Genomic DNA, 112,882 nt, shown 5'->3' with positions numbered 1-112,882 from the left:
GGACGTGGACCTGGATCAGGTCGAAGTGGCCTATATCCTGGCCGCCGAGTACCGCCAGGGCATGCGCGACTGGTTGCGCCGCGCCGCGCTGGTGCGTCTGCCCGACAGCGCACTGCGCCTGGACGAAGTGCTGCTGTCGTCCTGTAGCCCGCTCGGCGCGCAGGCCGACGACGTCGATTACATCGAGGCGATGCGGCCACTGCACCGCGGTTTCATGCAGCTGTTCAGTCAGCGCCTGAGTCAGTTGGTGCTGCAGGCCGAGCAGGCCGAGCGTCAGGCCGGCCTGTATCCGTTGCCGCGGACCACCGCTGCCAGCGACGAACTCTCTCAGGACTGGCCGGCGTAATCGTCGATCGGTTCCAGCACGCCATAACGTTCCTTGTGCGGTTTGCCGTCCAACGGCGGCAGCTGCACTTTTTCTTCGGGCACCTTGGTGTCCGGCAGCCGATCCAGCAGGTCGCGGATCAGGCTCAATCGGCCCAGCTTCTGGTCGTTGAATTCCACCAGCGTCCACGGTGCGTCCGGCGTATGCGTCACCTCAAGCATGCGCTCGCGTGCAGCGGTGTAGTCGTCGTACTTGCTGCGTGACTGCAGATCCACCGGCGAAAGCTTCCAGCCCTTGAGCGGATCTTCGTGGCGTTCGGCAAAGCGCTGTTCTTGCTCGGCCTGATCCACGCACAGCCAATACTTGAACAGCAAAATGCCGTCGTCGACCAGCAGTTGTTCGAAGCGCGGCGCCTGCTCAAGAAATGCCTCGTATTGGGCGTCGGTGCAGTAGCCCATCACCCGTTCCACGCCGGCGCGGTTGTACCAGCTGCGATCCATCAGCACCAACTCGCCGGCCGCCGGCAGATGCGCCACATAGCGCTGGAAATACCACTGCGTGCTTTCGCGATCATTGGGTGTCGGCAACGCTACCACCCGGCATTGGCGTGGATTGAGATGGCTGGCGATGGTCTGGATCACACCGCCCTTGCCGGCGGTATCGCGGCCTTCCACCAGCACCAGTGCGCGCTGGTTGGTATGCCGCAGCCAGCGCGCCATGTTGACCAGTTCAAGCTGCAGCGGTGGCAGCAGTTTTTTGTAGGCCTTGCGTTTCAGGTGCGACATGCGCGTTCCAACAGCGATGGAGCGCGCAGGCTATTCACCCAGACGTGGACGCAGTGTCGCCAGATTGCAAGGCTTGGTGCGCGCATCCAGTTGTGCACGCACGATCTTTTCCCATGCCGTGCGGCAGGCCGAGGTGGAGCCGGGCAGGCAGAACACGAAGCTGTGATTGGCCAGGCCTGCGAATGCGCGCGACTGCAATGACGAGGTGCCGATTTCCTCCACGCTGATGGCGCGAAACAATTCGCCAAATCCGGGCATGGTCTTGTCCAGCAACGGCGTGATCGCCTCCGGCGTGCTGTCACGGCCGGTGAAGCCGGTGCCGCCGGTGATCAGGATGCCGTCGACCTGCGCATCGGCAATCCAGTTCGAGACGATCGCGCGCATGCGGTAACGGTCGTCCGGGCATAACGCGCGTTCGTGCAGCACGTGACCGTCGTAAGTGAGGGCCTCGACCAGATAATCGCCGGAGCGGTCATCGGCCAGGCTGCGGCTGTCGGACACCGTCAGCACGCACAGGTGCAAGGGAATGAAGTCGAGATTGGAAGGCATGCCGCCAGCCTAGCGAGCCTGGACGGCCGGGTACAGCAGTACGGCGTGAAGCCGCACAACGTCAGTCGCAGTTGAGGATCCGCTGATACTGGCAATTAGCAACGGACAGTTCGTGGCAAATCGATAAGCCGCTCTCCCTGGGGGCGAGAAGGCACAGCTTGCGCGCCACTGGTGTGCGTGCCGCCGAGCGCCCACGCCGCAAGGTTGGACGCCCCTCTCCCTCCGGGAGAGGGGTTGGGGTGAGGGTACGTCCAGGCGCGCCGTGTCAGTTGCCGGCTTCGGTAAGGGCGGCAGCGCGGCCGGGGACTGGCTCCTCGGCTCGGTCAGACATCCTGTCTGACTCGCCGCCGCGGCACATCCCTGTGCCGCTCTCCGCCAATCCCCGGCCACGCTGCCGCCTCGGCGCGTTATTGCTGTGACTTACGTTGTTGCCGTGGCTTGGAAAGTGTTGAGCAAAGAAAGTTTTGAGTAGCTTACTGACGAGTCGCTCTAGAGCCCCTCTCCCGCTGGGAGAGGGGCTGGGGTGAGGGTACGGCGGAAGACAGCTATCTACTTTGAAAATAAGAAGCCCCCACTAATTAACTAGCCAACCATGCCGCCCCGCCACCCCACGTACCAACTGCGCGAGCTCATCGGCAAACCCATCCATCTCAAACACCCCAGACTCCCGCCGCAGCACATCCACCCGCTCACGCAACGCCATCAGCGCCGCCGGATCACTCGCCAACGCCACCGCCTTGGCAACAAACGCGGCATCGTCGGCCACATTCATCTCAGCCAACCCAAGATGATGATTCAAGCTGCCGGCTACGCGCGCCGCAAACGTCTCCCCAGGCGTCGTCAATACCGGGCAACCCGCCCACAACGCATCCGATGCGGTGGTATGCGCGTTGTAAGGATGCGTATCCAAAAATAAATCCGCATGCCGGTAGCGCGCCAGATACTGCGCATGCGGCAACTTCGGCATGAACACCAACCGCTGCGCATCCACGCCCTGCAACTGCGCCACCGCACGCAAGCGCGCGTCGGCCTCACCTGGCCCGGACAACAACCACAGCACGCTATCTGGCACCGCGCGCAGCACCGCCAGCATGCGTGCCATGCTGCGCGGATTGAGTTTGTAGCTATTGTTGAAGCAGCACAGCACCACGCCCTGCTCGGGCAAGCCGCACTGTGTACGCGACGGCGGTTCGGCGACCACGCGCGAGGTGTCCGATGGCTGAAATGCACCTTGTAAGCGCAACACGTGCTCGCTGTAGAACGGCTCCAGTGACGGCGGCAGCGCGAATGCATCGCCCAGCACGTAGTCCATCCACGGCGCGCCGGATGTGCCCGGATACGCCAGCCAGTTGAGTTGCACCGGCGCTGGCCGCAGCGCGAACACTTCCGGTCGCCCGCCGCCGCCCCAGCCGCGTAGATCGAACAACAGATCGATGCCCTGGTCGCGGATGTGCTGCGCAGTGGCCAGATGCCCGAGCGCGGTGACATCGTGCAAGGTCGTGGCTTGCGCCAGGCGCGCGCGAATCTCGCTGTGGTCATCATGGCTGGTCGCAAACAGATGCAGGTGCAAGGTCGGCTGACGCCGCTGCAGCGCTTCGAATAACGCCACTGTCAGCAAGCCGGTGGGATGTGCACCAAACCCATTGGAGACGAAGCCGACTCGCAACGCGCCCTGGCGGCGCACGGCAGTCGGTGGGAGCGGGCGCAGGACGGAAGCAATCGTCTGCGCGCGCGTTCGTGCACACGCGAGCTGTTCGGCAGCGCTGGCGTCCTCGCTCAGGAAGGCGAATGGCTCCACCGCCGCAGCGCCCTGCGCCACGGCGGCACGCACCTGCGCAGCCAGTGCATCCAGCTCGCGCCAATCGCACAGGCGGCGGCGCCAGTTGAGCAATTGCGCAGTGATGTAGGGCTCGTCGGGCAGCAATTGATGTGCACGCGTATACGCGGCCGCTGCAGCTTCGGCCTGGCCCGCGTCTTCCAATGCATGCCCAAGCCACAATGCGATGCCAGGATGCTGTGGCACGAGGTCCGATGCCTGCTGCAACAATGCCGCCGCCTCGGCATGCCGTTGCTGCGCCCAGCGCACCCGTCCAAGCCGCGCCACCGCTTCCGGATGGCCCGGATGCAGTGCAATTGCACGTTGCACCGCGGCTTCGCCGGCAGCGATCGCGCCCATGCCGAGTTCGGCGTCGGCCAGCATCAGCCAGGCGATGAAATCACTGGGCTGGTGCTGCACCGCCTCGCGCAGCTGCAACAGCTCGCGCGGGACCTGTGCACTCACGGGCTGTCGCTCAACCGCGCCAGTTCGTCAGCCTGATGTTCGTGCAGTAAGCGTGCGATCAAGGCGTCCAGATCGCCTTCGATGATGTTGGGCAGGTCGTACAACGTGAGGCCTTCCACGCGATGGTCAGTGATGCGGCCCTGCGGGAAGCTATAGGTGCGGATGCGTTGGCTACGGTCGCCGCTACCTACCTGCAATTTGCGCGTCTGCGCTTCGGCCGCCGCCGCCTTGCTGCGCTCCGCTTCCACCAGTTGCGCCTTCAGGCGCTTCATCGCCTTGTCGCGATTGGCGTGCTGGCTGCGCTCTGTCTGGCATTCCACCACCACGCCGCTGGGCACGTGGGTGATGCGGATCGCCGATTCGGTCTTGTTGACGTGCTGGCCGCCGGCGCCGGACGAGCGAAAGGTATCGACCTTCAAATCCGCCGGATTGATCACGATCTCTTCCACATCGTCGGCTTCGGGAATGATCGCCACCGTGGCGGCAGAGGTGTGGATACGGCCCTGCGATTCGGTGGCCGGCACGCGCTGCACGCGGTGCGTGCCGGATTCGAACTTCAATCGCGAATACGCACCGCGCCCGACCACCCGTGCCACCACTTCCTTGTAGCCGCCGTGTTCGCCGGGGCTGTCGGATTCGATCTCGACCTTCCAGCCCTGACGCTCGGCATAGCGGGCATACATGCGGAACAGATCGCCGGCAAAGATTGCCGCCTCGTCGCCGCCGGTGCCGGCGCGCACTTCCAGAAACAGATTGCCTTCGTCGCGCGGGTCGCGCGGTACCAGCAGCAGGGCCAGCTGCGCATCCAGCTCCTCTAGGCGTGCCTGAGCGGCGGCGATTTCCTCTTCGGCCAGCTCGCGCATTTCCGGGTCGTTGCGCATGGCTTCGGCTGCGCTCAGGTCGGCTTTGGCGCGCGCTTCGTCTTCCAGGGCGACGGCCACCGGCTCCAGCTGCGACAGCTCGCGCGACAGCGTGCGGAACTTGTCGTTGTTGCTCACTACCTCGGGGTCGGAGAGCAGGTGCTGCAGTTCTTCGCGGCGCTCGGCCAGCGCTTCGAGCTTACGGCGCAGGGTCGGCGTCATCAGTCCTCACGATCGGGGTAGCTACAGGGGGATGTTGGTAACCGGGTTTTTCCGGAAACAGCCGGTCGGCCGCGCTGGTCAGTTCCAGGTCGTTGTTGAGCGCCGCATCGCGTAATGCGGCAGTTGGCGGATGCAGCAAACGGTTGGTCAGCGCATGCGCCAGTTGTTCCAGGACTTCATCGGCTGGCTTGCCGTTGTGCAATTGCTGGCGTGCCTTGGCCAGCAATTCGTCGCGGGTGCTGTCGCCGAACGCGCGCAGCCGTTTGAGCGGCGCCTGGCGCGCGTTGGCCTGCACCGTTTCGACATAGCGCGCGACCTGCAGATCGATGATCGCTTCGGCCTGGTCGGCGGCCTCGCGGCGGCCGCGGCGGTTGTCTTCCACCGCGCGTTCCAGGTCGTCCACCGTGTACAGGTAGGCATCGCCGAGCTCGGTCACCGAGGCCTCGATATCGCGCGGCACTGCCAGGTCGAACAACAGCATCGGCTTGCGTTTGCGCGCGCGTAGCGCCTGTTCCACCTGCACCCGGGTCACGATTGGCTCGCGTGCGGCAGTAGCCGAAAACACCACGTCGGCCTCGGCCAGATGGCGGTCCAGATCGGTCAGCGGCAATGCATAGCCACCGTGCTGGCTGGCCAGCGTCTGCGCATGTGCCAGCGTGCGATTGGCGATCAGTAGCCTGCGTACGCGACCTTCGCTCAGATGCTTGGCGGCCAGCTCGATGGTCTCTCCGGCGCCGATCAGCAGCACCGTGGATTCGTTGAGGCGGGCAAACGATTCCTGCGCCAGCCGCACCGCGGTGGAGGCGACCGACACCGGATTGGCACCGACACGGGTGTCGGTACGCGCACGCTTGGCCACCGAAAAGGTCTGCTGGAACAACCGGTCCAGCCCGCTTCCCAGTGCGCCATGCGCACGTGCTACCGCCCAGGCGTCCTTCACCTGACCCAGAATCTGCGGCTCGCCCAGCACCATCGAATCCAGCCCGGTGGCGACGCGAAACAAATGCCGCACCGCCGCTTCTTCCTGATGCTGATACAGATAACCGCTCAAGCCCGGCGCATGTGTCTCCAGCCAGGTCACCAGGCTGTGCGGGTCGTCGGCCATCGCGTACAGCTCGGTGCGGTTGCAGGTGGACAGCAACGCGGCCTCGCGCACCTGCGGCAACGCGCGCAAGGATTCGAGCGCGCGCGGCAGCGCCTCACCTGCGAACGCCGCGCGTTCGCGCAGGTCCACAGGTGCGGTCTGGTGATTCAGTCCGAGCACCCACAACGTCATTGTTCAGTTGCTTGCGATAAGCTGGCGGCCATTCAGGGCCCCATTTTACGGCCCGGTTGCCCCCGATGCCTGTACCGATTCGCATCCTGAGTGTTCTTTTGCTGGTAGCAGTCTCCGCCAACGCCATTGCAGCACCCAAAAAAGCTCCGCCCACGTCGCCGACCAGCAGCGCCGGCACCACGTCGCTGGAACCCGTGCTCGCCGGTGAATTCGCCTTGCAGGCCGGGCAGTTGGACGATGCCGCCCGCGCCTATCTGGACGCAGCCAAGGCCGAAGCCGGCGACGCCGGGCTGGCCGAACGCGCCGCCCGCATTGCCATGCTGGCCAACGACGATGCCCGCGCGGTCGAAGCCCTGGCGCTGTGGCGCGCGCGCGCGCCCTCGTCGATGGCCATGCGCAGCACCGAAGCCTCGCTGGCCCTGCGCCGCAACGACCTGCGCACCGCACGCCGCGATCTGCTTGGCCTGCTCAAGGAGCCCGACCCGCGCGGCTGGCGCTTCGCGCTGATCGCCCTGGCCAACGGCGGGCGCGAGCCGGAAGCCTCGGCCGACGCGCTCGAAGACCTAGTCAAGGCTGGCGCCATCCCCAATCAGATCGAAGCCTGGCAGGAATTCGGCCGCCTCGCCCTGCGCATGGAGCGCCCGGCGCTGGCCAAGCGCATTGTCGACGAAGTAGTGCGCCGCTTCCCCGAAGAGCCGCGCGTGGCCTTGTTGCACGCCACGCAGCTGCAGCAGGAAGGCAAGAACGACGACGCGCTGGCGCTGCTGAAGAACATCGAGCCGCAGGCGGTGAAGGACTCCGAGCTGCGTGGTGCGCTGGCATTCGCCTACGACGCCATGGGCCAGACCGAGGCGGCTGCACGAGTGCTCTCGACCGGGCCGCAGGACACCCAGACCTACGGGCTGCGTGCCTCCATGCTCGCCAAGGAAAAGGACCGCACCTCGCTGGAGGCGCTGTACGGCGAGCTCAAGCGCAACGCCACCAAGCCCGATCCGGACCGTCGCTTGCTGCTCGGCAAGATCGCCGAGTTCCTCAAGCGTTACGACGAAGCAGTGGAGTGGTATCGCGGCGTGCCCGGCGGCCCGCAGCTGAGCGAAGCGCGTCTGCGCGCGGCCAGCGCACTGTACGAACTGGGCCGCAAGCCCGAGGCGCTTGCCGAAGCCCGCGCGCTGCAGGGCGACGCCAGCGCCGACGACGATGCGCGTCGCGACGCCTATGTGCTCGAAGCCGAGCTGCACCAACGTGCCGGCGATGCACCGGGGGAACTGGATGCTTTCGAGCGCGGCCTGGCTGCATACCCGGACGACGGCGCGCTGCTGTACGCCCGCGGCCTGGCCTGGGAACGCCGCGACGACGTCCCCCGTGCCGAGGCCGATCTGCGCAAGATCCTGGTCGCCGAGCCGGAAAATGTCGGGGCGCTCAACGCGCTGGGCTACACCCTGGCCGACCGCACCACCCGTTACAAGGAAGCGCTGGCGCTGATCGACCGCGCCCGCACTGCCGATCCGGACAACCCGGCCATCGTCGACAGCTACGGCTGGGTGCTGTACCGCATGGGTCGCCTCAAGGAAGCCCTGGTGCAGCTGCGCCGCGCCTGGGCGCTGGTCAAAGACCCGGAAATCGCCGCGCATGTCGGCGAAGTGCTGTGGGTCAGCGGCAAGCAGGACGAGGCACGGCGCTATTTCGATGAAGCGCGCCGTCTCGATCCCGACAACCGCGCGCTGCAACGCGCCGTGGAAAAGTTCGGGCTATGAGGGGTGGTGTAGTCCGCGCACTGGCCCTGAGCGGGCTGGTGCTCGCAGGCTTGTCCGGCTGCGTGAGCGTGCCGCGCGGGCAGGGCAGTGGTGCGGCCGTGGTCGAGCAGGTCTCCGATAGCGCGCGTCAGGCCGAAGCCGTACGTCAGGCCTGGTTGCAGGCGCACCCGAACTGGTCGTTCCAGGGCCGGGTGGCGATCAGCAAGGGCAGCAATGGCGGCAGCGGCCGCATCGACTGGCAGCAGGACGGCCCGCGCTATCGCGTGCAGCTCAGCGCGCCGGTGACCCGGCAGAGCTGGGTGCTCACCGGCGACACCACCACCGGCGCCGGGCGTTTGGAAGGCCTGGAAGGCGGTCCGCGCAGCGGTTCCGATGCCGAGCAGGTATTGCTGGAAGCAACCGGATGGACCATCCCGGTCAACCAGATGCCCGATTGGGTGCGCGCACTGCGGATCGCCGATGCGGGCGCCGAACGCGTGGATCTGGATGCTGCCGGCCGCCCACGCACCGTACAGCAGGACGGTTGGGTCATCGAATTTCTCGCCTGGGCCCCGGCCAGCGCCGGCCAGCCCGAGCTGCCGCAGCGCATCGAGGCCCGCAACGGCGAGGCCAAGGTGCGCCTGCTGGTCGACCAATGGACGGTCTCGCCCTGATGTCAGCGTTGGAAGCGGGCTGGTCGGCGTGGCCTGCGCCGGCCAAGCTCAATCTGTTTTTGCAGATCGTCGGCCGTCGCGCCGATGGCTATCACCTGCTGCAAACCGTGTTCCGGCTGCTGGACTGGGGGGACACCATTCATCTTCGTTTGCGCAGCGACGGCCTGATCCGGCGCATCGGCGACAGTCTGCCGGGCGTGGCCGAGGACGATGATCTGGTGATCCGCGCCGCGCGCCTGCTGCAATCCAGCGCTGGCGCGCAGGCCGGCGCCGACATCCGGGTCGACAAGCGCATCCCTGCCGGCGGCGGTTTCGGCGGCGGGTCGTCGGATGCGGCCACCGTGCTGGTCGCGCTCAATGCCTTGTGGGGACTGGGTTTGCCGGTCGATGCCCTGGCCGAGCTAGGCCTGCGCCTTGGCGCCGACGTGCCGGTGTTCGTGCGCGGACACAACGCCTGGGCCGAGGGCATCGGGGAACAACTGACCCCGATCAGCCTCTCGAAAGCCTCCTATGTGCTGGTCGATCCAGGCATTCACGTGCCCACACCTGTTTTATTTCAATCACAGGAATTGACGCGGGATGCTGCGCCCGTGAAAATAGCGGACTTCGCTTCGGGTTCTCTGCTCGACAATGCGTTCGAGCCGGTCCTCCGGCGCCGTGAACCCGCCATCGAGGCGGTGTTCCAGGCGCTTTCCAGGATCGGGACGTCGCGTTTGACCGGGTCAGGGAGCGGTTGTTTCGTCGAATTCGCCACGCGCGCTGCTGCAGAGCAGGCCTTGGCGCAATTGCCGGACAACCTGAGGGCGTGGGTCGTGGAAGGTGCAGCGCACTCGCCACTGCTCGACGCACTGGACGCGAGACAAGTTTGATGCAGGGGCGTCGCCAAGAGGCCCAAGGCACCAGGTTTTGATCCTGGCATTCGTAGGTTCGAATCCTACCGCCCCTGCCATTTTATGCAGGTCCCTCTGCAACAGCCCGCACATCCATGTGCGGGGATTGAAAGAAAAGCAAAGCCTGGCATTGGTTCGGCTTTATTCCGCTCCACCATCGACCCACCCGCTCTTTGCCGCCGCCCGAGAGATCCCATGCAAGACCAACGTAATCTGCTGGTGTTCTCCGGCAATGCCAACAAGCCGCTTGCCAAGAGCATCTGCAAGGAGCTTGGCGTTCGCATGGGCAAGGCGCTGGTCACGCGCTTCTCCGATGGCGAAGTGCAGGTCGAAATCGAAGAGAGCGTGCGCCGGCAGGAAGTGTTCGTCATCCAGCCGACCTGCGCGCCGAGCGCCGAAAACCTGATGGAGCTGCTGGTGCTGATCGATGCGCTCAAGCGCGCCAGCGCCGCATCGGTGACTGCGGTGATTCCGTACTTCGGTTACTCGCGCCAGGATCGCCGCATGCGTTCCTCGCGCGTGCCGATCACCGCCAAGGTCGCCGCCAAGATGATCTGCGCGATGGAGGCCGACCGCGTGTTGACGGTCGATCTGCATGCCGACCAGATCCAGGGCTTTTTCGATGTTCCGGTCGACAACGTCTACGCCTCGCCGCTGCTGCTGGCCGACATCTGGCGCGCTTACGGCACCGATAACCTGATCGTGGTCTCGCCGGACGTGGGCGGTGTGGTGCGCGCGCGCGCCGTCGCCAAGCGTCTGGACGATGCGGACCTGGCCATCATCGACAAGCGCCGTCCGCGCGCCAATGTCGCCACGGTGATGAACATCATCGGCGACGTGCAGGGCAAGACCTGCGTGCTGGTGGACGATCTGGTCGATACCGCCGGCACCTTGTGTGCAGCCGCTGCAGCGCTGAAGCAGCGCGGCGCGCTCAAGGTCGTGGCCTACATCACCCACCCGGTGCTGTCCGGCCCGGCGGTGGACAACATCAACAATTCGCAGCTCGACGAGCTGGTGGTCACCGACACGATTCCGTTGAACGAAGCCGCGCGCACCTGCGCCAAGATTCGTCAGCTGAGCGTGGCCGAACTGCTCGCCGAGACCATTCGCCGCATCGCCTTCGGCGAGTCGGTCAGCTCGCTCTACGTCGACTGATTTTTCATTCGGTACCCGGTTCTCCGGGTGCCTGCACGACGTCTCACCTGGTCGCGGGTGAGACGCTTCATCGCCGCGAGGCGATATTCCAATCCAGGTAGTGAAATCCAATGGCAAAGACACACGAAATCAAGGTCGAGCGCCGCGCGAACGAGGGGAAGGGTGCGAGCCGCCGCCTACGTCACGCTGGCGTCATTCCGGCCATCGTCTACGGTGGCGAACTCGAGCCGGTCAGCATCCAGCTCAACCACGAGCAGATCTGGCTTGCCCAGCAGAACGAGTGGTTCTACTCGTCGATCCTCGACCTGAACCTCAATGGCGACGTGCAGCAGGTCCTGCTGCGTGACATGCAGCGCCATCCGTTCAAGCAGCTGATCATCCACATCGACTTCCAGCGCGTCAGCGCCAACGAGAAGCTCAGCGCCGCTGTGCCGCTGCACTTCGTCAACGAAGCAACCTCGCCGGCCGGTAAGTCCAGCGAAGTGGTCGTGACCCACGAACTGAACGAAGTTCAGGTCGTCTGCCTGCCGAAGGATCTGCCGGAGTTCATCGAAGTGGACCTCGGTGCCCTGGAAGTTGGCAACGTGATCCATCTGTCCGAGATCACCCTGCCGGCCGGTGTGGAAATTCCGGAGCTGAAGCTGGGCAAGGAACACGACGTGGCGGTGGTTGCTGCCAAGCACGTGCGCATCGAAGAAGAAGACGCTGCCGGTGAAGAAGGTAGCGAAGGCGCCGAGACCAAGTAATCCGTCGGCCGATCCCTCGCACTGCGCGGGGGATCGGCTGCGGTGACTGGCATGTCTGCACTCCGCCTGATTGTGGGACTCGGGAATCCCGGTCCGGAACACGCGCAAACCCGGCACAACGCCGGGTTTCGTTTCGTCGATGCCCTCGTCGAGCGCCATGGCGCGCGCTGGGGGTTGGATGCCAAGTTGTTCGGCGAGACCGCAAAGGTCGAGATCGCCGGTCAACCGGTCTGGCTGCTCAAGCCGGCCACCTTCATGAATCTCAGCGGCAAATCGATCACCACCGCGTTGCGGTTCTGGAAGATCGAGCCGGAACAGCTGCTCGTTGCACACGACGAACTGGATCTGGCGCCGGGCACTGCGCGGCTCAAGTTCGATGGTGGCCACGGCGGCCAGAACGGTCTGCGCGATACCATCCGCCTGCTGGGGCACGGCAAATTTCACCGCTTGCGTGTCGGCATTGGTCATCCCGGTCACAAGGATCGCGTGGTGCCATGGGTGCTGGGACGGGCAGGGCGCGACGACGATGCGGCGATTGGTACTGCAGTGGACGCCGCCATCGATGTGCTGCCGCTGGCAATACAAGGGAATTTCAATGAGGCGATGAAGCGGCTGCATACCAGTAAGGACGCGTGATTGGGGATTGGGGATTTGCGGCCATGCGGCATTGCGAATCTCCAATCCCGAATCCCAAATCCCGGACGTGCACCATGGGTATCAAATGCGGCATCGTCGGCCTGCCCAACGTCGGCAAGTCGACCCTGTTCAATGCGCTGACCAAAGCCGGCATCGCGGCGGCCAATTTCCCGTTCTGCACCATCGAGCCGAACGTCGGCATCGTGCCGGTGCCGGATCTGCGCCTTAATCAGCTGGCTGAAATCGTCAAGCCGCAGAAGCTGATCCCGACTGCGGTCGAGTTCGTCGATATCGCCGGGCTGGTGGCGGGTGCGGCCAGCGGCGAAGGGCTGGGCAACAAGTTCCTGGCCCACATTCGCGAAGTCGATGCGATCACCCACGTGGTGCGTTGCTTCGAGAACGACGACGTCATCCACGTGAACAACAAGGTCGACCCGATCGCCGATATCGAAACCATCGATACCGAGCTGGCATTGGCCGATCTGGATAGCGTGGAAAAGGCGCTCAACCGTGCCGAGCGCAGTGCCAAGGGCGGCGACAAGGATGCAGCGGCACGCAAGCCGGTGCTGGCCAAGTTGCAGGCCGCATTGGCCGATGGCAAAGCCGGGCGCGCCGCTGGGCTGGACGAGGAAGAAAAAGCGCTGGTGCGCGATCTGTTCCTGCTCACGCTCAAGCCGGTGATGTACATCGCCAACGTGCTAGAAGACGGTTTCGAGAACAACCCGCACCTGGATGCGGTGCGTGCGCATGCAGTGACCGAAGGCGCCGAAGTGGTGCCGGTCTCCGCAGCGATCGAAGAAGAACTGTCGCAGCTCGACGACGAAGATCGCGACACCTTCCTGGCCGACCTGGGCCTGGCCGAGCCTGGCTTGAATCGCGTCATTCGCGCGGCCTACAAGCTGCTTGGCCTGCAGACCTACTTCACCGCAGGCGTCAAGGAAGTGCGTGCGTGGACGGTCAAGGCCGGCTCCACTGCGCCGCAGGCCGCAGCGGTGATCCATACCGATTTCGAGAAGGGCTTCATCCGCGCCGAGACGATCGGTTTCGACGACTTCATCAAGTACCGCGGCGAAACCGGCGCGCGCGATGCCGGTCGTCTGCGGCTGGAAGGCAAGGAATATCGCGTCAAGGAAGGCGATGTGCTGCACTTCCGCTTCAACGTCTGAGCGGGTGCGCGCGGCCGGCATGGCTGCGCACATTCAGGCGTGACAAATAGCGCGAAATTTTTGTTGACACTGCTTGTCTCCCACAACAAAATAGCGGGCTGCTTCACCCCGAACCGAATCGCTTCATCGCGCCCCGGTCCGGTAGTAAAAGCTGGAGGGATACCCAAGCGGCCAACGGGGGCAGACTGTAAATCTGCTGGCTTACGCCTTCGGTGGTTCGAATCCACCTCCCTCCACCAGTTTCATGTTGTGTCTTGCAGTTCCCGGCGCGGGAGTAGTTCAACGGTAGAACCTCAGCCTTCCAAGCTGATGGTGCGGGTTCGATTCCCGTCTCCCGCTCCATTGAACGTAAATGCATGGCATAATGCAAAACTCGCTCACGTAGCTCAGTCGGTAGAGCACCTCCTTGGTAAGGAGGAGGTCGAAGGTTCGATTCCTTTCGTGAGCACCATTACTCAATCGTCTTCAACTCCAAACGATTACCGAGACACGCACCCATGGCAAAAGCTAAATTTCTTCGCGAAAAGCTGCACGTTAACGTCGGTACCATTGGTCACGTTGACCATGGCAAGACCACGTTGACCGCTGCGCTGACCAAGATCGGTGCCGAGCGTTTCGGTGGCGAGTTCAAGGCGTACGACGCGATCGACGCAGCGCCGGAAGAGAAGGCGCGTGGTATCACGATCTCGACCGCGCACGTTGAATATGAGTCCGCAGTTCGCCATTACGCGCACGTCGACTGCCCCGGCCACGCCGATTACGTCAAGAACATGATCACCGGTGCGGCGCAGATGGACGGCGCGATCCTGGTGTGTTCGGCTGCCGACGGTCCGATGCCGCAGACCCGTGAGCACATCCTGCTCTCGCGTCAGGTCGGTGTGCCGCACATCGTCGTGTTCCTGAACAAGGCCGACATGGTCGATGACGCCGAGCTGCTTGAGCTGGTCGAGATGGAAGTGCGTGAGCTCCTGAGCAAGTACGACTTCCCGGGCGACGACACTCCGATCATCCACGGTTCGGCCCGTCTGGCGCTTGACGGCGATCAGAGCGAAATCGGTGTGCCGGCGATCCTGAAGCTGGTCGAAGCGCTGGATACCTTCATTCCGGATCCGACCCGCGACGTCGACCGTCCGTTCCTGATGCCGGTCGAAGACGTGTTCTCGATCTCGGGTCGTGGCACCGTGGTGACCGGTCGTATCGAGCGCGGCATCATCAAGGTCGGCGACGAAATCGAAATCGTCGGTATCCGCGACACGCAGAAGACCACCGTCACCGGCGTGGAAATGTTCCGCAAGTTGCTGGACCAGGGTCAGGCAGGCGATAACGCCGGTCTGCTGCTGCGCGGCACCAAGCGTGACGACGTGGAGCGCGGCCAGGTGCTGTGCAAGCCGGGTTCGATCAAGCCGCACACCGAGTTCGAAGCCGAAGTCTATGTGCTGTCCAAGGATGAGGGTGGTCGTCATACCCCGTTCTTCAAGGGCTACCGTCCGCAGTTCTACTTCCGCACCACCGACATCACTGGCGCCTGCCAGCTGCCGGAAGGCGTGGAGATGGTGATGCCGGGCGACAACGTGAAGATGGTCGTGACCCTGATCAACCCGGTCGCGATGGACGAAGGTCTGCGCTTCGCGATTCGTGAAGGTGGCCGTACCGTCGGCGCCGGCGTGGTTGCCAAGATCATCAAGTAAGTGCCTGCATCCAGTCGCCTCGCGGCGGCTGGATTCAAACGAATGGCGGGCCGGCTGAACCTCGGTCCGCCTTCGTTGTCTTAGGGTTTGCGGTAAACGAGTACATACGCCAGTAGCTCAATTGGCAGAGCAGCGGTCTCCAAAACCGCAGGTTGGGGGTTCGAGTCCCTCCTGGCGTGCCACTCCTCTTTCCGGCCCAGTAATTCGGGTCAGATCGGTAACTAGAGCCGGATGAATAGCAAAATCGAGCCTTCCAAAAGCGCGTCTGCTGCCAGCGCTGATATCGTGAAATACGTCCTCTCCGCGCTCCTGGTGATTGCGGGGTTGTTTGTGTGGTTCTGGTTTTCTGCGCCTGAACGCGCAACCCAGTTTGGAGCCTGGACGCCGCAATTGCGCGCGCTGGCTGTGATCGTTGGGTTGGCGGCGGGTGCGTTTGTGTTTCTGGGGACCGGCAAAGGCCGTGAAACCCGTGAATTCATGTCCGAATCCAGGTTCGAGTTGCGCAAGGTGGTCTGGCCGACGCGCCAGGAAGCCATCCGTACCACCTGGGTCGTGATTGTTGTTGTGATCATTCTGAGTTTGCTGTTGGGCGGCTTCGATTTCGTCATCCAGAAGCTCACGCAGTGGTTCCTGGCTCGTTGAGGAGAATCAAGCAGTGAAGCGTTGGTATGTCGTTCACGCCTATTCAGGCTTTGAAAAATCTGTTGCGCAAGCCTTGCGCGACCGCATCGTACGCGCCGAAATGGAAGAGCGTTTCGGTGACGTGCTGGTGCCGACCGAAGAAGTCATCGAGATGCGCGCCGGCCAGAAGCGTCGGTCCGAGCGCAAGTTCTTCCCCGGCTATGTGCTGGTGCAGATCGAAACGCACGAAGAAGCCGGTATCCCGCGTATCGACAATGAAAGCTGGCACTTGGTGAAGGAAACTTCCAAAGTGATGGGTTTCATTGGTGGCACGGCCGACCGCCCGTTGCCGATTCGCGACGAAGAGGCGGATGCAATCTTGCAGCGCGTGCAGGACGGTGTCGAGAAGCCGCGTCCGAAGGTGTTGTTCGAGCCGGGTCAGATGGTGCGCGTCACCGATGGCCCGTTCAACGACTTCAATGGCGTTGTTGAAGAAGTCAATTACGAGAAGAGTCGGTTGCGGGTTGCCGTACTCATCTTTGGTCGCTCCACGCCGGTCGAGCTCGAGTTCGGTCAGGTCGAGAAGGGCTGACTCAGTCGGGTGCCGCCTAGGCACCCGCAACAATTGCTGCTATAGTGCGCGGCTCGCTCACCTGGCGAACCGCCGGGAAACAATGGCTGCCGTATGGCAGCCATCTGCGTGTTACCAGAAACGTGAAGCCGGGACACGTGATTTCCCGGTCCGATGGGGAGCCTGTCGTCAAGGCGCTAGCACCCGGAGAGTATCGAAATGGGTAAGAAAGTCGTTGGTTATGTAAAGCTGCAGGTCAAGGCCGGTCAGGCCAACCCTGCGCCGCCGGTCGGCCCTGCACTGGGTCAGCGCGGTCTGAACATCATGGAGTTCTGCAAGGCGTTCAATGCAGCGACGTCCAAGCTGGAGCCGGGTTTGCCGACGCCGGTGATCATCACCGCGTATTCCGACCGTACCTTCACCTTCGTCACCAAGAGCACCCCGGCCAGCGTGCTGCTCAAGAAGGCCGCAGGTGTGACCTCCGGCTCCAAGCGTCCCAACACCGACAAGGTGGGCAAGGTGACGCGCAAGCAGCTGGAAGAGATCGCCAAGACCAAGGAAGCCGATCTGACTGCGGCCGAGCTGGAAGCAGCGGTGCGTACGATTGCGGGTTCTGCCCGCAGCATGGGTTTGACGGTGGAGGGCTAAGACATGGCACAGAGCAAGCGCGTTAAGGCCATTGCGGCCGCTGTCGTTCCGGGCAAGACCTATGCCTTCGATGACGCAATCAAGATCCTGAAGACCGTGACCAAGGCCAAGTTCGTCGAGTCGATCGACGTTGCCGTGCGCCTGGGCGTGGACGCCAAGAAGTCCGACCAGCAGGTGCGCGGTTCCACCGTGCTGCCGGCCGGTACCGGCAAGAGCGTGCGCGTTGCAGTGTTCGCACCGGCCGGCGCCAAGGCTGACGAAGCCCTGGCTGCAGGCGCCGAGGCAGTGGGCATGGACGACCTGGCCGAGAAGATGCAGGCCGGCGATCTGAGCTACGACGTGGTCATCGCCACCCCGGACGCAATGCGCGTCGTCGGTAAGCTCGGCACGCTGTTGGGCCCGCGTGGCCTGATGCCGAACCCCAAGGTCGGCACCGTGTCTGCCAACCCGGGTGAAGCCGTCAAGAATGCCAAGTCGGGTCAGGTGCGCTACCGCACCGACAAGGCCGGCATCATCCACTGCACCATCGGCAAGGCCAGCTTCGACGACGAAGCGCTGAAGTCGAACCTGCAGGCGCTGCTGCTGGACCTGATCAAGGCCAAGCCGGCCACCTCCAAGGGGACCTACCTGCAGAAGGTGTCGGTCAGCTCGACGATGGGCCCTGGCGTGACGGTCGACCAGTCCAGCCTTGCGCTGAAGTGAGTTGATGGGTCGGGCCTGTCATGGGCCTGACCCGTCGATGGAGTACAGCATTGTTTTTCCGGCCCGGGTCACCGTGTGCTGGGAGTCCGTTCCCTCCTTTGGGGTAACGGACATTTTGAAGGCGATCGCCGGCATGTCCGGCGGTAGCCGTCAAAGACCGCAGGCGCGGTCAGCGCAGATCGACGACGGGCAGGGATGCTCACATTGGCAAGGAGTCGCCGTCGATGCAGCGGGGTCGCTTAATCAGGTTCGTATGAGCCGGCCGGCGTAGATGGTGTCGCCCTTCTGGAGCTTTCTGGTTTACGCGCGTCTGGGACATCCCGGATCGAGCCCACTCCAGGTCTAGAAAGGCCACCAAAGGAACATCGGTCGATGTTCCCGGCTTCCAGGATGGAGGCTGCCCTGGACCGCAACCGGCAGGAGCCGCGAGCGGAGTAGTTTGAAGCGGGGATTGGAGATTCGGCATTGGGGATTGGCAGAAGCGGCTTCATCAGCTCTGACCAATCCCGAATTGCTAATCCCGAATCCCGGCTTTAACGGAGGAGTGCAATGGCTCTCAATCTGTCTCAGAAGCAAGAAGTAGTCGCCGAGCTGGCAGACATCGCCGCCAAGGCCCACTCCTTGATCGCCGCCGAATACGCTGGCATCACGGTCTCCCAGATGACCGCGATGCGCAAGCAGGCCCGAGAAACCGGTGTGTTCTTGAAAGTTGTCAAGAACACCCTGGCTGCGCGCGCCGTTGAAGGTACTGATTTCGCTGTCGTCGCTGACAAGCTGGTCGGTCCTTTGCTGTATGCGTTTTCGATGGAGGAGCCCGGCGCTGCCGGTCGCCTGATCAAGGAATTCGCCAAGGGCAACGACAAGTTGCAGGCCAAGGTCGTGTCCATCGGCGGGGAACTGTTCCCGGCTGGTCACGTCGACGTGTTGGCATCGCTGCCGACCCGCGATCAGGCCCTGGCCATGCTGGCCCGCGTGCTGTCCGAACCGGCTGCCATGTTCGCCCGTGCCGTCAAGGCCGTTGGCGACAAGCAGGGTGGTGGCGACGAAGCCGCCGCGCCGGTCGCCGAGACTGCCGAAGCTTGATGTCCTAGCGTTTGCTAGAACCCCAATCCAGAAAATTATTTAAAGGTAATCACAATGTCCCTTACCAACGAACAGATCGTCGAAGCTATCGCCGAGAAGTCCCTGATGGAAGTGATGGAGCTGGTCAAGGCCATCGAAGAGAAGTTCGGCGTCTCCGCCGCCGCTCCGGTCGCTGCTGCTGCAGCTGGCCCGGCTGCCGTGGTTGAAGAGCAGACCGAATTCAACGTGGTGCTGGTCAGCTGCGGCGCCAACAAGGTCGGCGTCATCAAGGCCGTCCGCGCCGTGACCGGCCTGGGTCTGAAGGAAGCCAAGGATCTGACCGAAGCCGGTGGCATCCTGAAGGAAGGCGCAACCAAGGACGAAGCCGAGAAGATCAAGAAGGAACTGACCGAAGCCGGCGCGACCGTCGAAGTCAAGTAAGCAGCATCTTGCATCGCCAGCGTTTCAGGGTGATGCACTGAAGGCTGGGAGCGTAAAGCTCCCGGCCTTTGGCCGTTGATGGAAAGCCGGGATTTGAGAGTCGGCATTCGGGATGCGAAGGCAATCTTCGCCATCCCCAATCTGGTCATCCCAATCTCCGCTTCACCGAGTTGGTAGTTGGAAGTAGCAAGAGAAGGCGTGCTGGTGCCGGCAATACCAGCGACTTCCAACTGACAATTTTGTTATTTCAGGGCCGCGGCGACGCTGCCCCCGCAACCTAGGGTGGAAGACCTCATGACGTCTTATTCGTTCACCGAAAAAAAGCGTATCCGCAAGGATTTCGGTAAGCAGCGCTCGATTCTCGAAGTGCCGTTCCTGCTTGCGATCCAGGTGGACTCCTACCGCGAATTCCTGCAGGAAGACGTGGAGCAGAACAAGCGCAAGGACCTCGGTCTGCACGCAGCGCTGAAGTCGGTGTTCCCGATTTCTAGCTACAGCGGCAACGCCGCGTTGGAATACGTCGGTTACAAGCTGGGTCAGCCGGTGTTTGACGAGCGTGAATGCCGTCAGCGTGGCATGAGCTACGGCGCGCCGCTGCGCGTGACCGTGCGCCTGGTGATCTACGACCGCGAGTCGTCGACCAAGGCCATCAAGTACGTGAAGGAGCAGGAGGTCTATCTGGGCGAAATCCCGCTGATGACCGACAACGGTACCTTCATCGTCAACGGCACCGAGCGCGTGATCGTCTCGCAGCTGCACCGTTCGCCGGGTGTGTTCTTCGACCACGACCGTGGCAAGACCCACAGCTCGGGCAAGCTGCTGTACAGCGCCCGCATCATTCCGTACCGCGGCTCCTGGTTGGACTTCGAGTTCGACCCGAAGGATGCGCTGTTCACCCGTATCGACCGTCGTCGCAAGCTGCCGGTATCGATCCTGCTGCGTGCGCTTGGCTACAACAACGAAGAGATGTTGGCAGAGTTCTTCGAGATCAACACCTTCCACATCAATCCGGACGAAGGCGTGCAGCTGGAGCTGGTGCCGGAGCGTCTGCGTGGCGAAACGCTGAACTTCGACCTGGCCGATGGCGACAAGGTCATCGTGGAAGCGGGCAAGCGCATCACCGCGCGTCACGTCAAGCAGCTCGAAGCCGCCGGCGTCGCCGCGCTGGCCGTGCCGGACGATTACCTGGTCACGCGCATCCTGTCGCACGACGTGGTCGATAGCTCGACCGGCGAACTGCTTGCCAATGCCAACGACGAGATCACCGAAGACCAACTGGCTGCGTTCCGCAAGGCCGGTGTCGATGCGGTCGGCACCCTGTGGGTGAACGATCTGGATCGTGGTCCGTACCTGTCCAACACCCTGCGTATCGATCCGACCAAGACCCAGCTGGAAGCGCTGGTCGAGATCTACCGCATGATGCGTCCGGGCGAGCCGCCGACCAAGGAAGCCGCACAGAACCTGTTCCACAACCTGTTCTTCACCTTCGAGCGCTACGACCTGTCCACGGTCGGCCGGATGAAGTTCAACCGTCGCGTCGGCCGCAAGGAGGTTCTTGGCGAGTCGGTGCTGTACGACAAGAAGTACTTTGCCGAGCGTAACGACGAAGAGTCCAAGCGCCTGGTCGCCGAACACACCGACACCTCCGACATCCTGGAAGTGCTCAAGGTGCTCACCGAGATCCGCAACGGTCGCGGCGTGGTCGATGACATCGATCACCTGGGCAACCGTCGCGTGCGTTCGGTCGGCGAAATGGCCGAGAACGTGTTCCGCGTGGGCCTGGTCCGCGTCGAGCGCGCGGTCAAAGAGCGGTTGTCGATGGCCGAATCCGAAGGTCTGACCCCGCAGGAACTGATCAACGCCAAGCCGGTGGCTGCCGCGATCAAGGAATTCTTCGGCTCCTCGCAGCTGTCGCAGTTCATGGATCAGAACAACCCGCTGTCGGAAGTGACGCACAAGCGTCGCGTCTCCGCACTGGGCCCGGGCGGTCTGACCCGCGAGCGCGCCGGCTTCGAAGTGCGCGACGTGCATCCGACTCATTACGGCCGCGTCTGCACCATCGAAACGCCGGAAGGCCCGAACATCGGCCTGATCAACTCGCTGGCCGTGTTCGCCCGCACCAACCAGTACGGCTTCCTTGAAACCCCGTACCGCAAGGTGCTGGACGGTAAGGTCTCCGACGACGTCGAGTACCTGTCGGCGATCGAAGAAAACGAGTACGTGATCGCCCAGGCGAACGCGCTGACCGACGCCAAGAACATGCTCACCGAGCAGTTCGTGCCGTGCCGGTTCCAGGGCGAGTCGCTGCTGAAGCCGCCGGCTGAAGTGCACTTCATGGACGTCTCGCCGATGCAGACCGTGTCGGTCGCAGCGGCGTTGGTGCCGTTCCTCGAGCACGATGACGCCAACCGCGCACTGATGGGCGCCAACATGCAGCGCCAGGCCGTGCCGACGCTGCGTTCGCAAAAGCCGCTGGTCGGTACCGGCATCGAGCGTGCGGTTGCGCGCGACTCGGGCGTGACCGTGAATGCGTTGCGTGGTGGCGTGATCGAGCAGATCGATGCAGCCCGTATCGTGGTCAAGGTCAACGAGGCAGAAATCGGCGGCGGCACCGATGCCGGCGTGGATATCTACAACCTGATCAAGTACACCCGCTCCAACCAGAACACCTGCATCAACCAGCGTCCGCTGGTGAACGTGGGCGACGTGATCGCGCGCGGCGACGTGCTGGCCGACGGCCCGTCCACCGACATCGGTGAGCTGGCGCTGGGCCAGAACATGCTGATCGCGTTCATGCCGTGGAACGGCTACAACTTCGAAGACTCCATCCTGCTCTCCGAGCGTGTGGTGGAAGAGGATCGTTACACCACGATCCACATCGAAGAACTGACCTGCGTTGCGCGCGACACCAAGCTGGGGCCGGAGGAAATTTCCGCCGACATCCCGAACGTGTCCGAGCAGGCCTTGAACCGTCTGGACGAAAGCGGCGTGGTGTACATCGGTGCGGAAGTGCGTGCCGGCGACATCATGGTCGGCAAGGTCACGCCGAAGGGCGAAAGCCAGCTGACCCCGGAAGAAAAGCTGCTGCGTGCGATCTTCGGTGAGAAGGCGTCCGACGTGAAGGACAGCTCGCTGCGCGTGCCCCCGGGCATGGACGGCACCGTCATCGATGTGCAGGTCTTCACCCGCGACGGCATCGAGAAGGATAAGCGTGCGCGTCAGATCGAAGAGTCCGAGATCAAGCGCGTCAAGAAGGACTTCGACGACCAGTTCCGTATCCTGGAAGCGGCCATCTACGCACGTCTGCGCTCGCAGATCGTGGGCAAGGTCGCCAACGGCGGTCCGAACCTGAAGAAGGGCGACAACGTCACCGACGCGTACCTGGACGGGCTGAAGAAGTCCGATTGGTTCCAGCTGCGCATGAAGGACGAAGACGCAGCCGATGCCATCGAACGTGCGCAGAAGCAGATCCAGGCGCACGAGAAGGAATTCGAAGCACGCTTCGCCGACAAGCGCGGCAAGATCACTCAGGGCGACGACCTCGCACCGGGCGTGCTGAAGATGGTCAAGGTGTTCCTGGCAGTGAAGCGCCGCATCCAGCCGGGTGACAAGATGGCGGGCCGCCACGGCAACAAGGGTGTGGTCTCCAACGTCGTGCCGGTCGAGGACATGCCGTACATGGCCACCGGCGAGCCGGTCGACATCGTGCTGAACCCGCTCGGCGTGCCGTCGCGTATGAACATCGGCCAGATTCTGGAAGTGCATCTGGGCTGGGCCGCCAAGGGCCTGGGTCGCAAGATCCAGCGCATGCTGGAAGCCCAGGCGGCGGTCAGCGAGCTGCGCAAGTTCCTGGACGACATCTACAACCACGACAGCGCGATCAATGCACAGCGCGTGGATCTGTCGCAGTTCAGCGATGAGGAATTGCTCAACCTGGGCAAGAACCTGATCGACGGCGTGCCGATGGCCACCCCGGTGTTCGACGGCGCCAGCGAAGCGGAAATCAAGCGCATGCTGGAATTGGCCGAACTGCCGCAGAGCGGTCAGACCCAGTTGTACGACGGTCGTACCGGCGAAGCGTTCGATCGCAAGACCACGGTCGGCTACATGCACTACCTGAAGTTGAACCACTTGGTCGACGACAAGATGCATGCACGTTCGACTGGCCCGTACTCGCTCGTCACCCAGCAGCCGCTGGGCGGTAAGGCGCAGTTCGGTGGTCAGCGCTTCGGTGAGATGGAAGTCTGGGCGCTGGAAGCCTACGGCGCGGCCTACACCCTGCAGGAAATGCTGACGGTGAAGTCCGACGACGTGCAGGGCCGCAACCAGATGTACAAGAACATCGTCGATGGTGAGCACGAGATGGTCGCGGGCATGCCGGAATCCTTCAACGTGTTGGTGAAGGAAATCCGCTCGCTGGCGATCAACATGGAACTGGAAGAGTGATCGAGCTGGATCCAGGCGCCGTAATGCGGTGCCTGGATCCGGAACGTAATGCCCTCGGTTTCATCTCAGATACGAAATTCCTCCGACCCGGAGATATCCAATGAAAGACCTGCTCAACCTCTTCAATCAACAGCGCCAGACGCTGGATTTCGACGCGATCAAGATCGCGCTGGCCTCGCCTGACCTGATCCGTTCGTGGTCCTACGGCGAAGTGAAGAAGCCCGAAACCATCAACTACCGCACCTTCAAGCCCGAGCGTGACGGCCTGTTCTGTGCTGCCATCTTTGGTCCGATCAAGGACTACGAATGCCTGTGCGGCAAGTACAAGCGCATGAAGCACCGTGGCGTGGTCTGCGAAAAGTGTGGCACCGAAGTCACCCTGGCCAAGGTGCGTCGTGAGCGCATGGGTCACATCGACCTGGCTTCGCCGGTCGCGCACATCTGGTTCCTCAAGTCGCTGCCCTCGCGCATCGGTTTGATGCTGGACATGACCCTGCGCGACATCGAGCGCGTGCTGTACTTCGAAGCCTACGTGGTCACCGAGCCGGGCCTGACCCCCCTCGAGCGCCGCCAGCTGCTGACCGAAGAGCAGTACCTGACCGCACGCCAGGAGTACAACGACGACTTCGACGCCGCCATGGGCGCCGAGGCCGTGTACGAACTGCTGCGCACGATCGAGCTGCAGTCGGAAATGACCCGTCTGCGCGAAGAAATCGCCAGCACCGGTTCGGAGACCAAGCTCAAGCGTCTGACCAAGCGCATCAAGCTGATCGAAGCCTTCCTGGAATCGGGTAACCGTCCGGAGTGGATGGTCATGACCGTGCTTCCCGTGCTGCCGCCGGACCTGCGTCCGCTGGTGCCGCTGGATGGTGGCCGCTTCGCGACCTCGGATCTGAACGATCTGTACCGCCGCGTGATCAACCGCAACAACCGCCTGCGTCGCCTGCTCGAGCTCAATGCGCCGGATATCATCGTGCGCAACGAAAAGCGCATGTTGCAGGAATCGGTCGATGCGCTGCTGGACAACGGCCGTCGCGGCCGTGCCATCACCGGCACCAACAAGCGTCCGCTGAAGTCGCTGGCCGACATGATCAAGGGCAAGCAGGGCCGGTTCCGTCAGAACCTGCTCGGCAAGCGCGTGGACTACTCCGGTCGTTCGGTCATCACCGTCGGTCCGTACCTCAAGCTGCACCAGTGCGGCCTGCCGAAGAAGATGGCGCTGGAGCTGTTCAAGCCGTTCGTGTTCGCCAAGCTGCAGCGTCGCGGCCTGGCCACCACCATCAAGGCCGCCAAGAAGCTGGTCGAGCGCGAAGAAGCTGAAGTCTGGGACATCCTGGAAGAAGTGATCCGCGAGCATCCGGTGTTGTTGAACCGTGCGCCGACCCTGCACCGCCTGGGTATCCAGGCGTTCGAGCCGGTGTTGATCGAAGGTAAGGCCATCCAGCTGCACCCGCTGGTCTGTACCGCGTTCAACGCCGACTTCGACGGTGACCAGATGGCCGTCCACGTGCCGCTCTCGCTGGAAGCCCAGCTGGAAGCGCGTGCGCTGATGATGTCCACCAACAACATCCTGTCGCCGGCCAACGGCGAGCCGATCATCGTGCCGTCGCAGGACGTGGTGTTGGGCCTGTACTACATGAGCCGCGCCCTGGAGAACAAGAAGGGCGAGGGCATGGTGTTCGCCAACACCAGCGAAGTGAAGCGCGCCTACGACAACCGCGTGGTGGAACTGCACGCCAAGGTCAAGGTCCGTATCACCCAGGTGGACGTGGACGCGGTCGATGGAAAGCGCACCAGCGGTACCTCGATTGTGGACACCACGGTCGGTCGTGCTCTGCTGAGCGAAATCCTGCCCGAAGGCCTGCCGTTCCAGCTGGCCAACACCGAGATGACCAAGAAAAACATCTCGCGTCTGATCAATTCCAGCTACCGTCTGCTGGGCTTGAAGGACACCGTCGTGTTCGCCGACAAGCTGATGTACACCGGCTATGCCTACGCCACCCGTGCAGGCGTGTCGATCGGCATCGACGACATGCTGATCCCGGACGAGAAGAAGGGCATCCTCACCGAGGCAGAAGCCGAAGTGCTGGAAATCCAGGAGCAGTACCAGTCCGGTCTGGTCACCGCCGGCGAGCGCTACAACAAGGTCGTGGACATCTGGTCGCGTACCAGCGAGCGCATCGCCAAGGCGATGATGGACACCATCGGTACCGAGAAGGTCGAAAACGCCAAGGGCGAGACCATCGACCAGAAGTCGATGAACTCGCTGTACATCATGGCCGACTCCGGTGCGCGTGGTAGCCAGGCGCAGATCCGTCAGCTGGCCGGTATGCGCGGCCTGATGGCGCGTCCGGATGGCTCGATCATCGAGACGCCGATCAAGGCGAACTTCCGCGAAGGCCTGAACGTGCAGGAGTACTTCAACTCCACCCACGGTGCCCGTAAGGGTCTGGCCGATACCGCGCTGAAGACCGCCAACTCGGGTTACCTAACCCGTCGTCTGGTCGACGTGGCGCAGGACGTGGTCATCACCGAAGTCGACTGCGGCACCACCGAAGGGTTGATCATGACCCCGATCGTGGAAGGCGGCGATGTGGTGGAGCCGTTGAAGGAGCGCGTGCTGGGCCGTGTGGTGGCCGAGGACGTGTACCTGCCGGGCAACGACGAAGAACCGATCGTCACCCGCAACACGCTGCTCGACGAAGCCTGGGTTGCCAAGTTGGAAGAGGCCAGCGTGCAGTCGGTGAAGGTGCGTTCGACCATCAGCTGCGAGTCCTCGTTCGGCGTGTGCGCACGTTGCTACGGTCGCGATCTTGCACGTGGTCACCAGGTCAACATCGGTGAAGCGGTCGGCGTCATTGCCGCACAGTCCATCGGTGAGCCGGGTACCCAGCTCACCATGCGTACGTTCCACATCGGTGGTGCGGCATCGCGTGCGGCTGCGGTGGACAACATCACCGTCAAGACCACCGGTTCGGTGAAGTTCAACAACCTCAAGTCGGTGGCGCACGCCAGCGGCGCGTTGGTTGCGGTCTCGCGTTCGGGCGAACTGTCCGTGCTCGATGGCCATGGCCGCGAGCGCGAGCGTTACAAGCTGCCGTACGGCGCCACCATCACCGCCAAAGACGGCGATGCGGTCAAGGCCGGGCAGGGCGTTGCCAACTGGGATCCGCATAACCATCCGATCGTGTCGGAAGTGGCCGGTTTCATTCGCTTCATCGACTTCGTCGACGGCGTCACCGTCATCGAGAAGACCGACGAACTGACCGGTCTGGCCTCGCGCGAAATCACCGACCCGAAGCGTCGCGGTGCACATGCCAAGGAACTGCGCCCGATCGTGCGCATCGTCGATGGCAAGGGCAATGATCTGACGATCCCGAACACGGATCTGCCGGCCCAGTACCTGTTGCCGCCGCGCTCCATCGTCAACCTGCAGGACGGCGCCGCCGTTGGCGTGGGCGACGTGGTCGCCAAGATCCCGCAGGAAGCGTCCAAGACCCGCGACATCACCGGTGGTCTGCCGCGCGTTGCCGATCTGTTCGAAGCACGCAAGCCGAAGGATCCGGCGATCCTGGCCGAGCGTTCGGGCATCATCAGCTTCGGCAAGGACACCAAGGGTAAGCAGCGCCTGATCATCAAGGACACCGATGGTTCGGAACACGAAGAGCTGATCCCGAAGTATCGCCAGATCATCGTGTTCGAAGGCGAGCACGTGACCAAGGGCGAGACCGTGGTGGACGGCGAGCCGAGTCCGCAGGACATCCTGCGTCTGCTGGGTGTCGAGCCGCTGGCCGCCTATCTGGTCAAGGAAATCCAGGACGTGTATCGCCTGCAGGGCGTGAAGATCAACGACAAGCACATCGAGGTGATCACGCGCCAGATGTTGCGTAAGGTCGAGATCACCGATCAGGGCACCAGCAAGTTCCTCAACGGCGAGCAGGTCGAGCGCCAGCGCGTCATCGAGGAAAATGTCCGCCTGGTCAAGCGCAACGAATTGCCGGCCAAGTACGATCCGGTGCTGCTGGGTATCACCAAGGCCTCGCTGGCCACCGAGTCGTTCATCTCGGCGGCTTCGTTCCAGGAGACCACCCGCGTGTTGACCGAGGCTGCCGTGCGCGGTACCCGCGACAACCTGCGCGGTCTGAAGGAAAACGTGATCGTGGGTCGTCTGATCCCGGCCGGTACCGGTCTGGCCTACCATGCCGGACGTCGCAAGTCTTCGGGTCTGACCGACTCGGAAATGGAAACGCTGTCGGGCAAGCCGGCAGTGGCCGAACCGGTCGCCACGGTGGCCGACGCTGGCGCGGACGAGGAGTAAGCGCTCCGACGGCGGTCGCAAGATCGCCGTAAGCCAAGCGAAAAGGAGGGCAGGAGGCCCTCCGTTTTCCGGCCTTTGGATGGGCCAGCAGGGTTAGATTTCCGTGAAGTTGACGGAGTTTCGTCCTGCCAGCTATACTTCTCTGTCTCGGTGGGCCGTTTTTCGGCCTGCCTTTGTTTTCGTGCAAGGCCGTCTCGGCCTCTCTATCAGAAGAATCAACTGATGACGACGATCAATCAGCTGGTCCGCAAGCCTCGGCAAGCGACCACCTACAAGAGTGCCTCCCCGGCACTGGACAAGTGTCCGCAGCGCCGCGGCGTCTGCACACGCGTCTACACCACTACCCCGAAGAAGCCGAACTCGGCCCTGCGTAAGGTTGCCAAAGTGCGCCTGACGAATCAGGAAGAGATCATCAGCTACATCGGTGGTGAAGGCCACAACCTGCAGGAGCACTCCGTGGTCCTGATTCGCGGTGGCCGCGTCAAGGATCTTCCCGGTGTGCGTTATCACACCGTCCGTGGTTCGCTGGACGCCGCCGGCGTCGCAAAGCGCCGTCAAGGTCGTTCCAAGTACGGCGCCAAGCGCCCGAAGAGCTAAGGAAATACTCCAATGTCCCGTAAAGGTTCTACTCCGCAGCGCACCGTCCTGCCTGATCCAAAGCATGGCAGCGAAACCATTGCCCGCTTCATCAATATGGTGATGCAAAGTGGCAAGAAGTCGGTTGCTGAGAAAATTGTCTATGGCGCGATGGACGTCATTGGCGAAAAGAATCCGAATGCCGTCGAGCTGGTGCAGAAAGCACTGGACAACGTGGCCCCGGCTGTCGAAGTTAAATCGCGTCGCGTCGGTGGTGCTACCTATCAGGTGCCCGTCGAAGTGCGCTCCTCCCGTCGCACGGCGCTGGCAATGCGCTGGTTGATCGATTCCGCGCGCAAGCGTGGCGAAAACACCATGCCGCGCAAGCTGGCTGCAGAACTGCTGGACGCCTCGGAAAGCCGTGGCGGCGCGATCAAGAAGCGCGAAGAGACGCACCGTATGGCGGAGGCGAACAAGGCGTTCGCACACTACCGCTGGTGACCTCGTGGGCCTTGGTAACGGGGCCCTTCAGCACCATCTGAGTGCTGTTTGCGACGCGCGATTAGCGTCGCATCTAAATCCGAAGGCCGCCGAAAGGCGGCGTTCGGCCATCCGAAATCCAAGAAATTGAGAGGCTCCCCGTGGCCCGCACCACCCCTATCGAGCGTTACCGCAACTTCGGCATCATGGCTCACATCGATGCCGGCAAGACCACCACCTCCGAGCGCATCCTGTTTTACACCGGCGTCAGTCACAAGATCGGCGAAGTCCATGACGGCGCCGCGGTGATGGACTGGATGGAGCAGGAGCAGGAGCGTGGTATCACCATCACCTCCGCTGCCACCACCGCGTTCTGGTCGGGTATGGACAAGTCCATGCCGCAGCATCGCCTCAACATCATCGACACCCCCGGGCACGTCGACTTCACCATCGAAGTGGAGCGCTCCTTGCGCGTGCTCGACGGTGCGGTGTTCGTGCTGTGCGCCGTAGGCGGCGTACAGCCGCAGTCCGAAACCGTGTGGCGCCAGGCCAACAAGTATTCCGTGCCGCGCATGGCCTTCGTCAACAAGATGGACCGTACCGGTGCCAACTTCGACAAGGTCGTCGAGCAGCTGAAGGCCCGTCTGGGAGCCTACGCCGTGCCGATGCAGGTGCCGATCGGTGCTGAAGACGGTTTCGAGGGCGTGGTCGACCTGCTGAAGATGAAGGCGATCCATTGGGATGTTGCCTCGCAGGGCACTACCTTCGAATACGGTGACATCCCGGCCGATCTGGTCGAGATTGCGACCGAGGCGCGTTCGTTCATGGTTGAGGCGGCTGCAGAAGCCAGCGAAGACCTGATGGACAAGTACCTCAACGAAGGCGACCTGACCGAAGAAGAGATCCTGGTGGGTTTGCGCGAGCGCACCCTGAAGGTCGAGATCGTGCCGGTGTTCTGTGGCTCGGCGTTCAAGAACAAGGGCGTGCAGGCCATGCTCGACGGCGTCGTGCACCTGTTGCCGTCGCCGGCCGACCGTCCGCCGGTCCAGGGCATCGACGAAGACGAGAAGGAAGACACCCGTCCGGCGACCGATACCGCGCCGTTCTCGGCGTTGGCGTTCAAGATCATGACCGACCCGTTCGTGGGCTCGCTGACGTTCTTCCGTGTCTATTCGGGCACGCTGAACTCCGGCGACCAGGTCTATAACCCGGTCAAGTCGAAGAAAGAGCGCGTGGGCCGCATCCTGCAGATGCACTCCAACAATCGCGAAGAGATCAAGGAAGTGCGCGCTGGTGACATCGCCGCAGCCGTGGGTCTGAAGGACGTCACCACCGGCGATACGCTGTGTGCGCAGGACAAGATCATCACCCTGGAGCGCATGATTTTCCCGGAGCCGGTGATCTCGATGGCGGTGGAGCCGAAGACCAAGTCGGACCAGGAAAAGATGGGTACGGCGCTGGGTCGTCTGGCGCAGGAAGATCCCTCGTTCCGCGTCAAGACCGACGAAGAATCCGGCCAGACCATCATCTCCGGCATGGGCGAGTTGCACCTGGACATCATCGTCGACCGCATGCGTCGCGAGTTCAATGTCGAGGCCAACGTTGGCAAGCCGCAGGTTGCGTATCGCGAAACGATCCGCAAGACCGACGTCAAGTCCGACTACAAGCACGCCAAGCAGTCCGGTGGTAAGGGTCAGTACGGTCACGTGGTGATCGAGCTGTCGCCGATGACCGAAGAAGATCGTAAGAACGACAACGTCAAAGACGATTTCCTCTTCATCAACGACATCACCGGCGGCATCATTCCGAAGGAATTCATCCCCTCGGTCGAAAAGGGTTTGCGCGAAACGATCACCAGTGGTCCGATCGCCGGCTTCCCGGTGGTGGGTGTCAAGGTCAAGCTGGTGTTCGGCTCGTACCATGACGTCGACTCCTCGGAAATGGCGTTCAAGCTGGCCGCGTCGATGGCGTTCAAGCAGGGCTTTGCGAAAGCCAGCCCGGTGTTGCTTGAGCCGATCATGAAGGTCGAGATCGTCAGCCCGGAGGATTACCTGGGTGACGTGATGGGCGACGTGAGCCGCCGTCGTGGCGTGTTGCAGGGTCAGGACGACAGCCCGTCGGGCAAGATCATCAATGCGATGATTCCGCTGGGTGAAATGTTCGGTTACGCGACTTCGCTGCGCTCGATGAGCCAGGGTCGCGCAACGTTCTCGATGGAATTCGACCATTACGAAGAAGCGCCGACCAACATCGCCGACGCTGTCACCAAGAAGGGCTGAGTTCGCTCAGCCGCTTCAAACAAAATTTTCCAATTAGAGGTTAGTGAGTCATGGCAAAAGCTAAATTTCTTCGCGAAAAGCTGCACGTTAACGTCGGCACCATTGGTCACGTCGACCATGGCAAGACCACGTTGACCGCTGCGCTGACCAAGATCGGTGCCGAGCGTTTCGGTGGCGAGTTCAAGGCGTACGACGCGATCGACGCAGCGCCGGAAGAGAAGGCGCGTGGTATCACGATCTCGACCGCACACGTTGAGTATGAGTCCGCAGTGCGCCATTACGCGCACGTCGATTGCCCCGGCCACGCTGACTACGTCAAGAACATGATCACCGGTGCAGCGCAGATGGACGGCGCGATCCTGGTGTGTTCGGCCGCTGACGGCCCGATGCCGCAGACCCGTGAGCACATCCTGCTCTCGCGTCAGGTCGGTGTGCCGCACATCGTCGTGTTCCTGAACAAGGCCGATATGGTCGACGACGCCGAGCTGCTTGAGCTGGTCGAGATGGAAGTGCGTGAGCTCCTGAGCAAGTACGACTTCCCGGGCGACGACACTCCGATCATTCACGGTTCGGCTCGTCTGGCGCTTGACGGCGATCAGAGCGAAATCGGTGTGCCGGCGATCCTGAAGTTGGTCGAAGCGCTGGATACCTTTATTCCGGATCCGACCCGCGACGTTGACCGTCCGTTCCTGATGCCGGTCGAAGACGTGTTCTCGATCTCGGGCCGTGGCACCGTGGTGACCGGTCGTATCGAGCGCGGCATCATCAAGGTCGGCGACGAAATCGAAATCGTCGGTATCCGCGACACGCAGAAGACCACCGTCACCGGCGTGGAAATGTTCCGCAAGTTGCTGGACCAGGGTCAGGCAGGCGACAACGCCGGTCTGCTGCTGCGCGGCACCAAGCGTGACGACGTGGAGCGCGGCCAGGTGCTGTGCAAGCCGGGTTCGATCAAGCCGCACACCGAGTTCGAAGCCGAAGTCTACGTGCTGTCCAAGGATGAGGGTGGTCGTCATACCCCGTTCTTCAAGGGCTACCGTCCGCAGTTCTACTTCCGCACCACTGACATCACTGGCGCCTGCCAGCTGCCGGAAGGCGTGGAAATGGTGATGCCGGGCGACAACGTGAAGATGGTCGTGACCCTGATCAACCCGGTCGCGATGGATGAAGGTCTGCGCTTCGCGATTCGTGAAGGTGGCCGCACCGTCGGCGCCGGCGTGGTTGCCAAGATCATCAAGTAAGTGCCTGCGATCCGGCGACGCCTCGTCGCCGGATCAGCACGTAAGTAATGCAAAGGGTCGGCGCAAGCCGGCCTTTTTGTTGAGCGGAAATATGCGCGTGCAATGCAATTCGCAGGGTAGAGCGCTTGCGCCAGTAAAAACACCTCGCTATAATGCGCGGCTCGGTGTCCCTGGGTAGGGCGCAGAGTTACAGCGAAAAGAACGGCAGGATGCCGCTCGTGTTCGCCAGACCGGGAAGGTCGCGTTGCATGGAGCACTCAACAACTCACGTGTTGTTGACGGTGCTCTCGTTGCGCACTATACTTTTCCGTCTGGGCAGACCGGTTTACCGGCCTGCCTCAGTTTTTGGGCGGAGGAAATGCCCTCGCTGGCAGGACGCACGGCGATTTCATCTACGCAGGAATATCGGGGCAGGTATCCCAGAGGCCTTGCCCGTCGCTCTTTTAACGAAGGAAGCTTCCGTCATGTCGGAACAAAAGATCCGGATTCGGTTGAAGGCGTTCGATCATCGATTGATCGACCGTTCGGCCAGCGAGATCGTCGAAACGGCTAAACGGACCGGCGCGCAAGTGCGTGGCCCGATCCCGTTGCCGACCAAGATCGAACGTTACACCATCCTCGTATCCCCGCATGCCGACAAGGATGCGCGTGACCAATACGAAACCCGCACGCACAAGCGTGTGCTCGATATCGTCGACCCGAACGACAAGACCGTGGACGCGCTGATGAAGCTCGAACTCGCGGCTGGCGTCGACGTCCAGATCAAGCTGACCTGAGGACTACGACCATGACGAAGAAATATTCGTTGGGCTTCGTAGGCCGCAAGGCTGGTATGAGCCGCGTCTTTACTGAGGACGGCCGCTCGGTACCGGTCACGCTGATCGAAGCAACTCCAAACCGCATCGCGCAGATCAAGACCGTCGAAGCTGACGGCTATAGCGCAGTGCAGATTACCGTTGGTGCCCGTCGCGCCGCACTGGTCAACAAGCCAGCTGCTGGTCACTTCGCCAAGGCGAAGGTGGAAGCGGGTCGCGGCCTGTGGGAATTCCGCGTTGAAGATGCGCAGCTCGGCGATTTCGCCGTCGGCGGCGAAATCAAGGCGGACATCTTCGAGGTCGGCCAGAAGGTCGATGTCCAGGGCGTCACCAAGGGTAAGGGTTTCCAGGGCACCATCAAGCGCTACAACTTCCGTATGGGCGATGCAACTCACGGTAACTCGCTGTCGCATCGCGCGCCGGGTTCGTTGGGTCAGCGCCAGACCCCGGGTCGTGTTTTCCCGGGCAAGAAGATGTCGGGCCACATGGGCGCCGTGCAGCAAAGCACGCAGAACCTGGAAGTGGTCAAGGTCGACGTCGAGCGTGGTCTGATTGCTATCCGCGGCGCCGTGCCTGGCGCAGCTGGTGGCGACGTGATCGTCCGTCCGGCGAGCAAGGCATAAGGAGAGATGACGATGGAACTCGTTATCACGGGTAGTAACAACAAGGTCTCGGTCTCCGATGCCGTGTTCGGTCGCGAATTCAGCGAAGATCTGGTTCACCAGGTCGTCGTCGCTTATCGCAATGCCGGTCGCGCTGGTACCAAGGCTCAGAAGACGCGTTCGGAAGTTGCGGGCACGACCAAGAAGTCGAAGAAGCAGAAGGGCGGCGGTGCGCGTCATGGCGCGCTGACGGCTCCGATCTTCGTCGGTGGCGGCGTGACCTTCGCGGCCAAGCCGCGCAGCTTCGAACAGAAAGTCAACCGCAAGATGTACCGTGCGGCCATCTGCGCGATCTTCTCTGAGCTTAACCGCCAGGGTCGCCTGATGATCGTCGAAGCGTTCGACGTCGAAGCAACCAAGACCCAGGGTCTGATCGAGAAGCTGAAGGGACTGGATGTGGGCAAGCGCCCGCTGATCGTTACCGAAGAAGCTTCCGAGCACCTGTACCTGTCCGCTCGCAATCTGCCGTATGTGCAGGTGCGTGATGTGCAGGGTCTGGATCCGGTCGCTCTGGTCGGGGCCGATACGGTCGTGATCACCGCCGATGCGGTCAAGAAGATCGAGGAGTGGCTGGCATGAGCAGCAACGAAAAAATCTTCAGCGTGCTGCGTGCTCCGCGAGTCTCTGAAAAGACCGCGCGCCTGCAGGAAATCTCCAACCAGTATGTCTTCGAAGTTTCGAACGAAGCCACCAAAGCCGATGTAAAGGCCGCGGTTGAGCAGCTGTTCGACGTCAAGGTCAAGGCTGTCAACGTGGTCAACGTCAAGGGCAAGAGCAAGTCCTTCCGTAACCGTGCTGGTAGCCGCGGCAATTGGCGCAAGGCGTACGTCCGCCTGGTTGATGGTCAGTCCATCGACGTAACGGCTAAGGCCTGAGGTCCATCCCATGCCATTGATGAAGTTCAAACCCACCTCTCCCGGCCGTCGTTCCGCCGTGCGTGTGGTTACTCCCGATCTGCACAAGGGCGCACCGCACGCGGCGCTGCTCGATTCGCAGAGCAAGTCCGGTGGTCGTAACCACCATGGCCGCATCACCGTGCGTCACGTCGGTGGTGGTCATAAGCAGCACTACCGCATCATCGACTTCAAGCGCAACAAGGAAGGCATTCCGGCGCGTGTGGAGCGGATCGAATACGATCCGAACCGTACCGCTCATATCGCCCTGCTGTGCTATGTCGACGGCGAGCGTCGCTACATCATTGCCCCCAAGGGCTTGAAGGCTGGCGATCAGGTCATTGCCGGTGCCAACGCACCGATCAAGACCGGCAACACGCTGCCGCTGCGCAACATCCCGGTCGGTACGACGGTTCACGGTATCGAGCTGAAGCCGGGTAAGGGCGCTCAGATCGCACGTGCTGCCGGTGCTGCCGTCCAGCTGGTCGCTCGCGAAGGCATCTATGCCACGCTGCGTCTGCGCTCGGGTGAAATGCGCAAGGTGCCGGTCGAGTGCCGCGCCACCATCGGTGAAGTCGGCAACGACGAGCACAACCTCGAGAAGCTGGGCAAGGCTGGCGCCAAGCGCTGGCGCGGTGTTCGTCCGACCGTTCGCGGTGCGGCCATGAACCCGGTCGACCATCCGCACGGTGGTGGTGAAGCGAAGGCTGGTCAGGGTAATCCACATCCGGTCACCCCGTGGGGTGTTCCGACCAAGGGTTACAAGACGCGCAAGAACAAGCGCACCCAGCAATTCATCGTCCGCGATCGTAGGGGCTAATCGACCATGGCACGTTCACTTAAGAAGGGCCCGTTCGTCGATCACCACCTTGCAAAGAAGGTGGAGTCCGCTGCGGGTAGCAAGAAGCCGATCAAGACCTGGTCGCGCCGTTCGATGATCCTGCCCGAAATGGTAGGCATCACCATCGCCGTGCATAACGGCAAGAACCACATTCCGGTGCTCGTCAACGAGAATATGGTCGGCCACAAGCTCGGCGAATTTGCCGTCACCCGGACCTTCAAGGGTCACGGTGGCGACAAGAAGTCGAGCAGGTAAGGAGAGATGACGATGGAAGCGAAAGCAATCCTGCGCACCGCGCGCATCTCCCCGCAGAAGGCCCGCCTGGTCGCTGACCAGGTGCGTGGACTGTCCGCCGAACGTGCGGTCAATCTGCTGAAGTTCTCGGACAAGAAGGCTGCACACCTGATCAAAAAGGTAGTGGAGTCGGCTATTGCCAATGCCGAGAACAATCAGGGCGCGGATGTCGACGAGCTGAAGGTCAAGACCATCATGGTTGATGAAGGTCCCTCCCTGAAGCGTTTCATGGCGCGGGCGAAAGGCCGCGGTACCCGCATCCTCAAGCGCACCAGTCACATCACTGTGATTGTTGGCGCCGCCAAGTAAGCGGAAAGGAAAAGACCATGGGTCATAAAGTTCATCCGACTGGAATCCGTCTTGGCATCGCCAAGGACTGGAATTCCAAGTGGTACGCAAACAAGGCCGACTTCGCCGGTTATCTGGCAGCCGACCTGAAAGTGCGTGAAATGCTGCGCAAGAAGCTCGCGCAGGCAGGTATCAGCAAGATCTTGATCGAGCGCCCTGCCAAAACCGCCCGCGTGACGATCCACACTGCCCGTCCGGGCGTGGTGATCGGCAAGCGTGGTGAGGACATCGAAAAGCTGCGTAAGGAAGTGAGCGCGATGATGGGTGTTCCTGCCCACATCAACGTCACCGAAGTGCGCAAGCCGGAGCTGGATGCGCAGCTGGTCGCCGAGTCGATCGCGCAGCAGCTTGAGCGTCGCATCATGTTCCGCCGTGCAATGAAGCGCTCGGTCGGTAACGCGATGCGCCTGGGTGCCCTGGGCATCAAGGTCAACGTGGCTGGCCGCCTCAACGGTGCAGAAATCGCCCGTTCGGAGTGGTACCGCGAAGGCCGCGTGCCGCTGCACACGCTACGTGCCGACATTGATTACGGTTTTGCCGAGGCGTCCACGACGTACGGCATCATCGGTATCAAGGTCTGGATCTATAAGGGTGAGGTCTTTGACTTCTCCCAGGTTGGCCAGGAGAAGCAGGACGACAGCCCGCGCAACGATCGTAACGATCGCGGCGACCGTGGTGACCGTCCTTCGCGCCCGGCTCGTGAAGCGAGGTAACGGCAATGTTGCAACCCAAGCGAACCAAATATCGCAAGATGCACAAGGGCCGTAACGACGGCCTGGCATGGAGCGGAAACGCCGTCAGCTTCGGCGAGTACGGCCTCAAGGCAACCGCGCACGGTCAGCTGACCGCGCGTCAGATTGAAGCAGCACGTCGTACGATCAGCCGCCACGTCAAAAAGGGCGGCAAGATGTGGATTCGTGTGTTCCCCGACAAGCCGATCACCAAGAAGCCGATCGAAGTCCGCATGGGCTCCGGTAAGGGCAACGTGGAGTACTGGGTCGCGCAGATTCAGCCGGGTCGCATGATCTATGAAATCGAAGGTATTCCCGAAGATGTCGCACGTGAGGCATTCCGCCTTGCCGCCGCGAAGCTGTCGGTGACTACCACTTTCGTGACCCGGACGGTGCGCTGATGGACATCAAACAACTCCGCGAGAAGTCGGCTGACGAACTGAAGGCCCACCTGACCGATTTGCGTAAGGAGCAGTTCTCGCTCCGTATGCAGCAGGTCACCGGCCAGCTGCCGAAGACCCACGATACCCGCCGGGTACGCCGCGAGATTGCTCGCGTCAAGTACCTGCTCGGCAGCACCAAGTAAGGACGGCCGCGATGAGCGATAACAACGAAAAGCAAGCGCTGCGCACGGTCGAAGGCCGTGTCGTCAGCAACAAGATGGACAAGACGGTCACCGTGTTGGTGGAGCGCCAGGTCAAGCATGCTCTGTACGGCAAGTACATCAAGCGCTCGACCAAGCTGCACGCACACGACGCCGACAATGCCTGTAATGAAGGCGACGTCGTGCGTGTGACCGAGATTGCTCCAATGTCCAAGACCAAGAACTGGCGGGTGGTTGAAATCGTCACCCGTTCGGCCGGCTAAGGGAGATCTGAATCATGATCCAGATGCAGAGCTACCTCGATGTGGCCGACAATTCGGGTGCCAAGGAAGTGATGTGCATCAAGGTGCTGGGCGGCTCGAAGCGCCGCTACGCACACATTGGTGACATCATCAAGGTGACCGTCAAGGACGCCATTCCGCGTGGCAAGGTCAAGAAAGGCGAAGTCTACGACGCCGTCGTGGTGCGTACCCGTAAGGGTGTGCGCCGTCCCGACGGTTCGCTGATTCGCTTCGATGGCAACGCCGCTGTGCTGTTGAACAATAAGCAGGAGCCGATCGGGACCCGCATCTTCGGGCCGGTGACGCGCGAGCTGCGTTCCGAGAAGTTCATGAAGATCGTCTCGCTCGCTCCCGAAGTGCTGTGAGCGGAGGACATATACATGGCTAACCGTATCAAGAAGGGCGACCAGGTCGTCATCAACACCGGCAAGGACAAGGGTAAGCAGGGTGAAGTTGTGCGTGTGGATGGCGATCGCGTGATCGTCTCCAATGCCAACATCATCAAGCGCCACACCAAGCCGAATCCGCAGGCGGGTGTCGCCGGCGGCGTGGTCGAGCGTGAAGCGTCGATCCATATCTCCAACGTCAATATCGTCAACCCGGCAACGGGCAAGGGCGAGCGCGTTGGCTTCAAGGTGCTGGAGGATGGACGCAAATTGCGTGTGTTCCGCTCCAGCGGTGAGGCGCTCGACGCCTGAGGAATGCGATCATGAACACTCGTCTCGAAAAGTTTTACAAGGAAAACGTGGTGCCGGCCCTGATGAAGGAGTTCGGCTACACCAATCCGATGCAGGTGCCGAGGCTGGTCAAGGTCACGCTCAACATGGGCGTGGGCGAGGCGGCAACCAACAAGAAGATTCTGGAAAATGCAGTCGGCGACATGTCCAAGATCTCCGGTCAAAAGCCGGTGGTCACCAAGTCGCGCGTTTCGGTCGCATCGTTCAAGATCCGTGACGGTTGGCCGATCGGCTGCAAGACCACGTTGCGTCGCGCCAAGATGTACGAGTTCCTGGATCGTCTGATCAACATCTCGCTGCCGCGCGTGCGCGACTTCCGTGGTGTTTCCGGTCGTTCCTTTGACGGTCGTGGCAATTTCAACATGGGTGTGAAGGAACAGATCATCTTCCCGGAAATCGATTTCGACGCTGTCGACGCGATCCGCGGTATGGATATCGCCATCACCACCACCGCCAAGACGGATGCGGAAGCGAAGGCGCTGCTGGCAGCGTTCAAGTTCCCGTTCCGTAACTGACCGTAGAGGACATCCGAAATGGCAAAGACCTCCATGATCCACCGCGACATCAAGCGTGCAAAGTTGGCGAAGAAATTTGCCGGCAAGCGTGATGCGCTGAAGAAGATCCTCTCCAGTCAGGATGCGTCCTACGAAGAGAAGATCGATGCCTCGACCAAGTTGCAGAAGCTGCCGCGCGATTCGTCGCCGAGCCGCCACCGCAACCGTTGCGAACTTTCCGGTCGTCCGCGCGGTGTCTACCGCAAGTTCGGTCTGGGTCGCAACATGCTGCGCAAGGCCACGATGAACGGCGACGTTCCGGGTCTGCGTAAGGCAAGCTGGTAACAGCTTTCCGGCCGTTCGCGGCCGGTTTGAACAGGATTGTTCTGTTCAACAAGGGAGTCCGACGCAAGTCGGGCTCTTTTGTCGTATACTTCCGCTTCTGTCTTGCCTGTACAGGCTTGGCATGGCGTAAAGGGTCCTGGCCCATCCCCAGGAAAACACAAGATTTTCGCGAAAGCGGATATCGGTGCACTCAAAGGTACTCATATGAGCATGACTGATCCCATCGCCGACCTGCTGGTACGCATCAAGAATGCGGCCGCGGTTGGTAAGCAGACGGTGAAATTGCCGTCGTCCAAGATCAAGGTTGCGATCGCCCAAGTCCTGAAGGACGAGGGTTACATCACCGACCTGCGCGTGACAGCGACCGAGAACAACAAGTCGGAGCTGGAAATCGTGCTGAAGTATTTCGAGGGCCGTCCGGTCATCGAGACCCTGAAGCGTTTCTCGCGCTCGGGTCTGCGCCAGTACCGCGGCAAGACCGAGCTGCCCAAGGTCCTGGGTGGACTGGGCGTCGCCATCATCTCCACGTCGAAAGGCATCATGACCGATGCGCAGGCTCGCGAAGCCGGCGTTGGTGGTGAAGTCCTGTGCTTCGTGGCCTAAGGGAAGGAATCGAACATGTCCCGTGTAGCCAAGAAGCCTGTGTCCCTTCCGAAGGGTGTTGAGCTCAACGTCCAGCCCGAGCTGGTCAGCGTCAAGGGCCCGAAAGGCACCCTGACCCTGCCGAAGCCGGTTGGCGTCGAAATCGCCATCGACGGCGATGTTGCAACCCTGTCGGCCAACGATCCGTCGCAGCTGGCCATCACCGGCACCGTGCGCGCCATCCTGGCCAATATGGTCAAGGGTGTGTCCGACGGCTTCGAGCGCAAGCTTGAGCTGGTCGGCGTCGGTTACCGCGCCGCCATGCAAGGTAAGGATCTGAGCCTGGCGCTCGGTTTCTCGCACCCGCTGGTGTTCGTGGCGCCGGAAGGCATCACGCTGTCCACCCCGACCCAGACCGAAATTCTGGTCCAGGGTGCCGACAAGCAGCGCGTCGGCGAAGTCGCCGCCAAGATTCGCGGTTTCCGTCCGCCGGAGCCCTACAAGGGCAAGGGTGTGAAGTACGCCGGTGAAGTCATCATTCGCAAGGAAGCCAAGAAGGCGTAAGACAGGTCCCTCTGCTAGGAGCCCGGCCATCCATGGCCGGACTTCTCAATGCAAAAGCCTGTTTTCCTTCAGCTTCCGTAGGATAAATATCATGAGCATCAACAAGAACATCGCCCGTCTGCGTCGCGCCAAGTCCACCCGTTCGCACATTCGTGAGCTGGGCGTCGCCCGCTTGTCGGTGCTGCGCACCGGCCAGCATCTGTATGCGCAGGTCTTCACTGCCGACGGCTCCAAGGTGATCGCTGCTGCGAACACGCTGCAGGCCGACGTCAAGGAAGGTCTGAAGAACGGCAAGAACAGCGATGCGGCCGTCAAGGTCGGCAAGCTGATCGCCGAGCGCGCCAAGGCTGCGGGTATCGAGAAGGTCGCATTCGATCGCTCGGGCTACCGCTACCACGGCCGTATCAAGGCGCTGGCTGACGCAGCTCGCGAAGGCGGCTTGAAGTTCTAAGCACTGCTGCGACTGTGGCCAGCGGCCACAGTCGCGTTACCGCCGGCAGGGAGATGCCGGACCGTCCCGTTCTTTTGCAACGGTGCCGGGAACACAGTTCCATTCCACAACCATAAGCGGCCCCGAGCCGTACATACTCAATCAATCAAGGAATCAAGATGGCAGAAGAACGTGCACCGCGGGGTCGTGATCGCGACCGTAACCGCGAAGAGAAAGTCGACGATGGCATGATCGAAAAGCTGGTCGCGGTCAATCGCGTCAGCAAGACTGTCAAGGGCGGTCGCCAGTTCACCTTCACCGCGTTGACCGTGGTCGGCGATGGTCTGGGCAAGGTTGGTTTCGGTTACGGCAAGGCGCGCGAAGTGCCGGTTGCCATCCAGAAGTCGATGGAGCAGGCGCGCAAGAATCTGGCGACTGTCGATCTGAACAACGGCACTTTGTGGCACGCCGTCAAGTCCGGTCATGGCGCAGCTCGCGTTTACATGCAGCCTGCTTCGGAAGGTACCGGCGTCATCGCTGGCGGCGCCATGCGCGCTGTGCTTGAAGCGGTCGGCGTGAAGAACGTGCTGGCCAAGGCGGTTGGTTCGCGTAATCCGATCAACCTGGTGCGTGCAACGCTGAAGGGTCTGTCGGAAGTGCAGTCGCCGGCGCGCGTTGCGGCCAAGCGCGGCAAAAAGGTGGAGGAGCTCAACCATGGCTAAGGACACTGGCAAGACTGTGAGGGTGCGCCTGGTGCGTGGCCTGCGTGGTACCCAGTCGCGTCACCGCCTGTCGGTGCATGCGTTGGGCCTGAATAAGATCAACGATGTGCGTGAACTCAAGGACAGCCCGCAGGTGCGTGGCCTGATCAATACGGTTCACTACCTCGTCAAGGTTGAGGACTAATCCCATGACTATGCATCTCAATGACCTCAAGCCCGCTGACGGCGCCCGTACCGAGCGCACGCGCGTCGGTCGCGGCATCGGCTCCGGCCTTGGCAAGACCTGCGGCCGCGGCCACAAGGGCTCGTTCGCTCGCAAGGGTGGCGGCAAGATCAAGGCGGGCTTCGAAGGCGGCCAGACCCCGATGCAGCGTCGTCTGCCGAAGATCGGTTTCCGCTCGAAGATGGCGCGTGACAGCGCTGAAGTGTTGTCCTACCAGCTGGATAAGCTGGAAGCCGGTGAGATCGACTTTGCAGCGTTGCGTGCGGCCAATCTGGTCCCGAGCCGCGCCAAGAAGGCGAAGATCGTGCTGAAGGGCGAGCTGAGCAAGAAGTTCGTGCTGAAGGGTGTCGCTGCGACTGCAGGCGCCAAGGCAGCAATCGAAGCTGCCGGCGGCAGCGTAGAGGAGTAATCGGCAGATGGCGCAGGCTGGCATTGGTAACCTCGGTGGCGGGCTTGGCAAGTTCACGGAACTTCGCCAGCGGCTGTTGTTCGTCCTCGGGGCATTGATCGTCTATCGCATCGGCTGCTATGTGCCGGTGCCTGGCGTGAATCCCGATGCCATGCTTTCGTTGATGCAGGCGCAGGGTGGCGGTATCGTGGACATGTTCAACATGTTCTCGGGCGGCGCCCTGCACCGTTTCAGTATTTTTGCGTTGAACGTGATGCCGTATATTTCGGCATCGATCGTGATCCAGTTGGCCACGCACATCTTTCCCGCCCTCAAGGCGATGCAGAAAGAAGGCGAATCCGGCCGACGCAAGATCACCCAGTATTCGCGTATCGGTGCGGTGCTTCTGGCAGTGGTGCAGGGCGGCAGTATCGCGTTGGCGCTGCAGAATCAGACCGCGCCGGGTGGCGCTCCGGTGGTGTATGCGCCGGGCATGGGTTTTGTGCTGACTGCAGTGATTGCACTGACAGCCGGCACCATCTTCTTGATGTGGGTTGGCGAGCAGGTCACTGAGCGCGGCATCGGTAACGGTGTGTCGCTGATCATCTTCGCCGGCATCGTCGCAGGGCTTCCGTCGGGCGCAATCCAGACTGTCGAGGCGTTCCGCGAAGGCAATCTGAGCTTCATCTCGCTGTTGCTGATCGTCATCACCATCCTGGCGTTTACGCTGTTTGTGGTGTTTGTCGAACGCGGACAGCGGCGTATCACGGTCAATTACGCGCGTCGCCAAGGCGGCCGCAATGCCTACATGAATCAGACCTCGTTCCTGCCGTTGAAGCTCAACATGGCAGGCGTGATTCCGCCGATCTTCGCATCCAGCATCCTGGCATTCCCGGCGACGTTGTCGATGTGGTCGGGTCAGGCAGCATCGGGCAGTGGTGTGGGTTCGTGGCTGCAGAAGATCGCCAACGCACTTGGACCTGGTGAGCCAGTGCACATGCTGGTATTCGCTGCACTGATCATCGGCTTCGCGTTCTTCTATACCGCGCTGGTGTTCAACTCGCAGGAAACTGCCGATAACCTCAAGAAGTCCGGTGCATTGATTCCGGGTATTCGTCCGGGCAAAGCTACTGCGGATTATGTAGACGGCGTGCTGACGCGTTTGACTGCCGCAGGTTCGTTGTACCTGGTGATCGTCTGCCTGCTGCCGGAAATCATGCGCACGCAGCTCGGCACCTCGTTCCACTTCGGTGGCACCTCGCTGCTGATTGCGGTGGTGGTGGTGATGGATTTCATTGCGCAGATCCAGGCGCATCTGATGTCGCACCAGTATGAGAGTTTGCTGAAGAAAGCCAACCTCAAGGGCGGCTCGCGCGGCGGTCTGGCGCGCGGTTAAGTGGTACACTAGAACTTCATTACGTGAAGACGGCCTGGTTCCCGGGCCACGATCTTCCGATCAGAAGGGCGGCTCGCGCGACGTCTCGCGCGCGGGTGTGACGAGGTGGTCCTGTGCGGGAGTAGTACAGGCGATTCGGAGAAGTTTTCTGGATCAACATCGTCCGGCGCCGGAGCGAGGGCACACTCCCCACGCCGGGTCCATGGAACTTTCTGGTTCCACGGGCTTCAAAGCAATCCGAGGCCTTGCTACAATTCCGAGTTAACTTTTGATCCATCCTGCCGGATGGCGCCTGGGCGCTGTCGGGCCATCACTCAGTTGGAGAATCGCGTCATGGCGCGTATTGCAGGCGTCAACCTGCCAGCCCAGAAGCACGTCTGGGTCGGGTTGCAAAGCATCTACGGCATCGGCCGTACCCGTTCGAAGAAGCTCTGCGAATCCGCAGGCGTTACCTCGACCACGAAGATTCGTGATCTGTCCGAACCCGAAATCGAGCGTTTGCGCGCCGAAGTTGGCAAGTATGTCGTCGAAGGCGACCTGCGCCGTGAAATCGGTATCGCGATCAAGCGACTGATGGATCTGGGCTGTTACCGCGGTCTGCGTCATCGTCGTGGTCTCCCGCTGCGTGGTCAGCGTACCCGTACCAACGCCCGCACCCGTAAGGGTCCGCGCAAGGCGATCAGGAAGTAAGGGATAGATCATGGCAAAGCCAGCAGAAAAGAAAACGAAGAAGAAGATCAAGCGCGTCATCACTGATGGCGTCGCCCATGTCCACGCTTCGTTCAACAACACCATCATCACCATCACCGATCGCCAGGGCAATGCGCTGTCGTGGGCCACGTCCGGCGGCGCCGGGTTCCGTGGTTCGCGTAAGTCGACCCCGTTCGCTGCTCAGGTTGCCGCCGAAAAGGCTGGCCGCGCTGCGCTCGATTACGGCGTGAAGTCGCTGGAAGTGCGTATCAAGGGTCCGGGTCCGGGCCGTGAGTCGGCCGTGCGTTCTTTGAACAACGTGGGCTACAAGATCACCAACATCATCGACGTGACGCCAATCCCGCACAACGGGTGCCGTCCGCCGAAGAAGCGTCGCGTCTAAGGGAGCGATAAGAAATGGCTCGTTATATCGGTCCTACCTGTAAGCTCGCCCGCCGCGAAGGCGCCGACCTTTCCCTCAAGAGCCCCGCGCGTGCGCTGGACTCCAAGTGCAAGCTTGAGCAAAAGCCCGGCCAACACGGCGCGGCTCGCAAAGGCAAGCTCTCCGACTACGCTACCCAGCTGCGTGAAAAGCAGAAGGTCAAGCGCATCTACGGTTTGCTGGAACGTCAGTTCCGCAACTACTACAAGAAGGCCTCGACCAAGAAGGGCAACACCGGCGAGAACCTGCTGCAGTTGTTGGAAACCCGTCTGGACAACGTCTGCTATCGCATGGGCTTTGCCGTCACCCGTCCGGCCGCGCGCCAGCTGGTGTCGCACCGTGGCGTGCTGGTCAATGGCAAGTCGGTGAATCTGGCTTCGTACCAGATCAAGGCTGGCGATGCGATCACGTTGTCGGAAAAAGCACAGAAGCAGCTCCGCGTGCAGGAAGCCCTGACCGTGGCTGAGCAGCACGACATGACGCCGTCGTGGGTCGAAGTCGATTCGAAGAAGTTCAGCGGCGTGTTCAAGGCTGTTCCGGATCGTGCCGACCTGCCTTCGGATATCAACGAAGCGCTGATCGTCGAGTTGTATTCGAAGTAATTCACATTGGAGAGCCTCCGGCACCGCCGGAGGTTCGCAGGAGACCCCGCAACATGACGGTTACCGCCAACCAGGTTCTGCGCCCCCGTGGTCCGCAGATCGAACGTCTTACCGACAATCGCGCAAAGGTCGTGATCGAGCCCTTGGAGCGCGGTTACGGGCACACGCTGGGCAATGCCCTGCGTCGTGTGCTGTTGTCGTCGATCCCGGGTTTTGCGATCACCGAGGTCGAGATCGATGGCGTGCTGCACGAGTACACCACGGTCGAAGGGCTGCAGGAAGACGTGCTTGACGTCCTGCTCAACCTGAAAGACGTGGCGATTCGTATGCACAGTGGCGATAGCGCCACGCTGTCGCTGTCCAAGCAGGGTCCGGGTACGGTCACTGCGGCCGACATCAGGACCGATCACAACGTCGAGATCGTCAACGGCGACCATGTGATCTGCCACCTGACCAAGGACACGGCGCTGAACATGCGCCTGAAGATCGAGCGTGGCTTCGGCTATCAGCCGGCTGCCGCACGTCGTCGTCCGGACGAAGAGACCCGTACCATCGGTCGTCTGATGCTGGATGCGTCGTTCTCGCCGGTGCGTCGCGTTGCCTATGCCGTGGAAGCTGCGCGTGTGGAACAGCGCACCGACCTCGACAAGTTGGTGATCGATATCGAAACCAACGGCACGATCGATGCCGAGGAAGCCGTGCGCACCGCCGCCGACATCCTTAGCGATCAGCTGTCGGTATTCGGCGATTTCACCCACCGCGATCGCGGTGCGGCCAAGCCGGCTGCCAGCGGCGTGGATCCGGTGCTGCTGCGCCCGATCGACGACCTCGAGCTGACCGTGCGTTCGGCCAACTGCCTGAAGGCCGAAAGCATCTACTACATCGGCGATCTGATCCAGAAGACCGAAGTGGAGCTGCTCAAGACCCCGAATCTGGGCAAGAAGTCGCTCACCGAAATCAAGGAAGTGCTGGCACAGCGCGGCCTTGCACTGGGCATGAAGCTGGAGAACTGGCCGCCGGCCGGTGTCGCTCAGCACGGCATGCTTGGTTAATGTGTCAAGGCATGGGCGTCTTCGGGCGCCCATGTTTGTTTTTTCCACATCGACGGGCCAAAGCCCGCGGTGACATCCGGTCAAAGGACGGCCGGCTCGGACCAACCGCAGTCCATTCAACAGCGCCAGGATGGCGACAACGTCTCTCAAGCAGTCTCAATATTCTTAGGAAATCACACTCATGCGTCACCAGAAATCCGGTCGTAAGTTCAACCGTACCAGCGCGCACCGCGAAGCCATGTTCCGCAATATGGCCGCTTCGTTGTTCAAGCACGAGCTGATCAAGACCACCTTGCCGAAGGCCAAGGAACTGCGTCGCGTCGCCGAGCCGCTGATCACCATCGGTAAGGTCGATGGCGTTGCCAATCGTCGTCTGGCGTTCGCTCGCCTGCGCGACAAGGAAGCAGTGGGCAAGCTGTTCGTCGAGCTGGGCCCGCGTTACGCGACCCGTCCCGGCGGCTACCTGCGTATCCTGAAGGCCGGCTTCCGTGCCGGTGACAATGCGCCGATGGCGTATGTCGAATTGGTCGACCGTCCGGTCGTCGCCGAGGAAGTGGCCGAGTAATCGGATCGCTCTTCGTAAAGATTCTTGAAAAAGCCCGGCTAGCGCCGGGCTTTTTCATTGGTGCGTCGAACGTGATTGCGTTGACGACAGCGGCGCGTATGGCGGCGTAATGACAGCGTCGCGCAGTCGCCAGATGCCGGGTCGGTGCTGCTTTGCTGCTGGATGCGATCACGGGCGGGTGTTGTCTTGATGCTGTCAGGCAGATACGCGCTGTGTGCTTGGCGCCCTCCGAGCCGGTAGACGCAGGCTTGCGTGGTCATGGCGGCGGCGATGGCAGATAATCGACGACTCGATCCTAGGCAAGCGGTAACGATGAATCCATTTCGTTGGGGTTTCCGGGCGCAATTTCTGCTGGGCTTTCTTGCATGCGCAGGATTGCTTGCCTATGCGATCTACGTGCAGCTGCATCTTGGGCTTGAACCATGCCCGCTGTGCATTTTCCAGCGCATCGCATTTGCGGCACTGGCGGTGTTTTTCCTGCTGGGTGCGTTGCATGGGCCACGCGCTGCGGGCACCCGCAAGCTCTATGGTGTGCTGAGTTTCATCGCTGCCGGCGTGGGCATGGGTATCGCGGCGCGGCATGTCTGGGTGCAGGTCCGGCCCAAGGACATGATGTCTTCGTGCGGGCCGCCGCTGAGCTTTCTGAGCGAGACAATGGGGCCGTTCGAAGTGTTCCGCACCGTGCTGACCGGCACCGGCGATTGCGGCAATATCGATTGGCGCTTTCTGGGCCTGAGCATGCCGATGTGGAGCATGCTGTGGTTCGTTGGCTTGGCGCTGTGGGCGCTGTATGCCGGGTTCAAGCAGCGTGGTCCGCGTAAATTGTTCTGATCGTTCCGTTCCGGCAATGGCCGGCGCCCGAGATTTCTGGAGTTCACGATGTCCGCTTCCCTTCATCCGTCCGTCAACGAGGCAGACCAGTGGTCGCCGCAGAGTTGGCGCCAGCGTCCGGCGCTGCAGATGCCAACCTACCCGGACGCAGCTGCGTTGGAGCACACCTTGGACGAGTTGCGGCAGTTGCCGCCGCTGGTGACCTCGTGGGAAATCTTTGCGCTCAAGCGCCAGCTGGCCGAGGCCCAGGAAGGCAAGCGTTTTCTTCTGCAAGGTGGCGATTGCGCGGAGAATTTCAGCGATTGCGAATCGGGCACGATCTCCAACCGCTTGAAAGTGTTGCTGCAAATGAGCCTGGTGCTGGTGCATGGCCTGCACCTACCGGTGGTGCGCGTAGGCCGCTTTGCCGGGCAGTACGCCAAGCCGCGTTCGGCCGACACCGAAACCCGCGACGGGGTGACCTTGCCGAGTTATCGCGGCGATGTGATCAATGCGCCGGCGTTCACCGAAGCGGCGCGCATACCGGATCCGCGCCGCATGATCACCGCGCATTCGCGCTCGGCAATGACGATGAATTTCGTGCGCGCCTTGATCGACGGTGGCTTTGCCGACCTGCACCACCCCGAATACTGGAATCTGGATTGGGTGGGCTATTCGCCGCTGGCGGCCGACTACCAGAAGATGGTGTCCTCGATCGGCGATGCGGTGCGCTTCATGGAAACCCTGTCCGGGGCGGAGGTGTACAACCTCAATCGCATCGATTTCTACACCTCGCACGAGGCGCTGTTGCTGCCGTACGAGGAAGGCCTGACCCGTCAGGTGCCGCGCCAGTGGGGCTGGTTCAACCTGAGCACGCATTACCCGTGGATCGGCATGCGCACCGCTGCGCTTGATGGCGCGCATGTTGAGTACTTGCGTGGCGTGCGCAATCCGATCGCGATCAAGGTGGGGCCGTCGGTGCAGCCGGACCAGTTGCTGCGTCTGATCGACGTGCTCAATCCGGAAGACGAGCCCGGCCGCTTGAGTTTCATCCACCGCATGGGCGCGGCGCAGATCGCCGAAAAGTTGCCGCCGCTGCTGGATGCGGTCAAGCGCGATGGGCGGCGTGTGCTGTGGGTGTGCGATGCGATGCACGGCAATACCGAAAGTACCGGAAATGGCTACAAAACAAGGCGTTTCGACAATATCCGCAGCGAGGTGGAGTTGTCGTTCGATCTGCACGCGGCGGCCGGGACGCGGCTGGGCGGCGTGCATCTGGAATTGACCGGCGAAGACGTCACCGAGTGCACCGGTGGCGCGCGCGAGTTGACCGAGCGCGATCTGGAGCGCGCCTATCGTTCCAGCGTGGATCCGCGCTTGAACTATGAGCAGTCGCTGGAAATTGCGATGGCGATCGTACGCAAGCAACAACAGGTGGTGGCGCAACCGCTGGGCGCGTGATTTCAATGTGCGTATGACGTGATGCTCATGCCGCTTGCGGCATGATCCTGCAGCCATCCCTCTTTCCCCCCACAGGAGGAACGGTTTGACTGCCGATTGGAACGTCATCCGCGAATACGCAATCCCTCTTGGTGCCTCGCTCTTGGCAGGCATCGTCGTCTGGTCGTTGATGCTGTGGCTGTTTCGCCGCATGCAAGGCCGCGACTATCGCCGCGCACGCATCATTCGCGTGGTCACCCTGCCGGCTGCCTTCATCCTGCCGTTGCTGTTTCTGGGCATCGCCACCGAGGCGACGCCGCTATCGGGCAAAGGCCTGGCAGCGGTGCAGCATCTGTTGCATGTCGGCATCGTCGGTTGCGTGACCTGGTTATTGGTACGCGCGGTCGCCGCCGGCGAGATGGCAATTCTGCGCAGCAACCCGATCGAGGTGTCCGACAACCTCACTGCACGGCGTATCCAGACCCAGACCCGTGTGCTGAGCCGGGTGGTGATGGGTGCGGTGATCCTGCTCGGCATCTCGGTCGTGTTGCTGACGTTTCCGCAGGTGCGCCAGATCGGCAAGACGCTGCTGGCCTCGGCAGGCATCATCGGGCTCGTGGCCGGTATCGCGGCCAAGCCGGTATTCGGCAACTTGATCGCCGGTCTGCAGATCGCGTTGACGCAGCCGATCCGGCTGGACGATGTGGTGATTGTGGAAGGCGAGTGGGGTCGCATCGAGGAGATCGGCAGCTCGTATGTGGTGGTGCGGATCTGGGACGAGCGGCGCATGGTGGTGCCGTTGACCTGGTGGATCGAGCACCCGTTCCAGAATTGGACGCGCAGCAGCGCCGATCTGCTCGGTACTGCGTTCCTGTGGCTGGATTACCGCACCCCGATCGCGGCGGTGCGCGCGGAGCTGGAGCGCATCTGCAAAAGCGAGCCGCTCTGGGATGGACGCGTGTGCGTGACCCAGGTGACCGAAACCAGCGAGAGCACGATCCAGGTGCGTCTGCTGGTGAGCGCACGTAATTCCGGCGATGCGTTCGATCTGCGCTGCATCGCGCGCGAGCGCATGATCGACTTCCTCACCCGTGAGCACGCTTACGCGCTGCCCAGGATCCGCGCCGAGATCGCGGCGCAGGAAAAGCCGCCGGTGCACGCAGCCGAGCCGATCGCCCAGGAGAGCGTGCGCTCGCCCGGTGCCGAAGACGGCGAGCCTGCGACTACGGTTTAGGCACAGGTAACGCCGCTGCCGGTGCGCTCGGCGCATAGCTGGGCGCAAAGCGCGCCTTGCTGCGTTGCTCGTAGGCGTAGGCCAGTTCGATCAAGCGCGGCTCGCTCCAGGCGCTGCCCATGAACAGCAGGCCGAGCGGCAGGCCCTGGGTCTGCCCCATCGGCACGCTCAGGCTGGGATAACCGGCCACCGCGGCGGCACCGTAACCGGCGCCGGGAAAGGTATCGCCCTTGACCAGATCGGTGACCCAGGCGGCGCCGGTGGTCGGTACGATCAGCGCCTCCAGGCGATGGGCCTTCAGTGCGGCGTCGATGCCTTCGGGCCCGGCCAGCCGTTTGGCGGTGGCGCGCGCAGTGAGATACGCGGGGTCTTCCAGGCCGGGTGCCGCCTGCGCCTGCTCGAACAGCTCTTGCGCGAAGTAGGGCATCTCGCGCTGCGCATGCGTGCGATTGAAGGCGATCAGCTGTTCCAGGCTCGACACCGGTGCGGCGTGGCTGCGCAGATAGGCATTCAACCCCGCTTTGAATTCGACCAACAAAACCGTCTGTTCAGCGGCATCCCACTTGCCATCGGTGGCCAGGCTGGTTTCGATGACCGTGGCACCCGCTGCACGCAGGCTCTGCACGGCGCGATCCAGTGCTGCGGCAATGGCGGGATCTTCGCGCAGCGGGTTGCGCAACAGGCCCAGGCGCGCGCCGCGCAAGCCATCGGGTTTGAGGTGCGCGAGATAGTCCGGTGTTGAAGACGGCGCATCGCGTGTGGCCGGATCCTGCGGATCGGGTGCGGCGATCGCCTGCAGCAACGCGGCAGCATCGGCAACGCTGCGCGTCATCGGGCCGGCGGTATCCTGGCTGGCCGAGATCGGGATGATGCCGTCGCGGCTGATCAGGCCCACGGTTGGTTTGAGTCCGACCAATCCATTTACCGAGGCCGGGCAGGTGATGCTGCCGTCGGTTTCGGTGCCGATGCCGACGGTGGCCAGGCTGGCGGCGATCGCCGCGCCCGTGCCGGCACTGGAGCCGCAGGGATTGCGATCCAGCGCGTAAGGATTGCGGGTCAGGCCGCCACGCGCGCTCCAGCCGGAACTGGACTTGGTGGAGCGGAAATTGGCCCATTCGCTCAGGTTGGTCTTGCCCAGGATCACTGCGCCGGCCGTGCGCAGGCGCTGCACCAGAAACGCATCGTGGCTGGGCGTGAAATCGGCCAGGGCCAGCGAGCCTGCGCTGTTGACCATCGGCACAGCATCGATGTTGTCCTTGAGCAAGACGGGAATGCCATGCAAGGGCCCGCGCACGCGGCCGGCGCGGCGTTCTGCGTCCAATGCGCGGGCGTCCGCTTCGGCCTGCGGATTGAGTTCGATCACCGAGTTGAGTTTGGGGCCGGCGCGATCGAGCGTGGCGATGCGCTGCAGGTATGCGCGCGTGAGTTCCAGGCTGCTGGTCTTGCTGGAAGCCATCCGCGCCTGCAGGCCGGCGATGTCGGCATCGGTCAGATCCAGTTGCTCGGCGGTCGGTACGTTCGCATCGACCTGTGTCAGGCCATCAACGGGCGCAGGGCCATCGGCATGCGCACAGCCGCATAGCGCAAGCAATAGCGCAAAGGGCAAGGTGGTGGATCGCATTGATGGTCTTCCCCGGGGGACTGTTCGCAGGCTAACGGCGCTGCGTCGGGGTGACAACGTGTAGGACGTGCCCGCAGACGGGCAGGGTGCGTCAGCGACGCCGGCGCTTGAGCAGATCGCGTGCCAGCACACCGACCACGATCAGATTGATTGCCAGTACGCCCCAGGCGGTCCAGCCGGGATGGCGGACGATGGCGTAGATATCGAATGGCAGATAGATGGCCGCCGACAGGCAGCCCAATAGCGAGGCCCATGCCTTGGCACGCCACAACCCCCAGGCTTCCACGACATGCAGCAGGCCGTAGGCCAGCATGGCGGCAGCGGCCAGATGGACAGCGTCGGGACTGATGGTCTTAAGCAACGACGGCAGTGCGCCGTGGTCGGGATCCAGACTAAACCGGCGGATCAGCGTACTGACCGCGTTTTGCAGCGGGAGCGGGCCCAGAATTTCCAGGCCCGTCGCCGCCAACAGCGCAAGCGTCCCTTTGACCGCCTCTAGCAAGGCGATCACATGCAGCCCCGGATGCGCACGCGGATCCGGGCTGTAGGGTTTGTTGCTCACGACCGTGGGCTAACCAGCAACTCAGCCCGAACGGCCGGAGCGCTTACGATCACTTTCGGTCAGGCCCTTCTTGCGCAAGCGGATTTCCTTCGGGGTGACTTCAACCAGCTCGTCGTCCTCGATGAAGTCCAGTGCCTGCTCCAGCGTGTACTTGATCGCCGGGGTCAGCTTGATGGCATCGTCCTTGCCCGAGGCGCGCATGTTGGTCAGCGGCTTGGTCTTGATCGCATTGACGGTCAGATCGTTGTCCTTGGAGTGGATACCGACCAGCTGACCTTCGTACACGTTGTCGCCTTCGGCAGCGAACAGACGACCACGCTCTTCCAACGGCCCCAGCGCATAGGCCGGGGTGGCGCCTGCAGCGTTGGCAATCATCACGCCGTTCTGGCGCTTGGCGATCGCGCCCTGTTCCTTCGGACCGTAATGGTCGAACACGTGGAACAGCAGGCCCGAGCCCTGGGTCAGGGTGCGGAACTCGTTCTGGAAGCCGATCAGACCACGCGCCGGGATCATGTAATCCAGACGCACGCGGCCCTTGCCGTCGGACTCCATGTTCTTCAGCTGACCCTTGCGGCTGCCCAGCTTTTCCATCACGCCGCCCTGGTGCTGCTCTTCGATATCGACCACAAGCTGTTCGATCGGCTCCATCTGCTTGCCGTCGATTTCCTTGATGATCACTTCCGGACGCGACACGGCCAGCTCGTAGCCTTCACGACGCATGTTTTCGATCAGCACCGACAGATGCAGTTCGCCACGGCCGGAGACCAGGAACTTGTCGGCGTCGGAACCTTCTTCGACCTTCAGCGCCACGTTGTGCACCTTCTCGCGGTCCAGACGGTCGCGCAGCTGGCGGCTGGTCAGGAACTTGCCGCCAGACAGGTCCTTGTTGCCGGCGAACGGCGAGTTGTTGACCTGGAAGGTCATCGAGATGGTCGGCTCGTCCACGGTGAGTGGCGGCAGGCCTTCCGGCGCGTCGAGCGCGCACACGGTGTCGGAAATGGTCAGCTCGGACACGCCGGAAATGGCCACGATGTCGCCGGCCTCGGCGGTGTCCTGCTCGATGCGCTCAAGGCCCAGGAAGCCCAGTACCTGCAGCACCTTGCCCTGACGCTTCTTGCCTTCGCGGTCGATCACGCTGACCGGCATGTTCTTCTTCAACACGCCGCGCTGGATGCGGCCGATGCCGATCACGCCGACGAAGTTGTTGTAATCGAGCTGGCTGATGCGCATCTGGAACGGGCCGTCCGGATCCACGTCCGGTGCCGACACGTGCTGCATGATCGCTTCGTACAGCGGGGTCATGTCGCCGTCGCGCACGCTCGAATCCAGGCTGGCGTAGCCGTTCAATGCGGAGGTGTAGACGATCGGGAAGTCCAGCTGTTCGTCGGTTGCGCCGAGCTTGTCGAACAGGTCGAACACCTGGTCGATCACCCAGTCCGGGCGCGCGCCGGGACGGTCGATCTTGTTGACCACCACGATCGGCTTGAAGCCCATCGCAAAGGCCTTCTGGGTCACGAAGCGCGTCTGCGGCATCGGGCCGTCCATCGCGTCGACCAGGATCAGCACCGAGTCCACCATCGACAGCACGCGCTCGACTTCGCCACCGAAGTCGGCGTGTCCCGGGGTGTCGACGATGTTGATGCGGTTGCCGTTCCAGGTGATGGCCGTGTTCTTGGCCAGGATCGTGATACCACGTTCCTTTTCCTGATCGTTGCTGTCCATCACGCGCTCAGCCAACACGGTGCGTTCGGACAGGGTGCCGGACTGCTTCAGCAGGCAGTCGACGAGGGTGGTCTTGCCGTGGTCGACGTGCGCGACGATGGCGATATTGCGGAGTTTTTCGATGGACATGCGGAAAGGGCCCCTGTCTGGCGCCAGTCTTGAGAAGGTAAGCCCGACATTATAGCGGTTTCGTTGCCGTGCCGTTGCGCCCGGCCGTCAGATGGTTCAAAACGCCCATTCAGCTTGCTGTGCACCCCCCGACAATGGTCGTACGTCTGCACGGCCGGCTGCACGCCCGGGTGTATTCTAATGGGCTGTCATACACCCTGAAACCTGCAAGGATTTCCATGTCCCTGATTGCCCATTTCGACACCACCCGCGGCCCAATCGTGGTTGAGCTGTTCGCCGACAAGGCCCCGCTGACCGTTGCCAACTTCGTCAACCTGGTCCAGCGCGGCTTCTACGACGGCCTGAGCTTCCACCGCGTCATCGCCGACTTCATGATCCAGGGCGGCTGCCCGGAAGGCTCCGGCCGCGGCGGCCCGGGCTATCGTTTCGAAGATGAAGCCAACAACGGCGTCGGTCACGACCGCGGCGTGCTGTCCATGGCCAATGCCGGCCCCAACACCAACGGCAGCCAGTTCTTCATCACCCATGTCGCCACCAACTGGCTGGACGGCAAGCACACCGTGTTCGGCAAGGTCACCCAGGGCCTGGACGTGGTCGATGCGGTCGCCCAGGGCGATGTGATCAACAAGGTGACGATCGAAGGCGATACCGACGCCGTGCTGGCCGCCAAGGCCGACCGCGTCGCGGAGTGGAACAAGATCCTCGCCGCCTGATGTCTTTCCCCGAACGGCCGCCAAGTGCGGCCGTTCGCTTGTCATTGCGCGCCGCCAGGCCTTGCGCCACGCCAGCGTGCACCTCCACCCACGTTTTTTAGCAGAGGAAACTCCCCATGAAAGCACCTGTTCGTGTTGCCGTGACCGGCGCTGCCGGCCAGATCGGCTATGCCCTGCTGTTCCGCATCGCCTCCGGCGAAATGCTGGGCAAGGATCAGCCGGTGATCCTGCAATTGCTGGAACTGTCAAATGAAAAGGCCCAGGCCGCGCTCAAGGGCGTGATCATGGAGCTGGAAGACTGCGCATTCCCGCTGCTGGCCGGCGTGGTCGGCACCGACGACGCCGAAGTGGCGTTCAAGGACATCGACGTTGCGCTGCTGGTTGGCGCGCGTCCGCGCGGCCCGGGCATGGAGCGCAAGGACCTGCTGCTGGAGAACGCCAAGATCTTCACCGCGCAGGGCGCTGCCCTGAACAAGGTCGCCAAGCGTGAGGTCAAGGTGCTGGTGGTCGGCAACCCGGCCAACACCAATGCCTACATCGCAATGAAGTCGGCGCCGGATCTGAACCCGAAGAACTTCACCGCCATGCTGCGTCTGGACCACAACCGCGCGCTGAGCCAGCTGTCGCAAAAGCTCGGCAAGCCGGTCGGCGGTATCGAGAAGCTGGTGGTGTGGGGCAACCACAGCCCGACCATGTACCCGGACTACCGTTTCGCCACCTCCGATGGCGCCTCCATCGGCGATGCGATCAACGACCAGGAATGGAACGCGTCCACCTTCATCCCGACCGTGGGCAAGCGCGGCGCGGCGATCATCGAAGCACGCGGCCTGTCCTCGGCTGCGTCGGCTGCCAATGCCGCCATCGATCACGTGCGTGATTGGGTGCTGGGCAGCGACGGCAAGTGGGTGACGATGGGCGTGCCGTCCGACGGCTCCTACGGCATTCCCGAAGGCGTGATCTTCGGCTTCCCGGTGATCACCGCCAATGGCGAGTACACCCTGGTCAAGGATCTGCCGATCGACGACTTCAGCCAGAAGTACATCGACAAGACCCTGGCCGAGCTGGAAGAAGAGCGCAGCGGCGTGTCGCATCTGCTGGGCTGAGTTTTGCTTCAGGTTGTAACGAAAACGCCGGGCAGTGCCCGGCGTTTTTTATGCGTCGCGTAAGTGATGCGTTGCGTTGTGGCGCCAAAAATCAATCACGCACGTCGATGTGGGACTCTCGTGCGGTAGGTGCTGCCGCCGCACTCTGATCAACTCGCGCGATGCGATCGGCTTACGCCAGACCTTCGGCTTTCAATGCGGCCTGCACATCGGCATCGGCCAGCATGCGCTGCACGAACGCATCCAGTGCATTCAAGCCACTCAAATCCACGCCGACCTTCTGCGCCCACAACAAGGTCACGAACAGATACGCATCGGCACCGGTATGGGTGTCGCTGGCCAGCCAGGTACGATCCTGCAGATGCGTGTTGGCACGTTCGTACAAGGTGCGCAACTTGCTGCGTGCGTCGTCGTGGCTGCGCGCAAGCAGTGCCTCGTCCTGCAGATACGCAGTGCTGCCGAAGATTGGCTTGAACGTCGGATGCACATCGGCATTGGCGAAAGCGATCCAGCGATTGATCTCGGCGCGGCTGCGCGCAGTGCCGTCGCCGGACAGACCGGTAAGCGGTGCGATGTCGGCGATGTAGTTGAGGATGGCCGCGTTCTGATTCAACGCCCAATCGTCGACCACCAACAGCGGAACCGCGCCGGCCGGATTCAGGCGCAGATACTCGGGGGACTTCATCGTAGCGGCATCGACAACGGTCAGCTCGAACGGCAGGCCCGACCAGCGCAACACGATGTGATCTGCCAGCGAGCACGCGCCGGGCTTGGTGTACAGCTTCATAGGAATTCCACGCAAGAACGAAGGCGCAAGCTTAGCGGCAACGCATGCGCGCGTGCGTGGAAAGCGTCAGGATGCAGTGCGTGGACGCAGCTTCTGCACGCGATAGAACGTGTGATCGCCGATGGTGGCAACCTGATACGCATTGCGCCAGCTGGGGCTCGCAATCGCGCTGGCGGCAAAGTGGCTCGCGCCTGGCACGATCTCTTTGCGTTGACCTACCGGTAACGCCCAGTTGCGCTCTGCGGCCAATGCCACATCCAATGCCTTGTTCCAGGCATCGTCATTCTTGAGCTGAGTTCCCGGTGACACGATGGTCGGCGCGAACTGCTTGCGCGCGGTGACTACCTGACACATCGAATCGCCCCACAAACCACTGTCCAGACGACGCAACGCGACTTCTGCAACGGCTTGTTGGCCACGCAAGGTCTGGTCGCGCGCTTCCAGGTAGACGGTGGTACTCAAACACAACGAATCTGCAGCCGGCTGCGGCAATAATTGCGACAGCCAAAGTATCCAAGCCAGTTTCATAGAACTCCTTGCTCCGTATGGGCCGATCCGCAGGCCATCCAAAGTGGATGCACCAGTGCGAAGGGCTTGGCGTCATGGGGAGGCGACCTGCCAAGGGCCGCCAAGTCTCCGGCGAAAGACACATCTGCCGAAGGTGCCCACCAAATGCGGTGGGTCAAAAAGTTGGCGCAAGGTAGGCGGCGATCACATAATCCCTGCTGAATGGGCAGGGTTGACGCGCGTGATTGCCTGCTGTGTCTAGTGCTTCGCTGGATGAGAGCTTTGCGATGCAACATTGAGATGCGTCGCATCGATGTAGCGACTGCACATATTGAAATTTAGAACTGCGCGATACGCATGCGATGTGTGGCAAGTGTGCAGGGTGATTGTCTTGCGTTGCATGCATGAAAAGTGCGTATGCCGCACCAAAAGTATTCTGCGCTACACGCCATCATCACTTGCTAGTGTGCTTGAACGCCGACTTCAGGCGCGTTGATGACATATCGAGATGTGCAGACCGGTGTGCTTAACGCAATGGTCCGCACATTGCTTGCATTGATAGCTTCGCGCAGATGTATCAGTGTCGGCAACGGACGACGATGTTTTGTTAGCCGCTCTAAGTTGCTGCAGTTTTGAACTCATCGTGCGTATTGAATGAGACGCTTCAATTCAGCGTGGCGCAGAAGATTTTTGTGCATGTACTGCATGCACTGTGATTGCTGGTGCGCATCATTGCAAGCAGCGAAAAACGTCAGACGCAATCGCTGAAGTTCTTGCTGCGTTATCGAGACGATTACACGTGGCGCGAAGGCAGCGCTGCTGCGACAGATCGGCGTTTTCCAGACATCACAAAGGCGCTGCCGGCCCAGGCGATCAACACGCACAGCACACCGCAAATCATCGGACCCAATGCCATTGCCCACGCCAGATGTGCGTTGTGACCAGAGCGATAGTCGGATGCGCCAAGTAGCAATCCGATCAATGCACTGCCTGCTGCCAATGCAAGTTGGGCGGTGGCGGTGAGTGCGGCAAATCCGCGCGCCTGCTGTGCTGGGCCGTGGCGCGAGGCGAGTTCTGCATGCCGTGCCCAGACCCATTGCCCGGCACTGCCCGCCGCCAGACCCATGCCGAAGGCCAGGCTGGCATCCAGCACGGTGTGGCGAGAGACAGCCATGGCGAACACCAGCCCAAGTGCGGCCAACGCCGCTCCGCTGACGCCTAGTCGACGCATTGCCACAGTCGGCCAGCGGGCAGCCAAGGGCTGCACGAAGACGCTGCCAAGCGCATAGGCAATCAACACAGCGCTACCCCATCCCGCCGAGCCCATACGCGACTGCGCAAGATACGGCGCCAATTTGGTAAATGTCGGCAGCGCCAACGCCAGTGCTGCGATGACAGCCAAGGGCAGCAACTGATCGCGCTGCCATCGTGGCGCGGATGGCGGTGTTGCAGCGCTTGCAAGCACGTGTACGTGGCGCTGCAGCGTCTGCCGTAACCACCACGCCGATAGCAGTGCGATGCTGCCGGACAGCGCGACGATCATCAGTGCAGTTGATGCGGCGGTGTTAGTGCCGTCTTTCAGTAGCAGGCCGATCGCTGCGCTGACCAGCAACGCGGCCAGCCCGCTCCCGATCAGACGCAGCGCACTGACGCCGCGCGCGCCATGCCAAGGCCAGTGTCCCATTCCCAACAAGGTGTTCTGAGCCACGTCGCCGATCGCATATGCGGCGCGGAACGGCAGGCTGAGTAGCAGTACGCTGATCAAGCGGATATCGGGTGGAAATGCCGGCGTGACAAAGACCAACGACAAGGCGACAGCTGCCAGCGCAATGCCGCGCCATTGCGACCGCCCAGCCCACGCCAGGCTGGCGCCGGCACTCCAGCGCTTCGCTGCGAACATGCCCATCACTGCGCTCACGACCAGGCCGCCAGCGACCGAGACGCCAGCCGCAATCGCGCCCAGTCCGACGTATTCGGTCAACGCAAAAATCAGCAGTAATTCTGCGGTGTACCAGAGCAGGCTCTTGCCGAAATGCGCCGCAGCGTAGGCCAGCAACGCTGCGAGCGGGAGTTTAGGCGGCGGCGATGCAGTCCGGGTCGATGGCATGCCGGGTTTATAGCCGAGTCGCGCGACAGAAAAAAGAATGTACCGAGCATGCTCCGACCAGCGGCGTACCCGGTGGTGTCGCGCCATTGATGGCAGCGTCGACGCCGGCGCCGATCTGTCTCTATCTAAGAGCGGCTAACAAAGCGACTGCGCTCACCGCCACGTGGGTGCGGCCGGTGCTCGGAATCGGCATGTACCACTCGTACACTGCGGTTCTGAGCGCGCCATCCACGCCCACCTGACGACTGCTCGCTACGTTTTGTTAGCCGCTTTAAGGCGCCCGCGCGTGCACTTGCGCAAGCGTCTGCCGAGCAGGCCGGCGGTTGCCTTAAAGACCGCCGATATCAGCATCGAAGTGAAACCAATGCGGCTCTCTTGCAGACGCACAAACCCGCTCTGGCGTCGTAATGAAGAACGGCTGTAGCTTCTACGACATCGCATGCAAGCGCGTTACAAGGTTGCCGCCAACCGGCACGCCTGATTGATCGCACGCTTGGCATCCAGTTCGGCGGCAACATCCGCACCGCCGATCAGATGCGGTTGCTGTCCGTTTGCCTGCAGCGCGGCCAGCAGCTCGCGACGCGGTTCCTGCCCGGCGCAGACCACCACCGTGCCGACATCGAGCAGTTGCTCGGTGCCTTCCACGCGGATCCGCAGACCGGCATCGTCAACGCCCAGATACTCCACGCCGCCGAGCATCTTGACGCCCTTGGCCTTGAGCGTGGCGCGGTGGATCCAGCCGGTGGTCTTGCCCAGACGTGCGCCGGGTTTGCCGGGGCTGCGCTGCAGCAGCCAGACCTGACGGGCAGGGCGCTCGGGTTGCGGTTTGGCCAACGCGCCGCGCGTTTCGAAGCTGGGGTCCACGCCCCATTCGGCCATCCAGCGCGCCGGATCCAGCGCTGGCGAGACGCCTTCGTGCACCAGAAATTCGCCGACATCGAAACCGATCCCGCCGGCGCCGATGATGGCGACCTTGTCGGCCGCTACATGGCGGCCCAGTACCACGTCCAGGTAATTGACCACCATCGGATGATCGGCACCGGGGAAGTCCACCTTGCGCGGCTCGATGCCGGTGGCCAGCACAATCTCATCGAAGGCCTTGAGGTCGTCCGCCTGCACGCGTGTCTGCAACCGCAGCGCTACGCCGGTGGCTTCGATACGGTGGCCGAAATAGCGCAGCGTCTCGTTGAATTCTTCCTTGCCCGGGATGCGCTTGGCGACATTGAATTGCCCGCCGATTTCATCGCTTGCATCGAACAAGGTCACCTGGTGGCCGCGCTCGGCCGCCACCGTTGCGCAGGCCAGTCCGGCAGGGCCTGCACCGACCACCGCGATGCGCTTTGGCGTGGTGGTCGGTGTGTAGATCAGCTCGGTTTCGTGCACTGCGCGTGGGTTGACTAGGCAGCTGGCCAACTTGTTGTCGAACACATGATCCAGGCAGGCCTGGTTGCAGGCGATGCACGTATTGATCGTGTGCGATTGGCCGGCGCTGGCCTTGTTGGCCCATTGCGGGTCGGCCAACAGTGGGCGCGCCAGCGACACCATGTCGGCTGCGCCGTCGGCCAGAATGCGCTCGGCCACTTCCGGCATGTTGATGCGGTTGGTTGCCACCACCGGAATGCGCAGGTGCGGCTTGAGCTTGGCGGTGACACCTGCAAACGCCGCGCGAGGTACCGATGTGGCGATGGTCGGAATGCGCGCCTCGTGCCAGCCAATGCCGGAATTGATGATGGTGGCGCCGGCTGCCTCGATTGCCTGCGCCTGCGCCAGGATCTCCTGCCACTGGTTGCCGTCATCGACCAGATCCACCAGCGACAGCCGGTAGATGATGATGAAGTCCGGCCCGCAGGCCTCGCGGATGCGCCGAACGATCTCCACCGCAAAGCGCATGCGCTTGGTTGCATCGCCGCCCCAGGCATCGCTGCGCTGGTTGGTGCGCGCGGCGGTGAATTCGTTGATCAGATAGCCTTCCGACCCCATCACTTCCACGCCGTCGTAACCGGCCTCGCGCGCCAGCCGCGCCGCGCGCGCATAGGCCGCGATCTGCCGATCTACCGCACGCGCCGACAACGCACGCGGAGTGAATGGATTGATCGGCGCCTTGAGCCTGGACGGCGCCACCGACAACGGGTGATAGGCGTAGCGCCCGGCATGCAGCAGCTGCAGGCAGATCTTGGCGCCGTGTGCGTGCACCGCACGGGTGACCTGACGGTGCGGACGCACTTCCCACGGCCACGACAGCTTGCCGCCGAACGGTTTGAGCCAGCCCACCACATTCGGCGAAAACCCACCGGTGACGATCAGCCCGACGCCGCCGGCCGCGCGCTCGGCGAAATACGCCGCCAATTTGGGGAAATCGCGCGCACGGTCTTCAAGGCCGGTGTGCATCGAGCCCATCAGGACGCGATTGCGCAATTGCGTGAAACCCAGATCGAGCGGGGTGAACAGGTGCGGGTAGGGCGAGTCAGGCAGGCCGGTGGCGGGCGACATGATATGGATACGCTGGCGTACGGAGTGCGCACGATGCAGGCAAACGGGCGTATCGGCAAGTCTTGACGCACGCGGCCCGTGCTGGCGGCAGTCTGCTGGAGAGGGCCGGACCCGCAAGCCCGCGCAAACGCAGCGGGCAAACTCAACCAGTGACGCCGATCACCAGCCCGCCAGCACCAACTTGCCGATCGTGCTGCCGCTTTCCAGCCGCCGATGCGCCTCGCGCAATTGCTGGGCATTGATCGGCGACAGCGTCTCGGTCTGCGTGGTGCGCAGTTCGCCGGCATCGATCAGGCTGGCGGCACGATTGAGGATGCGGTGCTGCTCGACCATGTCTTCTGTTGCATAACGGGCGCGGGTGAACATCAGTTCCCAGTGGATGCCGATGCACTTGGATTTGTAGGGGTCGCCAATCGATAGCGGGCCGCGCGGCTCCACGATCAAGCCCACGTGTCCCTGTGGTGCCAGGATCTCGCCCAACTGCTGCCAGTAGCGGTCGGTGTCGGCCAGATTGAGCGCCGCATCCACACTCTGCAGGCCTAGCGCCTGCAATTGCGGGTGCAACGGTTGGTGGTGATCGATCACATGCTGCGCGCCCATCTGGCGCACCCATTCAATCGTCTCCGGCCGCGATGCCGTGGCGATGACCGTGAAGCCGGCATGCCGCGCCAGCTGGATCGCAATGGAGCCCACGCCACCGGCACCCCCGATGATCAATAAGTGCTTGCCGCGATTGCGTGCGCCGTCGAAGGCGAACGGCATGCGCTGGAACAACAACTCCCACGCGGTCAGCGTGGTCAGCGGCAACGCAGCCGCCTCGGCGAAGCTGAGCGAGGTCGGCTTGCAGCCGGCGATGCGCGCATCGACCAACTGGTACTGCGCGTTGCTGCCCGGCCTTCCGATATCTCCTGCGTAATAGACCTCGTCGCCCACCACGAATGCAGTGACCTCCGGGCCCACTGCTTCGACCACGCCAGCGGCGTCGTAGCCGAGAATTTTCGGCGCATCCAGCGTCTGCGGCTTGGGCGCACGCACCTTGGTGTCGACCGGATTCACCGAGATCGCCTCCACACGCACTAATAAGTCATACCCGGATGGCGACGCAGGCGTCGGAAGCTCCATGTCAAGCAGCGACTCGGGATCGTCGATTGGAAGATGGCGAGTGATGGCGATGGCTTTCATCGAGGCGCTCCTTTGGGGGAGTTCAGGGTGCGTTGTGATGCTGTTGGCCCGCAACCACCAAGCCCACAATTCAGCTCGGACTAGGGCTCGCATTCACCAATGTGGTCGCGGAGTCGTGCCGCCTGTCCCCCGGAGGTCAGACCGCAAGCGTATTCAACTGGCTTAATTGGGCTGCCGTTCATGCGGGGCAATTGTGCTAACTGAGCGCCCGGTCCTTTCCTTCATGAAGCTGTATACGTAGTATTGAGTGGGATCGCCGTCTCTGTTGATTGCTTTCACATGTTATATGTCCGTTAACGCGATCTTCACTGAAGCCGGCTTAATCTGCGCCCCGATGGCTCTGGATGTGACGAGCATCTTTACCAAGAACAATGCCTCTATCGGTTTATCTCCCAAAGAAGGAGCTGTATACATGAACAAGAAAATTCTCACTGCCGCGTTGCTTGGCGGCCTGGCGTTTGCCCAGGCTGCTTCCGCGCAGGAATTCGATGACCGTTGGTACCTGACCGGTAGCGCTGGCTTCAACTTCCAGGACAGCGATCGTCTGACCAATGATGCTCCGTTCGTGACCCTGGGTCTGGGCAAGTTTGTCAGCCCGAACTGGTCGATCGACGGCGAGCTGAACTATCAGAACCCGAATTTCGATGCCAACCAGGACCAGAACTGGAGCCAGTACGGCATCTCGTTCGACCTGCGTCGCCACTTCATCGCTGAAGGCCGCGGCTGGAACCCCTACCTCCTGTTCGGCCTGGGCTACCAGCGTTCGGAAGAAGAGTTCGACGCAACCCCGAACCCGGTTTCGCCGGGCCAGCAGAAAGACGGCAACTTTGCCGCCAAGGCTGGTGTCGGTCTGCAGACCACCTTCGACAAGCGCGTTGCCGTGCGTGCCGAGTTGGCCTACCGCGCTGACTTCAACGACCAGAGCGTTGCTGCTCCGCAGGAAGACTGGTTCGGCGACGTGCTGGCTTCGGTCGGCGTCGTGATCCCGTTGGGACCGGCTCCGTCGACCGCTCCGCCGCCGGCTCCGGCTCCGGTTGCTCCGAGCTGCGCAGACCTGGATGACGACGGTGACGGCGTCAACAACTGCGACGACAAGTGCCCGGCTTCGCAGCCTGGCCAGACCATCGGTCCGGACGGTTGCCCGGTTCCTGTGTCGATCGACCTGAAGGGCGTGAACTTCGACTTCAACAAGTCGACCCTGCGTCCGGACGCACAGTCCATCCTGAGCGAAGCGACCGAGATCCTGAAGCGTTACCCCGACCTGAAGGTCGAGGTTGCCGGTCACACCGACTCGAAGGGTACCGACGCGTACAACCAGAAGCTGTCCGAGCGTCGTGCGACCACCGTGTATGACTACCTGACCAAGAACGGCGTTGATGCGTCGCGTCTGGTCGGCCCGATCGGCTACGGCGAGAGCCGTCCGATTGCTCCGAACGCCAACCCGGATGGTTCCGACAATCCGGAAGGCCGTGCGAAGAACCGTCGTACCGAGCTGAACGTCCAGAACTAATTGGACCGCTAGCTGTTACATACAAAACCCGGCCTTGTGCCGGGTTTTGTCTTTGTAGGACCAGGAAAAGTGCGTCGAGTCGCCGCCAAACCTGTCTGTGTTGCCATCCAGGCACGGTTCCGGTTGAAACAGCGTTCATCGCTGCCTACACTCGCCGCGTCAACACCAAACTCATAATTGGAAGAACCCGATGCTGCGTACCGCCACGGCAGGTTTGCTCTGTCTCGCTTTGATTCCTGCCGCTTACGCCGCCCCGAACTGCGCCGGCAGCACGGTGTCCCAGCCGCTGCCGTTGCCTGCCACGGTGATTGCGCCGGCGGCCGCCGAGTTCTACACCCGTAGCGTCCAGCTGGGCATGCCTACCGGCGTGTTGGCCCAGCCCTATACCAGCGAGCAATCGGTGGACCGCGTGCTGCTGCGGTTGCGTGTGGAAGGCTGCCAGGATCTGGCCAAGGTGATTCCGCCCGGCGGCACCGTCAATTCGAACGATCCGGCCGCCTACAAGGCCACCACTGCATTCGACAACACGCCGTGGCGCTTTGACATGAGTCAGAACGGCAAGCGCATGACCGCCGAAGAATTCGATGCCTGGATGAAGGCGCGCGGTGTGCGTGTGGTCAAGGCGCGTCCGGTGGCTGCGCCGGCTCCGGCCGCTGCGGCAACTGCAACGCCTGCGGCCGACGTCAAGTCGGTCGAAAACAAGTAAGCGGCACGGTCGGGACGGCATGACCCGGCGGCCTCCGCCGGCGACGTCCCGGCAACGCAAGCGTGGTCCGGCTGGTGCTTCGCGCGCCTCCGCGACGGCCACTGCGACCAGCGCACCGCGCCACGGGCTGGCGCGCGTGCTGTCCAAATTGGGCGTGTGTTCGCGTACCGAAGCGGCACGCTGGATCGCCGAAGGGCGGGTCAGCGTGGCTGCGCGTGTGGTGCACGACCCCGAATATCCAATCCACGCCGATCAGCAGTCGAGCATCACCGTCGACGGGCAGCCGTTGGCCGGGCCGGCGCGCTGCTATCTGATGCTCAACAAGCCGCGCGGCGTGGTCACGACCGTGCGCGACGAGCAGGGCAGGGACACGGTGTATCGCTGCTTCGATGGTGCCGGATTGCCGTGGATCGCGCCGGTCGGGCGATTGGACAAGGCCAGCGAAGGGCTGCTGCTCTTCAGTAACGACTCGCAATGGGCGGCGGCGCTGACCGACCCTGCGACCGGGCCGGACAAGACCTATCACGTACAGATCGATTGCCGCCCGAGTGCCGAGCAATTGGCGCAGTTGCGGGCCGGTGTGGTCGATCCCGATCCTGAGAGCGATGGTGCGCTGCTGCGCGCCAAGCACGTTGGCGTGCTGCGCGAAGGCGAGCGCAATGCGTGGCTGGAGATCGTGCTGGACGAGGGCCGCAATCGGCAGATCCGTCGTTTGTTGGCGGCGCTGGAGATCGGGGTGCTGCGGCTGGTGCGGGTGGCGATCGGTGCGCTGGCGATGGGTGAGTTGGGCAAGGGTGCGTGGCGCATGCTCAGCGCCGAGGAAGTCAGGGCGCTGACGGCGGCTCCCGCCAGCGCGCCAGACGCGCGCTGAGCAAGGCGCTGACGACCTCAAAAGCACGTGCGTCGCCGGCGCCGTTGGCATCGTGACGGCGACCCTTGGCGTGATTGCAGCTGGCACAGGCCAGGGCAAGGTTGCGCGCCGCATTCGCATCGTCGCCGACCATCGCGCACAGCGCGGCCGCTGCGCGACGGCCGAACCAGGCCTGCGGAATTACGTGTTCCAGGGTGGTGTGGCCGAGCGGCTCGCCATCGGCGCGCAGCTGCAAGCGCCGACGGCAATGCAGGCAGCGGGTTTCCCAGCTGCCGTCCAGTAAATGCGCCTGGGCATCGGTGTGCGCCGCCAGCAACAGCCGTTGGCGCAGCACCGTGCGCATCAGTCTTTGATGACGTCGAGTTCGCGGCCGATCTTGATGAATGCTGCGATCGCCTGATCCAGCTGCTCGCGGGTGTGCGCGGCGCTGATCTGGGTGCGGATGCGCGCCTGGCCCTTGGGCACCACCGGGAAGAAGAAGCCGATGGCGTAGATGCCTTCTTCCAGCAGGCGCTCGGCGAATTTCTGCGCCAGCGGTGCGTCGTAGAGCATCACCGGGCTGATCGGATGCACGCCAGGTTTGACGTCGAAGCCAGCGGCGGTCATGCGCTCACGGAAGTAACGCGTGTTTTCGACCAACTGCGTGCGCAGCTCGCCGGCGGCATCCAGCATGTCGAACGCCTTGATGCCTGCGGCCACCACGTGCGGCGGCAGTGAATTGGAAAAAAGATAAGGACGCGAGCGCTGGCGCAGCAGTTCGATGACTTCACGCTTGGCGGTGGTGAAGCCGCCCAGTGCGCCGCCCATCGCCTTGCCCAGCGTGCCGGTGAAGATATCGATCTGGTCCAGCACGCCCTTGACCTCGGCCGAGCCGCGGCCGGTAGCGCCCAAAAAGCCGGTGGCGTGGCATTCGTCAATATGCACCAGCGCGTTGTACTTGCGGGCGAGGGCGGTGATCTCGTCCAGCGGGGCGATGAAGCCGTCCATCGAGAATACGCCGTCGCTGGTGATCAGCTTGGTCTTGCAACCGGCGGCATCGGCGGCCTGCAGCTGCGCTTCCAGGTCGGCCATGTCGCAGTTGGCGTAGCGGAAGCGCTTGGCCTTGCACAGGCGCACGCCGTCGATGATCGAGGCGTGGTTGAGCGCGTCGGAGATGATGGCGTCGTGCTCGCCGAGCAACGGTTCGAACAGGCCACCGTTGGCATCGAAACAGGCGGCATAGAGGATGGTGTCCTCGGTGCCGAAGAAGTCGGCGATGGTGCGCTCGAGTTGCTTATGCAAATCCTGGGTGCCGCAGATGAAGCGCACCGAGGCCATGCCGAAGCCGTGCGTGTCCAGTGCGTCCTTGGCGGCCTGGATGATGTCCGGATGGTCGGCCAGGCCCAGATAGTTGTTGGCGCAGAAGTTGAGCACGCTGCGGCCGTCGGCGAGGGTGATCTGCGCCGACTGCGGGCCGGTGATGATGCGCTCGGACTTGAACAGGCCCTGGGCCTGGATCGCCTCCAGTTCGGCGGCGTAATGGGCGGTCAGCGCGGCGGGAGCGTTGGTCATGGCGATCGCAGTGGCAGAAAGAAGCGCGATTTTAACGATCACGGCGGCATACCACTACGTCATGCAAAATCGGTATAAGCGCAGGCGTGTATGTCATTTCACCGCCCGCGTAGCGCTGCGCAGCATGGCATGCTTGCTGTTCAGCTGCGCCCAACCGGCCAGGAGATTGCTGTGACCCACCCCCGCTACCGCTTCGTGTCGATCCTGTTGTGCAGCTTGCTGGCCCTGGCCGGCCCGGCTGGCGCGCGCGACATCGGTCTGCTCAATGTGAGCTATGACCCCACCCGCGAGTTCTATCGCGACTACAACAGCGCGTTCGCCGCGCATTGGAAGCAGCAACATCCGCAGGACACGGTGACGGTGGAAACCTCGCACGGCGGCTCCGGCAAACAGGCGCGCGCAGTGATCGACGGCATCGAGGCCGATGTGGTCACGTTGGCGCTGGCCTACGACGTGGACGCAATCGCCGAGAAGGCCAAGCTGATCGACAGCGATTGGGAAAAACGCCTGCCCGACAATAGCGCCCCGTACACCTCGACGATCGTGTTCCTGGTGCGCAAGGGCAACCCGAAGAACATCCACGATTGGCCGGATCTGCTGCGCTCCGGCGTGGCGGTGGTGACGCCCAACCCCAAGACCTCCGGCGGCGCGCGCTGGAACTACCTGGCCGCCTGGGCGTATGCCGACCGCATCTTCAAGGGCGACCGCGAGCGCATCGTGCGCTACATGCAGGCGCTGTTCCGCAACGTGCCGGTGCTGGATACGGGCGCGCGCGGTGCCACGACGACCTTCGTGCAGCGTGGTATCGGCGATGTGCTGCTGGCCTGGGAAAACGAAGCGCTGCTGGCGCGCGATGAACTGGGCAAGGACAAGTTCGAGATCGTGGTGCCGAAGTTGTCGATCCTGGCCGAGCCGTCGGTGGCGCTGGTCGACAAGAACGTCGACAAACACGGCACGCGCGATGTAGCCGAGGCCTACCTGCGTTATCTGTACGCGCCGGAAGGGCAGAAGCTGGCAGCCAAGCATTTCTATCGCCCGCGTCACCCGGAATTTGCCGACCCGGCCGATCTGGCGCGTTTCCCGGACATCAAGCTGGTGACCATCCAGGAAGCGTTCGGGTCGTGGGACAAGGCGCAGCAGGAACACTTTGCCGACGGTGGTGTGTTCGATCAGATCCAGGCAAAAAAGTAGGCAATGCAGATGTCGGTTGCTCCCCATCCAGCGCCGTCATCGCGCCGACGCGTGATGCCGGGGTTGGGCTTGAGTCTTGGAATTACGCTGACCTGGCTGGGATTGATTGTGTTGATCCCGCTGCTGGGCATCTTCATCAAAACCAGCGGATTGGGTTGGGACGGCCTGTGGCGGGTGTGGAGCGAGCCACGGGTGTTGTCGGCGTTGCGGGTGAGCTTCGGTACGGCATTTGTGGCCGGCGCCTTCAACGCGCTAATGGGCACCTGGGTGGCGTGGGTGTTTGTGCGCTACAACTTCCCGGGTAAGCGCTTCTTCGACGCGGTGATCGATCTGCCATTCGCGTTGCCCACCGCAGTGGCCGGTATTGCGCTGACTGCGTTGTATGGCGGCAACGGCTGGGTCGGGCGCTGGCTGGAGGCGATCGGTATCAAGGTCGCCTATACGCAGTTGGGGATCGTGCTGGCGCTGGTGTTTGTCGGCCTGCCGTTCGTGGTGCGGGTGGTGCAGCCAGTGCTGGCCGAGAGCGAGCGTGAACTGGAAGCGGCCGCCGCCACGCTTGGTGCGTCGCGCTGGCAGACGGTCTGGCGGGTGGTGTTGCCGGGTCTGTGGCCAGCGGTCCTGACCGGGTTTGCGCTGGCCTTCGCACGCGGCGTGGGTGAGTACGGCTCGGTGATCTTCATCGCCGGCAATCTGCCCAATTCCACCGAGATCGCGCCGCTGCTGATCACCATCCGGCTGGAAGAATTCGATTATGCCGGCGCCACCGCGATTGCGGCGGCAATGCTGCTGCTGTCGTTCGTGATCCTGCTGGTGGTCAATACGCTGCAGGCACGCCTGCTGCGCTATCAACGGAGGCCTGCATGAACGATGCTGTTTCGTCGCTGCCCTCCATGCTGCAGAACCGCACAATGACCGAACAGGCGCGCCGCATCACCGACTCGGCCACCAACGAGCCCCGCTGGGTGCAGTGGCTGATGATTCTGGGCGCGCTGCTGTTCCTGCTGGCGTTTTTGCTGCTGCCGCTGGTGCTGGTGTTTGCCGAGGCGCTGCGGGGTGGTTGGGAAACTTTCCTGCGCGCGGTGGTCGATCCGGATGCGTTGTCAGCGATCAAGCTGACCTTGGTCGTGACTGCGATCGTGCTGCCGCTGAATCTGGTATTCGGGGTGGCTGCGGCGTGGGCGGTGAGCAAGCATCGCTTTCCCGGCAAGCGCTTGCTGATCAGCCTGATCGATCTGCCGTTCTCGGTGTCGCCGGTGGTGGCGGGTTTGATCTTCGTGCTGATCTTCGGGCGCAGCGGTTGGGCGTGGCCGTTGATCGACGAAGGTTGGCAGCTGCAGCTGCCGTTTTTTGGCGAGATGCTGATTCAGCTGCCGCGCATCGTATTCGCGCTGCCGGGCATCGTACTGGCGACGACCTTTGTCACGTTTCCGTTTATCGCGCGCGAGCTGATGCCGTTGATGGAGCAGCAAGGCAGCGATGAAGAATTGGCGGCATTGAGCCTGGGCGCGAGCGGCTGGCAGATGTTCTGGCGGGTGACCCTGCCCAATATCCGTTGGGGCCTGATGTACGGCGTGCTGCTGTGCGCGGCGCGCGCGATGGGCGAGTTCGGTGCGGTGTCGGTGGTGTCCGGGCACATCCGTGGGCGCACCAATACGCTGCCGTTGCATGTGGAAATTCTCTACAACGAATACGCCTACAGCGCCGCGTTTGCGTGTGCCTCGCTGCTGGCATTGACCGCGCTGCTGACGCTGGCGCTGAAGACGTATCTGGAATGGCGGCATGGCGATTCGCTCGCCGCCAACCACCGACATTGAGGTGAACATGGGCATCCGCATCCACCGCCTGCGCAAGCAGTTCGACACGTTCACCGCGTTGGACGACATCACCCTGGACGTGCGCCAGGGTGAGTTGCTGGCACTGTTGGGGCCGTCGGGCTCAGGCAAGACCACGTTGTTGCGCATCATGGCCGGGCTGGAGCATGCCGATGGCGGGCAGGTGCTGTTCGGCGATGAAGATGCCACGCGCATGAGCGTGCAGTCGCGCCGGGTCGGCTTCGTGTTCCAGCACTACGCGTTGTTCAAGCATATGGACGTGTTCGAGAACATCGCCTTCGGTCTGCGGGTGCGGCGCGGTAACGAGCGTTGGGCTGAAGCGCGTATTCGCGCACGCGTTGAAGAATTGCTGGCGCTGGTGCAGTTGCATGGCCTGGAGCAGCGCTATCCCACCCAGCTGTCCGGTGGTCAGCGGCAGCGCGTGGCACTGGCGCGTGCGTTGGCGATCGAGCCACGCGTGCTGCTGCTGGACGAGCCATTCGGGGCGCTGGATGCGCAGGTGCGCCGCGACCTGCGCCGCTGGCTGCGCGAGCTGCACGAACGTACCGGTCTGACCACGGTGTTCGTGACTCACGACCAGGAAGAGGCGCTGGAACTGGCCGACCGGGTGGCGATCCTCAACCGCGGCCGCATCGAGCAGCTCGACACCCCGGCGATGATCTACGACAAGCCTGCCTCGCCGTTCGTGTATTCGTTCGTGGGCGCGGTGAACCGCATTCCTGGTGTGCTGGCGGAAGGTCGGATCCAGGTGGCCGGGCATGCATTGCCGGCGGCCAATGCCGCGTTGGCAGCCGGCCCGGTCGAGGTGTATGTGCGACCGGAAGATCTGGTGCCCGATGACGCCGGTTGGCCGGCGACAGTGGCCTGGTCGCAGCGCAGCGGGGCGCGTCTGCGTCTGCGCGCAACGCTTGAGCCGGCAGGCAACGAGGTGGAAGTGGAACTGCCGGCCTCGGCGGGGAGTTTTCAGCCAGGGCAGCAGCTAAGGCTGGCGGCGCGGCATTACGGGGTGTTTCCGGCGTGATTCAACGCCGGCTGGGGCCGGTATTGAATGGGGATTTGGGAGTAGGGATTCGGGATTCGCAGAGCGGGATCCGCCTTTGCTTTGGCGTTACGAATCCCCACTCCCCAATCTCAAGATCCTGCGCATTCAGTCGATGAGATGGGCATCCTGATTAGCACCATCGGTGGTTAAGGCCTGTGTGCTGGTTCAAAGGCGCACGACGTTGATGTTGCGCTGCAATGACAGTTGGACTAATAAAGTCACTGCAACCTCGCTTCGCGTCATCCGACCGCCCATCGTCCCAGGAGATGCTCCATGAAGCCGTCCCCCCTCGCGTGTTGTCTGTCGTTGTTGCTGCTCGGTGTCGTGCCGTTGGCGCATGCGCAGGATGAAGAAGCGCCAGCGTCGCCCTTCAGTGGCACCTTTGCGGTCACCAGCGATTATCTGTTCCGTGGTATCTCGCAGACCAATGAAGAGCCCGCCTTCCAGGCTGGACTCACGTACACGACGCCGTTCGGCGTGTACATCGGCACCTGGACCTCCAATGTCGATTACGGTGCCGGCGATCCGGATTGGGAAGTGGATGGCTTTGTCGGCTACAACACCGATCTGGGCACTAACTGGAATTTCGATGTGATGGTCAACCGCTACCAGTACCTGGGAGCGGGCGCGTCCAACTACGCCGAACTGATCACCAAAACCACATTTTTGAAGACCTATAGCTTGACCGTTGCCTATACCAACGATCTGTATGGGTCGAAGACCGACGGCTATTACTACGCACTCGATGCCAACTGGACGTTGCCGTACGACTTCACGTTCGGCGCGCACGCCGGGCACAGCGTTTACACCTCGGCGCTCAGTCAGGTGGATCACGACTACAACGACTTCGGCGTGAATGTCGGCAAGGCATTCGGTCCGCTGGGTTTGAGCGTGGGCTATTACGACACCAGCGAAGCGGCCGAATTCGGCTTCGGTCGGCAGAATTCGCAGAACCATCTGGTGGCGACTGCCACGGTCACCTGGCCTTGATGGCGATCGACTAAATAGCCGCTCTGACCAATTGGTTGTGTAGTTGTGAGGCGGGAAGAGTTGATGCTCGGATGCTTCAGCATCTACATCTAAGGGATGCTTAGGAATCTAGATTTCGGCTGGCTTGTTTTGGAGTGCTTGCACAGTGCAGACAAGTCGCTTGTAGAGCGGCTGATCTGCGGCTTGGTTGCAGGGCCCTTGTCCGTCCACCATCGCGGGACACGCCGCAAGTACGTCCGTGTAGGCTCTTACGCGGCATCCATGCCGCGTAAGGTCCCGCGACGGTGGGCGGGCAAGGACCAGTCGAGATAGTCGGTGCGCGTAGCTCTTTTCCAAGCAACCAGCAAACTGTCTGGTGCGGTGTCCTCACCGATTGCGGGACCGTGTGGCGGCATGGATGCCGCCACCGAGCCTACACGGACGTACTTGCGGCGTGTCCCGCGAGCGGTAAGGGCACCGCGCCCTCGACCCACTGAGCCTTTGCCTGCAATCCTCGCCGACCCTGCGTTCTTGAAGCGCTCCGCTCGCACCTGAGGATTGCCCGCTGCGTTTGTCAGCACTCTGAAGATGGACACGCAAAAGGCGCCTCGCGGCGCCTTTTGCGTTCAAGCGTATTGGCCGATCAGTTCCAGCTCAACACGACCTTGCCGGCCTTGCCTTCTTCCATCAGGTCGAAGCCCTTCTGGAAGTCGTCGATCGGCAGTTGATGGGTCAGCACCTTGTGCAGCGGGAAACCCGACAGCACCAATTGGGTCATCTTGTACCAGGTCTCGTACATCTTGCGGCCGTAGATGCCCTGTACGGTGAGGCCCTTGAAGATGATCTTGTCCCAGTCGCAGCCGGCGCCGCGCGGCATGATGCCGAGCATGGCGATCTTGCCGCCGTGATACATGCAGTCGAGCATGTCGTTGAAGGCACGCGGGTTGCCGCTCATTTCCAGGCCCACGTCGAAGCCCTCCATGTGCAGGTCGGCCATGACGTCCTTGAGCGAGGTCTTGGAGACGTTGACCACGCGGGTGGCGCCCATGTCGGCGGCCAACTTGAGGCGGAAATCGTTGACGTCGGTGACCACCACGTTGCGCGCACCGATGTGCTTGCAGATGCCGGCGGCAATGATGCCGATCGGGCCGGCACCGGTGATCAACACGTCCTCGCCAATGACGTCGAATTCCAGCGCGCAGTGCGCGGCGTTGCCGTAGGGGTCGAAGAACGCGGCCAGCTCGGAGGGAATCTGGTCGGGGATCGGCCACAGGTTGCTGGCCGGCATCACCATGTATTCGGCAAATGCGCCATTGACGTTGACGCCGATGCCGACCGTGTTGGGGCATAGATGTGGGCGGCCACCGCGGCAGTTGCGGCAATGGCCGCAGACGATGTGGCCTTCGGCCGAGACGCGCTGGCCGACCTGGTATCCGGTCACGGCCGAACCGAGCTCGGCCACACGGCCGACGAACTCATGGCCGATGGTCAGGCCGGGTGTGATGGTGCGCTGGCTCCACTCGTCCCACAGGTAGATGTGCAGATCGGTGCCGCAGATTGCGGTTTTTTCCAGCTTGATCAGCACCTCGTTGGGGCCCGGGCTGGGGACGGGAACCTGTTCCAGCCAGATGCCCTTGTTCGCTTCGCGCTTGACCAGCGCCTTCATCGTCTGCGCCATCTGGCGGGACCTGCTGAGTGAAAGTAAGGCGGCGATTATAGGCGTCGCGAGGTTTGCGCCATGCGGCGGTGCGGTAATGGGCGGTGTTGGCTTACCCGGATCATGGCGGGATAGTGATCGATGGAGCCCTTCTCCCATCGGGAGAAGGTGGCGCGCAGCGCCGGATGAGGGTACGAGCGAAGCCTCGTGCACTGGAACCACACGAGAGCTTCGCCCGTACCCTCACCCCAACCCCTCTCCCGCAGGGAGAGGGGGAAGGAACGCCGGCAACTCAGAACTTCACATCCAGACTCATGAAGTATTGCCGCGGCGCGCCGACGACCATGGTCTGGTTGTAGCCATCCGGATCGGAGGCGACGTAGCCGTTGGTGCCGGTGCTGGCGAAGTAGCGCTTGTCGGTGAGGTTGGTGATGTTGAGCGCCAGCGCCACATCGGCCACTCCGCCCACACGACCGAAGTCGTAACGCGCGCCGGCGTTGAACAGCCAGTACGAGGGCACCTGCGAATCGTTGAGGAAAGTGATGTAGCGCTTGTCGACGTACTTGCCGTCCAGATCCAGGCGCAGGTTGCCGAGTTGGTAGCTGGCGCTGGAGGAGAACATCAACGCCGGGATGCCGACCACGTCCTTGCCGGAGGTGGCGACCACGCCGTTGTTGAGGTAGTCGTCCTGATAACGCGAGCGATTCCACGACAGCGAGTTCAACCAGCTCAGGCCTTCCATCGGGCGCCACATCAACGCCAGGTCGGCACCGGCGCTATGCACTGCACCGACATTGCTCAGGATCGCCGCGCAGGTCTGCACCGCGGTGCACGGCGAGGTGGTCAACAAGCGGTTGGAGAACTTGGTGAAGTAGGCGTCGGCCGACAGCTGGAACTGCGCATCCTGCACGCGGTAGCCCACCTGCACGGTCTGCGATTCTTCCGGCTCCAGCGTCGAGCGGCTGCGGTCGAACGCGGCTTGCGAGGTGCCGAACGGGGTGAAACCGAAGGCGGCGATATTCTTGCTGTAGGAGGCGTAGATGTCCTGGCGCTCGTCGAGCTTGTAGTTCACGCCAACCTGCGGCAGGAAGTTGTCTTCAGCGCGGATGCGTCCCTGTGCAAGCGCGGTTGTCGGCACCAGCGATTGCGCACGCGTGGTGGTGCTGAGCGCCTTTGCGCCGTAGTTGAGGGTCAGGCGATCGTCGAGCAGGCGCACGGTGTCCTGCAGGTACAGCATGCGGGTCTGGGTGGTATAGCGCTGCAAAAAGTCGCGACGGAATGGGGTCTGCGCTTCGTACACGTTGTACAGAGAGGTGTAGCCCTCGTTGCCCAGCGCGAAGTAATTGCGCCCTTGCGTGGTGCGTGCATTCTCGGCCCACACGCCGGCTTCCAGATCGTGATTGCCCCACGACCACTTCAGTGCGCTGGTACCGCCGAAACGGTCCAGGCCATAGTCGGTGGTGCGCATCGACACCGGGATCTGCGCCGAGGTGACGACATACGGCGTCACCCATTGCCCCTCGCCGCGATTGGCGTGGTAGTAGCCGGCAGCATCCAGGGTTGCACCGCCGAACACGAACGTGCCCGACAAGCCTGCCAGGTTGTCGCGACGCAGACCACCGCCTGCGTAGTAGCTGGCATCCAACCAACTGTAATCATCGGGCAGCCCCGCCAGCGATTGCGGGTAGCCGTTGGCCACGCCGCTGGTGGCACCGGTGTTTTGATACGCACGCGCCATCTGCACCGCAGTGGCCCAATCCGGCTGCAGATAATCGTAGTCCCAGCCCAGCGCGCGCTGGCTGGTCAACGACAGATCCATGTAGTCGTATTCCTTGCGCCGCGAAGTATCCACAAACAGGCTCAGACGATTGCCGTCGCCCCATTGATACACGGTCTTGAGGTTGGCCTGCTCGGACTGCTGGTCGCCAAAGCCCTTCCACTTGTCGGTGGTGGCATTGGCATAGGACAGATATGCCGACAACCCATTGCGATCGCCGGTGTCGCCGCGCACGAAGGTGCGACGCGTCGCATCGCTACCCACTGTCTGCACCAGCCGCAGGCCGGGCGTGGTCTGCGGGTCGGCCGAATAGAACTGCATGGTGCCGCCGAGATTGGTGTTGGACGCAGTACCGAGTGCGCCGGCGCCTTGCGCGATTTCCACCGAGCCGAGGTTTTCCGAAATGATCGCGCGAGTAATGTGCAGGCCGTTGGTGACGCCGTAGCTCATGTTGCCGAGCGGAATGCCATCTAGCGTGTAACCGAGCCGGCTTTGATCGAAGCCATGCAAGGTCACCTGCGTGGACCATTCATAGGTGCCGAACGGGTCGGCCGATTGGAACTGCACGCCCGGCAATTTTTCCACTGCCTTGAAGGCGCTGCTGCCCGGTGTCAACTGCTCGATGTCCTGCCGGCTGATGCGCTGCACCTGGCGCGTGCTGCCTTGCGAGACCACGTTGATCGCATCCAGCTGGGTGGCATTGGTTGCGGTATCGGCGGTGGTGACCGGCGCATCCGCGACCGGTGCGTCTGCAACGGCAGCCGGATCGGTAGCCGTTGTGGCGGCAGATGCCATGACGGGAAGCAGCGCTGCCAGGGCGAGCGCCAGCGGAGTGACATGAAAACGACGAGTGCAAGTCATGGGGGAATCCTGTTCGGGCACGGCTGAGGGCGGACGCACGGTGCAAGACCGACGTTTCGCGACGCAGGGTGTCAACGACTCATGAAACATTGATGACGGTCGCTGTCTTAAAACTGTCGCGCTCGCCCGCTATACGTGTCGTGTCCAGCCGCCACCTGCGGCCATGCACCCGTATTTCTGCCAGGTTTCGCATCCATGACGTCTTCCCCCTCGCGCCGTGATTTCCTCAAGCGCGTCGCCGCGCTGACCGCCGCCGGCGCCTTGCCGTCTTCGATCGGCCGCGCACTCGCGCTGCCGGCCAACTCACGCACCGGCACGCTGCGCGACATCGAACACGTGGTGATCCTGATGCAGGAAAATCGCTCGTTCGATCATTACTTCGGTGCGCTGCGCGGCGTGCGCGGGTTCGGCGATCCGCGTCCGCTTCAATTGCGCGATGGGCATCCGGTATGGAGCCAGCCGGCAAAGGACGGTCGTCGCTTGCTGCCGTTCGCCTTCGATTCACAAAACACCTCCGCGCCGTTGATCAAGAGCCTGGATCACTCCTGGAAAGCCGGCCACGGGCAGGACCCGGCACGCTGGGCCGAGTACGACGCCTGGGTGCCGTACAAGGGCGAATTGACGATGGGGTATTTCCAGCGTCATGACATTCCGTACTACCACGCGCTCGCCGACGCGTTCACCATTTGCGACGGCTATTTCTGTTCGCTGCACGGGCCGACCAATCCCAATCGCATGTATCTGTTCACCGGCACCAGCGGCCCCAGCGTGGGCAATGTCGGTGCGCAAGCGGTGACCAATGCCGACGACGGCAACTGGACCGCCGACATGGCGCGCGACAAACCCGGTTACGCGGCGATGGACTGGACCACCTACGCGCAGCGCCTGCAGGCCGCGGGCGTGGATTGGCGCGTGTATCAGGAATACGACAACTTCGGCTGCAACTCGCTGGCGTATTTTTCGCACTATCGCGATCTGCAGCCCGGCGACGAACGCTATCGGCGCGCGCGTGCGTGCGTGCCCGGTTCCACCGCGGAAAACGCCGCCACCACGCAGGCCGAGCATCTGGTCGCCGCGATCGCCGCCGACGTGCAGGCCAATCGTTTGCCGCAGGTGTCGTGGGTCGTTCCGCCCACTGCCTATTGCGAACATCCGGAGGCACCGCCGGCCTACGGCGAATCGCTGGTGGCGCGTTTGATCGATGCGCTCACCGCCAATCCGGAGGTCTGGGCGAAGACTGCGCTGATCATCAATTACGACGAGAACGACGGCTTCTTCGATCATGTGCCCGCGCCATTGCCGGCGCTGGATGCGCGCATGGGGCGCAGCAATGTCGACACGCGTGGCGAAGTCTACGAGGGGCTGCCGATCGGCCTTGGCATCCGCGTGCCGATGCTGGTGATCTCGCCGTGGACGCGCGGCGGCTGGGTCAATTCGCAGGTGTTCGATCACACCTCGGTACTGCGCTTGCTGGAGCGCCGTTTCGGCGTGGCCGAGCCCAACATCAGCCCGTGGCGGCGTGCGGTGAGCGGCGATCTGACCAGCGTGTTCGATTTCCGCAAGCCGGACGATTCGGCGTTGAGCGCGTTGCCGGCGATCGGCGACTATCGCGCACGCACTGCTGCGGTGAGCGGAAAACCGCTGCCGGTACCGCCGACCACCGCGCGCATGCCGCGACAGGAGCCGGGACAACGTCCGGCGCGCGCGCTGCCGTACGCCTTGCAGGTGCATGCACGCGTGCAGAACGACACTGGCGTGCAACTGCAGTTCGTCAACAGCGGCGCTGCTGCAGCCGCGTTCAACGTCTACACCAGCGCTGCAAATGGCGGCCCGTGGTACTACACCGTGCTGCCCGGCACGCAGCTCGACGATGTACCGCTTGGCGCTACATACAACGGTGCCTATGCCTTGAGCGTGCATGGGCCGAATGGATTCCTGCGCGAGTTCGCTGGCGAACTCGCAGCTGCTGTGACGCAATCGGCAGCGCCGTGGTTGGAAGCCAGGCAGGACGGCGAAATGCTGGTGCTGGAACTCGGCAATGCCGGGCGCCAACCGTGCACGCTGCAACTGCGCGCACTGGATTACGCAGACCCGACCGCGCGCGCCGTGCAGCTGGCCGCAGGCCAGCGGCAAACCATCCGCCTGCCGTTGGCAGCAAGCGATCACTGGTATGACGTTGTCGTGGAGCAGCCGGGTGGGGCATTCCGCCGGCGCCTGGCCGGGCATCTGGAAACCGGCAAGCCCAGCCGCAGCGACCCGGCGTTCGGTCGCGCCTGAGCCGGCGCCCGGCCACGGTTGGAACGACGCCTGCCCGGCAGGCGGGGCGGCGCGCAGCGAGCACACCGGCAGGAGCGCTGGATCAGGGGCGGACCCTGCCGTTGGTCATGGGGTCCGCTGCAGATGTGAGGGTTACACTGTAACGCTCACCTTTCCGGGGCTGTGCGATGCGTCCGAACCTGCTTGCCGTTTCTATGCTGACAACACTCGCGCTCGCGGCATCCGCACAGGCAGGCGAGGGGATGTGGGTTCCGCAGCAACTGCCCGACATCGCCGGCCCGCTGCAGCAGGCTGGCTTGCGCCTGTCGCCGCAGCAACTGGCCGACCTGACCGGCGATCCGATGGGCGCGGTGGTCGCACTGGGTGGCTGCACTGCCAGCTTCGTGTCGCCGCAGGGCCTGGTGGTGACCAATCACCATTGTGCTTATGGCGCGATCCAGCTCAATTCCACAGCGCAAAAGAATTTGATCAAGGACGGTTTCAGCGCCGCCACACCTGCAGACGAACTGAGCGCAGGCCCCACCGCGCGCATCTACGTGCTCGATGCCATCACCGACGTGACCGCGCCTGCCAAGGCCGCGATGGCGACAGCCGGCGATGATCCGCTCAAGCGCACACTGGCCCTGGAGGATTTCAGCAAGCAGCAGATCGCCGCCTGCGAGGCGCAGCCTGGTTACCGCTGTCAGTTCTTCAGCTTTGCCGGCGGAAATGCCTACCGGCTGTTCAAGAATCTGGAGATCAAGGACGTACGTTTGGCCTATGCGCCGCCAGGCAGCGTGGGCAAGTTCGGTGGCGATATCGACAACTGGATGTGGCCGCGCCACACCGGCGATTTTTCGTTCTACCGCGCCTACGTGGGCAAGGACGGCAAGCCGGCCGCCTATGCCAAGGACAACGTGCCGTACCAGCCCAAGCACTATCTGAAGTTCGCCGACCAGCCGCTGGGCGCAGGCGACTTCGTGATGGTGGCCGGTTACCCGGGCCGTACCAATCGTTACGCGCTGGCCGCCGAATTCGACAACACCGCCGGCTGGACCTATCCGGTGGTGGGCAGACATTACAAAGACGTGATCGCTCTGATCGAACAGGCCGGCAAGCAGAATCCCGACATCCAGGTGAAATACGCTAGCACCGTGGCCGGCCTCAATAACGCCGCCAAGAACTACGATGGGCAACTGGAAGGCTTCAAGCGCATCGGGGCGCAGGCGCAGAAGCAGGCCGACGAAGCCGCGGTGCTGGCCTGGCTGAAGGGTCGTGGCGCAGGCGGGCGGCAGGCGCTCGCGGCGCACGACACCCTGGTCAAACTGCTCAAAAGCGACCAGGCCACCCAGCAGCGCGACTTCGTGCTGCGGCAGTTCGACGCCACCGGCACGGTGGGGGCTGCAGTGACGCTATACCGGCTCGCGCTGGAACGCGCCAAGCCCAATGCCGAGCGCGAATCCGGGTACCAGGACCGCGACCTGCCGGCCATCGAAGGGACGATGAAGCAGATGGAGCGCCGCTACGTGCCGGCCATGGATCGGCAGCTCCAGCAGTACTGGCTCAGCCAGTATCTGAAGCTGCCCGCCAACCAGCGCATTGCCGCACTGGACCAATGGCTGGGCGGCGGCGATGCGGCCGCCGTGCAGGCCGCGTTGGGCAAGCTCGATGCCACCACGTTGGGCAGCACCGAGGCCCGCCTGAAGTGGCTGGCCGCCGATCGTGCTGCGTTCGAGGCTAGTACCGATCCGGCGATCCAATATGCCGTGGCGGTGACTCCGGCGCTGTTGCAGATCGAGCGCGAAACCAAGCTGCACACCGGCGAGCAGCTCAAGGCGCGGCCGGTGTATTTGCAGGCCCTGGCCGATTACAAAAAGAGCAAGGGCGAGTCGGTGTATCCGGACGCCAACCTGTCGCTGCGCATCACCTTCGGCAACGTCAAGGGTTACACGCCCAAGGATGGCGTGGCCTATACCCCGTTCACCACTCTGGAAGGTGTGGCCGCCAAGGACACCGGCGCCGATCCGTTCGATTCGCCCAAGGCGTTGCTGGAGGCGGTCAAGGCCAAGCGCTATGCCGGGCTCGAGGACAAGCGGCTGGGCTCGGTGCCGGTCAACTTCCTGTCGGATCTGGACATCACCGGCGGCAACTCCGGTTCGCCGGTGATGGATGCCCACGGCAAGCTGGTCGGGCTGGCGTTCGATGGGAACTGGGAGTCGGTGAGCAGCAACTGGATCTTCGATCCGTCCATGACCCGGATGATCGCCGTGGATAGCCGGTATCTGCGCTGGGTCATGACCGAAGTCGCCCCGGCGCCGCAGCTGTTGAAGGAACTCGGCGTGCGCTGAGGCGGCCGGCCGGCACGGGGGCGGGAGGGGTTATGATGCGCTCCCGTTTCGCTGCGGCGAGCCGGACCCTCCCCCAAGGAATCTCTCGCGCATGCGCATCCTGCTTGCTCGTCACGGCGAGACGCCGTGGAACGCCGAAGGCCGTTACCAGGGCCAGATCGATATCCCGCTGTCGCCGGTCGGCGAAGGCCAGGCCGCTGCCCTTGGCGCGCGCCTGCAGTCGCTGGAGATCACCCGCGCGGTGGCATCGCCGCTGTCGCGTGCGCAGGCCACTGCGAAGCTGGCGCTGGGCAGCGCACGCGAGAGCTTGCTGCAGACCGATGCGGACCTGCAGGAAATCGCGCATGGCGAATGGGAAGGCTTGCTGGCCAGCGAGATCAACGACAAAGATCCGGCGCGCTTGCGTGCCTGGCGCGAAGAACCCGATACCGTGCTGATGCCCGGTGGCGAATCCCTGCGTCAGGTACTGGACCGCAGCTGGCGCGGGCTGGTACGCGCCGCCGATGGCCTGGGCGCCGACGATACCTTGCTGGTGGTGGCGCACGATGCAGTCAACCGCGTGATCCTGTGCAAGATTCTGGGCCTGCCGTTGTCCAAGCTGTGGACCTTCCGCCAGGCACCGACCACGCTCAACCTGCTCGAAGGCGAGGACGTGGATCACCTGGAAGTGGTGCGTCTGAACGATTGCGCGCATCACACGCCGTTTTTCGGTGAAGCCAAGCATCGGGCGTTGTAAGGCTTCGATTGGAAGGGGGTAAGCAGTTCGGTGGCGCGCAACAGTGGAGCAACCTCCAAGCGTACAAAGCCCATCAAGCTGGCACTGGTGCTCGGACTCTTAGGCCTGCTGGTGCTGGGAGTCTTCGGCAATTTCATCCCCGCCACCTTTCTATCTGGTCGGCAATGGGTAGCGCCGATGCTGCTGACAGGAGCCATTCTGACGGTCCTGCCTTTTCTGCATGCCTACCGCTACGGGCGACTTAAGGCAGTTGTCAGCAAGGGCGTGTTCAATACGTTGCTGGCAATCGTCGTGGCGCCGCCGTTGCTGGGCTGCGTGTGCTGGCTGATGCTGGCCCGAGGTGCGCCGTGGGTGTACACGCGCATCGCCGGTGTCAGTTTTCAAGAAACCCATGTCATGCAGACTGAGTACTTTCAAAGCGGGCGTTCGTGCAAATACCGATTGAGTGGCGGGCCGCTGGAAGATCGGTTTCCCAGCCATCTGTGCATCAGTGAGGCGCTGTATCGTCGGCATCCCGATCAGCAGATGACCGTGGTGTTGACCGGTCAGCGCTCGGTGCTGGGAATGAGGATTGCAGCGATCGAAGACGTTCCGTGAGCGAGGACGTCTCGACACAGATAATTGGATTTGGCAACGACAAGCGCATGTGCCTGAGCACGCCGTCGTCTTTTGTCCGAGCACGTCGCGGCCTGGAAATTCGCGATAATGCAGTTCTTCCTGCGCAGTCCTCGCCGTGAACGCAACCAACTCTCTCTCCGACTGGCTCGCCTACATCGAGCAACAGCATCCGCAGAACATCGCCATGGGCCTGGAGCGGGTGCGCGAGGTCGCTGCGCGTCTGCACCTTGCAGCGCCGGCCACCCACGTCATCGTCGTCGGCGGCACCAATGGCAAAGGGTCGACCGTGGCCTTTATCGAGGCGATCGGGCGCGCGGCCGGCTGGAAGGTGGGTACCTACACTTCGCCGCATCTGCTGCGCTACAACGAGCGCGTGCGCATCGATGGAGACGAGGCCAGCGATGCACAACTGGTCGACGCCTTTGCAGCCGTCGAAGCGGCGCGCGGCCAGACCGCACTGACCTATTTCGAGTACGGCACGCTGGCGGCGCTGTGGCTGTTGCAGCGCTCCGCGCTGGACCTGGCGGTGCTGGAAATCGGCCTGGGCGGGCGTCTGGATGCGGTGAACATCATCGATTCGGATGTGGCAGTGATCACCACCGTGGATATCGACCACACCGATTGGCTGGGCGAAGACCGCGAGGCGATCGGCACCGAGAAGGCCGGCATCATCCGCGCCTGGAAACCAGTGGTGCTGGGCGAAATCGATCCGCCGTCGAGCGTGTTGCGGCGTGCTTATCAGCTGGGTGCCAATGCAATCCGCGCTGGCAGCGATTACTTCTTCGAGCGGATCGCCGCGCAGCAAACCGATGCACAACAATCCAACGCACAGCATTCCAACCCGCAGCATTGGCGCTGGCGCGATGTCGCAGTGACCCTGGAACTCCCGATGCCGGCCCTGCACGCGCCGGTGCAACTGGCCAACGCCGCCGCCGCAATCGCCGCGCTGCAGGCATTGCCGGTCGAGGTACCCCATGCGGCCTGGGCGCAGGGCATCACCAACGCGCAAGTGGCCGGGCGCCTGCAGCGCATCGATGTCGCTGGCGTGCAGGTGGTGCTGGATGTCGGCCACAACCCGCAGGCGGCGCGCGCGCTGGCCGACGCACTCGGCGCGCAAGCGCACCCAGGCAGCACGTATGCGATCTACGCCGCATTGGCAGACAAGGACGTGCCGGGCGTGGTGGAGGCGGTAGCCACGCAGATCGACCACTGGGTGCTGGCCGGGCTGGCCGGCGCACGTGGGCAGTCGGCCGAGGCATTGCAGCAACGCCTGCAGGGCACCGCCGCGGCGCAGGCGCCGTGCCATCGTGACGTCGCAAGCGCACTGCGCGCGGTACTCGCGGCGGCCAAACCAGGTGATCGCGTGCTGGTGTTCGGCTCGTTTCATACCGTCGCCGACGCGCTGCACGCACTTCATTCAGGCCACCAAGGTCGGTAGGCCGGCTGCGGCCTTATAATCGCCGCGGCAACCCGCCACGCCGCCTCTCGTCTCTTTACGTGGATACTGCTCTGAAACAGCGATTGATTGGCGCCATCGTTCTGGTGGCGCTTGCCGTGATCTTCCTGCCGATGCTGGTGAAGGGCCCTGCGCCGTCGAGCGGCGTGGCCGATGTGCCGCTCGAGGCACCCGCAGCGCCTGCCAATGGCGAGTTCGAAACCCGCGAATTGCCGCTGGTCACCCCGGGCGATGCGCCGGCCGGCGGTGCACTGGGCATGCGCGGTGCCGCCACGGCGCCGGCAGCGGTGCAGGACAACCCGGATGCGGCCGACCTGGCCGAGCCCTCCAGCGCGCCATCGGCCCCTGATGTGGCCGCCGGCAACTACGCGGTGAATTTCGGTGCCTATGCCACCAGTGCCGATGCCGATGCGGTGATCGCACGGCTCAAGCAGGCGCAACTGCCGGGCTTCAGCGAAAAGACCCAGATCAACGGCCGCCCGGCCTGGCGCGTGCGCGTGGGGCCGTATGTGGATCAGGCCCAGGCCGAATCGGCCCGCCTGCAGGCAGTGAAGGTGCGCGGCGACGTCAACGCGCAGGTGGTGACGCTGGATGCCAATGCCGCCGCGCCAGCGCCTGCAGCTGCACCAACGCCTGCACCGGCCGCAAAGCCCAGCAGCAGTGTGGCAGCCGCCAGCACCACCGCGCCGACCAAGACCGAAAGCCTGCCGCCGGAACCCGCCAAACCGGTAGCCGCCGCGCCCAAGCCGGCCGAAGTGCCCAAGCCTGTGCCGGCCAAGCCGGAAGTGGCCAAGCCCGAACCGGCCAAGCCGGTCGTGGCTGCGCCTACCGCGCCGGCAGCGCCTGCGGCCAGTTCGGTCGGTTTTGCGGTGCAGTTGGGTGCGTTTGGCCGCGCCGAAGAGGCCAATGCCTTGCGCGACCGCGTGCGTGCCGCCGGCTTCAGTGCGTTCGTCGAACAGGTCCGCACCGACAAGGGCGCGCTCAACCGCGTGCGTGTCGGCCCGGTGGCCAACCGTGGCGATGCCGAACAGCTGCGTGCGCAGGTGGCGGCCAAGGTCGGCATTTCCGGCATGGTGCGTCCGCATCCGTAAAACGGCTGCGCCGCCATTGGGTGGGCGTTGCCGGTATCAGATATCTGCATCGGCGCGACCCTTCGTACACTGCGCGTGCTGCAGGCCGTCCGCATCAAGCCTGACAGCCACTCACGACATGTCGTCGGTGGCTTTCAGATTCCCGATCGCCTCACACCCATGGAGGGGAGCGCAATGAACACCGAGCCAGGTTGCAGCAACGGCGCGCGCACCGCGCGGAGAAGTGGGCAATGATCGACATGGTGCTGGGCGTCATCATTCTGGTGTCGGCCCTGTTGGGCTTGCTGCGCGGCTTTGTCGCAATCGTGGTCGGCACGCTGTCGTGGTTGCTGGCGGGCTGGGCCACATTCCAGTTCGGCGGCTCGGCCGCGCGCTGGATCGCCGACGGCAAGCATCCGTCGGCCACCGAGTCGTTCGGCGGCTACGCGATGGTGTTCGTCGGCGTGCTGATCACCGTAGCGGTGATCGGCATGGTGATCCGTGCCGGCGTCGATGCGGTGCGGCTCGGCGGGATGGACCGCATGCTCGGCTTCGGCCTGGGGGTGGTGCGCGGCGGCTTTCTGGCCAGCGTGCTGGTGCTGCTGATGAGCTTCACCCCATTGCCGCGCGAGCCGGCGTGGCGGCAATCGGTGCTGATGCCGATGCTGTCGCCGGGTGCGGGCTGGATGCGGGCGCAACTGCCGGCCTGGCGGATGCCGTCGATGGACATGCCATCGATGGAACTCGGCAACTTGCCAACGGAGTTGGGGAAGTTGCCCTCGGCAGGCAATAATACGGATCTGGGCAAGGCGCTGTCCGGGTCCGGTCTGAGCGACACCATCACGCGTGCGCTTGGGCAACCCGGCCAAGCCGCCAGCGACGGACGCGATCCGACGCAGGCGATGCCGGCCAATATCGATCCGGCGCAGATTCGCGGCGGAGAAAGCGACCCGGCTCGGGTCGAGTCTCAAGGCCAGGCACGGCCACCTTCACAGTAACGGCGCAAGCCGCAGCGGAGAACGCGCACCATGTGTGGCATCGTCGGTATTGTCGGCAACCAAAACGTCGCCGGGCAGCTTTATGACGGCCTGACCGTCCTGCAGCATCGTGGGCAGGACGCCGCAGGCATCGCCACCGCCGATGGCACGCGCCTGCGTGTGCAAAAGGCCAACGGCCTGGTGCGCGATGTCTTCGACGAAAAGAAGATGGCGGTGCTGGAAGGCCGCGTCGGCATCGCGCATTGCCGCTACCCGACCGCCGGCTCGGAGGGCATGGACGAGGCGCAGCCGTTCTACGTCAACTCGCCCTACGGCATCGCGCTGGCGCACAACGGCAACCTGATCAACACCGAGGCCTTGCGCCAGCAGGTGTTCGAGGCCGACCGCCGCAACATCAACACCGATTCGGACAGCGAAGTGCTGCTGAACGTGTTCGCCTACGAGCTGGACGCGCAGCGCATGCTCACCCCCGAGGCGGCGATCCGCGCGGTGGCCGGCGTGCACCGCCGCTGCAAGGGCGGCTATGCGGTGGTCAGCGTGGTGCTGGGCCTGGGCCTGGTGGCGTTCCGCGACCCGCATGGCATTCGTCCGCTGGTGCTGGGCAAGCGCGATCACGCCGAAGGCACCGAATACATCGTGTCCTCCGAATCGGCGGCGCTGGACATCCTCGGCTATCAGCGCGTGCGCGATGTGCGCCCCGGCGAAGCGCTGGTGATCACCGCGCGCGGTGAGCTGTTTTCGGAAATCTGCGCCGCGCCCACCGACCATGCGCCATGCATCTTCGAGTACGTGTATTTCGCGCGTCCCGATTCGATGATCGACAACATTTCGGTGCACAAGGCGCGCATGCGCATGGGCCTGAAGCTGGGCGAGAAGATCCTGCGCCTGCGCCCGGACCACGATATCGACACCATCATTCCGATCCCGGACACCTCGCGCGATGTGGCGCTGGAGATGTCCAACGTGCTCGGCGTGAAATACCGCGAAGGCTTCGTCAAGAATCGCTATGTGGGCCGCACCTTCATCATGCCGGGGCAGGGCGAGCGGCAGAAATCGGTGCGCCGCAAGCTCAACCCGATCCACCTGGAATTCCGCAATCGCGTGGTGCTGCTGGTCGACGACTCGATCGTGCGCGGCACCACCAGCCGGCAGATCGTGCAGATGGCGCGCGATGCCGGTGCGCGCAAGGTGTATCTGGCCTCGGCCGCACCGCCGGTGCGTTACCCCAACATCTACGGCATCGACATGCCAGCCGCCGAAGAGCTCATTGCGCATGGCCGCAGCGAGCACGAGATCCAGGAATTCCTCGGCTGCGACTGGCTGATCTATCAGGATCTGGAAGACCTGGAAGTGGCGGTGCGCGAAGGCAACCCGGATATCAAGCAGTTCGATTCCTCGTGCTTCAACGGCGAGTACATCACCGGGATCGAGCCGGGTTATTTCCAGCGGATCCAGCAGTTGCGCTCCGACGAAGCCAAGCGCAAACGTCGCGCGTGATGGTGGTGCGGCAGCGTCGTGGAGTTGCGCTGCCGGCGAATGACGGAGCGCTGACGTGACGATGGATCTCTTGCAGGCCGCACACGCCTGCCTGCAAACGGCCGATCCGCTGGAGAAGGTCGCGCTGACCCAGCGACATGCGGCCGCCTTCCGCGCCGGCACGCTGTCGTTGCCATCGCCGCAGGCCGCGCCCCCCGCGCCGATCTGCATGCCTGGCCGGCCTGCAACGCCGGTGCTGGTGCATCCGCGCGAGGTGCCACGGCGTGGATTGGGCACGCCGGAAGGGCGCGCCGCCTTCATCCACGCCATCGCGCATATCGAACTCAACGCCATCGATCTGGCCTGGGATGCGGTGTATCGCTTCCGCGGGTTGCCGGATGCGTTCTATGCGGATTGGGTAGCGGTGGCCGACGACGAATCGCGTCACTTCATGCTGCTGCGCGCGCGATTGCAGGCGCACGACCACGACTACGGCGATTTCCCCGCGCATAACGGCCTGTGGGAAATGTGCGAGAAAACCGCGCATGACGGCCTCGCACGCATGGCCCTGGTGCCACGCGTGCTGGAAGCGCGTGGTCTGGACGTGACACCGGCCATGATCGTCAAGCTGCGCTCGCTCGGCGATATCGCCACTGCGCAGGTGCTGGAAACCATCCTGCGCGAAGAAGTGGCGCATGTAGCGGCCGGCTCGCGCTGGTATCGCTGGTATTGCGCGCAGGCCGGCATCGAGCCGCGCGCGCGTTTCAAGGCGCTACTGCGCGAATACGCCGGCGGCTATCTGCATGGACCATTCAATATCGAAGCGCGGCTGCTTGCCGGTTTCGATGAGGATGAGTTGGCCAGTCTGGTGGAGCAGGCTGGCTGAAAAAATGTGCGCGGGTTCCCTCTGCGCAGCCGCCGGAATCGCATGCATTCAAGGCGAGCATCACAGAACTGTAATTTTCCTTTGCAACTACTTGCAATGTGTACTGTCACTCCGGCCTTAATGGCGTCCCGGGGGCAGGGGCCCGGTGTTTCACATCCGTTACTTCCATGTCTAAGGAGAGAGAGACGATGAAGTCGAAGTCGATGTGCACCACGGTGGGTCTGATTGCCATGTGTCTGGCCGGTTCGGCCGCCGCTGCCGGCAAACCGCTGTATCAATCCGGTCCTGCGCTGAGCCGCAGTGCAGCCGCCACTGCCACCACCGAACCCTCGCTGCAACGGGTGTTGAGCTCACCGTCCACAGCCACCGCGCAGGTGGTCCAGCTCGATGCCGGCGCAGTCACCGCGTCGGAAAAGCTGCTGGAACTGCAACTGGACGGCCAGACCATCACCGCCACCCAGGCCAAGGTCGATGCCCTGGAAGGCGGCGATAGCGTGTGGTACGGCAACCTGGGCCCACGCGCTGGCACGCGTGCACGCACGCTGTCGGGTGTGGATCCGCTGAACTCGGCCATTCTGGTGCGTAGCGGCGACACCGTCACCGGCACCATTCGCTACGCCGGCAAACTCTATCGCCTGCGTCCGCTGGCCGATGGTCGCCACGTGCTGGTGCAGGTGGATGAGCAGCGCATGCCGCAGGAGCATCCGGCCGAATACAGCCTGCTGCCCAAGTTCGACATGCCCGGCGAAGGTCGTGTCACCGCAGCGGCCGCCTCGTCCGGCAGCCCGGCGACCATTCGCGTGCTGGTGGTCGCCACCAATCAGGCGGTGACTGCGTACGGCGGCAACATGCAAGCGCTGGTGCAGCTGGCGGTGGCCGAGGCCAACCAGGGCTACACCAACAGCAACGTCGGCATCACCCTGCAGCTGGCGCGTTACGAGACCACCAGCTACAGCGAAACCGGCAACTTCACCACCGACCTGCAGCGCTTCCGCGTGACCAACGACGGTTACATGGACAGCATCCACACCAGCCGCAACACGTATACCGCCGATGTGGGCGTGATCGTGTTGAACAACGCCACTTACTGCGGACTGGCATCGGGTATTGGTTCGACCGCCGCAACCGCGTTTGCATCGGTGTACTGGGATTGCGCCACCGGCTACTACAGCTTTGCGCATGAAATCGGGCACCTGCAGAGCGCACGCCACGACGCCACCAACGACCCGAGCACCTCGCCGTATGCCTACGGTCACGGCTATCGCTACGGCAATAGCTGGCGCACCATCATGGCCTACGACTGCAGCAGCGGTTGCCCGCGCCTGAACTATTGGTCCAACCCCAACATCAACTACAACGGCATCCCGATGGGCAATGCCAGCACCGCCGACAATCAGCGCGTGCTGGTCAACACCAAGGCCACGATTGCCGGCTTCCGCTGAGGTTGACGTTGAGCGTTTCGCTGTCGGCCCGGCACTCCATGTGCCGGGCTTTTGCCGCTACACCCGCGTGCGGGTGTAGCGCAGACTAGGCGCACCGTCGGCAACTGCCGGCCTTGTCTTGTGGAGCGGAGCACTCATGTCCAAGTCCTTGCGTTATGCGGCGCTGTGCCTGGCCGTACTTGCGGTTGCCGGCTGCAAACAGCAGCCCGCCGAGCCAGCTCCCTCGCAACCCAAGCCCGCTGCTGTGGCGACGGCAACGCCCACCGGCAACGATGCCGAAGCGCGCGCGCTGCATGTGCTGGAAGCGCGCTTGCAGAGCGATCATTTTTATCCGGACAACTGCATCAGCATCCTGTCCGAACAGGGCGACGCGCCCACTCCGGGTGCCTTCGAATTCGCAGTGCACGAGCGCCATGGCAACGACTGCCCTGGCGACCCGCAGACCAGCCCGGTACGTGACCGCTTCCGCGTCCAGGCCGACGGCACAGTACTCTGGTACGACGTGGTCAATGCCGATTTTGTCGACTACGCCGAGCATGCACGTAGCGTGCAGTGATGCCTTTGCTCGCTAGGTTCTCTAAGCCACGCTAAAGCGCCAACTGCTCCAGCGCGATGCTATCGGCATCCACACGCAGTACCGAGCCTTGTTCGTACCAGTCGCCCAGCACGATGCGCGTGCAGGTGTGGCCACCGGCCTGCAGCGTGTGCACGTTGGGGCGATGGGTATGACCGTGGATCAAGCGATCCACCCCGTAACGTACGAAAGTCGCTTCCACTTCGGCCGGTGCCACGTCGGTAACGGTTTCGAAGCGCGATTGATCGCCCTGCTTGAGTTCCGATTGCCGCGCCTGGCTGGCGCTGCGCGCCTGCTGCGCGAACGCCACCCGTGCGGCCAGCGGTTGGGCCAGGAACTGCGCCTGAAACACCGGGTCGCGCGTTTGTGCACGGAACGCCTGATAGGCGGTGTCGTCGGTGCATAGCAGATCGCCGTGCATCAGCAGCGTCGGATGCCCGTACAGCTCGATGACGGTGGGGTCGGGCAGGATGCGGAAGCCGGCACGCTGCGCATAGGTCTGGCCGACCAGAAAATCGCGGTTGCCCGCCATGAAGAACACCGGTACGCCGCTATCGGCGACGGCATGCAGCGCAGTGGCGACCGCGTCTGCGGCGGCCGACGGGGTGTCATCGCCGATCCAGGCTTCGAACAGATCGCCGAGGATGTAGAGCGCGTCGCTGCCGGGTACCTGCGTGCGCAGGAAGTCCAGAAACAGCTCAGTAATGGCCGGCCGGGCCGGATCCAGATGCAGGTCGGAAATGAACAGGGTCGTCATTGCGCCATTGTACGGCGGCAGCGCGGGACGGGAACCGGGACGCTGGGGTAGGCAGCGTGAGCAGGACAAGCACGGAGCGAAATCCTCTCTCCCTGTGGGAGAGGGGTAGGGGTGAGGGTACGGGGCGAAGCCACACGCTGAAGTTGCAATTGCTGCGTGTTGGCTTTTTGTCAACCTTCGCGCGAGATCTTCTACGGCGAGTGCGCGAGGCTTCGCACGTACCCTCATCCGCCCCTGCGGGGCACCTTCTCCCGAGGGGAGAAGGGAGTGCTGAGACGCGTTACTTATCTGGGCGGATCACTCGGGCCGACCCGGCCTGATTCATCACCCCAACAACACCGGCAATCCCCACAACGACAAACTGGCCAGCACCACCCCGATCGCGGTCGCGGCCAGCACATCGCTTGGATAATGCAGCCCCAACACCACCCGCGACAGCGCCACGCCCGCCGAAAACGGCACCAGCAACGGTGCCAGCCACGGATAGTAGGCCAGCGCCACGATGCTGAAGGACACCGCGTGCAAGGTGTGGCCGGACGGAAAACTGAACTCGTCCAGCGGCGCGACCCAGGCGCGAATGCGCACGTCGGCTGCATACGGGCGCGGCCGCCGCGTCCAGCGTTTGAGCGACTTGTACAAGGTCAGCGCGAGCACGCCGGTGGCCGCCATGTGCGCAGATGCGCGCACGCCGTCCATGCCGTCGAGCAGCACCAACAGGCCCATCAGGCCATACCAGAACACCCCATCGCCGAGCCGGCTGATGGTGGCGAACGCGCGCCGCACCGGGTGGCGTCGGCACCAGTGATTGGCGCGCCGGCACCAGCGCGCTTCGTGACCGCGTAAGACCTCAAGCCGCGTTGCCGACATAACGCCCCCGTGCAGCGGTGATGCCCAGTAACAAGGCTTCGAAGTCGGACACCACATTGTCCGGGTGCAGTTTCTGCATCGCCTGCGCGGCCGCAGCGCCCATGCGCTGGCGCATCGCGTCGTCGTCGGTGAGTGCGATGGCGGCCTGGATAAACGCCGCGTCGGTCTCGACTGCCGCGCCGCTGTGACCGCTGCGCAGATACTCGCGTGCGGCGCCGTAATCGAAAGCGACCGTGGCCACACCGCTGGCCATCGCCTCGAGGGTCACGTTGCCGAAGGTCTCGCTGCGGCTGGGGAACAGAAACAGATCGCCGCTGGCGAAGTGGCGTGCCAGCGCCTCGCCGCGCTGGATGCCGCAGAAAATGAAATCGGGATTCTCGTGCGCGATCTTTTCGCGTGCTGGGCCATCGCCCACCCACACGAAGCGTGCTTTCGGGCGGATCTGCTGCAGCTTGCGAAAGGCATGGATGGCAAGTGGCAGGTTCTTTTCGTTGGCGATGCGTCCGACGTAGATTGCAGCGAAGCCTTCGCCTTCGATGCCCCATTCGGCACGCAGCGCGTGATCGCGTCGCGCCGGATCGAACTGCTGGTTGTCCACCGCGCGTGCCAGCAATTGCACGCGCTCGAATCCGCCTTCGCGCAGGAACTGCTGCAGTTCGCGCGTTGGCACCAGGGTGGCGTCGGCCTGGTTGTGAAAGCGCCGCATCCAGCGCAACGCGGTGCCTTGCAGCCAGGCGGCGCCGTAGTCGGGCAGGTATTCGTCGAAACGCGTATGGAAGCCGGTGGCGACCGGGATGCCGAGCCGGCGCGCTGCACGCATCGCCGACCAGCCCAAGGGGCCTTCCGTGGCCACATAGATCGCATCCGGTTGCGTGATTCGCCAATGACGGATGAGGCGCTGCGTTGCCGGTAGCCCGAATTTCAGCCCCGGATAGCGCGGCAGCGATGCGCCGCGCACCAACAATGCAGTCGCCGGTTCCGTATCGCCGCTCTGACGCGGGCGCACCACGTCCACCTGATGTCCGCGTGCGCGCAGGCCGGTTTCCAGGCCGTGCACGGTCAGCGCCACACCATTGACTTCGGGGGGATAGGTTTCGGTAACGATCGCGTAGCGCATGCCCGTTCTCCGGTTTTGTCTAGCTTCCGGGAGAGCGATGGCATGGATGTTGCGACGATAAGTCGCGGCGGTGACAAGCGCGACGGGAGTGGGGATTTGGGATTCGGGATTGGAGATTCGCAGAAGGGGGCTGTGCAAACGTCAGCAAGCCCGCAACACATGGTCTGCCGGGATCAACAAATCCCCAATCCCGAATCTCCAATCCCGCCTGAGGCCGCAGGCCTCAGGTCACAAACGGTTTGAACGCGATTCCCAGCCCGGCCATGCTTTCGACTTCGCCGATCAGGTCGGCGCGTAGCAACGGGCGCGAGTCGATCCAGCTTTGCGACAGGATCAATGACAGCCGGGTGTCATCGGCAGTGAGTTCCAGGGTCGGAATCGGGTCAGACTCGTGCGCGCGATGCAGCAGCACTGCCAGCCGCAGCAATGCGGCCTTGCGTCGGGTTGGCAGCAACAAACGATCCGGCAGCGCCTCGAACGCGGTCTTGGGCACGTTGCGGCGGTGCGTGCGCACCAGCGACGCCAGTACCTGCTGCTCCTGCCGCGAGAAACCAGCGATATCCGAATGCTCCAGGATGTAGCTGCCGTGCACGTGATATTGGCTGTGCGCGATGATCAAACCCAGCTCGTGCAACCGCGCGGCGCGGCGCAGCACCTGCGCATCGTCGCCATCCAGTTGCCAGGATTCGCAGACCTGATCGAACAGGCGGCAGGCGGTGGCTTCCACGCGCTGGGCCTGCACTTCGTCGATCCCGTAGCGCTGCACCAACGAGGCCACCGAGCTGTCGCGCGGATCGTTCTCGCCGCCGCGGCCGAGCATGTCGTAGAGGATGCCTTCGCGCATCGCCGCCTTGCTGACCATCAGCTTCTCCAGCCCCAGGGCCTGGAATGCGGCCTCGAGCACCAGAATGCCGCCGGCAATAATGGGGCGCCGCTCGGCAGCCAATCCGGGCAACTGGATGTCTTCGATGCGCTTGGCCTTGAGCAGTTCATCGCGCAGCGCCGGCAGCGCCTCGGCGGTGATCGCGCCCTTGGTGAGCTTCATCGCCGCGCAAATCTCGCCGATGGCCTTGTGGGTGCCGGACGAACCGATCGCCTCATGCCAGCCCAGCGCCTTGTACTGATTGGCGAACTGCTGGAACTCGGCGCCGATCTCGGTCAGCGCGTCCTTCCATTTCTTTTTCGACAACTTGCCGCCGGGAAAAAAACGTCGTGTGCTGGCAATGCAGCCGGCCTGCAGACTTTCGCGTTCCAGCGTCTGAAAACCGCGGCCGATGATGAACTCGGTCGAGCCGCCGCCGATATCGATCACCAGCCGGCGCTGATCGGGCTTAGGCGGCTGCGCATGCGCAACGCCCAGATAGATCAGGCGCGCTTCCTCGCGGCCGCTGACCACTTCGATCGCATGCCCGAGCGCGGTTTCGGCCGGCATCAGGAACGCTTGTGGCGAACGCAGCTGACGCACCGTGTTGGTGGCCAGCGCACGCACGCGCAACGACGGCACTTCACGAATGCGCTGGCCGAAGCGCGCCAGACATTCCAGTGCACGTTGGCGCGCTTCGTTGGAAATGCCACCTTTGCCATCCAGGCCATCGGCCATACGCACGGTCTCGCGCAGGCGATCAACGACGCGCAGCTGACCCATCAGGTAGCGCGCAATGACCATGTGGAAACTGTTGGAGCCTAAGTCGATGGCGGCAAGGTAATCGCCGTCGCGCAGTGGCGGTATCGTGGGGGAGGGTGTTGGCATGGCCGCATGGTAGCCGATGGATGGTTGGCCCCGTGAGAGGCACCGGCAAAACGACTGCGCACACCGCCGGCAAGGCGTGTGTGGCGTCGCGCACCAACCACAAAGCGGCTGCGCTGCGCTGCGCCGCCGGCACCAACGCACGACTGCGCGCTACGCGTTGTCAGCCGCTCTTTAGACCCGATCGAGCAAGGTCATCTGCGCCGAATGCGCCGGCTCGCCAGGGCCCGGCGTGCGCTTGTGATAGACGCCCTCGGCATCCAGCTCCCAGGCGTTGACGTTGTCGTCCAGGTAGTTCTGCAACGCTTCGCGATAGACCCGCTTGGCCAGGTCCGGGTCCAGGATCGGGAAGCAGGTTTCCACGCGCCGCAACAGGTTGCGTTCCAGCCAGTCGGCGCTGGCGCAATACAGTTCCGCCGCACCATCGTTGCCGAACCAGTACACGCGGCTGTGCTCCAGAAAACGCCCCACGATCGAACGCACGCGGATGTTGTCGGAGAAGCCCGGCACGCCCGGCCGCAGCGTGCAGGCGCCGCGTACGATCAGATCGATCTGCACACCGGCTTGCGACGCCGCGTACAACGCGCGCACCACCTGCGGCTCGTTGAGTGCATTCATCTTGGCGATGATGCGGCCCGGGCGACCATTGCGGGCCAGCCGGGTTTCGCGTTCGATCCGCTTCAGCACGCCGGTATGCAGGGTAAACGGCGATTGAAGCAGCTGCTCCAGCTTCATCCGCGGTGCAAGACCGGACAATTGCTGAAACAGCATGTGCACATCGTTGCCGATTTCCACATCCGCCGTGATCAGGCTGATGTCGGTGTACAGACGCGCGGTGCCGCTGTGGTAATTGCCGGTGCCCAGATGTACGTAGCGTTTGAGCTTGCGGCCCTCGCGTCGCACGATCAGCAGCATCTTGGCGTGCGTCTTGAAGCCGACCACGCCGTAGACCACCTGCACGCCGGCTTCCTGCAGCTTGTCGGCCAGGCCCAGGTTGGCTTCTTCGTCGAAGCGCGCACGCAGTTCCACCACCACAGTGACGTCCTTGCCGTTGCGCGCGGCCAGGATCAGCGCATCGACAATCAACGAATCCTTGCCGGTGCGGTACAGCGTCTGCTTGATCGCCAGCACGTTCGGGTCGACTGCGGCCTGGCGAATCACGTCCAGCACCGCAGTGAACGCATCAAAGGGATGATGCAACAACACATCGCCCTTCTTGACGATCTCGAAGATGCCGTCGTTGTCGCGCAAGGTGCGCGGATTGAACAACGGGTACTTGAGTTCCGGGCGCTGCACCAGATCGTAGACCTGGGTGACACGGCTCAGATTGACCGGCCCGACGATGCGGTACACCGCGTTTTCGTTCAAGCCGAAGTTCTGCAGCAGGGTACGCATGATCGGCGACGGGCAGTCGTGCGCGATCTCCAGCCGCACCGCCGGTCGGTAGCCGCGCGTGACCAATTCGTCGCGCAAGGCCAAGGCCAGGTTTTCGACTTCTTCCTCGTCCACTACCAACTCGGAGTTGCGGGTCACGCGGAACTGATACGAGCCCTTGACCTGCATGCCCGGGAACAGCTCATCCACAAACTCGGACAGCACCGAAGACAGAAACACAAAGCTCTGCGTTCCCTCCGGCGACAGGCTGGCCGGCAACTGGATGATGCGCGGCAACGAACGCGGCGCCCGCACGATGGCCAGATGGCCGGCGCGGCCAAACGCATCCTGGCCATCCAGCACCACCACGATGTTTAAGGTCTTGTTGAGAATCTTCGGGAACGGATGCGCCGGGTCCAGGCCGAGCGGCGACAGCACCGGCATGATCTCGTTGCGGAAGTACGCGCGCAGCCAGCGCTTCTGGCGCGAGTTCCACGTCGAGCGGCCCAGCACCGCCACCCCGGCAGTTTCCATCGCCGGGCGTAGCACTTCGTTCCACGCGTGGTACTGCTGCTCGACCAGCTTCGCCGCGCGATCGTGCACGGCATTGAGGATGGCGGTGGGGCTCAGCCCATCGGGTGCCGGCGGCAATCCGAATTCCTGCGCGTGCCGGACGGTGGCCGCGCGGATTTCGAAGAATTCGTCCAGGTTGGTGCAGGAAATGCACAGGAAGCGCAGCCGTTCCAGCAACGGGACCTGCTCATCCAGCGCCTGCGCCAGCACCCGGAAATTGAAATCCAGCTGTGACAGTTCGCGGTTGATATACAGCGACGGCTCGCGCAACGGATCGGCGGCGATCTCTTCGGAAGAAGCAGTGTCGTGGGAGTGTTTGGCGTGGCCCATGGAGTCGATCATCAAGACGGAATGGAATGCGTCGTTAGCGCGCGCAACATGCAGCACGGTGCGACTTGGCGCGCGCTGCGCAGGTGCATCGCACCGCGCTGCGGCGCGCACCCACTACATATCACGCCGAGCGTGACAGTGGCAGGGACTGATCGCGCTGTACCACGCGTGCAGCCACAAAATGACACGAGAATTCGCTGCCGCGCCCGACTTCGCTTTCGATCTCTAGCCGCGCCTGATGCAGCCCCAGGATGTGCTTGACGATCGACAACCCCAACCCGGTACCGCCGCTCTCGCGCGAGCGGCTGCTGGAGACGCGATAAAACCGCTCGGTGATGCGCGGCAGATGCGAGGCGGGAATGCCGTAGCCGGTGTCGCGCACCGCCAGTGCCGCGCCATCGCCATCGCGCATGAAGCGGATCGTCACCTTCCCACCGCCCGGCGTATAGCGCACTGCGTTGGTGACCAGATTGGAGAACGCGCTATGCAGTTCCTTGTTGGAGCCAAGCAGATCCACGCCGGCCTCGTCGAACACTTCCACCGTGTGGCGACCCTGGCTATGCGCTTCTGCTTCGCGGCGTAGCGTGGAGAGCATCGGCGCCATCGCCACGTGTTCCTCGCCGAGTTCTTCCTGCGATTCCAGCCGCGACAGCGTCAGCAGATCTTCGACCAGCTGCGCCATGCGTTGCGATTGCTTGCGCATCTCCGCCAGCATCGGGCCCGAGTCGGGGAAGTCCTCCGGGTCGAGCATGTCCAGATAGCCGTGTACCACCGTCAGCGGCGTGCGCAATTCGTGCGAGACATTGGCCACGAAGTCGCGGCGTACCTGCTCCAGCCGCAGCAGCTTGCTGACATCGCGCGCCACCAGCAGCCAGTAATCGTCGGAATACGGGATCAGGCGCAGATTCAAACGTAGATCCGGATCGACCGGCGAGGCGGCATCGAGCATGGGTTCTGCATTGCGACCGGCCGCCAGCCAATGCGCCAACGGCAACGGCTGCAACCGCTCCACCACCGACACGCCCATATCGCCGGGATGATGCAGGCCAAGCAGGCCGCCGGCCGCCTTGTTGAACCACTGCACGCGCTGGCTGTTGCGATCCACCACTACCACCGCATCGGGCAACGCCTGTGCGGCGGCGCGGTAGGTGCGCAGCATGTCGATCAGGCGACGCTTGCGCCCGCGCATTTCGGCCTGGCTGCGATAGAGCAGCCGATCCAGTTCGTTCCAGGCACCGACGCCGGCCGCCGGCTCGGCACGCTGGCGCGCAGTGAGCCGCCGCAGCACCTGACGCAGCCGCCAGTAATGCCAGGCCAGTACGCCCAGTGCAGTCAGCGTCAGCGCCATCCACACATGCTCGATCAGCACGCCGGTCAGCACGGCAGCGCCCAGCAACAGCGCCAGGGTACCGAGCGTCTTGAACCAGGCGGAACGAATATGTTGAGGCATGGAAGGCGTTACCACGGAGCGTCGGGTAGGCACGCAGCCCGACCGGTGTCAGCGGCCGGGCCGGCCTGTGCGGCAGGCATCAGGCGGCCGAAGAGAAACGGTAGCCCGAGCCACGCACAGTCTGCACCATGTTTTCCAGGCCGAACGGTTCCAGCGTCTTGCGCAGGCGGCGGATATGCACGTCGATGGTGCGCTCTTCCACGTACACGCTGCCGCCCCAGACATGATCCAGCAACTGGGTGCGCGTGTACACGCGCTCGGGATGTGTCATGAAAAAGTGCAACAAGCGGTATTCGGTCGGGCCGATCGGCACCGGCGCGTCGCCGGCGAACACCCGATGCGCGGCGCCATCGATGCGCAACCGGCCCACGGCCACGCTGCCGTCTTCGTCGTCTTCGCGGGTGCGGCGCATTACCGCACGGATGCGCGCCAGCAATTCGCGCGCCGAGAACGGCTTGACCACGTAATCGTCGACCCCGGCTTCCAGGCCACCGACGCGGTCGTTTTCTTCGCCGCGCGCGGTCAGCATGATGATCGGAATCTCGCGGGTCAGCGATTCCTTGCGCCAGCGCCGCGCCAGGTCCAGCCCGCTGGTGCCTGGCAACATCCAGTCCAGCAGGATCAGGTCCGGCACACGGTCGGCGATGGCGGTCTGCGCCTCGCGGGCGTCGCCAGCATGGATGGGTTCGAACTCGCCCTTGCGCAGCGCGAACGCCACCATGTCGCGGATTGCGGGTTCGTCGTCGACGATCAGGATGCGTTTCTGCACGCGGGGCTTACCGTCTGGCTTCGATGGTCGCCAGTAGACTACGGTTTTGTGACTCTAATGTGACATGGCGGGCGCATTACGTCGTTCGCGACACCAATTAAGCGGACTGTGCTGCGAGACGCCAAGCAGTCGTTGCGGCATCGAACACGCGATTTGTCATCCCGGACAGTGAAGCCACCGCACTGCATGACATGCGCTAACGCGTGGACAGATCCGGGTCGCGGATGCCCTGGCGGCGCAGTTCCAGCACCGTGGGCGTAATGGCGGCAATGCGGGCGTCCACGCGCGCACGTGTCACATAATCGAGATCTTTCTTCTTCAGCGCCTCCAGCTGGATCAGCGCCTGTTCGGCGCGGCCGTTCAAGTACGCGGATTCGGCATAGGCCTCGCTGGCGCGCAGCTGGTCGCCGGCCAATTCGCAGGCGCGCGCGTAGGTCTGCTGCAACAACGCATCATCGCCGTTGCGATACAGCAGCGGTTCCAGCACCTGGCGCGCACGCTGGCCGGATGTCTCGGTCGCCTGCTCGTTGAGCGCGCCGGCATAGGTCAGCGCCACCGCTCGGTTGGTCGGCAATTGCTTGAGCAGCGCATCGAAACGCGCATTGGCCACCTCGCGCTGTCCCACGCGCGCCTGCGCCTCGCTCAGGCCCAGCGTCAGCCATAAATTATCCGGATGCGCCTCCAGCAGGCTGGCCAGTTCGGCCACGGGCTCGCTCGGCCGCCCGCCGCTGTTGCGCAAGCGCGCCAGGGCCAGCCCATAGCGCTGCGCATCGGTCAGGCCGCCCTTGGCGCTGCGGCGCAGGGTCTCGTATTCGCGGATGGCCGCATCCGGCGTGGCCGCGCTGAGCACGCGCAGGCGCTCCTTGGCCCAATCGAAGCCCTGCTGTTCGCCGCTGCGGCTGAGCGCATCCACCGGCAAGCGCAGCGCATACGGAAGAATCGCGTTGCCGTTGCGGCTCAGCGGCTCCGACAGCGAAGGATCGGAGGGATTCACGCGCTCCTGGCGCGTGCCGCCCGGCACCGAGGTGGTCAGCACCACGGTGTTCTTCTTCATCTGCTCGGCGCGCGCCTTGGCCTCGCTGATGCGGGTGACGGTGACCGGGTGGGTCTGCAGGAAGTCCGGCGCGCTGTAGCCGCCCTCGTTGGCGCGCATCGCCACCGACATGCGCTCGAAGAAGCCGGCCATTGCATCCACGTCGTAGCCGCTGCGCACCAGCGTGCGAATGCCCAGCCGGTCGGCTTCGGATTCGTTGGAGCGGGTGTAGTCGATCTGGCGTTGCTGCATCAGCCCCATGGCGCTGGTGATGCCGGCCATGGTGGCATCGCCCTTGGAATTGCCGCCCGCCTGTTGCGCGGCGACCACCGCGGCCAGCATGCCGAGCAGGATCGGGATCTGATCGCGCTGCGCCCGCTCCACCCCGCGCAACACGTGTTGCTGGGTGACGTGGGCGATTTCGTGCGACAGCACTGCGGCCACTTCGTCCTCGCGCTCGGCCGTCAGCACCAGCCCCGCGTTGACCGCGATGTAGCCGCCCAAGGTGGCGAAGGCGTTGATCTGGCGGTCGCGCAGCATGAAAAACGTAAACGGCTGCTGCGGTTGGTCGCTGTTGGCGCCCAGCCGGGTGCCCATGGTCTGCAGCCAATCGGTGACCAGCGGGTCGTCGAGCACATAGTCGTAGTTGCGCAGCTCGGCCAGCATCATCTTGCCGTATTCGGCCTGGCGCGCCGGGGTCAGCAACTCGCCGGCAGACGAACCGATATCGGGCAGGCGGCTTTCCTGCGCAGGTGCCACACCCATGGCAACGGCCAGCGTGAGGGCGGTGGCGAGCGGTAGCAGGCGCAAGTGGAACTCCCAGGTGATGCGCGGAGCATGCGGGCAGCAAGGCGCAGGGGCGTGAATCGACAGTTAATCCACAGTGTTGCGGTGACGACATGGAAATTCCAGTCGCCCGGTACCATTGTCAGACCTCAGACCAACCACGGAGTTTCCCGTGAGCCAAGACCTTAACGTGCAGGATGCGGCCACCGGCCCGCAGATCACCCTGTATTCCTCCGCGATCTGCCCGTACTGCGTGGCGGCCAAGAACTTCCTCAAGAGCAAGGGCCGGACCTGGACCGAGGTGCGCATCGACCTGGACCCGGCCGAGCGTAACAAGATGGTCGCCCTTGCCAAGCGCACCAGCGTGCCGCAGATCTTCGTCGGCGACGTCCATGTGGGCGGCTACGACGACATGATGGCCATGCACCGCGCCGGCAAGCTCGAACCCTTACTGGCCGGCGCCACGGGCGGCCAGGCATGAGTGAGCACGAGGGTGGCAGCGACGACCGTCTGCGCGAGTTCACCGAATTCCGCCAGCGCATGAATCAACGCATCCTGGCCGAGCCCAACCAGGTGGTGCGCCGCTTCTTCGCGCTGGACACCCAGACCTATCAGGCCGGCGCGCTGGACGTCAAAACCAAGGAGCTGCTCGGCCTGGTCGCCTCGATGGTGCTGCGCTGCGATGACTGCATCAGCTACCACGTCGCCCAATGCAAGGAGGCCGGCGTGACCCGCGAAGAGTTCTTCGAAACCTTCTCGGTCGGCCTGGTGGTCGGCGGCTCCATCGTCATCCCGCATCTGCGTCGCGCGGTGGATTTTCTCGACCAGCTCGAAGGCGGCGCCCAGGCCCCGTCGCAGCACGCGCACGACTGATGCATGACTGGTCGGGGGTCGACCGGCGTGTGAGTCAGGATTGGTCATTCGGGATGCGGGATTCGTAAAAGCGAGCCGGTCGCGCGCGTCGCCCATCGAGGCGGCGCGCTGCGTTGTGGAGGGGGTGCGCCGCTCTTAGACCAAGGTCGGTTTGGGCGCCTTCACCGGCATCGGGCATAATTGCCTGTGAAACCTCCTTGCGCCGCTCTGCCGGGTTTTACGGCTGGCGCTCCCCCCTTCAAGTTCGGAAACCCAACGTTATGACGCAGACAATCACGGTCATCCGCGGCGACGGTATTGGCCCGGAGATCATGGATGCCACGCTGTTCGTGCTCGACGCGCTGCAAGCTGGCCTGACCTACGAGTACGCCGACGCTGGCCTGGTCGCGCTGGAAAAGCACGGCGATCTGCTGCCCGAGTCGACCCTGGCTTCGATCACCAAGAACAAGGTGGCGCTGAAGAGCCCGCTGACCACGCCGGTCGGCGAAGGTTTCAGCTCGATCAACGTCGCCATGCGTCGCAAGTTCGACCTGTACGCCAACGTGCGTCCGGCCAAGTCGTTCCCCAACACCAAGTCGCGTTTCGCCGATGGCGTGGACCTGATCACGGTGCGCGAGAACACCGAAGGCGCCTACCTGAGCGAAGGCCAGACCGTGTCCGAGGACGGCGAGACCGCGTTCTCCGGCGCCCGCGTCACCCGCAAGGGCTCCGAGCGCATCGTGCGCTACGCCTTCGACCTCGCGCGCGCCACCGGCCGCAAGAAGGTCACTGCGGTGCACAAGGCCAACATCATCAAGTCGACCTCGGGCCTGTTCCTGAAGGTGGCACGTGACGTGGCGACGCAGTACCCGGAAATCGAATTCCAGGAAATGATCGTCGACAACACCTGCATGCAGCTGGTGATGCGTCCGGAACAGTTCGACATCATCGTGACCACCAACCTGTTCGGCGACATCATCTCCGACCTGTGCGCCGGTCTGGTCGGCGGCCTGGGCCTGGCCCCGGGCGCCAACATCGGTCTGGACGCGGCGATCTTCGAAGCCGTGCACGGCTCGGCGCCTGACATCGCAGGGCAGGGCAAGGCCAACCCGTGTGCGCTGCTGCTGGGCGCTGCGCAGATGCTGGACCACATCGGTCAGCCACAGAACGCCGAGCGCCTGCGCGAAGCCATCGTGGCCACCCTGGAAGCCAAGGACTCGCTGACCCCCGATCTGGGCGGCACCGGCAACACCATGGGCTTTGCCAAGGCCATCGCCAGCCGCCTCTGAGCATCGAAGCGAGCTGCAAAACAAGAAAGGGCGCCTAGGCGCCCTTTCTTTTTGCTCGAGACTTGCGCGTAACCAGAATGCGCAGGGAATCCGCTCTTACGATTCCCCGATCCCGATTCCCGGCTCAGTTGCGCGACTGCAGCTTCGACAACAACCGCAGGAACTCGATGTACAGCCACACCAGCGTCACCATCAGGCCAAACGCGCCGTACCACTCCATGTGCTTGGGAGCGCCCTGTTCCACACCGCTTTCGATGAAGTCGAAGTCCAGTACCAGATTCAGTGCTGCCACCACCACCACGAACAGACTGAAGCCGATGCCGATCAGCCCCGAGTCGTGGATGAACGGAATACGCACGCCGAACAAGCCCAGCACGATGGTCGCCAGATACACCAGCGCAATGCCGCCGGTTGCCGCAACCACGCCCAGCTTGAAGTTCTCGGTGGCCTTGATCAGCCCACTGCGGTAGGCAAACAGCAGCGCGAACATCGTGCCGAAGGTCAGCAGCACCGCCTGGAACACGATGCCGTTGAAGCGCGCCTCGTACACCGCCGAAATCGAGCCAAGAAAGAAGCCTTCCACCAGCGCATACAGCGGCGCGGTGATCGGTGCCCAGGTCGGCTTGAAGCTGGTCGCCAGTGCGAACACCAGCCCGCCGATCGCGCCGGCAATCATGTACAGCTTGGCTGCAGGCAATGGCATGCCATCGGCACCGATCGACTGCGACCAGGCGAAAGCGGCGGTGAGCACGGCCATCAACAACAACGCACCGGTCTTGTTGACGGTGCCGTTGAGGGTCATCGCCTGGCCGTCGCGGGTGACGACCGAGCCGGAGCCAAGGTCGAGGAATGTGGATTCCCGAAGGGCAGGGTTGCCGCTACGCATGCGTGTTCTCCATGAAATGTAGGTGCTCGCCATGGTGGTGAGCGTTGTCGCGAGGATACCGGATCGGCGAATTGACGCAGAGTGATTGACAGCGAGGCCAATCGTTCCCAAAATAGCCGACCTTTCCAGCCTTCGGGATTGAAAGGTCCCGCCGGGGTATAGCGCAGTCTGGTAGCGCGCCTGCTTTGGGAGCAGGATGTCGGGGGTTCGAATCCCTCTACCCCGACCATTCCGAGCTTCTTGCGGCGTGGGAATGCAACGTTCGGTCCGGGCGCCCGTAGCTCAACCGGATAGAGCACCGGCCTTCTAAGCCGGCGGTTACAGGTTCGAGTCCTGTCGGGCGCGCCATCGGCGGTGCGGTAGGAAGTAGGTTTTCAGTGGTGGCTGTAGCTCAGCTGGTTAGAGTACTGGATTGTGATTCCAGATGTCGGGGGTTCGAGTCCCCTCAGCCACCCCACTGATTGCAGGAAATGTTGGACCCGACGCATCGCGGGGTGTTGCAACGAAGCAAAAACGCACATACAATGTGCGACCAGTTTCAGGGCCGTTAGCTCAGTTGGTAGAGCAGTTGACTCTTAATCAATAGGTCCAAGGTTCGAATCCTTGACGGCCCACCAAACAAAAGCACTTAGGCAAACACCTAGGTGCTTTTCTTTTTTCCGGCACTGGAAACAAGAAGAGACTTCTTAAGGCAGGAACTGCGCGAGTTGTTCGCTTGCAGCCAATTCTGCTGCTGCGTCTGTTCAGCAGTTGCCTGATCAAGCTTGTTGCTTGGCCGGCACTAAGTCTGCTTGCATCGGATGCCTGGTGATCTTTGGTCTGCAGCCCAGGCCGGCAAACTCAAATGAGGCGTGATGTGTCCAGAGCAACACGGCGCTCGATCCTCCAGCAGGTTGTGATCTTTGCAGTGGTCGGTCCTCCGCTAGGCGGATTGCTGGGCTTTCTGCAGTGGGCGCGGCTCGATAGCGAGACTGCTTTTCTGATCGCAGGCTTGTCCTACGTCCTGGTGTTGCCGGTGATCGCTGCCGCTGGTGCGGGATTGGTGTGCGCGTTGACGTGCCATCGTCTGTATCGCGAGCGTGGGCCAAACCCCTTTGTCCAGATCGCAATCGGCGCGCTGAGCGGCCTGTTTTCGGCTGGGTTGGTCGTGTTGCTCACAGTGGTCGTTGGAGGCTGGTCCATGGGCTCGGATCGCGATCTGATCCTGGCCTTGGTACGAAGCGGGCTATGGGGCGGCGGCATCTGCGCATTGCTTGCGTGGCTCTTCAGGTCACGCTTATCGCGAACAACTACAACTACAACCTCATAGCCGCTCAGGACGATGCGGTCAGCTCAGACGCCTGGCTTCGTTGCATACGCGGAAACGCCAGCAAGAAGCGCGCACCTTTGCCGGGAGCCGAGCTCACTTCGACAAAGCCACCGGCCTGACGCACCGCGCTATACACCTGCGTCAAGCCAAGCCCGGCACCTTTGCCTGCGTCCTTGGTAGTGAAATAGGCTTCGAATAACCGCGATTGCACGCCTGCATCCATGCCATGTCCGCTATCGGCAACGGTGATGGTGACGTAATGCCCGCCCGGTTTGCCCAGGCTCGCGTCCTCGGCCGCCACGACGGTGTCGCCGGTTTCGATACGGATGGTGTCCCCGCTCTTGCAGGCATCGCGCGAGTTGATCACCAGATTCAGAATCGCGCGCTCCACCGTATGGCGATCGACCATGGCGCAGCATCCGCCTTCGCTGGTGCGCAACTGCAATTGCAACTCGGCGCCGATTACCTGTTCCAGCAATGGGCTCAGCTGTTCGGCCAATGCGGCAAGATCCACCGCTTCCGGGCTGTACGGATACTGGCGCGAAAATCCGACCAGCCGCTGCGCCATGACCGATCCATGTTGAAGCGCCGCGTCGGCCACGCTCAGCAGCTTGGCATCGTGCGCATCGATCCTTGCGCGCTGTACGACCAGGTCGATGGCCGATGTCGCCGCCTGCAGCACGTTGTTCAAGTCGTGAACGACGCCTGCCAGCAATTGGCCGACCGCTTCGCCTTTCTGTGCCTGCTCGGAAATTTTCTCGGCCGCTCCCTGTGCGGCGCGCGCAATGTCCAGATCGCCTTCGATGCGCTCCTGCAGGTCGCGCAGGGTATGCAGTTCGGTCGATAGCGAATTTTCGCGCGCACGCGCCAGCATCAAAGCGCCGGTGGAAAACTCGCGCTCGGCCTTCAGCATGGAGTCCAGCGTATGGAACGCCGCCTCCAGCGCCCTGCGGTCGGAGATGTTCTTGCTCACCGCAAGAATCGCCTCGACGTTGCCAAAGGCGTCGAACAGCGGGCTGGTGACCACCTGCCAGGTCTGACGCACGCCGGCGAAGTTCACGCAGGTGGCCTCGAATTCCTGGATCAAGCCATTCGCGGAACCGGCGATCGCCGCGTCGACTAGGCCCACGGCCTCGGGTGGCCACAGTTCGCGCCATGGCTGCGAGATGAGCTGGTCGGGATGGCTGACGCCGAGTCCGGCCAGCCCATTGACGTTGATTGCCGTGATCCGCCCATCGAGGTCGATCTCTTTGATGCAATCGCGGGACAGTGCCACGATCTGGCGATATCGGTCTCTCATCGCGACTGCTGCCTCACTCATCTAGATTTAACGGAATTTTCGCAAATCCTACCTTTACCGTGTACAAGTAAAAGTACGAGGCTTCGATCGTTGCGGCGATGCAAAGTTTAACGGTTCACCTCGCTTCCCGGGCAAAGTGCGTCCGCGATAGCTTGGACGATCGGCTGCGAAAGCCTGCGGGTCGGCTCCAGCCTATTGGGCTTAAGCCGATTGAAGGTGCGCTGCGGCATCACGACGCTTTTTCTTTGCCGGCATCCCTGCAACAATGCGCGGGCAAGCGCAGCATCGCGAAAGTGGCGGAATTGGTAGACGCACCAGATTTAGGTTCTGACGCTGCAAGGCGTGGGGGTTCGAGTCCCCCCTTTCGCACCAATGCAGTGCGGCCGTGAGTGTTCCGGCCGCTGCATGATCCGCAAAACCGGTTGTCCAGACTTGAGCGACGCGGTTGTGCGCATTCCGCTGGCAGCGGCAGCCGTTATCGGCGAAACTACAAGGCTCGGCGGCTTTCTCGCCATCCGTCAACCCGCATCTTCCATCTCGTGCCGACGCATGTGCTGTCGGTGGCAGGAGTCAACATGCAAGCATCGATCGAATCCACCGGCAATCTGGAACGCCGCCTGACCTTCACCCTGCCGCAGGAGCGTCTGGAGACGCACGTCGGCGGCCGCCTGCGCGAGATCGCGCGGACCGCGCGCATCAAGGGGTTCCGCCCCGGCAAGGTGCCCGCCAAGGTCATCGAGCAGCGTTTCGGTCAGCAGGTGCGTGCCGAGGCAATGGATGGTTTGCTGCGTGAGACCTTCGATTCGGCCGTGCGCGAGCATGCGCTGCGCCTGGCAGGCAACCCGCGGATCGACAAGGCAGGCGAGAGCGATTTCGATTTCGTCGCCACCTTTGAAGTGGTGCCGGACTTCGGCGACATCGATGTGACCACGCTGTCGGTGGTGCGCCATACCGCCGAAGTGACCGACGCCGACATCGACCAGATGATCGAGAACCTGCGTCTGCAGCGTCGCACCTGGAACCCGGTCGAGCGTGGCGCCCAGGTCGGTGACCTGGTGGCGCTGGAGACCTGGTCGCAGGCCGGCGACGAGCGTCTGCCCGCCGAAGGCGTGGAGACCGGCAGCAGCGTGCTCGGCTCGGGCGTGATGTTCGATCAGATCGAAAAGGGCCTGGAAGGTCTGGCCAAGGGCGAAGACAAGACCCTGACCATCGACTTCCCGGCCGAGTGGCGCGTGCCACAGCTCGCTGGCAAGACCGTGCAGGTGCACGTCAAAGCGGTCGAAGTGTCCGAGCCGGTATTGCCGGTGGTGGACAAGGAGTTCATCAAGAGCTTCGGCGTGAAGAGTGGCGATGCCGAGCAGTTCCGCGCCGACATCCGTACCAACCTGGAGCGTGAGCTCAAGGGTGCGCTGATGAATCGTCTGCGGCGCGAAGTGGGTGAGCAGCTGATTGCCGCCTATGCGCATGTGGAAATGCCGCCGCGTCTGGTCGAAAACGAAGCACGTTCGATGCTGGCCCAGCAGGTGGAGCAGGTCCGCCGTAGCGGCCGCAACCCGGGCGAGATCCCGGCCGATGCCCATCAGGGTTTCATGGACGCGGCCGCCAAGCGCGTATTGGTCGGTCTGCTGGTGGGCGAGGTGGCCCGTCGTAACGAGCTGCGTCTGGAATCCAAGCGCGTCAGCGAAACGCTGCGTCTGATCGCCTCGACCTACGAAGAACCGGAACAGGTCATTGAGATGTACCGCAACGACCCCCAGTTGATGGGTGGGCTGCAGAGCCGTGTCATGGAAGAGCAGGTGATCGACTGGATTGCCGAGCGCGCCCAGCACACCGAGCAGCCGATGTCGTTCCAGGATGCGATCCGGCAATAAACGCGAGTCCCTCGCAAGAGCCCGCACATCCGTGTGCGGGGATTCAAAATACGAGTCCCTCGCAGGCGTCCGCACCTCCACATGCGGGGCCTCTAAAATGCGAGTCCCTCGCAAGAGCCCGCACATCCATGTGCGGGGATTCAACTAATAGACACAGGAGATTCCCCTCGCGTGGACAATGTAACCAGAGCTTTGAACCTCGTCCCGATGGTGGTCGAACAGACCAGCCGCGGCGAGCGTGCGTACGACATCTACTCGCGTCTGCTGAAGGAGCGTCTGATTTTCCTGGTCGGTCCGATCGACGACCACATGGCCAACGTGATCGTGGCGCAGCTGCTGTTCCTGGAAGCGGATAACCCGGAAAAGGACATCAGCATCTACATCAACTCGCCCGGTGGCGTGGTCACCGCCGGCATGGCGATCTACGACACCATGCAGTACATCAAGCCGGACGTGAGCACCATCTGCGTTGGCCAGGCTGCATCGATGGGCGCGCTGCTGCTGGCATCGGGCGCCGCCGGCAAGCGCTATGCGCTGCCGAACTCGCGTGTGATGATCCATCAGCCGCTGGGCGGCTTCCAGGGTCAGGCGACCGATATCGACATCCATGCGCGCGAGATCCTGACGCTGCGTTCGCGCTTGAACGAGATCCTGGCCAAGCACACCGGCCAGTCGCTGGAAACCATCGGGCGCGATACCGAGCGCGACAACTTCAAGAGCGCGGTCGATGCGCAGGCCTATGGCCTGGTCGATCAGGTGCTGGAGCGTCGTCCGGAAGAGTCGATCCAGCCGTCCTGATCGCCAGATGCCTGAAATTGCAGGAAAAACGGCAGGGTCGGGCTGGACGGATGTCCTCTCGACCCTGTGCTATTCTCGAAATCGAACCCCCGTGCATCGGGTGGGGTAACTGGGTAACAGAAGCATGAGCGAAGACCGCCAAGGTCGTTCCGGCGACAGCAACAAGATTCTCTACTGCTCGTTCTGCGGTAAGAGTCAGCATGAAGTCCGTAAGCTGATTGCCGGTCCCAGCGTATTCATCTGCGATGAGTGCGTTGAGCTGTGCAACGACATCATCCGCGAGGAACTCGAAGAGAAGGCGCAGTCGGCACGTTCCAGCCTGCCCAAGCCGCGCGAGATTCTCGAGGTGCTGGATCAATACGTGATCGGGCAGTTGCGCGCCAAGCGCACGCTCGCAGTGGCGGTGTACAACCACTACAAGCGTATCGAGAGCCGCAGCAAGAACGACGAAGTCGAGCTGGCGAAATCCAACATCCTGCTAGTCGGTCCGACCGGTTCGGGCAAGACGCTGCTGGCCGAAACGCTGGCGCGCCTGCTCAATGTGCCGTTCACTATCGCCGATGCCACCACGCTGACCGAAGCCGGCTATGTCGGCGAGGACGTGGAAAACATCATCCAGAAGCTGCTGCAGAAGTGCGATTACGACGTCGAGAAGGCGCAGCAGGGCATCGTCTATATCGATGAAATCGACAAGATCTCGCGCAAGAGCGAGAACCCGTCGATCACCCGCGATGTGTCCGGCGAAGGTGTGCAGCAGGCACTGCTGAAGCTGATCGAAGGCACGGTGGCCTCGGTGCCGCCGCAAGGTGGGCGCAAGCATCCGCAGCAGGAATTCCTGCAGGTCGACACCAAGAACATCCTGTTCATCTGCGGCGGCGCGTTCGCCGGCCTGGACAAGGTGATTCAGCAGCGGTCCAACGATGCCGGCGGCATTGGCTTCGGTGCCAAGGTCAAGAGCAGCGAGCGCAAGCAGGAAGTCGGCAAGATCCTGGCCGAAGTCGAGCCGGAAGATCTGATCAAGTTCGGCCTGATCCCGGAGTTCGTCGGCCGCCTGCCGGTAGTTGCCACGCTCGAGGAGCTGGACGAGCCGGCGCTGATCAAGATCCTGACCGAGCCCAAGAACGCCATCACCAAGCAGTTCAAGAAGCTGTTCGATATGGAAGGCGTGGAGCTGGAATTCCGCCCCGACGCCCTGTCTGCGATCGCCAAGAAGGCGCTCAAGCGCAAGACCGGTGCGCGTGGCCTGCGCACCATCGTCGAATCGGTGTTGCTGGACACGATGTACGAGCTGCCCTCGCAGGAAAATGTCAGCAAGGTGGTGGTGGACGAGTCGGTCATCGAGCACAAGTCCGAGCCGTATCTGATCTACCAGGCGCAACCGGCTCCGGCCAAGGCAGCGTCCGGCGACTGAGCCCCTGATGCCGCGTCTCCAGGCCTTGGCCTCGCTCGCGGATAAAGGGTTTCCGACCGCTACTTGCAAGACCTCGCCGATGGCCCCATAACGGGGCCATCGGCTTTTTTTACGCCCTATTTCCCGATTCCAGCGGAGCGCCCCATGGCCCAGTCCCAACCAGAAGTTCTCGATCTGCCAGTGTTGCCGCTGCGCGACGTGGTGGTGTTTCCGCACATGGTGATTCCGCTGTTCGTGGGTCGCGACAAATCGATGCGCGCGCTGGAAAAAGCCATGGAGGCCGACAAGCGCATCCTGCTGGTGGCGCAGAAGTCGGCTGAGACCGACGACCCGACCGCAACCGATCTCTATACCGTCGGCACGCTGGCGCAGGTGTTGCAGTTGCTCAAGCTGCCCGATGGCACCATCAAGGTGCTGGTCGAAGGGCTGTCGCGGGTCACCGTCGACAAGGTCGTCGAGTTGGACGGCGCGCTGCAGGGGCAGGGCATCGAGGTCGAAGCCAGCGATGCGCGCGAGCCGCGCGAACTTGAGGCGATCGCGCGTTCGCTGATGTCACTGTTCGAGCAATACGTCAAGACCAATCGCAAGCTGCCGCCGGAGTTGTTGCAGACCCTGGCCGGTATCGATGAGCCTGGCCGTCTGGCCGACACCATTGCCGCGCATATTGGCGTGCGTCTTGCCGACAAGCAGCGCCTGCTGGAGATCACCGAAATCGGCGAGCGCCTGGAGTTGCTGGTCGGCCTGGTGGACGGGGAGATCGATGTGCAGCAGCTGGAAAAGCGCATCCGCGGCCGCGTCAAGTCGCAGATGGAGAAGAGCCAGCGCGAGTACTACCTCAACGAACAGATGAAGGCGATCCAGAAGGAGCTGGGCGATCTGGATGACGCGCCGGGCGAACTGGAAGAAATCGCCCGCAAGATCGCCGAGGCGGGCATGCCCAAGCCGGTCGAGACCAAGGCAAAGGCCGAGCTCAACAAGCTCAAGCAGATGTCGCCGATGTCCGCCGAGGCGGCCGTGGTGCGCAACTATCTGGATTGGCTACTGGGCGTGCCGTGGA

At 63.0% G+C, this 112,882-nt stretch carries 106 protein-coding genes, 10 tRNA genes and 1 other RNA gene (2 of these 117 only partly in view); 90 read left to right on the top strand and 27 right to left on the bottom strand.

The features are described 5' to 3' along the window. Positions 1-346 carry the 3' portion of a hypothetical protein gene (locus AC1KVG_RS05880; protein WP_115039890.1) on the top strand. The gene continues 887 nt to the left of window position 1, outside the view, so the window shows 346 of its 1,233 coding nt (coding positions 888-1,233); its start codon lies beyond the left edge, outside the window; its stop codon occupies positions 344-346. On the opposite strand, the gene ppk2 is transcribed toward AC1KVG_RS05880, so the two are convergent. From ppk2 to hemA, 5 genes are all read right to left on the bottom strand, one after another. After that, entirely contained in the window at positions 328-1,110 is a 783-nt protein-coding gene (gene ppk2 / locus AC1KVG_RS05875) for a polyphosphate kinase 2 (RefSeq protein WP_481093750.1), read from the bottom strand. The genes AC1KVG_RS05880 and ppk2 overlap by 19 nt on opposite strands. A 30-nt stretch (positions 1,111-1,140) precedes the next feature. After that, positions 1,141-1,659 carry a molybdenum cofactor biosynthesis protein B gene (gene moaB, locus AC1KVG_RS05870; protein ID WP_481093749.1) on the bottom strand — a complete coding sequence of 173 codons (519 nt, stop codon included), beginning with the start codon at positions 1,657-1,659 and terminating at the stop codon, positions 1,141-1,143. A 574-nt stretch (positions 1,660-2,233) separates the two neighbouring features. After that, on the bottom strand, positions 2,234-3,940 hold the full coding sequence (locus tag AC1KVG_RS05865) for an O-linked N-acetylglucosamine transferase, SPINDLY family protein (RefSeq protein WP_481093748.1): 1,707 nt from the start codon (positions 3,938-3,940) through the stop codon (positions 2,234-2,236). Beyond that, positions 3,937-5,022: a peptide chain release factor 1 gene (gene prfA / locus AC1KVG_RS05860; RefSeq protein WP_168956984.1), complete on the bottom strand. Its 1,086-nt coding sequence runs from the start codon at positions 5,020-5,022 to the stop codon at positions 3,937-3,939. Before prfA ends, AC1KVG_RS05865 begins: the two co-directional genes overlap by 4 nt. Further along, positions 5,000-6,298: a glutamyl-tRNA reductase gene (gene hemA, locus AC1KVG_RS05855; RefSeq protein ID WP_481093747.1), complete on the bottom strand. Its 1,299-nt coding sequence runs from the start codon at positions 6,296-6,298 to the stop codon at positions 5,000-5,002. Before hemA ends, prfA begins: the two co-directional genes overlap by 23 nt. Before the next feature lie 65 nt (positions 6,299-6,363). Between hemA and AC1KVG_RS05850 the strand changes: the two genes are divergently transcribed. From AC1KVG_RS05850 to AC1KVG_RS05580, 55 genes are all read left to right on the top strand, one after another. Beyond that, positions 6,364-8,052 carry a tetratricopeptide repeat protein gene (locus AC1KVG_RS05850; RefSeq protein WP_481093746.1) on the top strand — a complete coding sequence of 563 codons (1,689 nt, stop codon included), beginning with the start codon at positions 6,364-6,366 and terminating at the stop codon, positions 8,050-8,052. After that, entirely contained in the window at positions 8,049-8,705 is a 657-nt protein-coding gene (gene lolB / locus AC1KVG_RS05845) for a lipoprotein insertase outer membrane protein LolB (RefSeq protein ID WP_481093745.1), read from the top strand. Before AC1KVG_RS05850 ends, lolB begins: the two co-directional genes overlap by 4 nt. Further along, positions 8,687-9,574, top strand: coding sequence for a 4-(cytidine 5'-diphospho)-2-C-methyl-D-erythritol kinase (gene ispE / locus AC1KVG_RS05840; protein ID WP_481093744.1), 888 nt, complete (start codon positions 8,687-8,689; stop codon positions 9,572-9,574). The genes lolB and ispE overlap by 19 nt, the downstream gene beginning before the upstream one ends. Before the next feature lie 3 nt (positions 9,575-9,577). Beyond that, positions 9,578-9,654 (top strand) — tRNA-Gln (locus tag AC1KVG_RS05835). A 136-nt stretch (positions 9,655-9,790) separates the two neighbouring features. After that, on the top strand, positions 9,791-10,750 hold the full coding sequence (locus AC1KVG_RS05830; protein WP_006450614.1) for a ribose-phosphate diphosphokinase: 960 nt from the start codon (positions 9,791-9,793) through the stop codon (positions 10,748-10,750). Positions 10,751-10,860: 110 nt separating this feature from the next. Further along, a complete protein-coding gene (locus tag AC1KVG_RS05825; protein ID WP_006450615.1) occupies positions 10,861-11,496 on the top strand; it encodes a 50S ribosomal protein L25/general stress protein Ctc in 636 nt (211 codons plus the stop codon). Positions 11,497-11,547: 51 nt separating this feature from the next. Beyond that, positions 11,548-12,132 (top strand): aminoacyl-tRNA hydrolase, encoded by a 585-nt coding sequence (gene pth / locus AC1KVG_RS05820; RefSeq protein WP_481093743.1) that lies wholly within the window; start codon positions 11,548-11,550, stop codon positions 12,130-12,132. 74 nt (positions 12,133-12,206) lie between these two features. Continuing rightward, positions 12,207-13,298 carry a redox-regulated ATPase YchF gene (gene ychF, locus AC1KVG_RS05815; protein WP_043888972.1) on the top strand — a complete coding sequence of 364 codons (1,092 nt, stop codon included), beginning with the start codon at positions 12,207-12,209 and terminating at the stop codon, positions 13,296-13,298. 153 nt (positions 13,299-13,451) lie between these two features. Further along, positions 13,452-13,537: transfer RNA gene (locus AC1KVG_RS05810), tRNA-Tyr, on the top strand. Between the two features lie 29 nt (positions 13,538-13,566). Next, positions 13,567-13,640: transfer RNA gene (locus AC1KVG_RS05805), tRNA-Gly, on the top strand. A 33-nt stretch (positions 13,641-13,673) separates the two neighbouring features. Continuing rightward, positions 13,674-13,749 (top strand) — tRNA-Thr (locus AC1KVG_RS05800). Positions 13,750-13,795: 46 nt separating this feature from the next. Next, complete coding sequence (gene tuf, locus AC1KVG_RS05795; RefSeq protein WP_108350190.1) at positions 13,796-14,986, top strand: elongation factor Tu; 1,191 nt, start codon at positions 13,796-13,798, stop codon at positions 14,984-14,986. A 106-nt stretch (positions 14,987-15,092) separates the two neighbouring features. After that, a tRNA-Trp gene (locus tag AC1KVG_RS05790) sits at positions 15,093-15,168 on the top strand. Between the two features lie 49 nt (positions 15,169-15,217). Beyond that, positions 15,218-15,628 carry a preprotein translocase subunit SecE gene (gene secE / locus AC1KVG_RS05785; RefSeq protein ID WP_006450619.1) on the top strand — a complete coding sequence of 137 codons (411 nt, stop codon included), beginning with the start codon at positions 15,218-15,220 and terminating at the stop codon, positions 15,626-15,628. Positions 15,629-15,641: 13 nt separating this feature from the next. Next, the gene (nusG, locus tag AC1KVG_RS05780) at positions 15,642-16,199 is read left to right on the top strand and encodes a transcription termination/antitermination protein NusG (RefSeq protein ID WP_043908886.1); all 558 of its coding nucleotides are present in this window, start codon (positions 15,642-15,644) and stop codon (positions 16,197-16,199) included. Between the two features lie 198 nt (positions 16,200-16,397). Beyond that, positions 16,398-16,826 (top strand): 50S ribosomal protein L11, encoded by a 429-nt coding sequence (rplK, locus tag AC1KVG_RS05775; protein WP_176339532.1) that lies wholly within the window; start codon positions 16,398-16,400, stop codon positions 16,824-16,826. 3 nt (positions 16,827-16,829) lie between these two features. Next, a complete protein-coding gene (rplA, locus tag AC1KVG_RS05770) occupies positions 16,830-17,528 on the top strand; it encodes a 50S ribosomal protein L1 (RefSeq protein ID WP_006450622.1) in 699 nt (232 codons plus the stop codon). 549 nt (positions 17,529-18,077) lie between these two features. Then, positions 18,078-18,611 carry a 50S ribosomal protein L10 gene (gene rplJ / locus AC1KVG_RS05765; RefSeq protein ID WP_016900680.1) on the top strand — a complete coding sequence of 178 codons (534 nt, stop codon included), beginning with the start codon at positions 18,078-18,080 and terminating at the stop codon, positions 18,609-18,611. 54 nt (positions 18,612-18,665) lie between these two features. Next, entirely contained in the window at positions 18,666-19,031 is a 366-nt protein-coding gene (rplL, locus tag AC1KVG_RS05760; protein ID WP_006450625.1) for a 50S ribosomal protein L7/L12, read from the top strand. A gap of 294 nt (positions 19,032-19,325) precedes the next feature. Continuing rightward, complete coding sequence (gene rpoB / locus AC1KVG_RS05755) at positions 19,326-23,477, top strand: DNA-directed RNA polymerase subunit beta (RefSeq protein WP_006450626.1); 4,152 nt, start codon at positions 19,326-19,328, stop codon at positions 23,475-23,477. Between the two features lie 100 nt (positions 23,478-23,577). Further along, positions 23,578-27,795 carry a DNA-directed RNA polymerase subunit beta' gene (gene rpoC, locus AC1KVG_RS05750; protein WP_006450627.1) on the top strand — a complete coding sequence of 1,406 codons (4,218 nt, stop codon included), beginning with the start codon at positions 23,578-23,580 and terminating at the stop codon, positions 27,793-27,795. A 222-nt stretch (positions 27,796-28,017) separates the two neighbouring features. Continuing rightward, a complete protein-coding gene (rpsL, locus tag AC1KVG_RS05745) occupies positions 28,018-28,392 on the top strand; it encodes a 30S ribosomal protein S12 (protein ID WP_006450628.1) in 375 nt (124 codons plus the stop codon). Between the two features lie 12 nt (positions 28,393-28,404). Beyond that, positions 28,405-28,872: a 30S ribosomal protein S7 gene (gene rpsG, locus AC1KVG_RS05740; protein ID WP_006450629.1), complete on the top strand. Its 468-nt coding sequence runs from the start codon at positions 28,405-28,407 to the stop codon at positions 28,870-28,872. 140 nt (positions 28,873-29,012) lie between these two features. Beyond that, positions 29,013-31,130, top strand: coding sequence for an elongation factor G (fusA, locus tag AC1KVG_RS05735; protein ID WP_006450630.1), 2,118 nt, complete (start codon positions 29,013-29,015; stop codon positions 31,128-31,130). 50 nt (positions 31,131-31,180) lie between these two features. Beyond that, positions 31,181-32,371, top strand: coding sequence for an elongation factor Tu (tuf, locus tag AC1KVG_RS05730; RefSeq protein ID WP_108350190.1), 1,191 nt, complete (start codon positions 31,181-31,183; stop codon positions 32,369-32,371). A gap of 464 nt (positions 32,372-32,835) precedes the next feature. Beyond that, positions 32,836-33,147: a 30S ribosomal protein S10 gene (gene rpsJ / locus AC1KVG_RS05725; RefSeq protein ID WP_003486723.1), complete on the top strand. Its 312-nt coding sequence runs from the start codon at positions 32,836-32,838 to the stop codon at positions 33,145-33,147. Positions 33,148-33,158: 11 nt separating this feature from the next. Then, positions 33,159-33,809 carry a 50S ribosomal protein L3 gene (rplC, locus tag AC1KVG_RS05720; RefSeq protein WP_006450633.1) on the top strand — a complete coding sequence of 217 codons (651 nt, stop codon included), beginning with the start codon at positions 33,159-33,161 and terminating at the stop codon, positions 33,807-33,809. Positions 33,810-33,821: 12 nt separating this feature from the next. Continuing rightward, the gene (gene rplD / locus AC1KVG_RS05715) at positions 33,822-34,427 is read left to right on the top strand and encodes a 50S ribosomal protein L4 (protein WP_023902821.1); all 606 of its coding nucleotides are present in this window, start codon (positions 33,822-33,824) and stop codon (positions 34,425-34,427) included. Further along, positions 34,424-34,723: a 50S ribosomal protein L23 gene (rplW, locus tag AC1KVG_RS05710; protein WP_002811694.1), complete on the top strand. Its 300-nt coding sequence runs from the start codon at positions 34,424-34,426 to the stop codon at positions 34,721-34,723. The genes rplD and rplW overlap by 4 nt, the downstream gene beginning before the upstream one ends. 10 nt (positions 34,724-34,733) lie before the next feature. Further along, positions 34,734-35,561: a 50S ribosomal protein L2 gene (rplB, locus tag AC1KVG_RS05705; RefSeq protein WP_003486715.1), complete on the top strand. Its 828-nt coding sequence runs from the start codon at positions 34,734-34,736 to the stop codon at positions 35,559-35,561. A gap of 6 nt (positions 35,562-35,567) precedes the next feature. After that, positions 35,568-35,837 (top strand): 30S ribosomal protein S19, encoded by a 270-nt coding sequence (gene rpsS / locus AC1KVG_RS05700; protein ID WP_005993369.1) that lies wholly within the window; start codon positions 35,568-35,570, stop codon positions 35,835-35,837. Between the two features lie 12 nt (positions 35,838-35,849). Then, a complete protein-coding gene (rplV, locus tag AC1KVG_RS05695; RefSeq protein ID WP_002811686.1) occupies positions 35,850-36,185 on the top strand; it encodes a 50S ribosomal protein L22 in 336 nt (111 codons plus the stop codon). A gap of 17 nt (positions 36,186-36,202) precedes the next feature. Further along, positions 36,203-36,937, top strand: a complete 735-nt coding sequence (gene rpsC, locus AC1KVG_RS05690; protein WP_006450636.1) for a 30S ribosomal protein S3 — start codon at positions 36,203-36,205, stop codon at positions 36,935-36,937. 5 nt (positions 36,938-36,942) lie between these two features. Continuing rightward, the gene (rplP, locus tag AC1KVG_RS05685) at positions 36,943-37,356 is read left to right on the top strand and encodes a 50S ribosomal protein L16 (protein ID WP_006450637.1); all 414 of its coding nucleotides are present in this window, start codon (positions 36,943-36,945) and stop codon (positions 37,354-37,356) included. Further along, positions 37,356-37,541, top strand: a complete 186-nt coding sequence (rpmC, locus tag AC1KVG_RS05680; RefSeq protein ID WP_006450638.1) for a 50S ribosomal protein L29 — start codon at positions 37,356-37,358, stop codon at positions 37,539-37,541. The genes rplP and rpmC overlap by 1 nt, the downstream gene beginning before the upstream one ends. 11 nt (positions 37,542-37,552) lie before the next feature. Next, the gene (gene rpsQ / locus AC1KVG_RS05675) at positions 37,553-37,822 is read left to right on the top strand and encodes a 30S ribosomal protein S17 (protein WP_005993374.1); all 270 of its coding nucleotides are present in this window, start codon (positions 37,553-37,555) and stop codon (positions 37,820-37,822) included. A 14-nt stretch (positions 37,823-37,836) separates the two neighbouring features. Beyond that, a complete protein-coding gene (rplN, locus tag AC1KVG_RS05670) occupies positions 37,837-38,205 on the top strand; it encodes a 50S ribosomal protein L14 (protein ID WP_003486699.1) in 369 nt (122 codons plus the stop codon). Positions 38,206-38,220: 15 nt separating this feature from the next. After that, entirely contained in the window at positions 38,221-38,538 is a 318-nt protein-coding gene (gene rplX, locus AC1KVG_RS05665; protein ID WP_006450639.1) for a 50S ribosomal protein L24, read from the top strand. An 11-nt stretch (positions 38,539-38,549) separates the two neighbouring features. Continuing rightward, positions 38,550-39,092: a 50S ribosomal protein L5 gene (gene rplE / locus AC1KVG_RS05660; protein WP_006450640.1), complete on the top strand. Its 543-nt coding sequence runs from the start codon at positions 38,550-38,552 to the stop codon at positions 39,090-39,092. 18 nt (positions 39,093-39,110) lie between these two features. Continuing rightward, the gene (gene rpsN / locus AC1KVG_RS05655; RefSeq protein ID WP_005917137.1) at positions 39,111-39,416 is read left to right on the top strand and encodes a 30S ribosomal protein S14; all 306 of its coding nucleotides are present in this window, start codon (positions 39,111-39,113) and stop codon (positions 39,414-39,416) included. 204 nt (positions 39,417-39,620) lie between these two features. Further along, on the top strand, positions 39,621-40,019 hold the full coding sequence (gene rpsH, locus AC1KVG_RS05650; RefSeq protein ID WP_006450641.1) for a 30S ribosomal protein S8: 399 nt from the start codon (positions 39,621-39,623) through the stop codon (positions 40,017-40,019). Positions 40,020-40,034: 15 nt separating this feature from the next. Beyond that, positions 40,035-40,562, top strand: coding sequence for a 50S ribosomal protein L6 (gene rplF / locus AC1KVG_RS05645; RefSeq protein WP_006450642.1), 528 nt, complete (start codon positions 40,035-40,037; stop codon positions 40,560-40,562). Positions 40,563-40,653: 91 nt separating this feature from the next. Further along, complete coding sequence (rplR, locus tag AC1KVG_RS05640; RefSeq protein WP_006450644.1) at positions 40,654-41,013, top strand: 50S ribosomal protein L18; 360 nt, start codon at positions 40,654-40,656, stop codon at positions 41,011-41,013. 158 nt (positions 41,014-41,171) lie between these two features. Then, entirely contained in the window at positions 41,172-41,714 is a 543-nt protein-coding gene (rpsE, locus tag AC1KVG_RS05635; RefSeq protein WP_003486682.1) for a 30S ribosomal protein S5, read from the top strand. Then, positions 41,707-41,898: a 50S ribosomal protein L30 gene (gene rpmD, locus AC1KVG_RS05630; protein WP_481093742.1), complete on the top strand. Its 192-nt coding sequence runs from the start codon at positions 41,707-41,709 to the stop codon at positions 41,896-41,898. The genes rpsE and rpmD overlap by 8 nt, the downstream gene beginning before the upstream one ends. 4 nt (positions 41,899-41,902) lie before the next feature. After that, on the top strand, positions 41,903-42,346 hold the full coding sequence (gene rplO / locus AC1KVG_RS05625; RefSeq protein ID WP_012439114.1) for a 50S ribosomal protein L15: 444 nt from the start codon (positions 41,903-41,905) through the stop codon (positions 42,344-42,346). A gap of 7 nt (positions 42,347-42,353) precedes the next feature. After that, positions 42,354-43,721 carry a preprotein translocase subunit SecY gene (gene secY, locus AC1KVG_RS05620; protein WP_023902825.1) on the top strand — a complete coding sequence of 456 codons (1,368 nt, stop codon included), beginning with the start codon at positions 42,354-42,356 and terminating at the stop codon, positions 43,719-43,721. 333 nt (positions 43,722-44,054) lie between these two features. Next, entirely contained in the window at positions 44,055-44,411 is a 357-nt protein-coding gene (gene rpsM, locus AC1KVG_RS05615; protein ID WP_003486672.1) for a 30S ribosomal protein S13, read from the top strand. Between the two features lie 10 nt (positions 44,412-44,421). Next, entirely contained in the window at positions 44,422-44,814 is a 393-nt protein-coding gene (rpsK, locus tag AC1KVG_RS05610; RefSeq protein ID WP_002811645.1) for a 30S ribosomal protein S11, read from the top strand. Between the two features lie 14 nt (positions 44,815-44,828). Next, on the top strand, positions 44,829-45,455 hold the full coding sequence (rpsD, locus tag AC1KVG_RS05605; RefSeq protein WP_002811641.1) for a 30S ribosomal protein S4: 627 nt from the start codon (positions 44,829-44,831) through the stop codon (positions 45,453-45,455). A 53-nt stretch (positions 45,456-45,508) separates the two neighbouring features. Next, entirely contained in the window at positions 45,509-46,507 is a 999-nt protein-coding gene (locus AC1KVG_RS05600) for a DNA-directed RNA polymerase subunit alpha (protein WP_023902826.1), read from the top strand. Positions 46,508-46,688: 181 nt separating this feature from the next. Further along, entirely contained in the window at positions 46,689-47,072 is a 384-nt protein-coding gene (rplQ, locus tag AC1KVG_RS05595) for a 50S ribosomal protein L17 (RefSeq protein ID WP_003486665.1), read from the top strand. 312 nt (positions 47,073-47,384) lie between these two features. Next, on the top strand, positions 47,385-47,903 hold the full coding sequence (locus AC1KVG_RS05590; RefSeq protein WP_023902828.1) for a disulfide bond formation protein B: 519 nt from the start codon (positions 47,385-47,387) through the stop codon (positions 47,901-47,903). A gap of 48 nt (positions 47,904-47,951) precedes the next feature. Beyond that, complete coding sequence (locus tag AC1KVG_RS05585) at positions 47,952-49,343, top strand: class II 3-deoxy-7-phosphoheptulonate synthase (protein ID WP_006450651.1); 1,392 nt, start codon at positions 47,952-47,954, stop codon at positions 49,341-49,343. An 85-nt stretch (positions 49,344-49,428) separates the two neighbouring features. Further along, positions 49,429-50,556: a mechanosensitive ion channel family protein gene (locus tag AC1KVG_RS05580; RefSeq protein WP_074056773.1), complete on the top strand. Its 1,128-nt coding sequence runs from the start codon at positions 49,429-49,431 to the stop codon at positions 50,554-50,556. On the opposite strand, the gene AC1KVG_RS05575 is transcribed toward AC1KVG_RS05580, so the two are convergent. From AC1KVG_RS05575 to typA, 3 genes are all read right to left on the bottom strand, one after another. Further along, positions 50,546-52,162, bottom strand: a complete 1,617-nt coding sequence (locus AC1KVG_RS05575) for an amidase (protein WP_481093777.1) — start codon at positions 52,160-52,162, stop codon at positions 50,546-50,548. The genes AC1KVG_RS05580 and AC1KVG_RS05575 overlap by 11 nt on opposite strands. Before the next feature lie 106 nt (positions 52,163-52,268). Then, a complete protein-coding gene (locus tag AC1KVG_RS05570; RefSeq protein WP_183086881.1) occupies positions 52,269-52,688 on the bottom strand; it encodes a DUF2127 domain-containing protein in 420 nt (139 codons plus the stop codon). Positions 52,689-52,760: 72 nt separating this feature from the next. Next, positions 52,761-54,590 carry a translational GTPase TypA gene (gene typA, locus AC1KVG_RS05565; protein WP_006450655.1) on the bottom strand — a complete coding sequence of 610 codons (1,830 nt, stop codon included), beginning with the start codon at positions 54,588-54,590 and terminating at the stop codon, positions 52,761-52,763. A gap of 218 nt (positions 54,591-54,808) precedes the next feature. Here typA and AC1KVG_RS05560 point away from each other — a divergent pair, with 218 nt between their 5' ends. Both AC1KVG_RS05560 and AC1KVG_RS05555 read left to right on the top strand, forming a co-directional pair. After that, a complete protein-coding gene (locus tag AC1KVG_RS05560) occupies positions 54,809-55,303 on the top strand; it encodes a peptidylprolyl isomerase (protein ID WP_006450656.1) in 495 nt (164 codons plus the stop codon). 116 nt (positions 55,304-55,419) lie between these two features. Beyond that, positions 55,420-56,406 carry a malate dehydrogenase gene (locus AC1KVG_RS05555; RefSeq protein ID WP_481093741.1) on the top strand — a complete coding sequence of 329 codons (987 nt, stop codon included), beginning with the start codon at positions 55,420-55,422 and terminating at the stop codon, positions 56,404-56,406. A gap of 172 nt (positions 56,407-56,578) precedes the next feature. Here AC1KVG_RS05555 and AC1KVG_RS05550 read toward each other — a convergent pair whose 3' ends face one another. The 3 genes from AC1KVG_RS05550 to AC1KVG_RS05540 form a co-directional block, all read right to left on the bottom strand. Continuing rightward, complete coding sequence (locus AC1KVG_RS05550; RefSeq protein WP_316694012.1) at positions 56,579-57,193, bottom strand: glutathione S-transferase family protein; 615 nt, start codon at positions 57,191-57,193, stop codon at positions 56,579-56,581. A gap of 66 nt (positions 57,194-57,259) precedes the next feature. Then, on the bottom strand, positions 57,260-57,721 hold the full coding sequence (locus AC1KVG_RS05545; RefSeq protein ID WP_014506828.1) for a cell wall hydrolase: 462 nt from the start codon (positions 57,719-57,721) through the stop codon (positions 57,260-57,262). A gap of 772 nt (positions 57,722-58,493) precedes the next feature. Next, a complete protein-coding gene (locus AC1KVG_RS05540; RefSeq protein WP_481093740.1) occupies positions 58,494-59,807 on the bottom strand; it encodes an MFS transporter in 1,314 nt (437 codons plus the stop codon). 191 nt (positions 59,808-59,998) lie between these two features. On the opposite strand from AC1KVG_RS05540, the gene AC1KVG_RS05535 reads away from it, so the two are divergent. Further along, positions 59,999-60,075, top strand: a non-coding RNA gene (locus AC1KVG_RS05535) — sX9 sRNA. 182 nt (positions 60,076-60,257) lie between these two features. Here AC1KVG_RS05535 and AC1KVG_RS05530 read toward each other — a convergent pair. Continuing rightward, positions 60,258-62,297 (bottom strand): FAD-dependent oxidoreductase, encoded by a 2,040-nt coding sequence (locus AC1KVG_RS05530; RefSeq protein WP_481093739.1) that lies wholly within the window; start codon positions 62,295-62,297, stop codon positions 60,258-60,260. Positions 62,298-62,456: 159 nt separating this feature from the next. Continuing rightward, the gene (locus AC1KVG_RS05525) at positions 62,457-63,479 is read right to left on the bottom strand and encodes a zinc-binding alcohol dehydrogenase family protein (RefSeq protein WP_481093738.1); all 1,023 of its coding nucleotides are present in this window, start codon (positions 63,477-63,479) and stop codon (positions 62,457-62,459) included. Between the two features lie 412 nt (positions 63,480-63,891). Between AC1KVG_RS05525 and AC1KVG_RS05520 the strand changes: the two genes are divergently transcribed. The 3 genes from AC1KVG_RS05520 (at position 63,892) to AC1KVG_RS05510 (ending at position 66,566) form a co-directional block, all read left to right on the top strand. Then, positions 63,892-64,989 carry an OmpA family protein gene (locus tag AC1KVG_RS05520; RefSeq protein WP_023902839.1) on the top strand — a complete coding sequence of 366 codons (1,098 nt, stop codon included), beginning with the start codon at positions 63,892-63,894 and terminating at the stop codon, positions 64,987-64,989. A 190-nt stretch (positions 64,990-65,179) separates the two neighbouring features. Then, on the top strand, positions 65,180-65,695 hold the full coding sequence (locus AC1KVG_RS05515) for a hypothetical protein (protein WP_349778714.1): 516 nt from the start codon (positions 65,180-65,182) through the stop codon (positions 65,693-65,695). A gap of 19 nt (positions 65,696-65,714) precedes the next feature. After that, entirely contained in the window at positions 65,715-66,566 is an 852-nt protein-coding gene (locus tag AC1KVG_RS05510; RefSeq protein WP_481093737.1) for a pseudouridine synthase, read from the top strand. On the opposite strand, the gene AC1KVG_RS05505 is transcribed toward AC1KVG_RS05510, so the two are convergent. Both AC1KVG_RS05505 and kbl read right to left on the bottom strand, forming a co-directional pair. Further along, positions 66,520-66,909 carry an HNH endonuclease gene (locus AC1KVG_RS05505; protein WP_316694029.1) on the bottom strand — a complete coding sequence of 130 codons (390 nt, stop codon included), beginning with the start codon at positions 66,907-66,909 and terminating at the stop codon, positions 66,520-66,522. The genes AC1KVG_RS05510 and AC1KVG_RS05505 overlap by 47 nt on opposite strands. Next, positions 66,909-68,117: a glycine C-acetyltransferase gene (kbl, locus tag AC1KVG_RS05500; protein WP_255086899.1), complete on the bottom strand. Its 1,209-nt coding sequence runs from the start codon at positions 68,115-68,117 to the stop codon at positions 66,909-66,911. The genes AC1KVG_RS05505 and kbl overlap by 1 nt, the downstream gene beginning before the upstream one ends. 90 nt (positions 68,118-68,207) lie before the next feature. On the opposite strand from kbl, the gene AC1KVG_RS05495 reads away from it, so the two are divergent. From AC1KVG_RS05495 to AC1KVG_RS05475, 5 genes are all read left to right on the top strand, one after another. After that, positions 68,208-69,308, top strand: a complete 1,101-nt coding sequence (locus AC1KVG_RS05495; protein ID WP_074056781.1) for a sulfate ABC transporter substrate-binding protein — start codon at positions 68,208-68,210, stop codon at positions 69,306-69,308. Positions 69,309-69,311: 3 nt separating this feature from the next. Beyond that, positions 69,312-70,172: a sulfate ABC transporter permease subunit CysT gene (gene cysT, locus AC1KVG_RS05490; RefSeq protein WP_043888978.1), complete on the top strand. Its 861-nt coding sequence runs from the start codon at positions 69,312-69,314 to the stop codon at positions 70,170-70,172. Further along, positions 70,169-71,122 carry a sulfate ABC transporter permease subunit CysW gene (gene cysW, locus AC1KVG_RS05485; RefSeq protein ID WP_481093736.1) on the top strand — a complete coding sequence of 318 codons (954 nt, stop codon included), beginning with the start codon at positions 70,169-70,171 and terminating at the stop codon, positions 71,120-71,122. Before cysT ends, cysW begins: the two co-directional genes overlap by 4 nt. 7 nt (positions 71,123-71,129) lie before the next feature. After that, positions 71,130-72,161, top strand: coding sequence for a sulfate/molybdate ABC transporter ATP-binding protein (locus AC1KVG_RS05480; protein WP_481093776.1), 1,032 nt, complete (start codon positions 71,130-71,132; stop codon positions 72,159-72,161). A 294-nt stretch (positions 72,162-72,455) separates the two neighbouring features. Beyond that, entirely contained in the window at positions 72,456-73,172 is a 717-nt protein-coding gene (locus tag AC1KVG_RS05475) for a TorF family putative porin (protein ID WP_006452587.1), read from the top strand. Between the two features lie 622 nt (positions 73,173-73,794). On the opposite strand, the gene tdh is transcribed toward AC1KVG_RS05475, so the two are convergent. Together tdh and AC1KVG_RS05465 are read right to left on the bottom strand one after the other, a co-directional pair. Continuing rightward, complete coding sequence (tdh, locus tag AC1KVG_RS05470) at positions 73,795-74,829, bottom strand: L-threonine 3-dehydrogenase (protein ID WP_176339517.1); 1,035 nt, start codon at positions 74,827-74,829, stop codon at positions 73,795-73,797. Between the two features lie 271 nt (positions 74,830-75,100). Continuing rightward, a complete protein-coding gene (locus AC1KVG_RS05465) occupies positions 75,101-77,536 on the bottom strand; it encodes a TonB-dependent receptor (RefSeq protein WP_481093735.1) in 2,436 nt (811 codons plus the stop codon). Between the two features lie 105 nt (positions 77,537-77,641). Between AC1KVG_RS05465 and AC1KVG_RS05460 the strand changes: the two genes are divergently transcribed. From AC1KVG_RS05460 to AC1KVG_RS05410, 11 genes are all read left to right on the top strand, one after another. Then, a complete protein-coding gene (locus AC1KVG_RS05460) occupies positions 77,642-79,723 on the top strand; it encodes a phosphocholine-specific phospholipase C (protein ID WP_481093734.1) in 2,082 nt (693 codons plus the stop codon). A gap of 242 nt (positions 79,724-79,965) precedes the next feature. Continuing rightward, positions 79,966-82,050 carry a S46 family peptidase gene (locus tag AC1KVG_RS05455; RefSeq protein ID WP_481093733.1) on the top strand — a complete coding sequence of 695 codons (2,085 nt, stop codon included), beginning with the start codon at positions 79,966-79,968 and terminating at the stop codon, positions 82,048-82,050. Positions 82,051-82,141: 91 nt separating this feature from the next. Next, entirely contained in the window at positions 82,142-82,786 is a 645-nt protein-coding gene (locus AC1KVG_RS05450) for a histidine phosphatase family protein (protein WP_115039917.1), read from the top strand. Between the two features lie 87 nt (positions 82,787-82,873). Further along, the gene (locus AC1KVG_RS05445; RefSeq protein ID WP_481093775.1) at positions 82,874-83,383 is read left to right on the top strand and encodes a hypothetical protein; all 510 of its coding nucleotides are present in this window, start codon (positions 82,874-82,876) and stop codon (positions 83,381-83,383) included. Between the two features lie 136 nt (positions 83,384-83,519). Continuing rightward, positions 83,520-84,842, top strand: coding sequence for a bifunctional tetrahydrofolate synthase/dihydrofolate synthase (gene folC / locus AC1KVG_RS05440; RefSeq protein WP_481093732.1), 1,323 nt, complete (start codon positions 83,520-83,522; stop codon positions 84,840-84,842). Between the two features lie 59 nt (positions 84,843-84,901). Continuing rightward, positions 84,902-85,951, top strand: a complete 1,050-nt coding sequence (locus tag AC1KVG_RS05435) for an SPOR domain-containing protein (protein WP_481093731.1) — start codon at positions 84,902-84,904, stop codon at positions 85,949-85,951. 230 nt (positions 85,952-86,181) lie between these two features. Then, positions 86,182-86,928 (top strand): CvpA family protein, encoded by a 747-nt coding sequence (locus tag AC1KVG_RS05430; protein WP_481093730.1) that lies wholly within the window; start codon positions 86,182-86,184, stop codon positions 86,926-86,928. A gap of 30 nt (positions 86,929-86,958) precedes the next feature. After that, positions 86,959-88,425, top strand: a complete 1,467-nt coding sequence (purF, locus tag AC1KVG_RS05425; protein ID WP_006449393.1) for an amidophosphoribosyltransferase — start codon at positions 86,959-86,961, stop codon at positions 88,423-88,425. Positions 88,426-88,486: 61 nt separating this feature from the next. Further along, positions 88,487-89,290, top strand: coding sequence for a ferritin-like domain-containing protein (locus tag AC1KVG_RS05420; protein WP_481093774.1), 804 nt, complete (start codon positions 88,487-88,489; stop codon positions 89,288-89,290). A gap of 188 nt (positions 89,291-89,478) precedes the next feature. Then, positions 89,479-90,732, top strand: coding sequence for a zinc-dependent metalloprotease (locus tag AC1KVG_RS05415; protein ID WP_481093729.1), 1,254 nt, complete (start codon positions 89,479-89,481; stop codon positions 90,730-90,732). A 136-nt stretch (positions 90,733-90,868) separates the two neighbouring features. Then, positions 90,869-91,288, top strand: a complete 420-nt coding sequence (locus tag AC1KVG_RS05410) for a hypothetical protein (protein WP_481093728.1) — start codon at positions 90,869-90,871, stop codon at positions 91,286-91,288. Positions 91,289-91,319: 31 nt separating this feature from the next. Here AC1KVG_RS05410 and lpxH read toward each other — a convergent pair whose 3' ends face one another. The 8 genes from lpxH to AC1KVG_RS05370 all read right to left on the bottom strand — a co-directional run bounded on the left by lpxH (position 91,320) and on the right by AC1KVG_RS05370 (position 102,133). Next, the gene (lpxH, locus tag AC1KVG_RS05405; RefSeq protein WP_481093727.1) at positions 91,320-92,063 is read right to left on the bottom strand and encodes a UDP-2,3-diacylglucosamine diphosphatase; all 744 of its coding nucleotides are present in this window, start codon (positions 92,061-92,063) and stop codon (positions 91,320-91,322) included. Positions 92,064-92,387: 324 nt separating this feature from the next. Then, on the bottom strand, positions 92,388-92,930 hold the full coding sequence (locus AC1KVG_RS05400) for a phosphatase PAP2 family protein (protein WP_043909856.1): 543 nt from the start codon (positions 92,928-92,930) through the stop codon (positions 92,388-92,390). After that, complete coding sequence (locus AC1KVG_RS05395) at positions 92,911-94,047, bottom strand: glycosyltransferase family 4 protein (RefSeq protein WP_481093726.1); 1,137 nt, start codon at positions 94,045-94,047, stop codon at positions 92,911-92,913. Before AC1KVG_RS05395 ends, AC1KVG_RS05400 begins: the two co-directional genes overlap by 20 nt. 223 nt (positions 94,048-94,270) lie before the next feature. Next, entirely contained in the window at positions 94,271-95,797 is a 1,527-nt protein-coding gene (gene ppx, locus AC1KVG_RS05390; protein ID WP_006451734.1) for an exopolyphosphatase, read from the bottom strand. Positions 95,798-95,968: 171 nt separating this feature from the next. After that, positions 95,969-98,071, bottom strand: coding sequence for a polyphosphate kinase 1 (gene ppk1 / locus AC1KVG_RS05385; RefSeq protein WP_104551379.1), 2,103 nt, complete (start codon positions 98,069-98,071; stop codon positions 95,969-95,971). Between the two features lie 121 nt (positions 98,072-98,192). Continuing rightward, positions 98,193-99,521, bottom strand: coding sequence for a phosphate regulon sensor histidine kinase PhoR (phoR, locus tag AC1KVG_RS05380; RefSeq protein ID WP_006451736.1), 1,329 nt, complete (start codon positions 99,519-99,521; stop codon positions 98,193-98,195). Positions 99,522-99,600: 79 nt separating this feature from the next. Further along, positions 99,601-100,290 carry a phosphate regulon transcriptional regulator PhoB gene (gene phoB, locus AC1KVG_RS05375; protein ID WP_006451737.1) on the bottom strand — a complete coding sequence of 230 codons (690 nt, stop codon included), beginning with the start codon at positions 100,288-100,290 and terminating at the stop codon, positions 99,601-99,603. A gap of 196 nt (positions 100,291-100,486) precedes the next feature. Next, the gene (locus tag AC1KVG_RS05370; protein WP_268212560.1) at positions 100,487-102,133 is read right to left on the bottom strand and encodes a M48 family metalloprotease; all 1,647 of its coding nucleotides are present in this window, start codon (positions 102,131-102,133) and stop codon (positions 100,487-100,489) included. 148 nt (positions 102,134-102,281) lie between these two features. Between AC1KVG_RS05370 and grxC the strand changes: the two genes are divergently transcribed. The 3 genes from grxC to AC1KVG_RS05355 all read left to right on the top strand — a co-directional run bounded on the left by grxC (position 102,282) and on the right by AC1KVG_RS05355 (position 104,250). Continuing rightward, the gene (gene grxC, locus AC1KVG_RS05365; protein WP_481093725.1) at positions 102,282-102,590 is read left to right on the top strand and encodes a glutaredoxin 3; all 309 of its coding nucleotides are present in this window, start codon (positions 102,282-102,284) and stop codon (positions 102,588-102,590) included. Further along, positions 102,587-102,982, top strand: a complete 396-nt coding sequence (locus tag AC1KVG_RS05360) for a carboxymuconolactone decarboxylase family protein (RefSeq protein WP_481093724.1) — start codon at positions 102,587-102,589, stop codon at positions 102,980-102,982. Before grxC ends, AC1KVG_RS05360 begins: the two co-directional genes overlap by 4 nt. Before the next feature lie 260 nt (positions 102,983-103,242). Further along, positions 103,243-104,250 (top strand): isocitrate dehydrogenase, encoded by a 1,008-nt coding sequence (locus tag AC1KVG_RS05355; protein ID WP_006451741.1) that lies wholly within the window; start codon positions 103,243-103,245, stop codon positions 104,248-104,250. Positions 104,251-104,374: 124 nt separating this feature from the next. On the opposite strand, the gene AC1KVG_RS05350 is transcribed toward AC1KVG_RS05355, so the two are convergent. Then, complete coding sequence (locus AC1KVG_RS05350; protein WP_023902870.1) at positions 104,375-105,136, bottom strand: Bax inhibitor-1/YccA family protein; 762 nt, start codon at positions 105,134-105,136, stop codon at positions 104,375-104,377. 152 nt (positions 105,137-105,288) lie between these two features. Between AC1KVG_RS05350 and AC1KVG_RS05345 the strand changes: the two genes are divergently transcribed. The 4 genes from AC1KVG_RS05345 to AC1KVG_RS05330 all read left to right on the top strand — a co-directional run bounded on the left by AC1KVG_RS05345 (position 105,289) and on the right by AC1KVG_RS05330 (position 105,753). Then, positions 105,289-105,365 (top strand) — tRNA-Pro (locus AC1KVG_RS05345). Between the two features lie 42 nt (positions 105,366-105,407). Then, positions 105,408-105,484, top strand: a tRNA-Arg gene (locus tag AC1KVG_RS05340). A 32-nt stretch (positions 105,485-105,516) separates the two neighbouring features. Then, positions 105,517-105,593, top strand: a tRNA-His gene (locus AC1KVG_RS05335). Between the two features lie 84 nt (positions 105,594-105,677). After that, positions 105,678-105,753: transfer RNA gene (locus tag AC1KVG_RS05330), tRNA-Lys, on the top strand. Between the two features lie 696 nt (positions 105,754-106,449). On the opposite strand, the gene AC1KVG_RS05325 is transcribed toward AC1KVG_RS05330, so the two are convergent. Beyond that, entirely contained in the window at positions 106,450-107,745 is a 1,296-nt protein-coding gene (locus tag AC1KVG_RS05325; protein ID WP_481093723.1) for a PAS domain-containing sensor histidine kinase, read from the bottom strand. Positions 107,746-108,032: 287 nt separating this feature from the next. Here AC1KVG_RS05325 and AC1KVG_RS05320 point away from each other — a divergent pair. The 5 genes from AC1KVG_RS05320 to lon all read left to right on the top strand — a co-directional run. Beyond that, positions 108,033-108,117, top strand: a tRNA-Leu gene (locus tag AC1KVG_RS05320). Between the two features lie 203 nt (positions 108,118-108,320). Further along, positions 108,321-109,616, top strand: a complete 1,296-nt coding sequence (gene tig / locus AC1KVG_RS05315; RefSeq protein ID WP_043889690.1) for a trigger factor — start codon at positions 108,321-108,323, stop codon at positions 109,614-109,616. A 171-nt stretch (positions 109,617-109,787) separates the two neighbouring features. Further along, positions 109,788-110,414 carry an ATP-dependent Clp endopeptidase proteolytic subunit ClpP gene (gene clpP / locus AC1KVG_RS05310; RefSeq protein WP_023902875.1) on the top strand — a complete coding sequence of 209 codons (627 nt, stop codon included), beginning with the start codon at positions 109,788-109,790 and terminating at the stop codon, positions 110,412-110,414. A 124-nt stretch (positions 110,415-110,538) separates the two neighbouring features. Next, entirely contained in the window at positions 110,539-111,825 is a 1,287-nt protein-coding gene (gene clpX / locus AC1KVG_RS05305) for an ATP-dependent Clp protease ATP-binding subunit ClpX (protein WP_006451747.1), read from the top strand. 144 nt (positions 111,826-111,969) lie between these two features. After that, positions 111,970-112,882, top strand: partial view of an endopeptidase La gene (gene lon, locus AC1KVG_RS05300; protein ID WP_481093722.1) — the 5' end (the start) only. 1,559 nt of this gene lie beyond the right edge of the window; the window shows 913 of its 2,472 coding nt (coding positions 1-913); its start codon is at positions 111,970-111,972; its stop codon lies beyond the right edge, outside the window.

Source organism: Xanthomonas sp. NCPPB 3959 (genome assembly GCF_056675575.1).
The sequence above is the reverse complement of the archived record's forward strand: the minus strand, read 5'-3'. Positions and strand labels throughout refer to the sequence as shown.

Bases quoted from the DNA above. Each gene is read 5' to 3' on its own strand.
- AC1KVG_RS05850 (WP_481093746.1), top strand. From the start codon at position 6,364: ATGCCTGTACCGATTCGCATCCTGAGTGTTCTTTTGCTGGTAGCAGTC.
- AC1KVG_RS05600 (WP_023902826.1), top strand. From the start codon at position 45,509: ATGACGGTTACCGCCAACCAGGTTCTGCGCCCCCGTGGTCCGCAGATC.
- tdh (WP_176339517.1), bottom strand. From the start codon at position 74,829: ATGGCGCAGACGATGAAGGCGCTGGTCAAGCGCGAAGCGAACAAGGGC.
- rplF (WP_006450642.1), top strand. From the start codon at position 40,035: ATGTCCCGTGTAGCCAAGAAGCCTGTGTCCCTTCCGAAGGGTGTTGAG.
- AC1KVG_RS05350 (WP_023902870.1), bottom strand. From the start codon at position 105,136: ATGCGTAGCGGCAACCCTGCCCTTCGGGAATCCACATTCCTCGACCTT.
- cysT (WP_043888978.1), top strand. From the start codon at position 69,312: ATGCAGATGTCGGTTGCTCCCCATCCAGCGCCGTCATCGCGCCGACGC.
- clpX (WP_006451747.1), top strand. From the start codon at position 110,539: ATGAGCGAAGACCGCCAAGGTCGTTCCGGCGACAGCAACAAGATTCTC.
- AC1KVG_RS05590 (WP_023902828.1), top strand. From the start codon at position 47,385: ATGAATCCATTTCGTTGGGGTTTCCGGGCGCAATTTCTGCTGGGCTTT.
- purF (WP_006449393.1), top strand. From the start codon at position 86,959: ATGTGTGGCATCGTCGGTATTGTCGGCAACCAAAACGTCGCCGGGCAG.
- AC1KVG_RS05360 (WP_481093724.1), top strand. From the start codon at position 102,587: ATGAGTGAGCACGAGGGTGGCAGCGACGACCGTCTGCGCGAGTTCACC.
- rpmD (WP_481093742.1), top strand. From the start codon at position 41,707: ATGGCTAAGGACACTGGCAAGACTGTGAGGGTGCGCCTGGTGCGTGGC.
- secE (WP_006450619.1), top strand. From the start codon at position 15,218: ATGAATAGCAAAATCGAGCCTTCCAAAAGCGCGTCTGCTGCCAGCGCT.
- AC1KVG_RS05480 (WP_481093776.1), top strand. From the start codon at position 71,130: ATGGGCATCCGCATCCACCGCCTGCGCAAGCAGTTCGACACGTTCACC.
- AC1KVG_RS05505 (WP_316694029.1), bottom strand. From the start codon at position 66,909: ATGCGCACGGTGCTGCGCCAACGGCTGTTGCTGGCGGCGCACACCGAT.
- AC1KVG_RS05355 (WP_006451741.1), top strand. From the start codon at position 103,243: ATGACGCAGACAATCACGGTCATCCGCGGCGACGGTATTGGCCCGGAG.
- AC1KVG_RS05540 (WP_481093740.1), bottom strand. From the start codon at position 59,807: ATGCCATCGACCCGGACTGCATCGCCGCCGCCTAAACTCCCGCTCGCA.
- AC1KVG_RS05825 (WP_006450615.1), top strand. From the start codon at position 10,861: ATGGCAAAGACACACGAAATCAAGGTCGAGCGCCGCGCGAACGAGGGG.
- lpxH (WP_481093727.1), bottom strand. From the start codon at position 92,063: ATGACGACCCTGTTCATTTCCGACCTGCATCTGGATCCGGCCCGGCCG.
- rpsM (WP_003486672.1), top strand. From the start codon at position 44,055: ATGGCGCGTATTGCAGGCGTCAACCTGCCAGCCCAGAAGCACGTCTGG.
- AC1KVG_RS05395 (WP_481093726.1), bottom strand. From the start codon at position 94,047: ATGCGCTACGCGATCGTTACCGAAACCTATCCCCCCGAAGTCAATGGT.
- rplN (WP_003486699.1), top strand. From the start codon at position 37,837: ATGATCCAGATGCAGAGCTACCTCGATGTGGCCGACAATTCGGGTGCC.
- rpsC (WP_006450636.1), top strand. From the start codon at position 36,203: ATGGGTCATAAAGTTCATCCGACTGGAATCCGTCTTGGCATCGCCAAG.
- AC1KVG_RS05520 (WP_023902839.1), top strand. From the start codon at position 63,892: ATGAACAAGAAAATTCTCACTGCCGCGTTGCTTGGCGGCCTGGCGTTT.
- AC1KVG_RS05545 (WP_014506828.1), bottom strand. From the start codon at position 57,721: ATGAAACTGGCTTGGATACTTTGGCTGTCGCAATTATTGCCGCAGCCG.
- prfA (WP_168956984.1), bottom strand. From the start codon at position 5,022: ATGACGCCGACCCTGCGCCGTAAGCTCGAAGCGCTGGCCGAGCGCCGC.
- rplL (WP_006450625.1), top strand. From the start codon at position 18,666: ATGTCCCTTACCAACGAACAGATCGTCGAAGCTATCGCCGAGAAGTCC.
- cysW (WP_481093736.1), top strand. From the start codon at position 70,169: ATGAACGATGCTGTTTCGTCGCTGCCCTCCATGCTGCAGAACCGCACA.
- rplB (WP_003486715.1), top strand. From the start codon at position 34,734: ATGCCATTGATGAAGTTCAAACCCACCTCTCCCGGCCGTCGTTCCGCC.
- rplR (WP_006450644.1), top strand. From the start codon at position 40,654: ATGAGCATCAACAAGAACATCGCCCGTCTGCGTCGCGCCAAGTCCACC.
- AC1KVG_RS05530 (WP_481093739.1), bottom strand. From the start codon at position 62,297: ATGTCGCCCGCCACCGGCCTGCCTGACTCGCCCTACCCGCACCTGTTC.
- rplP (WP_006450637.1), top strand. From the start codon at position 36,943: ATGTTGCAACCCAAGCGAACCAAATATCGCAAGATGCACAAGGGCCGT.
- AC1KVG_RS05525 (WP_481093738.1), bottom strand. From the start codon at position 63,479: ATGAAAGCCATCGCCATCACTCGCCATCTTCCAATCGACGATCCCGAG.
- AC1KVG_RS05495 (WP_074056781.1), top strand. From the start codon at position 68,208: ATGTCATTTCACCGCCCGCGTAGCGCTGCGCAGCATGGCATGCTTGCT.
- ppx (WP_006451734.1), bottom strand. From the start codon at position 95,797: ATGCCAACACCCTCCCCCACGATACCGCCACTGCGCGACGGCGATTAC.
- rplD (WP_023902821.1), top strand. From the start codon at position 33,822: ATGGAACTCGTTATCACGGGTAGTAACAACAAGGTCTCGGTCTCCGAT.
- moaB (WP_481093749.1), bottom strand. From the start codon at position 1,659: ATGCCTTCCAATCTCGACTTCATTCCCTTGCACCTGTGCGTGCTGACG.
- AC1KVG_RS05585 (WP_006450651.1), top strand. From the start codon at position 47,952: ATGTCCGCTTCCCTTCATCCGTCCGTCAACGAGGCAGACCAGTGGTCG.
- rpsD (WP_002811641.1), top strand. From the start codon at position 44,829: ATGGCTCGTTATATCGGTCCTACCTGTAAGCTCGCCCGCCGCGAAGGC.
- ppk2 (WP_481093750.1), bottom strand. From the start codon at position 1,110: ATGTCGCACCTGAAACGCAAGGCCTACAAAAAACTGCTGCCACCGCTG.
- AC1KVG_RS05455 (WP_481093733.1), top strand. From the start codon at position 79,966: ATGTGGGTTCCGCAGCAACTGCCCGACATCGCCGGCCCGCTGCAGCAG.
- rpoC (WP_006450627.1), top strand. From the start codon at position 23,578: ATGAAAGACCTGCTCAACCTCTTCAATCAACAGCGCCAGACGCTGGAT.
- rplE (WP_006450640.1), top strand. From the start codon at position 38,550: ATGAACACTCGTCTCGAAAAGTTTTACAAGGAAAACGTGGTGCCGGCC.
- rpsK (WP_002811645.1), top strand. From the start codon at position 44,422: ATGGCAAAGCCAGCAGAAAAGAAAACGAAGAAGAAGATCAAGCGCGTC.
- AC1KVG_RS05415 (WP_481093729.1), top strand. From the start codon at position 89,479: ATGAAGTCGAAGTCGATGTGCACCACGGTGGGTCTGATTGCCATGTGT.
- rplV (WP_002811686.1), top strand. From the start codon at position 35,850: ATGGAAGCGAAAGCAATCCTGCGCACCGCGCGCATCTCCCCGCAGAAG.
- rplQ (WP_003486665.1), top strand. From the start codon at position 46,689: ATGCGTCACCAGAAATCCGGTCGTAAGTTCAACCGTACCAGCGCGCAC.
- AC1KVG_RS05325 (WP_481093723.1), bottom strand. From the start codon at position 107,745: ATGAGAGACCGATATCGCCAGATCGTGGCACTGTCCCGCGATTGCATC.
- rplK (WP_176339532.1), top strand. From the start codon at position 16,398: ATGGGTAAGAAAGTCGTTGGTTATGTAAAGCTGCAGGTCAAGGCCGGT.
- ppk1 (WP_104551379.1), bottom strand. From the start codon at position 98,071: ATGGGCCACGCCAAACACTCCCACGACACTGCTTCTTCCGAAGAGATC.
- rpsJ (WP_003486723.1), top strand. From the start codon at position 32,836: ATGTCGGAACAAAAGATCCGGATTCGGTTGAAGGCGTTCGATCATCGA.
- rplW (WP_002811694.1), top strand. From the start codon at position 34,424: ATGAGCAGCAACGAAAAAATCTTCAGCGTGCTGCGTGCTCCGCGAGTC.
- rplC (WP_006450633.1), top strand. From the start codon at position 33,159: ATGACGAAGAAATATTCGTTGGGCTTCGTAGGCCGCAAGGCTGGTATG.
- AC1KVG_RS05465 (WP_481093735.1), bottom strand. From the start codon at position 77,536: ATGTTTCATGAGTCGTTGACACCCTGCGTCGCGAAACGTCGGTCTTGC.
- AC1KVG_RS05555 (WP_481093741.1), top strand. From the start codon at position 55,420: ATGAAAGCACCTGTTCGTGTTGCCGTGACCGGCGCTGCCGGCCAGATC.
- rplA (WP_006450622.1), top strand. From the start codon at position 16,830: ATGGCACAGAGCAAGCGCGTTAAGGCCATTGCGGCCGCTGTCGTTCCG.
- tuf (WP_108350190.1), top strand. From the start codon at position 31,181: ATGGCAAAAGCTAAATTTCTTCGCGAAAAGCTGCACGTTAACGTCGGC.
- ychF (WP_043888972.1), top strand. From the start codon at position 12,207: ATGGGTATCAAATGCGGCATCGTCGGCCTGCCCAACGTCGGCAAGTCG.
- rpsL (WP_006450628.1), top strand. From the start codon at position 28,018: ATGACGACGATCAATCAGCTGGTCCGCAAGCCTCGGCAAGCGACCACC.
- typA (WP_006450655.1), bottom strand. From the start codon at position 54,590: ATGTCCATCGAAAAACTCCGCAATATCGCCATCGTCGCGCACGTCGAC.
- AC1KVG_RS05410 (WP_481093728.1), top strand. From the start codon at position 90,869: ATGTCCAAGTCCTTGCGTTATGCGGCGCTGTGCCTGGCCGTACTTGCG.
- rplJ (WP_016900680.1), top strand. From the start codon at position 18,078: ATGGCTCTCAATCTGTCTCAGAAGCAAGAAGTAGTCGCCGAGCTGGCA.
- rpoB (WP_006450626.1), top strand. From the start codon at position 19,326: ATGACGTCTTATTCGTTCACCGAAAAAAAGCGTATCCGCAAGGATTTC.
- AC1KVG_RS05400 (WP_043909856.1), bottom strand. From the start codon at position 92,930: ATGTCGGCAACGCGGCTTGAGGTCTTACGCGGTCACGAAGCGCGCTGG.
- AC1KVG_RS05430 (WP_481093730.1), top strand. From the start codon at position 86,182: ATGATCGACATGGTGCTGGGCGTCATCATTCTGGTGTCGGCCCTGTTG.
- rpsE (WP_003486682.1), top strand. From the start codon at position 41,172: ATGGCAGAAGAACGTGCACCGCGGGGTCGTGATCGCGACCGTAACCGC.
- tuf (WP_108350190.1), top strand. From the start codon at position 13,796: ATGGCAAAAGCTAAATTTCTTCGCGAAAAGCTGCACGTTAACGTCGGT.
- ispE (WP_481093744.1), top strand. From the start codon at position 8,687: ATGGACGGTCTCGCCCTGATGTCAGCGTTGGAAGCGGGCTGGTCGGCG.
- AC1KVG_RS05560 (WP_006450656.1), top strand. From the start codon at position 54,809: ATGTCCCTGATTGCCCATTTCGACACCACCCGCGGCCCAATCGTGGTT.
- hemA (WP_481093747.1), bottom strand. From the start codon at position 6,298: ATGACGTTGTGGGTGCTCGGACTGAATCACCAGACCGCACCTGTGGAC.
- AC1KVG_RS05550 (WP_316694012.1), bottom strand. From the start codon at position 57,193: ATGAAGCTGTACACCAAGCCCGGCGCGTGCTCGCTGGCAGATCACATC.
- AC1KVG_RS05420 (WP_481093774.1), top strand. From the start codon at position 88,487: ATGGATCTCTTGCAGGCCGCACACGCCTGCCTGCAAACGGCCGATCCG.
- AC1KVG_RS05450 (WP_115039917.1), top strand. From the start codon at position 82,142: ATGCGCATCCTGCTTGCTCGTCACGGCGAGACGCCGTGGAACGCCGAA.
- rpsN (WP_005917137.1), top strand. From the start codon at position 39,111: ATGGCAAAGACCTCCATGATCCACCGCGACATCAAGCGTGCAAAGTTG.
- AC1KVG_RS05830 (WP_006450614.1), top strand. From the start codon at position 9,791: ATGCAAGACCAACGTAATCTGCTGGTGTTCTCCGGCAATGCCAACAAG.
- rpsQ (WP_005993374.1), top strand. From the start codon at position 37,553: ATGAGCGATAACAACGAAAAGCAAGCGCTGCGCACGGTCGAAGGCCGT.
- rplO (WP_012439114.1), top strand. From the start codon at position 41,903: ATGACTATGCATCTCAATGACCTCAAGCCCGCTGACGGCGCCCGTACC.
- phoR (WP_006451736.1), bottom strand. From the start codon at position 99,521: ATGCCTCAACATATTCGTTCCGCCTGGTTCAAGACGCTCGGTACCCTG.
- lolB (WP_481093745.1), top strand. From the start codon at position 8,049: ATGAGGGGTGGTGTAGTCCGCGCACTGGCCCTGAGCGGGCTGGTGCTC.
- pth (WP_481093743.1), top strand. From the start codon at position 11,548: ATGTCTGCACTCCGCCTGATTGTGGGACTCGGGAATCCCGGTCCGGAA.
- AC1KVG_RS05460 (WP_481093734.1), top strand. From the start codon at position 77,642: ATGACGTCTTCCCCCTCGCGCCGTGATTTCCTCAAGCGCGTCGCCGCG.
- AC1KVG_RS05515 (WP_349778714.1), top strand. From the start codon at position 65,180: ATGCTGCGTACCGCCACGGCAGGTTTGCTCTGTCTCGCTTTGATTCCT.
- rpsH (WP_006450641.1), top strand. From the start codon at position 39,621: ATGAGCATGACTGATCCCATCGCCGACCTGCTGGTACGCATCAAGAAT.
- secY (WP_023902825.1), top strand. From the start codon at position 42,354: ATGGCGCAGGCTGGCATTGGTAACCTCGGTGGCGGGCTTGGCAAGTTC.
- tig (WP_043889690.1), top strand. From the start codon at position 108,321: ATGCAAGCATCGATCGAATCCACCGGCAATCTGGAACGCCGCCTGACC.
- AC1KVG_RS05475 (WP_006452587.1), top strand. From the start codon at position 72,456: ATGAAGCCGTCCCCCCTCGCGTGTTGTCTGTCGTTGTTGCTGCTCGGT.
- rpsS (WP_005993369.1), top strand. From the start codon at position 35,568: ATGGCACGTTCACTTAAGAAGGGCCCGTTCGTCGATCACCACCTTGCA.
- AC1KVG_RS05510 (WP_481093737.1), top strand. From the start codon at position 65,715: ATGACCCGGCGGCCTCCGCCGGCGACGTCCCGGCAACGCAAGCGTGGT.
- rpmC (WP_006450638.1), top strand. From the start codon at position 37,356: ATGGACATCAAACAACTCCGCGAGAAGTCGGCTGACGAACTGAAGGCC.
- rpsG (WP_006450629.1), top strand. From the start codon at position 28,405: ATGTCCCGTAAAGGTTCTACTCCGCAGCGCACCGTCCTGCCTGATCCA.
- rplX (WP_006450639.1), top strand. From the start codon at position 38,221: ATGGCTAACCGTATCAAGAAGGGCGACCAGGTCGTCATCAACACCGGC.
- kbl (WP_255086899.1), bottom strand. From the start codon at position 68,117: ATGACCAACGCTCCCGCCGCGCTGACCGCCCATTACGCCGCCGAACTG.